The organism is Devosia sp. MDV22-iso42 (genome assembly GCF_058629155.1).
Map to the genome: position 1 here is coordinate 563005 of NZ_JBZVWR010000006.1, position 113953 is coordinate 676957.

The following is a 113953-nucleotide window of genomic DNA, read 5'->3' on the forward strand; positions in this document are numbered from 1 at the left end:
GCGCGTCAATCCGTCATCTGTTCGCCGGGGCAACAAGCGCCCACCTAAGTCATTCGGGCCCAAGGGCCGCAGAAAGAGGTGAACTGATGCAAGGCAAGGCAAAGGCAATCGACCAGCGCGATGTTGGCCAGGCAATGTGGCGCGGCACGCTGTGCAAATGCCCGCATTGCGGTCAGGGCAAGATGTATCGCGCCTATCTCAAGGTGGCGGAGCATTGCGACAGCTGCGGCGAGCAGTTGGACCTGCACCGCGCCGATGACTTCCCGCCCTATATCGCCATCACCATTGTCGGGCACATCCTGATCCTGGCCATGCTGCACATGGAGATGGTCTGGCACGTCAACCCGCTGGTCTATCTCTACACCATGGTGCCCCTGGCGGTGATCCTGCCCATGGCCATGCTGCCCTCCATCAAGGGTGCCATTGTCGGCCTGCAGTGGGCCAATGGCATGTATGGCTTCGGCACCGGCCAGCGTGACTGAAAGCTGTACTTGGGTACCAGCCGATGCGATTCAGGTCAGGCCGAGACGAAAACGCCGTTTTTTGAGCATCGGAGCGGAGCGTACCTGAGTACGTGAGCACCGAAGCGCAGAAATACAGGGTTTGCAGGCCGACCTCACCTGAATGGCGAAGGCTGGCTTGACAATCTGCGGTAAATCCGTAGGTTGCGGCCAAATTCCGGCGCCGGGGAATCCGCGGCGCCATTTGCTTTGTGAAGGACTACAACATGGCCAAAGCTGCTTCCGTCAAGATCAAGCTCGTGTCGACAGCTGATACTGGCTTTTTCTACGTCACCAAAAAGAACGCCCGCACCCAGACCGAGAAGCTCTCGTACAACAAGTACGATCCCGTAGTGCGCAAGCATGTCGAGTTCAAGGAAGCCAAGATCAAGTAATCTGGCGCCTGTTCGACGTCCCCAAAAGCCCCGCATCATCGATGCGGGGCTTTTTGCTGTCGGTCGTTTGTCACCAATGCGCCAAAGCGTGACGCTCTAGGTTAGCAGTCTGCTAACCAGTTCGGGGCAAAGGGGACCAGAGATCGAATGAGGAGTGGCTGGTCCGGAGCGGCATGTCGAAGAGGCCACTCTGTCCGCGTCCGGACCAACCGCCCTACGGGGCTCAGGAGTTGCGGCGGACCTGAGACGAGCCGTAGGGAACCATCGGCTGCATCTCGTCTAGAGCGCCGGCCGGTGTTGAGGGCAACCTATCCTGCAGCCGTAGAAACACAAGGCAAACCAGGCCTTTGCGGCTGGCAACCTTTTGTTAATTATAACAAATAACCCTAACATCGACAATTGCACTGACATTTCAGGCGGCGTCGAACACCACCCTGTTGCGGCCTTCGCGCTTGGCGCGATAGAGCGCCACGTCGGCCCGCTTGATCAGCGACTCGGGCGTGTCTGTTAGGCTTTCGTTCAACGTGACGCCAGCCGATACCGTCACCGAAAGCGGTCGCGGCGCGCCAACGTCAAAGCCGCGATCCGAGATGGACTGCCGTACCCGCTCGGCCACGGCCTCGGCCTGGCGATAATCGGTGTCCGGCATCAACACGACGAATTCCTCGCCGCCGAATCGGCAAGCTAGATCAATGCCTCGGATGTTTCGCTTCAAGCGGGCTGCGAACTCGCGGATGACCGCGTCGCCGATATCGTGCCCGTGACCGTCATTGACCGCCTTGAAGTGATCGATGTCGAGAATCATCAGCGCCATGTCGCGCTTGAGCGCCTGCGCCTTGCCCAGCATGACCCCGAGATGGCGGTCAAAATAGCGCCGGTTATAGAGGCCCGTCATGTCATCGGTCACGGCCAGGGCCATGGTATTGTTGACGCTTTGCCGCAGTTCCATGGCGTAGCGATGCCGCAGGATCTGGGTGCGGACGCGGGCCGCCAGCTCGTTGCGCTCGACCGGGCGGGAGATGAAGTCATTCACCCCCAGATCGAGCGCCCGCACCACCTTGGGTTTGTCGGCATCCTCGGCCATCAGGATGATGGGCAGGTTGCGCGTATGCTCGAGCGTGCGCATCTGCGAGCAGACCCGCAGCGGGTCAAACTCGTTGAGCGCCATCGAGACCAGCGCCAATTCATATTGTTTGCCAGTGACCTGGAACACCGCGTCGGCCGGGGTGAGCAAGATATCCACGTCATGCTCGGGCGTGATATAACTCTTGATGCGCTCGGCATGGCGGGCATCCGTGTCGATGATCAGCACCGAACCGCCGGCCGTGCTGATGGTATCCATGGCCCGCAGCGCATCTTCGATGGCGATCTGCTGGCCGGTCATGGCCCGCGCGCGCAGCTCGTCGGTCAGCGATTTCAGCCGCACCAGGCTTTTGACACGCGCCATCAGCTGCACGTCATCGACCGGCTTGGTCAGGAAGTCGTCGGCGCCCACCTCAAGCCCGCGAACCCGGTCGGAAGTCTGGTCGAGCGCGGTCACCATCAGCACGGGCACGTGCTGGGTCTTGGGATTTTTCTTCAGCCGCTCGCAGACTTCAAAGCCGTCCATATCCGGCATCATGACGTCGAGCAGCACGATATCGATGTCCTGGCTTTCGCAGATGGCCAGGGCCTGCGGCCCGGAGGACGCGGTCACGACATCGTAATATTCAGCACTCAGTCGCGCTTCGAGCAGGCGGACATTGGTGGGGATATCATCGACGATCAGTACGCGTGCGGTCACTATCGGCCCCGAAAAACCAGTTCGCCTGCCGGGGATATCCGGCATCAGGCGGGCCGATCAGGCAGCAGGCGGCAGCGCGCTGCTACGATCAGGCAGGGCCAATGTAGCGGGCAATAGTTTCCAGAAAGTGAGGCACGGAGATGGGCTTGCTGATGTAGCCCTCGCAGCCGCCCTGCAGGATACGCTCCTCGTCGCCCTTCATGGCAAAGGCCGTGACGGCGATAACGGGAATATGGGCGAGCTCGTCGTCGTCCTTGAGCCATTTGGTCACCACGAGCCCGGAAACCTCGGGCAGCTGGATATCCATCAGGATCAGGTCGGGATGATGGGCGCGGGCAAGATCGAGCGCCTCCATCCCGTTGCGGGTCTGGATGACGGCATAGCCGCGCGATTCGAGCAGGTCGTTGAAGAGCTTCATATTGAGCTCATTGTCTTCAACGATCATCACTGTCTTGGGCATTGATCCTTCCTCGCGCCGCTAAGGCGCTGGCAGCACTTCGCTTTGCTGCCCGTTTCAGCTAGCATCAAAACGCTTACAAATCATCAAAAGAGCCCAGCCTTGCCCCGCCCCGATCCCGCAACCGCAGCCCTGGCCAGCTATGCCGACATCTGCCTGGGCTATCTCGCGGAGAACCCCGAAGAATTGCTGGCCTTCATGCAGCATGCCGGCCTTGATCCGGCCGCCCTGCGGGGCGCCGTTGGTACGTCTGCTCTGCAGCGCGGCCTTGTCGACTATGTTGCCTCAAACGAACCGATTCTGCTCGCGCTCTGTGCGAATGCGAACATAGCGCCCGAGGCCTTCATGCGGGTGTTCCACGAGATCAACCGGACGGAGTATTGATTGGCGCATGACTGGCTGTGCCGGGATTGTCTGCAATATGGTATGGCGGCCGGCATTCCCGAGCGCTGCCCAGCCTGCGGCTCGCCGCGCCTGCGCAGCCATGCAGAACTCTTCGCCCTCACCACGGCCCATGTCGATTGCGACGCTTTCTATGCCTCGGTGGAGAAGCGCGATGACCCTAGCCTGCGCGACAAGCCGCTGATCATCGGCGGCGGGGTGCGCGGCGTGGTGTCGACCTGCTGCTACATTGCCCGCCAGTCTGGCGTCCGCTCGGCCATGCCCATGTTCAAAGCGCGCGACCTCTGTCCCGATGCGGTGATCATCAAGCCGAACATGGCCAAATATGTCGAGGTCAGCCGGCAAATCCGCGCCAGGATGGACGCCCTGACGCCGCTGGTCGAACCGATTTCCATCGACGAAGCCTTTCTCGATCTGGCTGGCACGCAGATCCTGCACAAGGCGCCGCCCGCCGTGGTGCTGGCCCGCTTTGCCCGCGCCGTCGAGCGCGAGATCGGCGTCTCGATCTCGGTCGGGCTCAGCCACAACAAGTTCCTCGCCAAGGTCGCCTCCGACCTCGACAAGCCGCGCGGCTTTGCCGTCATCGGCGCTGCCGAGACTTTGGAATTCCTGGCGCCCCGGCCGATCAGCCTGATCTATGGCGTCGGCAAGGTGCTGGCCGAAACGCTGCGCAAGGATGGTCTGCTCACCATCGGCCAGCTGCAGAACGAATCGCCGGAGCGGCTGATGCGCCGCTATGGCGAGACCGGCGCCCGCCTCGCCCGGCTGGCCCGCGGCGAGGACAGCCGGCGCATCACCACACAGGGCGAGATGAAAACCGTCTCGTCGGAAACCACTTTCAACAGCGACATTGCCAGCCTCGACGAGCTCTCCACCGAACTGCTCAAGGTCACCGAGCGCCTCTCTGAGCGGCTAAAGGCCAAGAATATTGTGGGTGACACGGTGACACTCAAGCTGAAATCGGCCGGTTTCCGCTTGCGCACCCGTGCCCGGCACTTGATGATCCCGACCCAATTGGCCAATGTCATTTATGAAACCGGCCTGTCACTGCTCGGCCCCGAGGCCGATGGCACCGCATTCCGGCTGATTGGAATCGGCGTTTCAGGTATCGACACCGCCAGCGGCAGTGATCCGGCAGACCTGCTGGAACCGGCCGTGGCCCGCAAGGCCGCGGCGGAACGCGCCATGGATCGCGTGCGCACCCGCTTCGGCCGGGAAGCGGTGATCCGCGGCAAGCTCTACAAACACCCGCCGGCGCCGCCGGCCGGGCCCGACGACGACCAAAGCGAAGGCAAGACCACATGACCAGCCCGATCGAAAAGCTCCGCGAGTTTGGCTACGAACTCCCCGCCCCCAAGGCGCCTGTCGCCAGCTATGTGCCCGTCAATCGCAGCGGCAACCTGCTCTATGTCTCAGGCCAGATTTCGTCCAACGACCAGGGCGTGGTCACCGGTCTGCTGGGCGACAATATGAATGTCGTGCAGGGCGGCAATGCCGCCGAACTGGCCGCGCTCAACGTGCTGTCGCACATCGTGCATACGGCGGGCGTGCCGCTCGAGGAGATCAAGCGGATCGTCAAGATCACGGTCCTCGTCGCCTCCACGCCCGACTTCACCGAGCAGCATCTGGTGGCCAATGGCTGCTCGAACATGCTGGTGGCCATTCTGGGCGATAAGGGCAAGCATGCCCGCGCCGCCTTTGGCGTGGCCTCCCTGCCCTTCGGCGCTGCCGTCGAGATCGAGGCCATCGTCGAGATCTGACCGTTACATCGCCGTCACAGTCCGGTGTCACTGGAGACGCTCACGCCACGACGAGATCCAGCATGACCCAAACCCTGTTCCCCCGACCGATCGCGCACCGCGGCCTGCATGACAAGGCCGCGGGCGTCATTGAAAACAGCGCCGCCGCCTTCGAGGCCGCCATTGCCGGCAATTTCGCCATTGAATGCGATGTGCAACTGACCGCCGACGGCGTCCCGGTGGTGTTCCACGACGACAGCATGGAGCGGCTGGTCGGCCTGGCCGGCGCCGTTGCCGATGCCGGCAGCGCCCAGCTCACCGCCACACCCCTGCTTGGCAGCAGTGGCGGCGAATGTCCGCAGACCTTTGCCGCCTTCCTTGCCCAGATCTCCGGTCGCACCCTGCTGCAGATCGAGCTCAAGCAGCAGCGCGATGCCAGTGCCACCCAGACCCTGGCCCGCACGGTGGCGGAAGGCCTTGCCCGCTATACTGGCCCCGTCACCGTGGAATCCTTCGATCCAACCCTGCTGACCGCCATCCGTGCGCATGGCTTTGCCGGCCCACGTGGCATCATCACCTATGGTTATGACAAGCCGGAATGGAACGGCAAGCTGACCGCGGCCCAGCGCTTTGTCCTGCGCCACCTGCTGCACTGGCCGCAGACGCAGTTCGATTTCATCTCCTGCCACGACGCGGCGCTCACCCTGCCGGCGATCAAGTTCTGGCGAGCCCTCGGAAAGCCCGTGACGGCCTGGACAATTCGGTCCAGTGTTGCAGCCGAGGCTGTCCGGCCCCATATGGATCAGATCGTCTTCGAAGGTTTCAATCCCGACAGTGCCCGATAGCGGTTATACGGCGACCATTCATCCCACGACCGCCAGCATTCCGGCGGCGGTGTGGAACAACCTTGCCCCCTCGACCGCCGGCCGGGTCGACAACCCGTTCCTTGATCACGCCTTTTTCCTGGCACTCGAGGAATCGGGTTGTGCCACGGCCCGCACGGGCTGGCAGCCGCAGCATATCCTGCTCAGCGACGCCCAGGAGCAGCCCGTCGGGCTGATGCCGCTGTTTCTAAAATCCCATTCCATGGGCGAATATGTCTTTGACCATGGCTGGGCCGATGCGCTGGAACGCGCCGGCGGCAGCTATTATCCCAAACTGCAGTGTTCGGTGCCGTTTACCCCGGCGACCGCGCCCAAACTGCTGGTGCCCTCGGGCAATCCCCTGGTCCGCTCGGCCCTGCTGTCCACGACCCGCCAGCTGGCGAGCCAGCGCGATGCTTCGTCGGTGCATGCCACCTTCGTGCCGGAGGCCGAAGCCCATGAGATCGAGGCCGAGGGCTGGCTCAAGCGCGTCGATACCCAGTTCCACTGGCACAATGAGGGCTATGCCAGCTTCGACGATTTCCTCGAGACCCTGTCGTCGCGCAAGCGCAAGATGATCCGGCGCGAGCGTCGCGACGCGCTCAGCGACGGGTTGACCGTCAAGTGGCTGTCAGGCGCCGACCTCAAGGAGCATCACTGGGATGCCTTCTATGATTTCTACGAGGATACCGGCGCCCGCAAATGGGGGCGGCCCTATCTCAACCGGGAATTCTTCTCGCGGCTCAACCAGTCCATGGCCGATGCCATCGTGCTGATGCTGGCCTATGACGGCGACACGCCGATTGCCGGGGCTATCAACTTCGTCGGCCAGGATCGCATCTTCGGCCGCAACTGGGGCTGCACGCGCGACGTGCCGTTCCTGCATTTCGAGCTGTGCTACTACCAGGCCATAGACTACGCCATTGCGCACAAGCTGGCCGTGGTGGAAGCCGGCGCCCAGGGTGAACACAAGCTGGCGCGCGGTTACGCCCCCTCGACGACTTATTCGGTGCACTGGCTGGCCCATCCCGGGCTGCGGGCGGCCGTTGCCGACTATCTCGAGCAGGAGCGCCGCTCGGTGGAGCACAATCAGGACGTGCTTGACCAGTTCACGCCATTTCGCAAGGGCGAGCGCACCGATCGCTAGGGTGGTGGCAATCTCTGCTTTCCCCGATGGCCCCTGGGCCCTATGTAGGTAACCATGATCTGGGACATTTTCGTATTCGCGCTGCAGGCCGCTCTGGCATTTGTAGTCTCAACCGCCTTGTTCGACGTGCTGCACTGGACTCTGCACCAGTGGGAGACCTCATCCAGTCCCCTGCTGCGGCGCCTGTCGTCCTGGCACTGGGTGCATCACAAGTTCCTCGGCCGCGACATGCAGGTAAACCCGGCCTATGCTCGGGCCAATATCTGGTTTCATATCCTGCCGGAATATCTGACGGCCATGGCCGGCACGGCGGCATTCCTGCTGGTCTTTCCCTGGCAACCCATTGCCCTGGTTGCCGTGCTGCGCACTTTCATGCTCGGCGCGACGCTGCGCGAGGAAGGGCTCGACTACAACCACATGTCGATGGAGCGGGTCGGCGGCCAGCAGGGCCTGCTCTGGGTGGACAACAATTACCACGCCATGCACCACGTCTATCCGCACAACTTCTTTTCCTCCTTCACCAATGTGTTTGACCTGATCGCCGGCACGTCCTGCCAGATCAGGGGCCGCAAATTCCTGATCACCGGCGCCAGCGGCGCCCTGGGCTCGGCCATGGTGGCGCGGTTGCGGGGCTTGGGCGGCATTGTCGAGACGGCCAAATCCGGGGTGGACTTTGCCGCCGGCGACTACACGGCCATGCGCGCCAAGCTCGAAGCCGCCGATGTGCTGATCCTGGCGCACGGCGCCAAGACCGAGGATTGCTGGAACGCCAATTTCGTCACCTTCCGCGATCTCACGACGCTGTTCACCGAGCTCGGTGCCAGTCGCCTCGCGCCACCGGAAGTGTGGGCCGTTGGCTCTGAGGTGGAGTTCCATGGCGACATGGGCATGGATGAGCTCAAGGCCTATTCGGCCTCCAAGCGCGCCTTCGCGGTCAAGGCTCTCGAGTTCTACAGTTCCGATGCGCTCATCTACCGGCACATCGTCCCCTCCTCCTTCACATCCGCGATGGGCAAGGGCGCCATGAGCGCGGACACGGCCGCAGCAATCGCCCTGTTCTTCATCCGCCGGGGCTTCCGCTACGTGCCGGTTACCTCTACCGGCCTGGCGGTACTGAATTTTTTCCGCTTCCGTTTCTTCCAGAAGGGCCAGCCGGATCTCACCCAGCCGGCGGAGTGAACCATGACCTATGACCCCTCCAATATCTTTGCCAAAATCCTCGCCGGCGAGATCCCGGCCCACAAGGTGTTCGAGGACGACAGCGCCCTCGTCATGATGGATATTTTCCCGCAGTCGCGCGGCCATGCCCTGGTCATCCCCAAGGCGGCGTCGCGCAACCTGCTCGATGCCGACCCGGCGGTGCTGTCAGCGGTAATGCCGCTGGTGCAGCGGGTTGCAAGGGCGGCCAAAGCGGCCACCGGGGCTGACGGCGTCCGGTTGGCGCAATTCAACGAGGCGCCGGCCGGGCAGACGGTGTTCCACCTGCACTTCCACGTCATTCCGGTATTCGACGGCGTCGCGCTGGGTTCCCATGGCGGCGGCCAGGCGGACAAGGCCGAACTGGCCGCCCTCGCCCAGGCGATTGCCGCCGCACTCTAACGCCGGGGCCGTCCCATCCCCTAGAGCGTGTGGGCGACGACCAGACCGCCCTTGAGCGTGACGATGCGATCGGCGCGCCGCGCCAGGTCGTGGTTATGGGTGGCGATCAGAGCCGCCGCGCCTTCATTCTTGATCAGGTCGGCCAGCGCGCCGAAGACGATGTCGCTGGTCTCGGGATCGAGATTGCCCGTGGGCTCGTCCGCCAGGATGACCTTGGGATGGTTGGCCGCGGCCCGGGCAATGGCCACGCGCTGCTGCTCGCCGCCCGACAGTTCGGCCGGCCGATGGCTGGCGCGGGCGCCGATCCCCAGCAGGTCGAGCAGTTCCATCGACCGTTTGTCGGCTTCCGCCTGCGACTTGCCCGCGATCAGCTGCGGCATTGAGACATTTTCGAGCGCGGTGAACTCGGGCAGCAGATGGTGGAACTGGTAGACATAACCGACCGTCGACCGGCGCAGCTGCGTGCGGCCGCGGTCTCCGAGATGGCTGGTCTTGATCCCCATCAGCTCGACCTCGCCGCCCTGCGGGCTCTCCAGCAGGCCTGAGAGGTGCAGCAGCGTCGATTTGCCCGCGCCGGAGGGTGCCACCAGGGCCACAAGCTCACCGCTGTTGACGGTAAGGTTGGCGGCCTCCAGCACGTGCACGATCTTGTCGCCCTGGCCGTAATGGCGATGGACGTCGGTCAGAACCAGGTGTGGCTTACTCATAACGCAGGGCCTCCACCGGATCATATTGCGCAGCACGCCAGGCCGGATACAGCGTCGCGAGAAAACTCAGGCCGAGCGAGAGGCAGACCACCACGGTCACCTCCAGCGGATCGGTCTTGGAGGGCAGCGAGGACAGCAGGAATACCTCGGGCGGGAAGATCGCCACGCCCAGCGTGTTGGAGATGAAGGCCCGCAGGGTTTCGGCATTGGCCGCCACCACCAGGCCCAGGATCACCCCCGACACCGTACCGATGACGCCAATGGTCGTCCCGGTGATCGAGAAAATCCGCATGATGGCGCCCCGCGTGGCCCCCATGGTGCGCAGCACCGCGATGTCGGAGCTCTTGTCCTTCACCAGCATGATGAGGCTTGAGATGATGTTGAAGGCCGCCACGAGGATGATCATCGAGAGGATGGTGAACATCACCACCCGCTCCACCTGCAGCGCCGAAAAGAAGGTCTCGTTGCGCTGCTGCCAGTCGGTCAGCACCAGCGGCCGTGTCGCCGTGTCGGTCTGCAGCCGTTGCCGCATCACCGTGACATCATCGGGATCGTGAATGAAGATCTCGGCGGCCGACACCCGGTTGATGCGCTCATAGGCGGCGTCGATCTCGGCATCGCTGGCCAGGGGGTCCAGCGGCCCCATGCCGGGCTTGAGGACTTCCTCAAATTGCTTGAAATAGGTCTGGGCCGCTTCAAGCGGCATGTACATGAAGAAGCTGTCGAACTCGACCATGCCCAGGTCAAAGATCACGTCGACCGGATAGGAGCGGATCTGGGGCGTCGAGCCAAATGGCGTCATGGCCCCATCGGGATTGATGATCTGCACCTGGTCGCCCAGCGAAACGCCCAGCGTCTGCGCCAGCCGGTAGCCGATCGCCACGCCCTTGGAACTGTCCCACTGGTCCCAGCCGCCTTGTGTGGCCGCATTGTAGAGAAGGTCGAGCTTGGCGATGTTTTCCGCGTCCATGCCGCGCACGGTCACGCCGGTCGAATTGCCCCGCCCCGAGGCCAGCACCTGGCCCTCGACGAAATAGACAGCGAAGTCCACGCCCTCGATCTGCTGCAAGGCAGCGATGGTTTCCTTGTAGTCGGTGAATTCACGCTCGATCGGATAGGCCGTGAAATGGCCGTTGAGGCCCAGGATTTTGGTCAGCAGTTCGGCCCGGAAGCCGTTCATCACCGACATGACGACGATCAGCGTGGCGACGCCGATGGCGACGCCCACCATGGTCAGGCTGGCGATCACCGAAATGAACGCCTCCTTGCGCCGGGCCCGCAGATAGCGACCGGCAATGAGCCACTCAAAGCGCGAAAAGGCGCGCGTGCCCTTGTTCAGTGCAGCCGGCGCCAGATCGGTCAAATGTCGTTCTTTCTCTGTGGTTCGATCAGACCCTTGAGCCGGGCCACGGCCGCAGCGATTGGCAGGGTCTCGCGCTCGCCGGACTTGCGATGCTTGATCTCGGCTTCGCCGGCCTTGAGCCCGCGCGGTCCGATGATGATCTGATAGGGAATGCCGATCAGATCGGCCGTGGTGAACTTGGCGCCGGCGCCCTGGTCACGGTCGTCATAGAGCATATCGAGGCCCGCTGCATTGAGCTCGGCATAGAGTGCATCGCAGGCAGCATCGCATTCGGCATCGCCGGCCTTGAGATTGATCAGCACCGCCTCGAAAGGCGCCACCGAGACCGGCCAGACAATGCCGTTCTCGTCGTGGAAGGCCTCGATCAGGGCCGGCACCAGGCGGGACGGCCCAATGCCATAAGAACCCATATGCACGGTGATTTCCTTGCCCTCTGGGCCGGTGACGCTGGCTTTCATCGGCTCGGAATACTTGGTGCCGAAGTAGAAAATATGGCCTACCTCGATGCCGCGTGCGGAAACCCGGTGTTCCTCCGGAACGGCGGCTTCAAACTCGGCCATGTCCACCATGTCTTCGGTGGCGGCATAGCGCGACGTCCAGTCCGCAAAGATCGGGTTGAGATCGCCGCGGAAATCGGTGTCGGGGCCGGGAATCGGCTTGTCGAGCAGGCGCTGGTCGCAGAACACGGCGCTTTCGCCGGTTTCGGCCAGCACGATCCATTCATGGCTGAGGTCGCCGCCGATCGGGCCGGTATCGGCACGCATCGGAATCGCCGTCAGGCCCATGCGGGCATAGGTGCGCAGATAGGCAACGAACATGCGCTCATAGGCCTTGACCGCGTCTTCCTTGGTCAGGTCGAAGGAATAGGCGTCCTTCATCAGGAATTCCCTGGAGCGCATGGTGCCGAAGCGCGGCCGCACCTCGTCGCGGAACTTCCACTGGATGTGGTAAAGGTTGAGCGGCAGATCCTTGTAGGATTTGACATAGGTCCGGAAGATGTCGGTGATCATCTCCTCATTGGTCGGGCCATAGAGAAAATCGCGCTCGTGCCGGTCCTGGATGCGCAGCATTTCCTTGCCATAGGCGTCGTAACGGCCGCTTTCGCGCCACAGGTCGGCCGACTGGATGGTGGGCATCAGCAATTGCACCGCGCCGGAGCGGTCCTGCTCCTCCTCGATGATCTTCTGCACCTTCATCAGCACCTTGTAACCCAAGGGCAGCCAGGAATAGAGGCCCGAGGCCTGCTGGCGGATCATGCCGGCCCGAAGCATCAGCCGATGCGAGACGATTTCGGCGTCCTTGGGGACGTCACGCAGCACCGGCAAGAAGTAGCGAGACAGGCGCATGGTAACTCCCGAAAAATCAGTCGACTCGTGGCTTTTGTTGATGCCCACTCAAATCCTACTCGTCCATCCGATGCAAGCATGGAAGGCATGCAGAATCTGCGTGACAGACCGTTGAACCCTTGTTAGGGTCGCAAGCAATAAAGCACAGGTGGTTACAAACCGCCGGACGTCGACAACGTCAAGGGAGGAGCGTTGGCTGCGCGCTTAAGTAGCGCACCTAAGACCAGCGTATTGTCGAACAAACTTATTCAGCGGGGCCTTGTGCCCCGCTTTTTTCTGTCTGCAACGCCGTACTGCACAAAACGCAGCCGGAAGCTGACCCAGAGGAATCTGGCGGGTCGCTGTGTTCAGAATATGATGAGCTCGGATTGAGCTGGAAAGACCGGCAGGCGGGCCTAGCGGTTCCAGTAGTGGTGCAGCGTCTGGTTGGACATGGCCCAGAGCAGCAGCAGGGTCAGCAAAATGGCCAGAGCCGTCGCCATCAGCGCCTTGCGCAATAGCCGCGGCGCCACCGGGGCACCCGGATCACTGCCGGCGACCACGGGCGCACCCGCCTCGTGGACACTCTGGTTGCCGATCGGCAGCACGGCGACGAAGCTGATCCACCACAGCACGAAAAACACGGCGATGAGTGAACCGACCTGCATAGTCATTACCCGTTCAGACTGGTGACCAAATGGCGACGAAATCGTGGCGCCAGTCTTATCGCATCGCAGCGGAGGAAGGAAGTTGCGACAGTGTCGCGGCCCGTTTCCGAGCCGCGACACCGGCGGAATCAGACGCGGTGGACAAACACCGAGACGTTGGGCTTGCGGCCCCAATAGGCGTTGACCTCGTTGCGAATGCCCTTGAACAGCGCAGAATTGAGCACTTCGGTATCGCTGCGGCGCTTGGGCGGCATCGACTTGAGCACGCCGGCAATGGTGTCCTGCACCAGCTCGGTCAGCGATTCATCCTCGGTCTCGGGCAGGCCATCGATCACCAGATCGGGGCCCGATACCACCTGCCCGCCAGCATTGACGCAGAGGCTTACCACCACATGGCCGCCAAACGAGAGCCGACGACGACCCTTGATGCCCGACTCGTCCGGGGTGCAAAGTACCAGCCCGTCTAGATAAAGTTCGCCAGTACGCACTTCGCCGGGGAACATCTGGCTGTCGGGGAACAGGCGCACCATGTCGCCATTGCGCGCCTCATGCACCGTCGGGATGCCGCATTCGCGGCCCAGCTTGGCATGCGCCTTGAGGTGCACGGCCTCGCCATGCACCGGGATCAGCACGGTTGGCTTGACCCATTCATAGAGCTGGCGGATTTCGCCGCGACGGGGATGGCCGGTCACATGCACCAGACCGTCATTGGCGGTGATCACCTCGACGCCCTGGTCGATCAGCTGGTTCTGGATGTCGATGACTTCGCGCTCATTGCCCGGAATTGCCCAGGACGAGAAGATCATGCGATCGCCTGCTGCGAGGGCAATCACCGGATGATCGCCGCGCGCAATGCGCGCAATCGCCGCCCGGGCCTCGCCCTGGCTGCCGGTGCAGATCAACACGATCTTGTTGCGCGGGATCGAGCGGTACGCGTCCTGGTCGAGCAGCGGCGGCAGGCCTTCGAGCATGCCCAGTTCGCGGGCAATGCCCATGATCCGATGCAGCGAGCGGCCCGACATCACCACCTGGCGACCGGCCTTTTCGGCGGCCCGGACGATGGAAATCACCCGGCCGACATTGGAGGCAAAGGTCGTCACGGCGACGCGATTGGGGGCCTCGGCGATCATCGCGGCCAGATTACCCGCAACCTCTGCCTCGCTGGGGCTTTCGCCATCCTTGAGCGCGTTGGTCGAATCGCAGATCAACGCGAGCGGGGTGGAGGTGTCCTCGCCGATCTTCTTGAGCCGCGCCACATCGGTAGGCGCATTGCCGACCGGGGTCGGATCGAGCTTCCAGTCGCCGGTATGCAGCACGCGGCCGATGGGCGTGGTGATCAGCAGGGCGTTGGATTCGGGGATCGAGTGGGCGACATTGATCGCTTCGATGGTGAACGGGCCCAGATTGAAGGGCTTACCCGGTACCATGATGGTCAGGTCGACATTTTCGACAATGCCGTCGCCGGCGCGCTTGGCGGCCAGCATGGCGCCGGTGAAGCGGGTGGCAAAGACCGGCTTTTCAAAGCCTGGCCACAGGTCGAGCACGGCGCCATAGTGGTCTTCGTGGCTGTGGGTCAGGATCAGGCCCAGCACGTCGTCGGCGCGTTCCTCGAGAAATTCGGGATTGGCCATGATCAGTTCGATCCCCGGCAGGTCAGGCCCGCCAAAGGTCACGCCGCAATCCACCACGATCCATTTGCGCGACTTTTCCGGGCCGAAGCCGTACGCGCCCATATTCATGCCGATCTCGCCAACGCCGCCAAGCGCCACAAAGACGAGTTCATCCCTTTGGGTTTTAGCCATGGGTCAGTTCAGTCCTTTCGAACGCAACGCCGGAGCGAACTTTGGTCGCCGGTCGCCTGCGTAATTAATGGTCAGCTTCGGGCGCTGGCCGTTGCCCCAAAATGCACGTCACCCGCGGTAATCGCGATGCGACGATCATCCTCGACGCGGACGATCAGTCGCCCGACGTCGTCGATAGATTCAAATATGCCTCGCAGCACCGCGCCGTCCTGATTGACCGCCACGGGCGCTCCGATACCGGCGGCCGAGGCACGCCATTGCGTGAGAACCTCGGCAATGCCGCTTCCGTCATTCCATAGGCCGAAGGTTTCGGTCCAGGCGTCACTCAGCGCAGCAAATACATCGTCAGCACCACGCGGCACGCCAAGTTCCTGCAAACTTGTGGCTGGATACGGCAAACCCTGCGGCGCAGCAACAACATTGACGCCGATGCCGATGGCAACGGCCTGGCGGCCGTCCGGCAATTTATGCGCTTCAAGCAGGATGCCCGCCAACTTGGCCCCGTCTGCCAATACGTCATTGGGCCATTTCAGCGCGATGCGGGACTGCCCATCGCGGGAATCCCCGCCATCAAGGCCGATTCGAACCAAGCCGCTGGGCAAAATGACAGCCAGGGCGCGGCTCAGCGAAACGCCGGCCACGAAGCCCAGTGTTGCCGATAATGTGGGGTCACAGTCCGGCACAATCAACAGCGTGGCCGCGAGATTGCCATGGGGGCTTTCCCAGCTCCGGCCGCGGCGTCCCCTGCCCGCGGTCTGCTGACGCGCAGCAAACCAGATGCCGCCCGGATCACCGGCCGCTGCGGCCTCCAGAGCCTCGGCATTGGTCGAGCCGATCGTGTCGTAGCCGCGCAGCCGATATCCGGCCGCGCGTGCCTTGGGCCCGAGCGAAAAATCGTTCACCTAGAACAGGCTTCCGGCCGCAATGTGGGCAAGACTGGCCAGTGGCGCGCCAATGGTGAAGTAGTAGCTCGCCACCAGCACGGCGCTGAGGCCCATGATGAGGTTGAGTTCGACTGGCACCGCTTCAAACTCGTTCACCGGCTCATCAAAATACATCACCTTGACGATGCGCAGATAATAGAAGGCGCTGACTGCCGAAGCGAGTACGCCGATCACCGCCAGCACATAGAGCCGGGCGTCGATGGCGGCCAGGAACACGTGCCATTTGGCAAAGAAGCCGGCCAGTGGCGGCATGCCGATCAGCGAGAACATGCTGATCGCCATCACTGCGGCCACGAAGGGCCGCTTCTGTGCGGCACCGGCCATGTCGCCAATGGTCTCGACATAGCCCGAACTGGTGCGCAGCGAAAGGACGCAGGCGAACAGGCCGACGGTCATGATGACGTAGATCGCCATATAGATTGCCACGCCTTCCACACCCACCTGGGTGCCGGATGACAGGCCGACCAGGGCAAAACCGACATGGCCGATCGATGAGTAGGCGATCAGGCGCTTGATCGATTTCTGGCCGATGGCTGCGAAGGCCGCCAGGACCATGGAGGCAATCGACAGGAACACCACGATCTGCTGCCAGTCGGCGGTGATGCCCTGGAAGGTATCAATCACCAGGCGAACCATCAGCGTCATTGCCGCTACTTTGGGTGCCGTGGCGAAGAAGGCCGTCACGGGCGTCGGCGCGCCCTCGTAGACGTCAGGCGTCCACATGTGGAATGGCACCGCAGAGATCTTGAAGGCGACACCGGCCAGCAGGAATACCAGACCGAAGATCAGGCCAATGGACCGGCCCTCGTCAGCGATGGCGAGCACGATTTCCTGCAGGTTGGTATGGCCGGTAAAGCCATAGATCAGGGACGCGCCGTAGAGCAGCATGCCCGAGGACAGGGCACCGAGGACGAAGTACTTGAGGCCCGCTTCGGTCGCCCGGCTGTCATCGCGCTTGATCGCGGCCAGCACGTAAAGCGACAGCGACTGCAGCTCAAGCCCCACATAAAGGCTCATCAGGTCGTTGGCTGACACCATCATCATCATGCCCAGCGTCGCCAGCAGAACGAGGACGGCATATTCGAACTTGTGCGTGCCGTTCTCTTCGGCACGCGGCAGGGCCAGCAGCAGCGAGAACGCCGACCCGCCCAGCACGAGCACCTTCATGTAGCGGGCAAAGCTGTCGGCGATGAACACGCCGTTGAACAGCACGCCGTCCACAGGCGCAAACATCACCAGCGCGCCAACGGCGAGCAGCAACAGCACGGCGCCATAGGACACCAGCAGCGAACGCTCCTTGTTGATGGTCACGCCCACCAGCAGCAGCACCACGGCGCCAATGGCCAGCAGCATTTCAGGATATGCGGGAGCCAGGCTCGCGAAATCGGTAACGTCTGAGTTCACGGGACTCTCCTAGTGAGCAGCAGGCTCGGCCGCGGGCGCTTCGGCGCCCACAACCGGTTCGGCATAAACAAGCGGCGCAGGTGCGTCGGCCAGCGATACGGCCGGATCCAGCCCAACCGCGATCGCGTAATGCGACACCAGATTGTCGACGGCGGCGGCGGTCGTGTCGAGGATCGGCGCGGGGTAGAAGCCGAAGACAATGGTCAGCACGATCAGCGGGTAGAGCATGACCTTTTCACGCAGATCGAGATCGAGCATGCCCTTGAGGCTCTCCTTGGTCAGCCCGCCAAAGATCACCCGGCGATAGAGCCAGAGGGCGTAGCAGGCCGAGAAGATCACGCCGAAGGCGGCACCGAAAGCCACCCAGGTATTGACCTGGAACACGCCCATCATGGTGAGGAACTCGCCGACGAAGCCCGACGTACCCGGCAGGCCAACATTGGCCATGGTGAAAACCATGAAGGCAAAGGCATAGCGCGGCATGCGCTCGACCAAGCCGCCATAGGCAGCAATTTCGCGGGTATGCATGCGGTCGTAGATCACGCCGACGCAGAGGAACAGCGCGCCGGACACGATGCCGTGCGAGATCATCTGGAACATGGCGCCCTGGATGCCCAGGGCATTGCCGGCAAAGATGCCCATGGTGACAAAGCCCATATGGGCCACCGACGAATAGGCGATCAACTTCTTCATGTCGGTCTGCACCAGGGCGACCAGCGAGGTCACGATGATGGCCGCCACGGACAGGAAGAAGATGACATTGGCAAACTGTGCCGAGGCATCGGGGAACATGGGCAGGCTGAAGCGCAGGAAGCCGTAGCCGCCCAGCTTGAGCAGAATGGCGGCCAGGATCACCGAGCCAGCGGTCGGCGCCTGCACGTGCGCCTCGGGCAGCCAGCGATGGAAGGGCCACATCGGCATCTTGACGGCCAGCGAGGCGAAGAACGCCCACCACAGCCAGGGCTGCCAGGACAGCGGGAAATCATGGGTCAGCAGACGGGTAATGTCGGTGGTGCCGGCATTCCAGTACATGGCCATGATGGCCAGCAGCATCAGCACAGAGCCGGTGAAGGTGTAAAAGAAGAACTTGTAGCTGGCCTGGATGCGGGCCGTGCCGCCCCAGATGCCGATGATCAGGAACATCGGCAGCAGCGTGCCTTCAAAGAACACGTAGAACATGGCCAGATCGAGCGTGGTGAAGACGCCGATCATCAGGGTTTCCAGGATCAGGAAGATGACCATGTATTCCTTGACGCGCGACTCGACGGGCCAGCTCGCCAGGATAGAGAACGGCATCAGCAGGGCGGTCAGTACCACAAACAGCACCGAAATGCCGTCGACGCCGACGCGATAACCGATGGTGTCGCCGATCCAGGCGTAGTTCACCACGAACTGGAAGCCGGCATTGGACGGGTCGAAGGCCGACCACATCACCAGGGACAGCACCAGCACGACAACCGTGATGGCAAAGGTTACCCAGCGGATGGCTTCAAGCGCCGCCTTAGGCATGAACAGGATCAGCGCGGCACCGATCATCGGCAACCAGGTGAGGACTGAGAGGATGGTATTGTCGAAGGTCATCAGATCAGTCCCCCGGCCAGAATGGCCCAGGTCAATAGAGCCGCAATGCCGATCAGCATGGCGAACGCATAGTGGTAAAGGTAGCCCGACTGGAGCTTGGTGACCCAGCCGGTCACATTCTGCACCCGGCGGCCAAGACCTTCGGTGATCTTGTCGTCGATGAGCCAGTCATCAAAGCCCTTCCAGAAGGCTCGTCCGACCCACAGGGCCGGCCTGACGAAGATGAGATCGTACAGCTCGTCGAAATACCACTTGTTGAGCAGGAACTTGTACAGGCCCGGATTGGTCGCCGCCAGACGCCCCGGCATTTCCGGGCGGCGGATATACATCATATAGGCGGTCGCAGCGCCGAGCAGCATGGCCACGGTAGCGCTCCACTTCACCCAGAGCGGCACATGATGAGCCGCCTCGATGATCTCATGGTCAACGACCAGGGCCCCGGCGAAGAAGTGCTCGATATGGGCGACGTCGTGGAAGAACATCGAGTAGAACACTGCGCCTGCCAGAACCGCACCGGCAGCCAGCACATAGAGCGGGATCAGCATGACGTTAGGCGCTTCATGGGCATGGTCATAGGCCGAGCCGTGATGCGCATGGTCGTCGTGCGCATGATCGTGCCCGAGATCGTCGCTCAGGGGTTCGTCATGGCTCTCCAGCGCGGCGTGGGCAGGATCAGGATGCGGGCCTTCGCCGGCATGCTGCGCGTCGCGCGGCGAGCCATGGAAGGTCAGATGGATCAGGCGCCACGAGTAGAAGCTCGTGAACAGCGCCGCAATGACCAGCATCCAGAAGGCAAACATGCCCGTATTGCCGCCGACCGCATAAGCCGCCTCGATGATGGAATCCTTGGAGAAGAAGCCGGCAAAGCCCAGCCACTCGCTGCCGGGAATGCCGACGCCGGTCAGCGCCAGCGTGCCGATCAGCATCATGGCATAGGTCACCGGGATCTTCTTGCGCAGGCCGCCCATATTGCGCATGTCCTGCTCGTGATGCATGGCGTGGATCACCGCACCGGCGCCCAGGAACAGCAGTGCCTTGAAGAAGGCATGCGTGAAGAGGTGGAAGACACCCGCCGAATAGGCCCCTGCCCCCAGCGCCACGAACATGTAGCCCAGCTGCGAACAGGTCGAATAGGCGATGACGCGCTTGATGTCATTCTGCACGAGGCCAACCGTGGCCGCGAAGAATGCAGTGATGGCACCGATCACCAGGACGAAGGTCATGGCAGCCGGCGAGGTCTCGAACAGCGGCGACAGGCGGGCCACCATGAAGACGCCGGCAGTCACCATCGTGGCCGCATGGATCAGCGCCGACACGGGCGTCGGGCCTTCCATGGCATCGGGCAGCCAGGTGTGCAGCAGGAACTGCGCCGACTTGCCCATGGCACCCATGAACAGCAGCAGGCAGACCACAGTCATGGCATCGAGCTGGAAGCCCAGGAAGTTCATCACTGGCAGGCCGGTGGTGGCCAAGCCCTCGGCGGCATGGAAGGCACCGTCGAAATCAATGTGACCGAGCACCATGAAGGCGCCGAAAATACCCAGGGCGAAGCCGAAATCGCCGACACGGTTGACCACGAAGGCCTTCATCGCCGCGGCCGTCGCCGATGGCTTGGTGTACCAGAAGCCGATCAGCAGATAGGACGCCAGACCCACGCCTTCCCAACCGAAGAACATCTGCAGGAAGTTGTCGGCGGTCACCAGCATCAGCATGGCGAAGGTGAAAAGCGACAGATAGGCAAAGAAGCGGCTGCGATGCGGGTCTTCGGCCATGTAGCCGATCGAATAGACGTGCACGAGGGCCGAAACGGTATTGACCACGACCAGCATGATGGCGGTCAGCGTGTCGACGCGCAGCACCCAGCGCAGGTCCATGTCGCCAACCTGGATCCAGCGCATCAGCTCGATCTTGATAACGGCGGTATGGCCGTCGACGGCGGCGCCCATGAGACCGTCACCAAAGGCGACGGGCAGGAAGACCACCCAACTCAGGATAGCGGCAATGATGAGCAGACCGGTGGTGATGAACTCACTGGTCCGGTGCCCGATGGTGCGCCCCAGCAGACCGGCAATGAGCGCGCCGATGAGGGGCAGGAAAACAATCGCTTGAATCATAGCGGAGGTTCTTAGCCCTTCATCATGTTGACGTCTTCAACCGCGATGGAACCGCGGTTGCGATAGAAAATGACCAGGATGGCCAGCCCGATGGCCGCTTCGGCAGCCGCCACCGTGAGGATCAGCAGCGCAAAGATCTGACCCTGAAGGTCATTGAGCTGCGCGCTGAACGCTACGAAATTGAGATTCACCGCGAGCAGGATGAGCTCCACCGACATCAGGATGACGATGATGTTCTTGCGGTTGATGAAAATGCCGAACACGCCCAGCGTGAACAGAATGGCTCCGACGGTCAGGTAGTGACCGAGCCCGATACCCAAGCCCATAATTGCCTCCTACAGCCCTTGACCGCTTTTGACTTTGACGACTTCCAGCGTTTCCGACGGACGACGCCCGACCTGCTTGACCGGATCCTGGCGCTTCACGTTGGTCTTGTGGCGCAGCGTCAGCACGATGGCGCCGATCATGGCAACCAGCAGCACGGCAGCCGCACCCTGAAACAGGAACACGTAGCGCGTATAGAGAACCTGGCCGATCAGCCGGATGTTGTCGCCGCCGTTCATCGGCAGCACGGCCGCGCTCGTCACCTCGGGCGACACCACGAAGCTGCCGGCGACCATCAGTAGTTCGAGCAGCAACACCACGCCGACCACCACGCCCACTGGCGCATATTGCAGAAAGCCCTGTCGCAACGAGGCGAAATCGACGTCGAGCATCATCACCACGAACAGGAACAGCACGGCGACGGCGCCGACATAGACCACGATCAGGATGAGCGCGAGAAATTCGGCGCCGGCCAGCATGAACAGACCGGACGCGTTAAAAAACGTCAGGATGAGGAACAGCACGGCGTGCACCGGGTTCCGGGCCGAGATGACCATGAAGGCCGAGCCCACAGCAATCGCCGCGAACATGTAGAAGAAGAATAGCGGAAGCGTCATGGTCTTCCCTCTCAGCGATACGGGGCGTCGGCGGACAGATTGGCAGCGATTTCACGCTCCCAGCGATCGCCATTGGCGAGCAGTTTCTCCTTGGAGAAATACAGCTCTTCGCGCGTTTCGGTCGCAAACTCGAAATTGGGGCCTTCCACGATCGCGTCGACCGGGCAGGCTTCCTGGCAGAAGCCGCAATAGATGCACTTCACCATGTCGATGTCGTAGCGCACCGTACGGCGCGTCCCGTCATTCTGGCGCGGGCCGGCCTCGATGGTGATGGCCTGGGCCGGGCAGATCGCCTCACACAGCTTGCAGGCAATGCAGCGTTCTTCGCCATTGGGATAGCGGCGCAGTGCATGTTCGCCGCGGAAGCGCGGGCTGACATGGCCCTTCTCGAACGGGTAGTTGATCGTTGGCTTGGGCGAGAAGAAGTAGCGCATGGTCAGGAAGAAGGCCTTGACCAGCTCGGTGAGGAGCAGCGTGTTGACGAACTGGGCGGCGCGCATCAGGCCATCCCTCCATGCCAGCCCCAGCCGGTAAGCTGAAGCACAAAAGCAACAATAATGACCATGCCTAGCGACAGCGGCAGGAACAGCTTCCAGCCAATGCGCATCAACTGATCGTAGCGGTAGCGCGGCACGATGGCCTTGGCCATGGCGAACATGAAGAACACCATGCTCAATTTGATGACGAACCACACCACGCCCGGAATCCAGGTGAAAGGCGGCAGGTCGATGGGCGAGGTCCAGCCACCGAGGAAGAGCACCGTGGTCATGGCGCACATCAGCAGGATCGAGATGTACTCGCCCAGCATGAACAGCATGTAGGGCGTGGCCGAATATTCGGTCATGAAGCCGGCCACCAGCTCGGATTCGCCTTCGGCCAGATCGAAGGGCGGGCGGTTGGTTTCCGCCAGGGCCGAAATGTAGAAGATCACGAACATCGGGAACAGCGGCAGCCAGAACCAGTTGAGGAAGGTCAGCTGCGGCAGGCCGATCATGTGAGCCAGGCCCATTTCATGCTGCGCCATGACGATGTCGCTCAGATTGAGCGAGCCGACGCAGAGCAGCACGGTGATGATCACAAGGCCGATGGAAACCTCATAGGACACCATCTGCGCCGCGGCGCGGAGCGAACCGAGGAACGGATATTTCGAGTTCGAGGCCCAGCCGCCGATGATCACGCCATAGACGCCGAGCGAAGAAATCGCCAGCAGGTAGAGAATACCCAGGTTGATATCGGCGATCGCCAGGCCGGGCCCGAGCGGCACAACCACCCAGCCCGTCAGAGCCAGGGTCGCCGTCAACAACGGCGCCAGCAGAAACAGGATCTTGTCAGCGCCGCCCGGAATGACAGGCTCCTTGAGCGCGAACTTGAGCAGATCGGCAAAGCTCTGCAGCAGGCCGAACGGGCCCACCACATTGGGACCACGGCGCATCTGCACCGCCGCCCAGATCTTGCGGTCGGCCAGCAGAATGAACGCCGTAAAAACCAGCAGCGAGACCAGCAGCAGCAGGGCCTTGTAGACAAAGCCCACCTGCATCCCCCAGCCAAGTGGCGGGATTCCCAGCAGGTAATCGAGGGCAGCGAGAATGAAGTCCATTGTGCTCCCCTACTCCGCGGCCTGCCGGAGACCGGCTGCGGTAGCTGCGCATTCACCCATCACGGCAGACGCGCGGGCGATTGGATTGCTGAGATAGAACTCAGTGACGGCCGAGCCGAAAGGCGCCGACTTGGACTTGATCGCTGCCTTGCCCAGCTTGACGATATCGGCTGGATTGCCCGGGGCAATCTGATCGATCCGCGCCAGATGCGGGAACTCGGCATAGATCGCTGCGCGCAGCTGGGTCAGCGAGTTGAACGGCAAGGGCTTGCCCAAGGCGCCAGACAGCGCGCGGACGATGGCCCAGTCTTCCTTGGCATCACCGGGCGGGAACACGGCGCGGTTGGTCACCTGCACACGACCCTCGGTATTGACGTAGGTCCCCGATTTCTCCGTGTAGGTCGCTGCCGGCAGGATCACGTCGGCGCGGTGCGCCCCGGCATCGCCATGCGAGCCGATATAGACCACGAATGCCTTACCCATGGCGGACAGGTCATATTCGTCTGCACCCAGCATGAACATCACCTCGAGCTCGCCCTTGCCGGCCAGAGCGATCTGGTCGGCGGAGCACACCCCACCATCATGTGGCACGAAACCGATGTCGAGGCCGCCGACGCGGCTGGCCGCATTGTGCAGCAGTGCAAAGCCATTCCAGCCCTCGGCAACCGAGGCGCCGGCAGTCGCCAGCTTGGCGGCCAGAGCGATGGTGTCGCGGCCAACCTGCTTGCCCAGCGTGGCATGCGATACCGCACCCTCGCCGACAATAATCAGCGGACGTTCGGCCTTGGCGAGAATGTCGGCAAAGGCGCCACGACCGGCAGCCAGTTCGACCAACGATTCAAAGCCTTCGCCGAGATAGCTATAGTCATAGGTCAGTTCTGCCCGCTCGCCGATCACGGCGATCGGCAAGCCCTTGGCGCGCCAGGTCTTGCGGATGCGGGCATTGATCAGCGCCGCTTCCCGGCGCGGATTGGCGCCGATGATGAGGATGGCATCAGCCTGTTCGATCCCGGCAATGGTCGGGTTGAAAATATAGGCCGACCGCGGCATCGACGGATCGATACCGGACATGGCCGGACGCACATCCGTCATGCCCGAGCCGAGCGAGGCCAGCAGGCTCTTGAGCGCATACATCTCTTCGACTGCAGCCAGGTCGCCGGCAATAGCGCCGACCTTGCTGCCGGCCTTCTTGAGCCGTGCCGTAACAGCCGCTAGAGCCTCGTCCCAACTGGTCGCCTGCAGCTTGCCACCCTTGCGGACGTAAGGCCGATCGAGGCGCTGGCTCTTGAGACCATCCCAGATGAAACGGGTCTTGTCGGAAATCCACTCCTCGTTGATCGCTTCGTTGACGCGCGGCAGGATGCGCATCACTTCTCGGCCGCGGCTATCGACGCGGATATTGGAGCCAACGGCGTCCATGACGTCAATGGATTCCGTCTTGGTCAGTTCCCAGGGACGGGCATTGAAAGCGTAAGGCTTTGAGGTCAGCGCGCCCACCGGGCACAGATCGATGACATTGCCCTGCAACTCGCTGCTCAGGGCCTTTTCGAGATAGGTGGTGATCTCGGCATCCTCGCCGCGGCCCAACAGACCCATCTCGGCGATACCGGCAACCTCGGTCGTGAAGCGCACACAACGCGTGCAGTGGATGCAGCGATTCATCGAGGTCTTGACCAGCGGGCCAATGTACTTGTCCTCGACGGCGCGCTTGTTCTCGGCGAAGCGGTTCTTGTCCACGCCATAGGCCATGGCCTGGTCCTGCAGATCGCACTCACCGCCCTGATCGCAGATCGGGCAATCGAGCGGATGGTTGATCAGCAGGAATTCCATCACGCCTTCGCGGGCCTTCTTGACCATGGGCGTATTGGTGAACATTTCCGGCGGCTCGCCATTGGGGCCCGGACGCATGTCCTTGACCGCCATGGCGCAGCTCGCCTGTGGCTTTGGCGGGCCACCCTTCACCTCGACCAGGCACATGCGGCAATTGCCGGCGACCGACAGGCGCTCATGGTAGCAAAAGCGCGGAATCTCGGCGCCGGCCGCTTCCGCTGCCTGCATCAGGGTAAAGTAGTCGGGAACTTCGACGAGAACACCGTCAACCTTGATACTTGCCATCGGCCCTACTCCGCCGCGATCGACGGCACTGCGCCGTCGCTGGTGGATGAATATGTGTACTGGTCGATCCGCTCTTCGATCACGTGACGGAAGTTGCGGATAAGCCCCTGGATCGGCCACGCTGCCGCGTCGCCCAAGGCACAGATGGTGTGCCCTTCGATCTGCTTGGTGACTTCGAACAGCATGTCGATCTCGCGCTTCTGGGCGCGACCTTCGACCATGCGTTCCATGACCCGCATCATCCAGCCAGTGCCTTCACGGCACGGCGTGCACTGGCCACAGCTCTCATGCTTGTAGAAGGCCGAGAGGCGCCAGATGGCCTTGATGATGTCGGTCTGCTTGTCCATCACGATGATGGCGGCGGTACCCAGCGAGGAACCGGCTTCACGCAGGCCGTCGAAATCGACGATGGCATTCTGGATCTTCTCACCCGGCACGCAGGGCACAGAGGCGCCGCCCGGAATGACGGCCAGCAGATTATCCCAGCCGCCGCGGATGCCGCCGCAATGCTTTTCGATGATGTCCTTGAAGCTCTCGCCCATGGCCTCTTCGAAAGTCGCCGGCCGGTTCACATGGCCCGAGACGCACATCAGCTTGGTACCGGTATTGTTGGCGCGGCCGATCGAGGCGAACCAAGCGCCGGAGCGGCGCAGGATTTCCGGCACCACGGCGATAGACTCGACATTGTTAACGGTCGTCGGGTTGCCATAGACGCCCATGCCGGCAGGGAATGGGGGCTTCAGCCGAGGCTGGCCCTTCTTGCCTTCCAGCGATTCCATCAGGGCGGTTTCTTCGCCACAGATATAGGCGCCGGCGCCGTGGTGGACGATGATGTCCAGGTCCCAGCCGTGGATATTGTCCTTGCCGATCAGCTTGGCCTCATAGGCCTCTTCGACGGCACGTTCGAGATGCTGGCGCTCGCGGATAAATTCGCCGCGCACATAGATAAAGGCCAGATGCGCGTCCATGGCGCGGGCGGCCAGCAGGCAGCCCTCGACCAGATGGTGCGGATCGTGGCGCAGGATATCGCGGTCCTTGCAGGTGCCGGGCTCGGATTCGTCGGCATTCACCAGCAGATAATGCGGGCGCCCGTCATTGACCTTGGGCATGAACGTCCATTTCAGCGCCGTCGGGAAACCCGCGCCGCCACGGCCGCGCAGACCGGAAGCCTTGACCTCATTGGTAATCCAGTCACGGCCGGAGTCGATGAACTCCTTGGTGCCGACCCAGGCGCCGCGTTCCCGCGCGCCAGCCAGCGTCCAATCGTGTTGACCGTAGAGATTGGTGAAAATGCGATCCTTGTCAGCGAGCACGCTTCACACTCCTATCGCCGCTTCCTGCATGAGGCGCGGACATATTCAGTCTCGCCGTTTCCGGCGAATGCACAGCCGTGCAGATTCCAGCCGTCATGGCTTTTCCTCGCCAGGCTTGGCCTTCGGCTTGATGATGGTCCGTGTCTTGCTGGCTGGGCCCCCGGCCGATGCCGGCTTGGGAGACTTGCGCACGGCCTTGCCGCCATCGAGCATGCCGCCTTCGGCTTCCGAACCGGTGGCGCCGGGGCGCATGGCCTTGTTCGGCTCTCCGTCGGCGCCTGCCGCCACGTTGGCTGCCTTGCGCTCGCCTTCGGCCTTGGCTTCCGACACCTTGGCCGACGCCGGGGTTCCCTTGAAGGCGGGCGCGGACTCTTCGCTCACATCCTTGGGCTTGCCGGCCGTGGTGGGTGCCTGTGGAGCAGCGGGCGCCGCCGCAGCAGGAGCCTCCGGTGGTGGCGCCGGTGGAATGAATTTCTCGCGCTGCGCCGTTGGCTTGACCAGAAGCGTGGTCTGGCCGCCCTCGGCAGCCGAATGCAGGCGGCCGATCTGGGGGCCCGGCTTGATCGTGTCACCCTTGCCAGCGGCAAAGGCGTCGACGATTTCTTCAAACCGCTCGGGCGTCAGGTCTTCGTAGGTGTCGTGATAGATGGTGACCATGGGCGCATTCACGCAGGCGCCGGCACATTCAACCTCTTCCCAGCTCATCGTGCCATCGGCGTTGAGGTGCTGGGGATCGTGATGGATCTTGCTCTTGCAGATCGCGATCAGATCGCCGGCGCCACGCAGCATGCAGGGCGTGGTGCCGCAGACCTGGATGTGGGCCCGCGTACCAACTGGCTGCAGCTGGAACTGGGTATAGAAGGTCGCCACTTCCAATACGCGGATGTAGGCCATGCCGAGCATGTCCGCGATCGATTCGATCGTGGCGCGGCTGACCCAGCCGTCCTGATCCTGGGCCCGCATCAGCAGCGGGATGACGGCCGATTGCTGCCGGCCGGTCGGGTACAACCCGATCTTCCACTCCGCCCATTTGGCGTTTTCAGCACTGAATGCGAACGACGCCGGTTGAACCGACTCGTCTGCTAGGCGACGCGCAACCATCAGCGATCAACCTCTCCGAACACGATATCGAGCGAGCCAAGGATGGCCGAGACGTCGGCCAGCATGTGGCCGCGACACAGGAAATCCATGGCCGACAAATGCGCAAAACCCGGCGCGCGAATCTTGCAGCGGTATGGCTTGTTGGTGCCATCACTGACCAGATAGACGCCGAACTCACCCTTGGGCGCTTCCACGCAGGCGTAGACTTCGCCGGCGGGAACCTTGTAGCCCTCGGTATAGAGCTTGAAGTGATGGATAAGCGCTTCCATCGACTGCTTCATCTCACTGCGCTTGGGCGGCACGACCTTGCCGTCGAGCGAGGACACGGGGCCCTTGCCGTCCGGAGCGTTCAGCTTGTCCACGCATTGCTTCATGATCCGCGTCGACTGGCGCATTTCTTCCATGCGGATCAGATAGCGATCAAAGCAATCGCCGTTCTTGCCGATGGGGATGTCGAATTCCATCTCGTCATAGCATTCGTAGGGCTGGCTCTTGCGCAGATCCCAGGCCGCGCCGGAGCCGCGGACCATCACCCCCGAAAAGCCCCAGTTCCACGCATCGTCCAGCTGCACCACGCCGATATCGACATTGCGCTGCTTGAAGATGCGGTTCTCCGTCAGGAGCGTGTCGAGGTCGACGATGAATTTGGGAAATTCGGTGCAGAAGGTGTCGATGTCATCGATCAGGGCCTGCGGCAGGTCCTGATGCACCCCGCCCGGACGGAAATAGGCAGCGTGCATGCGCGCACCGGAAGCGCGCTCATAGAAAATCATCAGCTTTTCGCGCCACTCAAAGCCCCAGACCGGCGGCGTCAACGCGCCCACGTCCATGGCCTGTGTGGTGACGTTCATCAGGTGCGCCAGGAGGCGGCCAATTTCCGAGTAAAGCACGCGGATCAGCTGGCCGCGACGCGGCACTTCCAAACCCAGCAGCTTTTCGACGGCAAGCGCGAAGGCGTGCTCCTGGTTCATCGGCGCCACATAGTCGAGGCGATCGAAATAGGGAACGGCCTGCAGATAGGTCTTGGACTCAATCAGCTTTTCGGTGCCGCGATGCAACAGGCCGATATGCGGGTCGACGCGCTCGACGACCTCGCCATCGAGCTCCAGGATCAGGCGCAGCACACCATGGGCCGAGGGGTGAACCGGACCAAAGTTGATGGTGAAATTGCGGACATTGGCTTCAACGGTCATTGTTTGGCCTTCTCGTCACCGGGCAGCACATAGTCGGTACCCTCCCAAGGCGACAAATAGTCAAAGGTGCGGAATTCCTGCATCAACTGCACTGGCTCGTAGACGACGCGCTTGCGCTCCTCGTCATAGCGCACCTGGACAAAGCCCGAGACCGGGAAGTCCTTGCGCAGCGGATGGCCGTCAAACCCGTAGTCGGTCAGGATGCGGCGCAGATCGGGGTGACCTGAGAACAGCACGCCATAGAGGTCATAGGTCTCGCGCTCGAACCAGTCGGCGCCGCGGAACACGCCCGTAATGCTGGGCACAGGTGTGACGTCATCTGCTGACAGCTTGACCCGGACGCGATGATTCAGATGCGGGCTCATGAAGTGATAGACAACCTCGAAGCGCTCATCGCGTTCCGGGTAGTCAGCGCCACAGACATCCGTGAAACTGATGCAGCGGCACTTGGGATCGTCGCGCAGAAAGGTCGCCACGGAAACGATCGAATCGCGCTGCACCGTCAGGGTCAGCTCGCCAAAGGCGATTTCCTGCAAAATGACCGCAGCGCCCAGAGCGCCAGCTATGTGCTGGCCCAGGTCCACAAGCGGATCAAGCTGGATGACGTCATCCATTTTCAGCGATCCTAACGTTCGATGGTGCCGGTGCGGCGGATCTTCTTCTGCAGCAGCAAAATGCCATAGAGAAGCGCTTCAGCGGTCGGTGGGCAGCCAGGGACATAGACGTCGACAGGAAGCACGCGATCGCAGCCGCGGACAACCGAATAGGAATAATGGTAGTAACCGCCGCCATTGGCGCAACTGCCCATGGAGATGACGTAGCGCGGCTCCGGCATCTGGTCGTAGACCTTGCGCAGTGCGGGCGCCATCTTGTTTGTCAGCGTGCCGGCGACAATCAGCACATCCGACTGACGTGGTGAAGCCCGCGGCGCCGTTCCGAACCGCTCGATGTCGTAGCGCGGCATCGACATCTGCATCATCTCAACGGCACAGCAGGCCAGACCTGTCTGCATCCACATCAAGGACCCGGTACGCGCCCAGGTCACCAACTGGGACACCGTGGACACCAGGAAGCCCTTGTCGGCCAACTCGTCGGTCACATCGGTGAAGAACGGATCGTTGGCGCCGGCAACCTGCTGGGTGCGCGGGTCGATCAGTCCCGCGGGGCGGGGCGCGACAAGCGTTTCGTTATCGCTCAATCCCATTCCAGTGCCCCTTTGCGCCATTCATAGATAAATCCAACCGTCAGCACGCCCAGGAAGATCATCATCGACCAGAAGCCGAACCAACCGACATCGCGGAACGCAACTGCCCAAGGGAACAGGAATGCCACTTCGAGATCGAAAATGATGAACAGAATCGACACGAGATAAAATCGCACGTCGAACTTCATGCGCGCATCGTCAAACGCGTCGAATCCCGCCTCGAAGGCCGAGACCTTCTCGGGATCCGGATTCTTGACGGCAACGAGGAAGGGAACCACCAACAGGGCCAAGCCAATGACGGCCGACAAGCCAAGAAAGATGATTATGGGCAGATAGTCGCTGAGCAAATCAGTCATGCGGCAGCCTGTTACTAGTCCGGTCGGGCGACCGGCATCGCGTGAGTTACGGAGGCAATTGGGGCCAACGAACCGACACGACAAATGATGGCTTGGGCTTAGACCTTTGGCTATCGGGTTTCAAGGGAAAGAAAATATGACTATAATGTTCATATATAGAGGTGCCGCTTACAGCGGGATACGGCGCAGGTTGGTACGCTTTTGGCGACGCCAAGTCGTCGACCCGCGAGCGCCTTCGGTCCGCCAATGAGAATATCCGGAGAATCGACACCTAGAATCGCCCCCCATCGGGGGGGGCAACGACTCCGCGATGGAGTGACCGACAAACAAAAACGACGAACCGCGGAGCGGTTCGCCGAATTGGGATGCAAGACTGGATCGAAGGGGCGGCAGGCCGCCCCTTCGGCAGCAATCTTAGAAGTGGTAGAACACGCCGACGGTTGCCTTGGCGCCGTCGAAGAACTGGTCGCCAGCAGCGTTCGAGAAATCGCCGAGGCCGAGGACTTCGCCACGAACCGACACAGCGTCGGTCACAGCAACTTCAACACCGCCGCCGAGGGCGTAGATGCTGTCCGAAGTGCCCGAACGGCTGGTCAGGCCAACGCCGCCAGCTGCGTACACGACGACCTGGTCGGTCACGACTGCGCCAACGCGAGCCAGTGCCAGGAAGATGCCGGCGTCGTCGCCGTCCTGGAACACGTAGTCACCCTGGACTTCAAGGCCGAGCAGGATCGGGTCGTAAGCGATGAAGTTGACGCCAACAGCGCCACCAACCGAAAACTGCGAAGCATTGCCCTGAAGGTTGGTCAGGCCGTTGGTGTTGGTGAACACGCCACCGACGTTAACGCCTGCATACAGACCTTCCCAATCGAAGCCAGCAGCTTCATAGATTGGCTGTGGGGTCGTTGGGATGATCAGATCGGCAGCCTGAGCGCCGCCGACGAGAAGCGCGGCAGCTGCCACACCGAGAGAAAGGGAACGTACGCTCATGGAGCACTCCAAATTCAAAGTTTAACTCCACGCAAAATATCGCGAAAGTTATTGATCAGGCAATAACAACCACTGCTTGCGCCGATTTTAAATGCGGTCAGTGCTTATCGGCAACACATGGCATGGTGTCGCGAAAGGTCAAGGACAGCGCATCGACGCACTGGCTCACAACAGACCAATCCATCGGCCAAAACGGCTTGACCGAGCAGGGCCGCGGACGCCGGCAATGGCGCGCAGTGGCTGTGCCCCCTGCCCAGTCCCACGTCTTAAGTCGCTCCAAAGCCTCGATCTAAAAGCAAAACGGCGAATCGCTTTCGCGATTCGCCGAATTGGGTTTGCAAGACGCTAGGTCGGGAGGGCGGCAAGCCGCCCTGCCCGATTGCATATCTTAGAAGTGGTAGAACACGCCGACGGTTGCCTTGGCACCGTCGAAGAACTGGTCGCCAGCAGCGTTCGAGAAATCGCCGAGGCCGAGGACTTCGCCACGAACCGACACAGCGTCGGTCACAGCAACTTCAACACCGCCGCCGAGGGCGTAGATGCTGTCCGAAGTGCCCGAACGGCTGGTCAGGCCAACGCCGCCAGCTGCGTACACGACGACCTGGTCGGTCACGACTGCGCCAACGCGAGCCAGTGCCAGGAAGATGCCGGCGTCGTCGCCGTCCTGGAACACGTAGTCACCCTGGACTTCAAGGCCGAGCAGGATCGGGTCGTAAGCGATGAAGTTGACGCCAACAGCGCCACCAACCGAAAACTGCGAAGCATTGCCCTGAAGGTTGGTCAGGCCGTTGGTGTTGGTGAACACGCCACCGACGTTAACGCCTGCATACAGACCTTCCCAATCGAAGCCAGCAGCTTCATAGATTGGCTGTGGGGTCGTTGGGATGATCAGATCGGCAGCCTGAGCGCCGCCGACGAGAAGCGCGGCAGCTGCCACACCGAGAGAAAGTGAACGTACAAACATATCTTGCACTCCCATAGAGTTAACCGTAGTCCACCGTTAGATGCATCAGCACCACGCGTGTGACAACCCTTCGCCATTCGAATTTTGGCGGTGCGGATAACATTCCATGAGCATTTGGGATGGGGTGTTGCGCCAATGTCGCGCATTTGGCTCAATTTGATACAAATCCCATCTTGCAACAGCCGCCTAGACGACCGTGCGGCAGATGTATTCACGACTGAGTCGCGCCGTCAAGCCACACCATCGCCATAATTGGGCCACCCCAGCGCCGGATTTTGTGGTTTCGGATTCAGAATGGGGCCGGGCCCGATGCTGGCATGCCCCTCAAAAAGTCAAGCAGTTGCGGGCTTTACAGGGACTGAGCAATGCAATGGCCAAGGATCAGCGGGTGTGAGCCGGCGCGTTCTGCCTGGCTGCTTCCAGATCGGGGGGGAACACATTTTTTCGCATTCACGCCCTGATTCTTCAGGTCGATGGCTCTCGCCGACGAACCAGACTGCATCCCCCTGCCCCTCCGGCAGTCGTTTTAGGCGCGACGTCTGCACCGGGACGGGGACTGCCGACCGGCCATAAAGGCGCTGGTCAGAAGTGACCGGCGCGGATTGCGCCGGTCTATTCGCGATCGCCTAGAGCGTTCCCACCAGCACAGGATCGGCTCGATACACCTCGGGAAAGATTGCCTTGAGCGCGGCAATCTTAGGCAAGTCGTGCATGACGATATAGGGCCAGGTCGGATTGAGCGTCAGGAAGTCCTGATGGTATTGTTCGGCGGGATAGAAGGCCTGCAGGGGTTCGATGGTGGTGACAATCGGCCCCTCGAACAGGTCGGCTTCATCAAGTTGGGCGATATAGGCTTGAGCTGTGGTCGCCTGCTGTTCGTTGACGGCAAAGATAGTCGACCGATACTGGGTGCCGTGATCAGGACCCTGATAGTTCAGCTGCGTCGGGTTGTGGGCCACCGAGAAATAGATCTGCAGCAGGTCGCCATAGCTTACCACCGAGGGGTCGTAGGTGATCTGCACGGCCTCGGCATGGCCCGTGGTCCCACTGCCGGTCTGCTCGTAGGTGGCCGTGTCGGCCGCGCCGCCGGAATAACCCGACACGGCATTGGTCACGCCGACCACGTGCTGGAAGACGCCTTGCACTCCCCAGAAGCAGCCGCCGGCAAAAATCGCGGTGGCCGTGTTGCCAGTCTCGGCAAGATCGGTGGCGGGCGCAGGGATTGTCACCGGGGCTTCCTGCGCCACGGCCGGCTGATTGAACAGCCCCATCGCAAAGACGGGCATGACCAGCAGCAAGGCGAGTGTCGCACGCCGGCTATTGTAGGGGGTAAGGCGAAGGGCACGGGTGCTGGACATAAGCGATCCTCGGTTGGAGCTATCTGCACGTCAGTTCGCATTATAGGGCCAACTGGTTACGGCAGATCAGTCCATCACGGCGATATGAACCATCACGCGCTGCGGCCCGGGCTCAGTCCGGCCGGACCGACGTCACCCGGAACACGTGCATCTTGCCGTCATCTTCCTGGATCGACACATATTCACCGACGACAAAGCGTTCTTCCGACAGGCGGAACCCGGCCTCGTCGTCGGTGCTGGTCTTGACGTCATAGTCGAAGATCCAGCCATTGTCCGGGCTGTGCAGGATACGGCCCCGCGCCTCCTCCTCGCCGGGGCGACGGCGCACCACGCGGCACCAGTCGGGCATGTCGCGATAGGCTGAAGGGTCGATATGCCCCTCCGCTGTCAACGGAAAATACAGGCGGTAGCTGTGTGCCGGGTCACCTTCGGGGTGCCCTGGCTCACGCGCCAATTCAAGTTCGATGCGGTAGAGTACTGCCTTGGTCATTACGGTCATCCTGCCTATTGGGCGGTATAGCCGCCATCCACCAGATGGTAGCTGCCGGTGATGAAGGAGGCATCGTCCGACAGCAGGAAAGCCGTCAATGCCGCCACTTCGGCGGGCGTCCCAAGGCGGCCCACCGGATGCATGCCGGCAATGGCGGTGAGGGTAGCGGCATCGAGATTGTTGCTCAGCAGCGGCGTATCGATAAAGGCCGGCCCGATTGAGTTGATGCGAATGCCGTGCTTGGCATATTCGATGGCCGCCGTCTTGGTGAGGCCGATGACGCCGTGCTTGGCGGCGACATAGGCGGGGGCGGTGGCAAAGCCGACCGAGCCCAGGATCGACGCCATGTTGACGATCGAGCCGCCGCCAGAGGCCAGCATGGCCGGAATCTGGTAGCGCAAGCCGTAGAAGACGCTGGTCAGATTGGTGGCGATCACCTTGTGCCAGCTGTCGAGCGGATACTCGCCCGTCGTGGCGGCGGCGCCGGCTATGCCGGCATTGTTGACCGCCAGATGCAACCCGCCGAACTCACGCTGGGCCGCTGCGACCATGGCCTCGACTTCGAGCGCATCGCTGACGTCAACGGCAAAGCCCTTGGCGACGCCGCCCCGCGCAACGATGGCGGCAGCAATGTCCTGCGCCCCATCCTCGTTCAGGTCGGCGACCAGCACCTTGGCGCCCGACGATGCGAGCAGCTGGGCAACGGCGGCGCCAATGCCGGATGCACCGCCGGTGACGATGGCAACCTTGTCTTTGAAATCGAAGGCCATGGCAAATCTCCTTGAAGGCAATGGGTTGAACATCGGCGACCGCCTGGCTGCGCCAGTCGATCTTGCCCGTTCTCCTGCTCCTACAGATCAGATTTGCCACTCCTGCTTCTTGATCTCGCGCAAACGGCTGGCAATTGCGTGCACCGGCCGAGCCGGACAAAGCCGATGATCGCGTGCCGCCGTAGCGTTTCAGACATCAGGCTATCCTTTCGCGCGGCAGGCCTGTGCCACCCGTTGAATGCTGCGCTGCGCTCACATCGGGACCCTCGAGAATGTCCCAAGCCTTGAGCAAGAGGTCCGGGGCGCCAATGTCGCCGGGCAAGAGCGCCAGGGCCAGGTCGGGGCCGACCAGGCTGCGTGTCCAGGCCAGTCCCGGGGCGATTTCCGGTCCAATCCTGAAGGCATGTACCCCAAGTGCTGCCACGATGGCGTTGGACGGCTCACCATCGGCAATGATGAAGCGGGAGAAGCCGTTGTCGCCCAGAATGACGGCGAGATTGGCCAGCAACTGGTCGATCAGCATGCCAGCGGGTTCGACACCAGGCCCGTTCGGTACGGCATCGGTTTCACTGCTGGAATAGACCAGTACCGGCCCCTTGCTGGCATGGCGCAAGACCCAGTTGGCCACATCGGCCGCTGCCTGTGCCCCCGATGCCACTTCGGCCGCGCTGATCTGCAGGGCCGGCACGCCAGCGTCGATGGCGATCTGCACCTGCTCGCGCAAGGCAGCCGAACCCAGGCCGGCCAGGATAATCGCCCTGCCCTTCGGCGCGACCATGCGTTCCGGTTCGGCGGCCATGCCGAGCCGACCCCGGCGTCGAAAATTCTCCAGCAGCCCCACAGCGATGCCCGGACCGCCCGTGACCAGGCGGGTGCCGGTCATGGCTTCACCCAGCACGCGCAGATCGGCATCGCGCACCGCGTCGGCGACCATCAGGCGGAAGCCGGCCTGCTGCGCGCGAAACAGCAGGGCGCGGATCGCTTCGTGTCCGGCCGAGACGATATCGAGGGGGATCAGGCCCACCCGCGCAGCGGTTTGCGACTGCAAGACACGCACCAGATTGGGGTCGGCGATCGGCGGCAGCTTGTGCTGATGCATCGGGGTATCCGACACCAGGCTCGAGCCGACGAAGAGATGCCCCTGATAGACCGTCTGTCCCGCCGCGGGAGATGCCGAACAGGCGAGCACTATCGGGACCTCGAGGAAATCCATCAGCGCCTCGGCAACCGGGCCGATATTGCCGGCAACAGTGGAGCCAAGCGTCGCGCCATAGCTGAAGAGGAACTGCTCGGCGCCGGCATCGCGCAAGGCCATGACCGAAGCCAGGGCCATGGCCACGGCCTCGTCGGCGGGAACGGCGCGCGACGTGAGGCCAACGACCACGGCCTCGGCATCGCCAAAACTGATGCCCTCCTGCGGTACGCCCCTGACCTGAACCGTCTTCATGCCGTGGCGCGCGAGCACCAATGCCAGCTCCGTCGCCCCGGCCAGATCATCGGTAATGGCGCCCAGCAGGATCGAATTGGTCATGTGGTCCTCAGCAGTGGCGCCGGCAGAATCCGGGAGCGACATCGGCAATGCCAGCTTGCGCGGCCAAGGCATGTTGAGCAAGCGATCTGTCAATTGCATGCCTATCGGCCGAGCAGCGGCCAAGCGCTGGCGCCGGACGGCCGGCGGCCTCCGGGGACGGATGGATGGACGAACCCCGAGACGATCAGCGCCTCTGGTAAATTTAAAAATGAGACGATAACCGCCTCGGGGCGCCGGTTTTTGGAACTGTCCGGTCCTAGGGGTCGCTCGCCCTGTCGCAACCGAAGCGTGGAACCTGTGGGAGAGGCGTCTCCCACCCGGCTCACCCCACCACTGTTCGCCTGCAGGCCGCCCATGCGGGGTGATGGGCATGAGTTTAATCGAGGCTGCGCAGCCGGGGATAAGATTTGTGTCCGAACACCCGGTGGGCGCGAAGACCGCGTGGCGCCGTGTTCATTGCCACAGAGCGGTCGCGCCTGCGGACGGGGACTGCCAAATCGGCGCCGGGGACGCTTTCAGGCGGCAGGTTCCTGCACCACAAGGTCGCTTAGCTGTACTGCTTCCTCGTCGCCGACCACCGAGACCGCGCCGGCGGTCCCCAGATCGAAGTTCTCCTTCTCCGCCTCGGGCAGACCTTCGCGCCGGCTGAGGCGGACGGCAACAAAGCCGATCAAGATCAGCATCACCAAACCATTGGTGATGAACATGCCGGCCGGCCCGAACAGCTCTATGCTGAGAGAGGTTAGCAAGGGGCCGACTGTCGATCCCAGGCCGTTGAGCAGCAGCAGGCCGGCGGAGATTTCCACATATTCCGAACGATCGGCAAAGTCGAAAACATGCGACGACGCAATGGCATAGGCAGGAAGCAGGCCCGCGCCGAAGACAAATCCCAGCGTGAGCCACAGCCAGGTCACGTGCGGCGACAACAGGATAACCACACCCATCAATCCCGAGACCAAGGCCAGCGCGATGATGACCAGGCGACGATCAATGTGATCAGAAATCTTGCCTGCGGGCCATTGCAGCAAAGCCCCACCGACGACGGCCGCACTCATGAACAGGGCGGCGTCCGTCACGTTGCCGCTGACCGCATTGGCGTAGCTAGGCCCCAGTGACCAGAACGAGCCGGTGGCCACCCCGATCAGGAAGATGGCGACAGTTCCGGTTGGCGACAGCCTAAACATGTGACGAGGCCGAAACCGCACCATGGTGATTGGCGGCGGCTGGCTGGACCGCGTCATCACGATCGGCACCGCGGCCAGCGACACCAGCACGGAGGCGATCGAGAACAGCACGAAGGAACTGGGCTGCACCAGGGTGACCATCATCTGGCCCAAGGTGATGACGGTGAAGTTGACGGTCACATAGGTGGAGATCAGCGTGCCACGGGTTTCGTTGGTGGCCTGATCGTTGAGCCAGCTTTCGACCACCAGATAGAGGCCGGCCAGACAGAAGCCGGTGATCAGGCGCAGCAGTACCCAGATGAGGGGATCAACCGCCAGCGGATAGCCAAGCGCTGCCGCCGAAGCGATCGACACCAGAGCGGCGAAGGTGCGGATATGGCCGGCGCGAATGATGAACAGCGGCGAGAAGGCGCAGCCCAGCACAAAGCCGAAAAAATAGCCCGAGCCCAGCATGCCGACCTCAAAGGCCGAAAAGCCCTCGATGCCGCCGCGGATCGGCAGCAGCATGACCTGAAGGCCGTTGCCCATGATCAGCAGGGCCACGCTGAGCAGAATGGCGCCAGCGGCCAGCAAGGGCGAACGAACCGGCGCTTCTGTCATCGCATCTACCTTTGCGCTCCGCTATCGCGGGCTCAGCCAAGTCCGCGCTGATGCCGCACAAAGGCGGCCGTTTCTAGTCCGCAGACGATTCTGTCCCCAGCCAATCGGCCGGGTGCGGCGTCAGACTGGCTCGGTTGCCTTGTCACGGGTGTGCCAGGCGCCGTCCTGCCACTCGCGGACCGTAACGACGATCTTCTCATCGCCGATGTCGATGAGATTGTAGGCGTTCGACTCGCCGCGCAGCCGGGTCGAGATCGCCGAGGATGCCTGGGCGATCAGGATGGGCGCCACGGTGGATTCGCTGACGCCAAGCGGTTCGCCCTCTCGGACCACCGGCTTGGCCTCGTGCTTGCGCACATAAGAGAGGTGAAAATGCCCCGACAGGACCAGACGGACGCCCAGACCGGCAAAGGTCTCGAGCGCATCGTCGGCGCGTTTGACCCGCTTGGTCTTCTGCACCATGGGCTGGGTGGGAAACAGCAGTGGATGATGCGCCACGATGACGCGCACGGCGTCAGGTGACGCCTTGGCAAAGCGCTGCTCCAGGTCTTCGAGCTGGCCGCGCGAAATGGTGCCATGGCCCCAATTCCATTCGAGGCGCGCGCGGCGCGAGGTGCGCATGCCGACCAGGGCCACGCCATCCATTTCGAGAAAGGGCTCAAGATCGGGCGAGATATAGCGTTTGTAAAAGCCATAGGGGTTGAGGAAGCGCTTGAAGATGTTGACCGCCGGCACGTCATGGTTGCCGGGGACGGCAAAGACCGGGGCAGTCAGCGTGTCGAGAAATTCACGTGCCTGCTCGAACTCCTCCTTGGTGCCGATCTGGGTGAAATCGCCACTGGCCACGATGAGGTCGGGCTTTTGCGCATTGATGTCATCGGCAAAGCCCGCGGCCAGCGCCGGGTCATGGTGACCGAAATGCAGGTCGGAAATGTGCAGGATCTTCATGCTACGGCCGCCGCGCTGACAGTTTCCATCGGCACGATGACCGAGAGGGATCGTGGGCGGATGGTGAAGTTGAGAGGGGTTTGCAGGTTTTCGACCTCGCCGTCAAACATGACCTTGAGCAGGGACTTGCGCGAGTCGATGGTCACCGACTGAACGCTTTCCATGGTCAGCGCCTCGTCATTCTGCCAGTGGCCCAGCAGCATGCTGGCGGTCAGGCGCAGAAAGTCGCCAATATTGAGGTGCCGCAGCACGTAGAGTGTCAAGGTGCCGCCATCGAGGACATGGCGGGAAAAGAACTGCCCGAGGCCTTCGTCATAGGCATTGCTGGACACGGCAATGGCCTGCACGCGCTCGACGCGGCGATCACCCTCGCTGGGATCGATGACCACGGCGATGCGCCGGGCGCGGGCCAGCCGGCGAAACATGTAGCGCAGAAAGCCGATCTTGGCGGCGGCGTCATAGCGGCCGCGAATATGTTCGCGCCCGGCGGCCAGGCCCGGGATCAGGCCGACCACCACCTTGTGCAGGAAGACCCGGCCATTGACCTCGCCGACATCGATGCGATGGGCGACACCGGTGGCCAAAGCGGCGACGGCGGCGGGCAGATCGAGCGGCACGTGCAGGTCCTTGGCGAGGGCATTGACAGTGCCCAGCGGCAGAATGGCCAGGTTCCGGTCGGTGCCGACCAAGGTCGCTGCCAAGGCGGTGATCGTGCCATCGCCGCCCGCCGCCACGATGGTGGACGCGCCGCTGGCCATGGCTGCTTCGATGCGGTCGGCCAGGGGAAGATCGCCATCGGCGTCGATAGTGGCCGTCAGCCCATTGGCCTCGAACAGATCGCCCAGCGACTCCGCCGTGACCCCGGTGGCATTGGCTGTCCCCGCATTGGTATTGAGCAGGACGTAGTGCGAGACGGGGCTGGGGGGACTGAGGCTCATGGCAGATCGATCCGGTAACGGGCATTGTTCAGCATGGGAACGTGTGCGAGGACGAGACGTTGCGTGGTGAGCACGAGGAAAGCGTCAAATGTTCAATCGACTGGTCCAATCCACCCCCTATCGTCGCCTGCATGGCCTGGTCACCGGCGAAGCCTGGCTGCTGGCTTCCATTGCTCTCGTCAGCGGTTTGATCCTGGCCTTCCTGCAGATTGCCGACGAAATGATCGAGGGCGAAATGGAGGCGTTTGACAATGCCATCCTGATGCTGTTCCGCGATCCGGCCAATCTGGACAGCACCATCGGCCCCCCCTGGGTGCATGAAATGGTGCGCGACGTGACTGCGCTGGGCAGCTTCGCGCTGCTCGGCCTGATCGTCCTGGCAGTCTGCGCCTATCTGCTGTTGGCTCGCATGCGGGCGGAAGCGCTGCTGGTCATCACCTCGGTGCTGGGCGGCACGGTCCTCAGTACGGTGCTCAAAATGGGCTATGATCGGCCGCGGCCGGATCTGGTGGCCATGTCGCACCAGTTCACGGCTAGCTTTCCCAGCGGCCATGCCATGCTGTCGGCCGTCACCTTCCTGACCCTGGGCGCCTTGCTGGCCCGGTTGGCGCCGACCCGACCGCTGCGCATCTTCAGCATCAGCATGGCCCTGATGCTCACCCTGCTGATCGGCCTGAGCCGGATCTATATGGGCGTGCATTATCCCAGCGATGTGCTGGCCGGCTGGTGCCTGGGTGCTGCCTGGGCCCTGTTCTGCAGCGCCGTAGCGGCGCGGCTGCAACGCGGCGGGGCCATCGTGCACGGCACGGAGCAAGACTGAACCCGGCCATTGTGGGCCTCAGGGGCCTGCCGGAATCTCTGTGGCAATGCTGCCATCGGTGCACCCTCAGGAGCTCGGCTTCACGACGGTTTGGATTTGGACCGGAGCAGTGTAAAATGAATGGCAGACTCCACCTGGGCCAAGGACGTGACATTGAACAGCATCGAGCGAGGCAGGCCAGCGCGCGTCACCCTGCGCACGATCGCCCAGGCCACCGGCCTGAGCCTGTCGACGGTATCGCTCTCGCTGCGCGGCGGCACTACGCTGAAGCAGGAAACCCGCGACCGGGTCGCCGAGGCCGCGCAGAGACTGGGCTATGTTCCCGACCGCGCCGGGGTCCGTCTGCGCACGGGCAAGACCAATGTCATCGCTCTGGTGCTTGATGGCGCCGAGGATTCCATCGATTTTGCCCGGCAGATGATCCAGGGCATCGGCCAGGCCATCCAGGGCACCCGCTATCACCTGACAGTGGTCCCCGAATTCGTGCGGGGGGCCAGTACCGAGACGATCGGCTATATTCTGGACAACCGCACCGCCGACGGGGTGATCCTCACCCATACCACGCCGCGCGACGGCCGCGTGCAGATGCTGGCCGATGCCGACTTCCCCTTCGTCACCCACGGGCGGACCGACTTCCACACGCCCCATGCTTTTCACGACTTCCATGCCGAGGTGTTTGCCCGCCAGGCGGTCGAACGGCTGGCGCAAAAGGGCTGTCGCAACGTCATGCTGGTGGCGGGCGATGACAGCACCACCAATCACCAAAATATCGTCACCGCCTTCCACCAGGCCGCCAGGCGGCTGGGCCTGCAGTCGCGCGTCCTGGGAGGCAGACAGGGCATGCCGCCCGAAGAGATGCGGCGTATGGCGCTGGCGCTGGCGGGCGCGGGTGACCGGCCGGACGGCATTATCTGCGATAGCGAAATGCGCACTATCGCCCTGGTTGGCGGGCTGCAGGAAGGTGGGCTGGAGCTGGGCCGGGACATGCACGTGATCTACAAGCAGACCTCCGGCATTCTGCCCACCCTGTTTCCCAGCATGGACAGCATCCGCGAAGATGTCTTTGCTGCCGGCGCCGAGCTGACGCGGCTGCTGCTGCAGCGCATCGAGGGCGCTGACCCCAGAGACCTGCAGACGCTGGCCGAGCCAGAGCCACAGTGGCGCGCGCCGGAGAACGCCAGCGCGGCGAACGGCAACGGACAGCGTCGATGACCGTTACAGGGCCAGTCACACCGTGAGCGCCAGGGGCGACAAGTCGGGTGTCGGGCCACACGCGCCGCGGCAGACCGAAGGCTTCACCCTCACGCTGAATGGCGGTTCCTCAAGCCTCAAGTTTGCCCTGTTCGAAAGCGACGGCCGGACGCGGCATCTGGCGGGCAAGTTCGACCGGATCGGGCAGTCCGATGCCAGGCTTGTGGTCGCTGGCAGAGACCGTCCACACCATGCCGAAAAGGTCGCCGCGGCCACACATACAGAGGCCCTCGAGGCGCTGTTCGCCTGGCTGTCCCGGGAGATCGGGCCCAAGGCGATTGCTGCCATCGGGCACCGCATCGTGCATGGCGGACCGCAATACCGTAGCCATGGCGTCATCGACGATGCCCTGATCGGCGCACTCGAGGCCATTGCCGATTATGCGCCGGAGCATCTGCCGGCGGAGATCGCGATGATCCGGGCGTGCCGGGCGCATTTCGGCGCCCTGCCGCAGCTGGCCTGCTTTGACACCGCCTTTCACCGGGACATGCCCACCGTGGCGCGGATGCTGGCCATTCCGCGGCGGTTTTTCGAGCAGGGCGTGCAACGTTACGGCTTTCATGGCCTGTCCTATACCTACCTACTTGAGGCCCTGCGCCAAGGTGCTGGGGAAGTGGTCGCGGATGGAAGGCTGGTGCTGGCGCATCTGGGCAATGGCGCCAGCCTGACAGCCGTACACCGGGGCCGTAGCGTCGATACATCGATGGGTTTCACCCCGGCCGCCGGGGTGCCCATGGGGACCCGCAGCGGCGATATCGATCCCGGGCTGGTCCGCTATCTGGCGCAGGCGCATGGCATGGATGCCCGGGCCTTCGACCGCATGGTCAACCATGAATCGGGCCTGCTCGGCCTGTCGGGCAGCAGTGCGGATGTGCGCGAATTGCTGGCGATCGAATCCAGTGACCTGCGGGCCGCCGAAGCGCTGGCCGTGTTCTGCTACCGCATAAGGCAGACAGTCGGCGGTCTGGCCGCCACGCTGGGTGGCCTCGATACACTGGTCTTTACCGGCGGCATTGGCGAAAACGCGGCGGTCATCCGCGCCCGCATCTGCGCCGATCTCGGTTTTCTGGGCATCGACATCGACAGCGCGCTCAACGAGGCCGGGGCCGCTGTCATATCAAGTTCAACGTCGCGGGTGTCAGTTCGCGTCATTGCCACCGACGAGGAAGCGGTTATCGCCGCTGCCGTCGCCAGCCTGTTGCAGCACAAGGATCGCCCCGCATGACGTCGCCCCTTTCCCCCGACCAGCTCGCCAGCATGAATGCCTATTGGCGCGCTGCAAACTACCTCTCGGTCGGGCAGATCTACCTGCGCGACAATCCGCTGCTGCGCGAGAAGCTGACGCTGGCGCATGTCAAACCGCGCCTGCTGGGGCACTGGGGCACCACGCCGGGGCTCAACTTCATCTATGTACACCTCAACCGGGTGATCAAGGCGCTCGATCTGAACATGATCTATGTCACCGGACCCGGCCATGGCGGGCCGGGCCCGGTCGCCAATACCTATCTGGAAGGCACCTATAGCGAGCTCTATCCCGCCGTCAGCCAGGACGTGGACGGGCTCAAGCGGCTGGTGACGCAGTTTTCCTGGCCGGGCGGCATTCCCAGCCATGTCGCGGCCGAAGTGCCCGGCTCAATCAACGAAGGGGGCGAACTCGGCTATTCACTGATGCACGCCTATGGCGCGGCCTTCGACAATCCGGACCTGGTGGTGGCCTGCGTGGTCGGGGACGGCGAGGCGGAAACCGGAGCACTGGCGACCAGCTGGCATTCCAACAAATTCCTCAACCCGGCGCGGGATGGCGCGGTGCTGCCGATCCTGCACCTGAATGGCTACAAGATCGCCAGCCCCACCGTGCTGTCGCGCATCAGCCATGACGAACTGGAGGCGCTGTTCCGCGGCTATGGCTATGCGCCGCATTTCGTGGAGGGCGACGATCCGGCCAGCATGCATCAGCTGATGGCCGCGACGCTCGACAAAGTGCTGGCCGATATCAAGGCCATCCAGGACGGCGCCCGCAACGGCGGCGTTACCGATCGGCCAGCCTGGCCGATGATCGTGCTGCGCTCGCCCAAGGGCTGGACGGGTCCCAAAGAGGTGGATGGCAACCCCACCGAGGGCACGTGGCGCTCGCATCAGGTGCCGCTGGCAAAGCTGGCCGAAGTGCCGGGTCATCTGGACATTCTCGAGGAATGGCTGGCCAGCTATCGCCCGGCCGAACTGTTCGACGCGACCGGCCGGCTACTGCCCGAACTGGCGGCCCTGGCGCCGATCGGCAACCGCCGCATGAGCGCCAATCCGCATGCAAATGGCGGCCTGCTGCTCGCTGACCTCAAGCTGCCCGATTTCCACGACTATGCCATTGACGTGCCGATACCCGGCGCGGTGGACGGAGAGGCAACGCGGGCGGCCGGGCAATATCTGCGCGATGTGCTGCGGCTCAATGCCGAAGCCAGCAATTTCCGGGTATTCGGCCCCGATGAGACGGAATCGAACCGGCTGGGCGCCGTGTTCGAGGCCACCAACCGGGTGTTCATCGGCGATCAGCTGGAGACAGACCGGCAGCTCGCCGCCGATGGGCGGGTGATGGAAGTGCTCAGCGAGCATCTCTGCCAGGGCTGGCTTGAGGGCTATCTGCTGACCGGCCGGCACGGCTTCTTTTCCTGCTACGAAGCCTTCATCCACATCGTGGACTCCATGTTCAACCAGCATGCCAAGTGGCTGAACGTCGCCAAGGAAGTGCCCTGGCGCAGGCCGATTGCCTCGCTGACCTATCTGCTGACCTCCCATGTCTGGCGGCAGGACCACAATGGCTTCAGCCATCAGGATCCGGGCTTCATCGACCATGTGATGAACAAGAAGGCCAGCGTCGTCCGAGTCTATCTGCCGGCCGACGCCAACACGCTGTTGTCGGTGGTCGACCACTGCCTGCGCAGCCGCGACTACATCAACGTCATTGTCGCCGGCAAGCAGCCCGCGCCGCAATATCTGGGTCTTGATGCAGCCATTGCCCATTGCACCATTGGCCTGGGAAGCTGGGACTGGGCCTCGACCTGCGGCAGCGAGGAACCCGACGTGGTGATCGCCAGCGCCGGTGACGTCCCGACGATGGAGGCGCTGGCCGCCCTCATGATCCTGCGCGAGCAATTTCCCGACCTCAAGATGCGCTTCGTCAACGTAGTTGACCTGATGGCGCTGCAGGCACCCAGCCAGCATCCGCATGGCATGGACGATGCCGATTTCGACGCACTGTTCACCGCCGACAAGCCGGTGATCTTTGCCTATCACGGCTATCCGGCGCTGATCCACCGTCTCACCTATCGCCGCCGCAACCACGGCAATTTCCACGTGCATGGCTATCAGGAGGAAGGCACGACAACGACGCCCTTCGACATGGCGGTGCTCAACGAGCTCGATCGCTTCCACATCGCCAAGGGCGTGGTGGACCGGGTCGAGGGACTGCAGGACCGGCGCCAGGGCTTCGCCGACTTCGTCGCCGCGAGCCTCGCCGAACACACCGCCTATATCCGCCAGCATGGCGAGGACATGCCGGCAATACTGAACTGGCGTTGGACCTCCGATGCGACGTCAGGTGGTTGAGCCTAATGCGCAGAGCCGTGGTCGCACCCGTTTGACCTAGGCGCGGAACCGGCGTGGTGCCATGCGCTGGAACACGCCGTCTCGCTTGATTATGCCGTGGTAGAGCGCCGCGCCGATGTGCAGGACGATGAGGCCGATCAGCGGGATGCGCAGGGCGGCGTGGATCTGTTTGGCTGTTTCGGCCAGGCTGTCCGACCGCGGCGCGAGCCGCGGAAAGCCCAGGCTGTCGAAGACCTCCAGCGGAAAGCCGCCGGCGGTGACGCGGATATAGCCCGAGATCGCCATGCCCAGCAGCAGACCATATAGCAGCCAGTGCGTCATCTCGGCCACGATGCGCTGCATGTGCGGGACGCTTGCGGGCAAAGATGGCGGCGGGTTGAGCAGCCGATAGGCCAGCCGCAAGGCGACCAGGATGAGGATCACCACGCCGATATTCTTGTGAAACAGGAAGAGCGGGTCCTGCAGCGAGCGCTCGATGCCGGGACGGAGCATGGCGATGGCCACGGGGACGGTCAGCAACACCAGGATGGCCGTGAGCCAGTGAAAGAACCGGGCCAGGGGCTTGTAGGTCAGGGTGGGGCTCATCATCGATTTTCCGGAGCTGGTATGAACCAAGGGCTTGCGGACAGCGTAATATGACATGACTGTCGTATTATAGCGCCAAATGCAAAGCAGGTGACAATGAGTGATGCTGGCCTGGTGGGGCGTCTGCGCCTGCCCAAGGGGTTGCTGGGCGATCGGGGAGACCGATCGGTCAATCTGCACTTCGCCCTGGCCTGCATCCTGCTGGCCCCTGGTGTGCTTGCACTGGGTGCGGTTCTGACTGGCTCATTCATGGGCGCGGCGACCGGGCTGGTTACCTTTGCCATCATGGCCGGTGTCGCGGGACTGGCTTTGAAGGCGCAATATCAGCATGATCGTCTAGGCCTTGCCAATATCGTGACGCTGTCGCGTACGGCCATCATCGCGGCACTGGCTGCCCCGCTCAGCCAGCCCGGACTGCTCGCCATGGATGAGGCCCTGGCCTGGACGGTGCTGGGTGTGGCGGTTTTTTCCCTGTGCCTGGATGGTGTGGACGGCTATTTCGCCCGCAGGCAGAAGCTCACCTCAGATTTCGGCGCCCGGTTCGACATGGAAGTGGATTCCATCTTTGCCCTGCTTCTGGCCATGCTGGCCGTGCAATCGGGTAAGGCAGGTCTGTGGATCTTGCTGCTCGGCGGCATGCGCTACGCCTTCCTGGCCGCCGGCCTGCTGCTGCCCTGGCTTGATCGCCCGCTGCCGGAACGCTTCAGCCGCAAGGCGATCTGCGTCATCCAGATCGCCGTGTTGATCGGGCTGCTGGCGCCGATCATTTCCGGCCCGCAGTCCTGGGCGCTGGCCGCTTCCGGCACGCTGCTGCTGACCTATTCCTTCGGCCGCGACGTGGTGTGGCTGGCGCGGCATCGACCGTGAAGACGATGCGCATGGGCAGCTTCAGCACCGTCCTTGCCGGCCTGGCGCTCCATGCCGTGCTGGCGCAGCCCAATCATCCCGACGCGCTGACGCCCGCCCTCTTGCTGCAGGTGCCGCTCGAGTGGTTTGCCATTGTGGCGCTGTTGCTGCTGCTGCCATCCGACAAGGTCTGGGCGCAGGGCGCGCGGGCCTTGCTGGTGCTCCTGCTGACGCTACTCTCTGTGCTCAAGCTGGCGGACCTGGCCAGCTTCACCGCGTTCAACCGCGCCTTCAACCCGCTGATGGACGTGCCGCTGGCGGAAGCGGCATTCCGGCTGGCGGCCGGTTCGGTGGGGTTGCCGCTCGCCACCACATTGGCCATCGGCGTCGTGCTGTTGCCATTCCTGCTGACGGGCCTGCTGTGGTGGGCCACGGGGCGTCTGATGGCCCTGAACCTGCGGCGCCCGGGGCGCGACGGGATGGGCCTGGTTGGTGGCGTCGCGCTGGTGTTGCTGGTCGCCCATGTTGGGGCGGCGCGCGGCGCCTGGGCCTTGCCGTTCGCCCTGCCGGGCGAAAGTTTTTCCACCCGCCTCGCCATTGACCGGACGGCCACGTTCCAGACGCTTTACGCCGATCTGGCGGCCTTTGAAATCGAGGCCAGCAAAGATCCCTTTGTCGGGCACAGCGATCTGTTTGGCCGCCTTGCGGGGCGCGATGTGCTTGTCATCTTCGTCGAAAGCTACGGCCAGACCGCCTATCGCAATCCGCTCTATGCGCCGACCCACCTGGCCCGGCTAGAGCAGGCGCAGACCAAGCTGGCAGAAGCAGGCCTGGCCATGCGCTCAGCCTGGCTGACGTCGCCGGTGGCCGGCGGCCAGAGCTGGCTGGCCCATTCGACGCTTGCCTCGGGCCTGTCCATCGACAACCAGGCGCGCTATCGCGCCATGCTGGCCAGTTCCCGGGCCTCGCTCTACCACCTGGCGCAGCGGGCGGGATATCGCACGGCCACAATCATGCCGGCCATCACCCTGCCCTGGCCCGAGGCCCGCTTCATGGGCTTTACCGATATCTATGAAGCGGCCGATCTCGGCTACAGGGGCGACGCCTTCAACTGGACGACCATGCCCGACCAGTACACACTGAGCATGGTGGAACGGCTGCTGCCGGCAGACGGCAGGCCAGACTTTGCCATGACGGCCCTATTGTCGTCGCACGCGCCCTGGACCCCCGTGCCGCGTCTTGTCGACTGGGACGCGGTGGGGGACGGCAGCATCTTCGACGCGAACCAGCATGTGGGTCCGCCCGGCGGCGCGGTATGGTCCAATCAGGAGCTGATGCGCGAGCAGTACCGGCTGGCGCTCGACCATTCCCTGGCGGTCGTGTTCGACTTTGCCGCGCGTCAAGCGGGGCGCGACTGGCTGCTCATCATACTGGGTGATCATCCGCCGGCCCAGACGGTTTCGGGTATCGACGGGCAGGACGTTCCCATCCACATCATTGGCTCGGCGGCGGTGCTCTCAGCGTTCGATGATTGGCACTTCACACCAGCCCTTATTCCGGGCGAGGAAGCACCTATTTGGCCGATGGACGCCTTCCGCGACCGGTTTATTGCCGCGCTCTCCCCAGCTGATGCCCGGACGGTATCACCATGAGCGCGCCAGCACTGGCGATCGGCCGCGCTGAACGACACCGCAACAGATGGCGCCTGGTGCTACGGCTGGCGACGCCGATCGTGCTGCTCGGACTATTGTGGCACCTGGCCGATGGACCGGGTGCGCTGTTCCTGCTCGGCGAGCTCAACTGGACCCATGTCGGGCTCGCCCTTGTCGCTGTAAACCTGCAGACATGCGCATCCGCCTGGCGCTGGCATCGGGTAGCCGCGCGACTGGGGCAGATCATTTCACCTCGCCAGGCGGTTGCGGAGTATTACCTGTCGCAGGTGGTCAACCAGTCGCTGCCGGGCGGTGTGCTGGGCGACGCCGCCCGTGCCGTCCGCGCGCGCCACCATGTGGGCCTCGGCATCGCGGCCAAGGCGGTCATCATCGAACGCCTCGCCGGACAGATCGCGATGTTCAGCCTGCTCGCCCTTGGCCTGGCCTGGGCCATGCTGATGCCCGGCGGGCTGGTGCTGGCGATCGAGCCGTGGCAGATCGCCGTTGCAGGCGCGGCCGTTGGCGTATTGGCGCTGGCCATTGGCCCGGCCCGGCGCGCTGCCGGCAAAAGATGGTCGCGCGGTTTCGGCGCGGCGCTGCATGCGGCACTCGTCGCCGATGGCGCGTGGATGGAACAAGCGCTGCTTGCGGTCGTGATCGTGACCCTCAACCTGGCCAGCTTCACGCTTTGCGCGCTGGCGACCGGAACGGCACTGGGCGTTGAAGCCGTTCTTGTCCTGGTGCCGCTGATCCTGTGTGCCATGCTGATTCCGGCCAGCGTTTCCGGCTGGGGTTTTCGCGAGGGTGCCGCAGCCGCGCTGTTTCCCCTGGCCGGTGCCACGGCGACCGCCGGCCTTGCCGCCAGCGTCGCCTTTGGTCTGGTCATCCTGGCGGCCAGCCTGCCGGGGCTTCTGGTTCTCATGCCCAAAAGCCACTCTTCCTCCATCCACCCTGAACAGCGGAGATAATCGTGACCCTTCTGAAGCCCTCACGTCGACAGTTTCTTGGTGCCGGGCTCGGCACAATCGGCATCGCCGCCTTCGCGCCCAGCCTGCTGGCTCAGGAGAGCCTGGCGCTGAAAGATGTCGCCCTGCAGCTGAGCTGGCTGCATTCGGTGCAGTTCGGCGGCAGCTATATCGCCCAGTCCAGGGGCTATTGGCGCGATGGCGGCCTCAATGTCGCGCTCAATCCCGGCGGGCCCAATGCGCCGGTGGAGCCGCCAGTGGTGACCGGCCAGGCGCTGGTCGGCATTTCGGCTGCCGACTATACAGCCGCCGCAGTGGAACAGGGGGCGCCGTTCAAGATCATCGGCGTCGCGATGCAGAAGAACCCCTTTGTGGTGGCGTCGTTGCCCGCCAATCCGGTCAATGCGCCAGCCGACCTGGTTGGCAAGCGTATCGGCATGGCGCTGGCCAATACGCCGGTGCTGCAGGCGCTTTGCACCATCAACGGCGTGGATATCAGCCAGATCGAGATCGTGCCCACCCAGTATGACGCGGCGCCGCTGCTGGCCGACCAGGTCGACTGCCTGCTGTGCTGGGAGACCGACCTGCCGGTCGCCATGGCCATGCAGGGCATCGAGAGCGTAACCATGCTGATGGCCGACCACGGCTATGCGGTGCATTCGCAGACCTATATCGCCACCGACGACAGCATTGCCAACCGCCGCGACGATCTGGTGGCGCTGATGCGTGGCGAGGTTCTGGGCTGGACCGATTATCGCGCCGACACGAAGGCCGCGGCGGCGCTGACCCTGGAAATGTATCCCGACCAGGGACTCGACCTGGCGACCCAGGAGCTGCAGGCCGAGCGGCAGGTGCCGCTGATGTTCTCCGAGCTGACGGACGCCAATGGCTTTGGCTGGTTCACCGAGGACACGGTGGCGCAGAACATCGAGACGCTGGCCCTGCTCGACCGCACGGTTACCGCGGACTTGTGGGACCGATCCATTCTCGAGGATGTGCATGCAGTCGGCTGACGCTGCCGGACCACCCGAAGTGGTCTGCACGGATCTGGCCAAGGTGTTTCGCGTCGGCGGCAAGACCATCGAGGCCGTGCAGCCACTCGACCTGAGCTTTGCCGCTGGGCAGACAACGGCGCTGGTCGGTCCGTCGGGCTGCGGCAAGTCCACGCTGCTGCGGCTGGTGGCCGGGCTGGAGGCGCCCAGCAGCGGAACGGTGCGCATTGGCGGCGAGACACCGCGCGCCGTCAGCCAGCGTGCCGGGCTCGCCATTGCCTTTCAGGATGCCGCGCTTCTGCCCTGGCTGACCGTGCGGCAGAACGTGGCGCTGGCCCTCAAACTGGCGCGCCAACCGGTCGACCCCGTCGGGGTGACAGGGCTGATCGAGCTGGTTGGGCTTGGCCCATTCGCCGAAACAAGACCGGCCGAACTGTCTGGAGGCATGCGACAGCGCGCCGCCATCGCGCGCTGTCTCATCACCGAGCCCGGCCTGCTGCTGCTCGACGAGCCCTTCGGCGCCGTGGACGAGCTGACCCGCGCCCGGCTCAACCAGGACCTGCCCGCCCTGTGGCAGAAACGGGGCACCACGACGCTGCTGGTGACGCATTCGATCACCGAGGCGGTGACCCTGAGCGACCGCGTCATCGTGTTTTCGCCGCGACCCGCGCGGGTCATCGGCGATTTTGCCATCGACCCTGACGCCGGCGATGCCGGCTTAAGGGACATGGTCGCGGCTATCGCCAAGGCTCTCGCGCTGACCGCACAAAGCGTGCAGACGCCGTGAACACACGCGCCCTACCAGCGCTGGGGACGTTGGCGCCACCTGTTGCCCGCATCCTGCTGGCGCTGGTCCTCTGGCAGGCACTGGCATCGCTCACGAATGGCCTGTTCACTCTTGCCGGTCCTGTGGCCGTCGGCGGTCATATCCTTGGCAATGCGCCGCTGCTGACGCGTGCAGCGCTGACGACCCTGCAGTCTGCCGCCATCGGCTTTATCATTGGCAACGGCCTTGCCATCGCCCTCGCCGCCATCGCCATCAGCCTGCCACGCTTCGAGCGCCTGGTATCCGGACTGGCGCTGGTGGTTTTCTGCCTGCCCTTCGTTGCTACCGGGCCCATTCTGCGCGTCATCCACGGCGTCGGCGACGGACCGCAAATCGCCCTGGCGGCGCTGGCGACCTATTACACCAGCTATCTCTGCCTCATGGTCGGGTTGCGCGCGGCACCGGCCAGTTGGCTTGACCTCGTGCGGAGCTATGGCCGCGGCCGGTTTACCGAGCTGGCGCGGGTGCGGGCCAGAGCCTGCATTCCCTATTTCATCGCCGGGCTGCAGATCGGGGCGCCGGCGGCGTTTCTGGGTGCCATGATCGGCGAGTTCACCGGCGCGGAGCGCGGCCTGGGCGTACTCAGCATTCGCGCGATGCGGGCGCTGGACGTCGACATGAGCTGGGCCATCGCCACTCTGGCCGCCGTGATCTCGGCACTGGCCTTCTGGTTGTTCGGCTGGTTGGGGCAGCGGCTGGATGCGGCACCGCCGCCCTTGCTGATCGCGCCGCGGCAGGACGCGACCGCGCCGTCCCGGGGCGCAGGGTTGCTGGCTGCACTGGCCCAGCTGGTGGCGATCACGGCGCTGGTGCTGGCCCTGTGGGCCGGGCTGATGGAGGGTTTCGGGCTGTCACCGTTCTTTGCCAAGCGGCCGCAGGATGTCTTTGCCTTCCTCGTCCTGGCCCCTGATGCGGCGGCCAACCGGGGCGTGTTGCTGGACGCCTTTCGGCAGACGCTGTCGCTGACCATTCCGGGCTATTTCTTCGGTCTCGTGCTCGGGGCAGGCCTGGTTGTCGCCATGGTGCTGCGCCCGGCCCTGGCTGCCACAGCCCTGCCCGTCGCCATCGCGCTACGCTCCATCCCCATCGTCACGACCGCGCCGCTGATCGTTCTGGCGCTGGGCCGGGGCGCGGTTGGCACCATCACCATTGTCGCGGTGATGATCTTCTTCCCCACGCTGGCAGCGTGCCTCGAGGGCATGCGCCGCACGCCCCGGCCGGTGCTCGACATTTTCGACAGCTATGCCGCGGGGCCCTGGCAATGCTTGGTCCATGCCCAGCTGCCCGCCATGGCGCCGGCATTCTTTGCGGCTGCCCGCATGGCCGTGCCCGCCGCGCTGCTGGCAGCCACCACGGCCGAATGGCTGGCCACGGGGACCGGCATGGGCAGCCTGATGGCCCTGACCGCCTCGACGTCCAATTACGCCCTGCTGTGGAGCGCCATCATGCTGCTGGCCGTAACCGCCAGCCTTGCCTATGGACTGGTCCAACTGCTGGAGCGGCGCATGCTGAAGAACTTCGCCAGCGAGCAGCTGGCCCTATGAGCCTGGACAGAACCATGACGCCAAAGCCAGCCGCCTTTGCCATACCGGGCGACATGACGCAAAAAACCGGCGGCTACATCTACGAGTATGAGCTGTTGATGGGGCTGCGCGCACAGGGCCGTCCCGTCGAGCATCTGCAACTGCCGGCGGGCTTTCCGAATGCAACAGCGGCCGAGACCGCTGCGTCGATAGTGGCCATGGCGGCCATTTCCGAAAATGTGCCGCTGATCATCGACGGCCTGGTCTTCGGCTCCATCGACACCGCCGGGCTGCGCACGGTCCGGGCACCGATCGTGGCCATGATCCACCATCCCCTCGGGTTGGAAACCGGCCTGCCGCCGGAAAGGTCACGCGAACTGCTGCGGCGCGAGGCCGACAATCTCAGGCTGGCGCGGGCCATCATCGTTCCCAGCCCGCATACGGCGCGCATCCTGGTCCAAGAGTTCGGCGTGCCCGAAAGCAAGATCACCATCGCCCTGCCCGGCTTTCGGCCAGCGGACCCCGTTCATGCGCCACGCACCCCGCCGCTGATCCTGTCGGTCGGCCTGCTTGCCGAGCGCAAGGGACACGACGTCCTGCTTGCTGCGCTTGGCCAGCTGGCCGATCTCGCCTGGCAGGCGGAGATCGTCGGCAAGACGCACGATGCCAAAGTCGAAGCCCGGCTGCGCGACCAGATCAGCAGGCTCGGACTTGAAGCACGCGTCACCCTGGCCGGCCTATTGCCGGACGCGGCAGTGATCGAGCGTTATCGCTCGGCCAGCATCTTCGCCCTTGCCACCCGCTATGAAGGGTATGGCATCGTGCTGGGTGAGGCCATGCTGCATGGCCTGCCGATCGTCACCTGCCGGACGGGGGCGGTGCCGGACACGGTGGCGGACGGCGCGGGCATGCTGGTGCCGGTCGATGATGTCGATGCCTTTGCCGAGGCACTGCGGACATTGTTAACCGATGCCCCGCAGCGTCGGGCGATGGAGGGGAAATCCGCCGCGGCGGGGCAGCTGTTGCCCAGCTGGCAGGCCACAGCGCAGCGGGTGGGCCACATCATCGACCGGTTGACCCAGCCATGAAGCCGCCTGCAGGTCCCGGCTAAGTGGCGTGACTCAGGGTGCGATACGCGTCCTCGACGATGGCGATATGGGCCCGCATGGCGCTTTCCGCTCCGGGACGATCACCCTGCAGGATGGCATCGACGATCAGGCCATGCTCCTGGTGGGACTGACGCAGGCGCTCCAGCATGGCGAACTGGGCCCGGCGAAACGGCTGCAGGCGCTGCCGGGTGGAGCGGGTGATTTCAGCCAGATAGGCGTTGTGTGCGCCATCATAGATGGCACTGTGGAACTGGTCGTTGGCGATGCTGTAATCGCCGGCGCTGCCGATCCTGACAATGGGGGCCATGAGGCCGTGCTGCCGGTCCAACGCGTCGCGTTCCGGCGCCGTCATGGCCACGGCACTGAGCCCGGCGCAAAGCGCCTCAAGATGGCCCATCACCGCGAACATGCCCGCCAGCGTGGACTCGTCCGGCTTGGCCACCAGCGCCTGGGCGTGCGGCTTCTGTTCGATCAGCCCGCTGGCCGCCAGCAGGCGCAGCGCCTCGCGCACCGGGGTACGCGACACGGCGAAAGTGGTCGCGAGGCTGGTCTCGTCCAGCGGCGTACCGGGCGGCAGCTCGCCGCGGATAATGCGATCCGCAAGCTTCTGCCTGATATCCTCGGCCGAGGTGCGCGTTAGGCGTTGATGCACGTCTGAAAACCCCGTCAGGCAGGCATGGCCATCATGCTCACATGCGCCGCCGCCACACGCCAGCTACCATCCTGCTTGATCCATGTCTGCATCTGTCGACCCACCTGCTGCGGAAAGTCGGGCCGGTGGAACAGCGTTGACGCCGTCGCGACGGCATCGCCATAGGTGGTGATCACCAGCCGCTCGAGGCTGCGGGTGAACGGCTGCTGGACGGCACGGAAAGCGCGGATCTCATCGATGCCATACTGGATCTCGCTGACCCCGTAGCGCACTGTTTCCAGCGCGGCCACGAACATGGCGTCCAGCACTGCCCCGTCATTGGCCAGCAGCGCCGCCTCATAGCGCTCGAAGGCGTCGCGCACTTCGGCAATGATGGCCGGATCATTGATGATCATGGCTGGCGCGCCTGCATCTGTTCGCGCAGCCGGCTGAGGAAGGGAATGGTCTCGAACTGGTCAGGGCGCACCTTGGCCCAATCGACCCCCATCGGCCGCGGCAGTTCATTGCCGGTGGTGATGACCTCGGCCTCGGTGGCGACGAAATCGAGCGGGCTGTCATGGCTCTCGATGACGATCTGGCTGTCATCGACCAGCTGCAGCGAATGGATCGTGGTAGCCATCGGTGTGGTGGCCGTGACTGTCCCCAACTCGCGAAAGATCGCCGTTTCGAGATCGGCAAAGCCGGCGCCCTTGCCGGTGCGCCCGCCGGCCCGGCTGACCGCCACCGAGCCAACAACACAGAAGTCGAGCGGCTCGACATCGGCGAATTCCATGCGCTGTCCATGCGCCATGAAGCCCTGAGCGGTGGCCGCCAGTTCGAAGGAAATGTCCCTGGCCAGCGGCACCTGCGGATCGAGCCGCAGATAGGGGAAGTCCTTGGTCAAGTAGGGCACCGGCGTATAGACAATCTTGCCGTCGTAAAGCGCGCGGATGCGGATCGGGGTCTGGGCGTGGTCTGGATTGGTCTTGACGGTGCGCGCCGCCTGCCAGGCCTGGGTCTGTGCCAGGCGCCAGGCGGCGACATCGGCGCCGACAAAATTGGGGATCATGCTCCAGGCCGGCCCGACATTGACACCGGCCTCGGTCAACCGGTTCCAGACAGCGTGGCGGATCAGGTCCTTGCCCGGATTGCGGCCGGCCCAGCGCCCCTGCGCGACAGCGGGCTCAGACATGGGGCACTCCCGCCTGCAGGGCCGCGAGCGGGGCGACCCAGCCGACAATGCCGCTCTGGGCCACGATCATTTCCACGGTGGCCGCCTTGAAGGCAGCGAAATAGCTTTCGGTGGCGTCCTCGACGAGGAGGCACTCATAGCCGCGGTCATTGGCCTCGCGCATCGAGGTCTGGACGCAGACTTCCGTCGTGACCCCGGCAAAGACCAGATGGGTGATGCCCATGGCTTGCAGGCGCTCGTGCAGGCCCGTGGCCCAGAACATGCCCTTGCCCGGCTTGTCGATAACGATCTCGCCACCCAGGGGTGCCAAAGCGTCGACGATCTGGTTGCCGGGTTCACCCGCCACCAGCAGCCGTCCCATGGCGCCAGTCTCGCCGATATGCAGGCTTGGATTACCGCGGGCGATCTTGGAGGGGGGGCAATCGCTGAGGTCGGGCTTATGGGCCTCGCGGGTATGGATGATGGGCCAGCCCTGCTGGCGGAACAGCGCCAGCAGCTCGGCTACGGTGGGGATAATGGCCGCGAGCCGGGCCACGTCATTGCCCAGGCTATCGCCAAAGCCGCCCGGCTCGATGAAGTCGCGCTGCATGTCGATGACCACCAGCGCGGTATGGGCGGGATCAAGTTTGTAGGTATAGGGCCGGGCCACAATCTCGATCATCAATGCCCCGCCATGTGCTGGCCGATGATATTGCGGTCAGTATCCTCGAGCCGGGCGACATAGTTGATGGTGCCGCCGCTCATCACCGCGACACGGTCGGCCAGTTCGAGGATTTCGTCGAGATCCTCGCTGACCAGCAGTACCGCCGCGCCGCGATTGCGCTGCTCCATGATCTGGCTGCGGATTTCCGATACCGAGGCGAAATCGAGCCCGAAGCAGGGATTGGCGACGATCAGCACATCGACATCGCCGCTGAGTTCGCGCGCCAACACGGCGCGCTGCACATTGCCGCCCGACAGCGTCTCGATCGGCGCATCGGGCGAGGTGGTCTTGATGCGATAAAGCGCGATCAATTCATCGGCCCGCTGGCGCATCGGGCCGGGTGACATCCACCAGCCGAGGCTCGCTACCGGCGGCTTGTCGAAGGCGCGGAAGGCCAGGTTCTCCGCCACGCTCATGCGCGGCACGGTTGCATTCTTGAGCGGCTCCTCGGGCAGGCCGAACACCTTGAACTTGTCGAAGGCCGCCCGGGTCGGCGAAAAGCTCTGGCTGTGGATGCGGATCTCGCCATCGCTGAGCGGACGCTGCCCGGCCAGCGCTTCCACCAGCGCGCTCTGCCCATTGCCCGAGACCCCGGCAATGCCGACGATCTCGCCGGCATGCACCTTGAGGTTGATCGCCGATACCAGGTCATTGCCCTCGAGATCTTGGGCGAAAAGGCCGGCCAGTTCGAGCACCTCGCGCTGCTCGTTGTGCTCGCGCCGCGTGGCACGCTCGCGGATTTCGGTATCGCCGATCATCATCTGGCTCATGTCGGCAACACTGGCCGAGCGGGCGTCGCCCGAACCGGTGAACCTGCCGCGCCGCAGCACGGTAAAGCCGTCGCAGAAGGCTTTCACCTCGCGGAACTTGTGGCTGATCATCAGCACGGTGATCTCCTTGCGCGCTGCCATGTCGCCGAGCAGGCCGAGCATTTCGTCGGCCTCGCCCGGCGTCAGCACCGAGGTGGGCTCGTCCAGGATCATGAAGCGCTGGTCGAGATAGAGCAGTTTGAGGATTTCGAGCTTCTGCTTTTCGCCCGCCGAGAGGCTTGATACCTGCGCGCCGAGCGGCACGCGAAAGGGCATCTGTTCCATGAAATCGGCCAGCTGCCGCTTTTCCCTGGTCCAGTCGATGATGGCAGGGGCATCGGCGCGCGAAATGACGAGATTTTCTGCCGCCGTCAGGCAAGGGACGAGGGTAAAATGCTGATAGACCATGCCGATGCCATGCGCCCGCGCGTCGCGCGGCGAGCGGATCGACACTTCCTGGCCATCGAGCAGCACCCTGCCCTTGTCCGGCGCATAAAAGCCCATGATGGATTTGACCAGCGTCGACTTGCCGGCGCCGTTTTCGCCCAGCAGGGCATGGAACGAGCCAGCCGGCACATCGATCGACACGTCATCGAGCGCCACCAGCGGCCCGAATATCTTGGTCATGCCCACTGCCTGCAGCGACGGCGCGCGGCCAGTGGCCAGAACGGGTGCGAGCTGATTCATGGCAGGCCCCTCAGGAAGGTGGCGCTGCCGATGACGGCACCGAACACCCCGCCCTGCATCTTGATCATGTCGATGGCCGCCAGATGGTTCTCCAACTTCGTCGCGGCGCAGCAGTCCTCGAGCAGCAGGCACTCATAACCGCGGTCGTTAGCGTCGCGCATGGTGGTGTGGACGCAGACATCGGTGGTGACACCGGTAAAGACCAGGTTACGGATGTTCTTGAGCCGCAGCACCAGTTCGAAATCGGTGGCGATGAAGGTGCCCTTGCCCGGCTTGTCGATGATGGCTTCGCCCGGCATGGGTTGCAGCTCGGGAATGATCTCCCATCCCGGCTCGCCACGCACCAGGATGCGCCCCACCGGGCCCTGATCGCCAATGCCGGCGCCGATGCGCTGGCTGCGCCAGCGCTTGTTGGCCGGCAGGTCCGACAGGTCCGGCTTGTGGCCCTCGCGGGTATGAATGATGGGATAGTTTTTGGCCCGCATGCCGGCCAGCACCGCCTGGATCGGCCCGATCGGCGCCCGAGTCAGGGAAATGTCATAGCCCATGGTATCAACATAGCCACCGGGCGCGCAGAAATCGACCTGCATGTCGATCACTACCAGGGCGGTATTGTGCGGCCCCCAGTCGCCATCGAAGGGCCAGGGATAGGGATCGGCGGCCAGCGTGGTGCCGCCCGGGATCAGCGCCGCATTGATGCGTTCGTCGACGAGGCTCATTCGGCCGCCTCCGGCAAGGTTTCCCCGAAACGGCGCACCGGCCTGGCAAAGCCCGACGGCGTGCCGTCGGTGACCTTGACGCTGTCTTCCCAGGGCAGCTTGTAGCGGCCATTGATCAGGTCATGCATGTAGGAATAGGGCGCGTCCTGGGCGCCGGCCTCGACGGCGGTAAAGCCGCGATGGCCGAGCTGGTAGATATTGTTCTCGACGCCCCAATTGGCCCGCGCCTCGCGCACCAGATCGGGCCGCACCTCGGCGGTGATGATCTCGTCGACCCGGCCGGTGACACCCTCGGCGATGATCGAGCCGTCGAAATTGACGATCATCGCCTCGCCCATGCTGTCAAACGTGCCATCGGAGCCGCACATGCAGACATTGGCGGTGACCATCAGGTTGCAGAATGAATTGGACTGGTTGGTGAAGCGCCAGGCCTGGCGGATGGGCGCGGTATAGCCGGCGGTGCGCAGCATGATCTCGGCGCCCTTGTAGGCCGCCTCGCGCGCCATTTCGGGGAACATGCCATCGTGGCAGATGATCAGGCTCAGTTTGCAGCCCTTGGGGCCGTCGATGACGGGGATGCCGAGATCGCCCGGCTCCCAGGGTTCCACGGGCACCCAGGGATGCAGCTTGCGGTAGTAGAGCTTGAGCTCGCCCTGATCATCGATGATCAGGCCGGAATTATAGGGATTGCCGCCCGGATTGGCCTCCATAATGGAGAAGCACCCCCAGATGGCGTTGTCGCGGCAGGCCTGCTTGAAGGCGGCGACTTCCGGACCATCCAGGCGGCACATGATGGCCGGATTGGTATCCATGGACAGCCCGTGCAGTGCATATTCGGGGAAGACGACGAGGTCCATCGTGCCCAGATTGCGTCGCGCCTTGCCGACCATCTCAACGATGCGCGCCGTCTGGGCGGCCAGTTCCGCCGGCGTCTTGATCAGCGGCAGCTTGAGCTGCACCAGCCCGATGACGACGCCATTCTCCGATTTGTTCAACCCGCCAAGACCGGACATGGGCAGCTCCTATTTGGTGATGGACAATTCGCCGGGCACTTCACGGGCAGCGCCCTTGGAGCGCGCGGAGGCGATCATGATGAACAGCGTCAGGATGTAGGGGGCGGCATTGAAGAAGTAGTAGCCCCGCGAAATACCGACCGACTGCAGCGAGGGGCCAATCGCTCCGGCGGCTCCAAAGAGCAGCGCCGCCCAGATGCAGCGGATCGGGTCCCAGCGGGCAAAGATCACCAAAGCCACCGCCATCAGCCCCTGCCCCGAGCTCAGACCCTGGTTCCAAGAGCCGGGATAATAGAGCGAGAGAAAGGCCCCGCCGATGCCGGCGAGAAACCCGCCCGCCGCGGTGGCGAGGAAGCGCACCCAGTCCACCGATACGCCCATGGCCCGGGCCGAGGCGGCGCTGTCGCCGGTCATGCGCACGATCAGGCCCCAGCGCGTATTGGCAAAGGCCCAGCGCATGACAATAGCCAGGACGATGCCGACAAAGAACAGTGGATTGACCTGCAGCGCCTGGGCCAAAGCGGCATTGCCGGTCCAGTCGCCCAGCGCGATGGCGTCGAGCCGCGGCGCGGTGGGCTGGATGAAGGGCTTGCCAAAAAAGAAGGCTAGCCCGGTGCCAAAGCTCATGATGGCAATGCCCACGGCGATGTCGTTGACCTTGGGCAGCTTGCAGATATAGCCGTGCAGCGCGCCCAGCAAGAGCCCCGAGCCGCCGGCCGCCAGCACGCCCAGCCAGGCATTGCCCGAGAGATAGGAAACCGCATAGGCGGTCATGGCGCCGAGCACCAGATTGCCCTCGAGCCCCAGATTGATGCGGCCCGATTTCTCGGTCAGGCATTCGCCCAGACCGACAAACATGAAGGGGGTCGAGACGCGGATGGCGCCCCCCAGCATGGCGATGAGAACGGTGATGACGGCGCTGTCCATCATGTGCGGTCGGCCCCCGTGCCCGGCTGGAAGAATTTGATGCGGCCATAGAGCGTCTCGCTGGTGAGCAGCACGACGAAGATGATGCCCTGCAGCACCAGCACAGTGGCGTCGGGCATGCCCATGCGCCGCTGCACCAGCCCGCCGGCCGCCGCAATGGCACCGAACAGGATCGCCACCGGCAGCACGGCCAGCGGATTGTGCCGCGCCAGGAAGGCGACAAGAATGCCGGTAAAGCCATAACCGGCCACCAGCGAGGCATTGGCCTGGCCATGGATGGCGGCGACCTCGAAAAAGCCGGCCAGCCCGGCACAGGCGCCGGCAATGACGCAGCAGGTCACCACCAGAAAGCCCACCGGCAGGCCCTGGGCCAGGGCGGCGCGCGGATTGCCCCCGGTCATGCGGGCGGCAAAGCCGAAGGTGGTGCGCGACATCAGGATATAGAGCGCCACGGCCAGCACCACCCCGGCGCCCAGGCCCCAATGCACGTCGGAAAACGGCATGGGGCCGATGCGATAGGCGTCGCCGATCGGCATGGTGCTCGGCTTGTTGGCCGAAGCCGGGTCGCGCAGCGCGCCCTCGACAAAGAAGCTCATGATGGCAATGGCGATATAGCTCAGCAGCAGGGACGAAATGGTCTCGTTGACGCCGCGATAGTGCTTGAGCCAGCCCGCCAGCCCGATCCAGCAGCCGCCCGCCAGCATGGCCGTGATCGCCATGACTGGCAGGGTGATCGCGGGCGGAACCGTGGCGCTGACCAGCGGAATGGCGATGGCCGCGGCGGCAAAGCCGCCCAGCACCAGCGCCCCTTCGCCGCCGATAATGGTCAGGCCGATCCGCGCCGGCACCGCAAAGGCCAGGCCGGTCAGGATCAGCGGCGCCGCGCGCTGCAGCGTGTTCTGGATGGAAAAGGCACTGCCGAAGCCACCGACCCAGACGAGGGTGAAAAAGTCGATCGGCGACTGGCCGATGACCAGCAGGAACAGCGAGAAGAGCAGCGCCGACGCCACCAGCGCCGCGACGGGGATGACGACGGATTCGGCGAGTTTGAGCGCCCGCACATTGGGGGTGCGGGTTTGCGACTCAAATCCTGCATTGACGATGGTCATTTATCCACTCCGCTGAACATTTCGTGGTCGCCCTCCCCATTGGAAGAGGGCGACCGGCGAGCATGCGGGGTACCGTCAGGTGATCGAGCCGACGACGCCTTCGAGCAGGTAGTTCATGCCGTCGAGCACGGGGTCGTAATTGTCCATGCTGCCCTCGATGACGACATTGCCGGCATTGTCCTTGAGCGGGCCGACATAGATCGGCTCGCCCGCCTTCAGGCCGGCAATGGCGGCGTCGGCTGCGGCGATGGATTCGGGCGTCGCGCCGGCGCCGTAGGGCGTGTTCTGCAGCATGTCATTGTGGTAGCCGCCAGCGACGAAATTCGGCAGGGGCTCGCCCTTGGCCAGCAGTTCGGCATACATCGAATAGATGGTGCTCCACTTGTATTCGGCGCCGGTGATGAAGCCCTTGGGCGCCAGCGGGGCCTGGCTGGCGTTGTGGCCGCAGGTCTTGACGCCGCGGGCCTCAGCGGTTTCCACCACCACCTTGGGGCCATCGACATGGCAGGTGATCACGTCGCAGCCGGCGTCGATCAGCGCATTGGTGGCCTCGGCCTCGCGCACCGGCATGGACCATTCGCCGGTGAAGATCACCTGCACGGTGGCTGATGGATTGGTCTTTTTGGCGCCGAGCAGGAAGGAATTGATATTGGACAGCACCGAAGGGATCGGTTTGGCGGCGACAAAGCCGAGCTTGCCGGTGGGGCTGGAGAGGCCGGCGGCCACGCCATCCACATAATGGGCCTGGTTGAGATAGCAGAAGTAGGAGCCCGCATTGGCCGGGTCGCCCTCTTTCCATAGCGGCGCCGCATGGCGGAACTGGACGTCGGGATATTTCTTGGCCATTTCGACCACGAAGGGGCTGTAATAGCCGAATGAGGTGGCCAGGATCAGATTGGCACCGTCCAGGTTGATCATGGACTCCATGGACTGGCTGACGGCATCGGTCTCAGGAACGTTTTCTTCCTCGATGACGGTCACGCCAGGTACGGATTTGAGGATCTCCATGGCCACGGCATGGGCCTGGTTCCAGCCATAGTCATCGCGCGGCCCCACATAGACGGCCCCCAGCACGATGGGAGATTGCGCCCGGGCCAGGCCCATGGGCAAAGCCGCGGCGGCGAGGCCGGCAGCGCCGGCCTTCAGCACAGACCGACGGGATAGTGATTGAAATGTCATGACGAACTCCCTGCACCCCAGAGCGCGCCCCTAGCGGGCAGCGCCGCCGACAGACAATGCAAGGCACGTGCCAAGCCAGTGCCGATGAAATCCGCCTTCACTAACAACATGTTAACAAAAGTCAGCCATCAGCCGAGCCGGACAGTTTGCGCAAATTATGCGCTCAAGATCCGCATATGCATATATTTTAGCCTTTTAATCGGTCATTGCATACAACTTGGTGTGCGAACCCTGAGAATGGGCCGCTACCACCCTGCCGCAGCGGTCTTGCAGGCAGCGCAGGTCAGAAAATCGCCTCAAATGCTGGGTTTACCGCGGCTTCGGTCACGGCCGGCCCCGTCGATGCATGTGCTCACTATTTGTGCATTTTTGGCGCAGACGCTTAGAAATCGTCCAGCCGACCGCGTGCGTCGATTGGCCATCCCTCTGATTTTAAAGACTTTTCAAAATGGCACACCGCTTGCTTCTTGACAGTCGAGTATGAGGCTAGGGTTCCGGCGTCGGTGACGCGTCTGGTCCGAGAGCTTTCACCATCCGGGAGACATCCGGGCGGACACACGGCGGGACAAAAGCCCGGGAGACCTCGATAGCCAAGGGATTGGCGCGATGGTTTCTGCCAATCCCTTTTGTGAGACACGCAAAGGGGAATTGAGATGAAGTTTCTGACCAGAACCGCAGCAATCGCCGCCCTGTCGGTCGCCCTTGTGACCGGCACGTCGCCACTGGCCCTTGCCCAGTCCAAGACCGAGTTCAAGATCGCCTGGTCGATCTATGTCGGCTGGATGCCCTGGGGCTATGCCGCCGATACCGGCATCGTGCAGAAATGGGCCGACAAATACGGCATCAGCATCGAGGTGACCCAGTTCAACGACTATGTGGAGTCGATGAACCAATATACCGCCGGCGCCTATGACGCGGTGACCCTGACCAATATGGACGGCCTCTCCATCCCGGCCGCCGGCGGCGTCGATACCACCGCGGTGATCATCGGCGATTTCTCCAACGGCAATGACGCGGTGATCCTGAAAGGTCAGGCCGCGCTGGCGGCCCTCAAGGGTCAGACCGTCAATCTGGTGGAGTTCTCGGTGTCGCACTATCTACTGGCCCGGGCCCTCGAAAGCGCCGGCATGAGCGAGCGTGACGTCAATGTCGTCAATACGGCCGATCCTGACATGGTCGGCGCCTTCCAGACGGCCGATGTCACCGCCATGGTGACATGGAACCCGATGGTTTCGGAGATCCTTACCCTGCCCGACACGACCAGCGTCTTCGACAGCAGCCAGATACCCGGCGAAATCATCGACATGCTGGTCGCCAATACCGACGTATTGGAAGCCAACCCCGACTTCGGGAAGGCCCTGGCCGGCATCTGGTACGACACAATGGCGGTGATGACCGCCGACACGCCCGAGGGCGCAGCGGCGCGTGAAGCCATGGGCGTGGCCTCGGGCACCGATCAGGCCGGCTTTGAGGCCCAGCTGGCCGCCACCAAGCTGTTTGCCACACCGGCCGAGGCCGTGGCCTTTACCACTTCGCCCGACCTGGGCACCACCATGGACCGCGTGCGCACCTTCCTGTTCGACAAGGGCCTGCTCGGCTCCGGTGCCCCGTCTGCCGATGTCATCGGCATAGAATTGTCCGACGGCACGGTGCTGGGCGACAGCGCCAATGTGAAGCTGCGCTTCAACGCCAGCTACATGTCCATGGCCGCCGACGGCGCCCTCTAGGTCCAACTGGCCGGCGGGTGACCGCCGGCCGTCATGGCGGAGCCCCATGCATGCGCTGGATCAATACCAAACCGAGCCCGGGAATGCAGCTGGCGCTGATGCTGGCGCCCTTCGTGCTGCTGGTCGTCGCCTATGGCCTGGGCTCGGCGGTCCGACTGGCCGACAATCCCAGCGACAAGCTGCTGCCGGCCTTGGCCAGCCTGACTGATGCCATCAACCGCATGGCCTTCATCCCCGATGTCCGCACCGGCGAGTATCTCATGCTGACCGATACAATGGCCAGCCTGTCCCGCCTCGGCTGGGCCCTGGCCATCGCGACGGCGATCGCCCTGGTCTTTGGCATGGTGGTGGGCATGTTACCCTATATGCGGGCGCTGCTGGCGCCCGTCGTCGCCACGATCTGCATGGTGCCCCCTTTGGCGCTGCTGCCGGTGCTGTTCATCGTGCTGGGCCTGGGAGAAACCGCCAAGATTACCCTGATCGTCATCGGCATCGCGCCAGTGATGATCCGCGAGCTGGCGCTGCGGGTGCAGGAACTGCCGCGCGAACAGCTGATCAAGGCGCAGACTCTGGGTGGCTCGTCCTGGCAGATCGCCCTGCGCGTGGTACTGCCGCAGACCCTGCCCCGGCTCCTGACCGCTTTGCGCCTGCAGCTGGGGTCCGCCTGGCTGTTCCTGATCGCGGCAGAAGCCATCTCGGCCGATGCCGGGCTAGGCTACCGCATTTTCCTGGTGCGGCGCTACCTGGCCATGGATGTGATCTTTCCCTATGTCGCCTGGATCACCCTGCTCGCCGTCATCATGAACTTTGCCCTCGACCGGTTGCGCATCGCCGTCTTCCCCTGGTCCAATCTGGAGCGACAGGGATGAGCGCCATCGTCTTTGACAATGTCTGGAAGGAATATGGCGACCAGATCGTGCTCGAAAAGATCACGCTGACCATCGCCCCGCGCTCCTTCGTGGCCCTGGTTGGACCCTCTGGTTGCGGCAAGACCACCTTCCTCAAGCTGCTGCTGGGCGACGAGGCCCCCACGCGCGGGACGATCACCCTGGATGGCGTGCCGCTGGTTGCCGAACCCGGGCCCGACCGCGGCGTGGTGTTCCAGCGCTATTCGGTGTTTCCGCATCTGACGGTGCTGGGCAATGTGCTGCTGGGCGCCGAAATGGCTCGCCCGCTCACCGCCCGCCTGTTCGGCGCTGCGCGACGGCGCGCCGTGGCGGCGGCCCGGGCACTGATCGCCGAAGTCGGCCTCAATGGCGCCGAGGACAAGTATCCCGCCCAGCTGTCGGGCGGCATGCAGCAGCGCCTGGCCCTGGCGCAGGCTCTGAGCATGCGCCCCAAGGTGCTGCTGCTCGACGAGCCGTTTGGCGCGCTCGATCCCGGCATTCGCGCCGAGATTCACGTGCTGATGAAGCGGCTGTGGCACGAGACCGAGCTCACCGTCGTCATGGTCACCCATGACATGCGCGAAGCCTTTACCCTGGGCAGCCGCGTCATCGCCTTCGAGCGGCCGCGCGACCGGCCCGAGGAGCGCGAGCGCTATGGCGCCCTGCTCAGCCGCGACATCACCATCTGGCCGCCGCGGATTGCCGGCGAGGCCAGCATTTTCGATCCGGACCGGGACGACCCGGTCACCCCCTTGGGATCTGGCCGGGACGACCTGGCGCCATTGCAAGGAGACAGGCCATGAGCCGCACCCCAGATCAGATCGCCGCCGACCGCGCCCGTTATGAGGAACATCAGCGAAAGGGCCTGCAGAGCGCGCCGCGCGCCCTGCCCGGCCCCAGCGCCATTCCGGCTGCGATGATTGCCGAACCCATCCATATCGAGACCATTCCGGGCGGCTGGTACTGGTCCACGGTGATGCAGGCGGGCGACAGCCTGCGCATCGCCCAGGATCATGGTGCCTCCGCGGTGGCCATGCTGGCCTGGAGCGCCGCCGACCCGAGCGAACGCCTCAACCTGCCCGACACCATCAAGGTGCAGTGGACTACCGCCATCGCGAAGGGACGGGTGCTGTTCTCCGATATGGGTCGCGTGCTGTTCTCGGTGACCGAGGCGGCGTCATCGGCGCATGACGGCCTGATCGGCGGCTCGACGGCGGCGTCCAACGCCCAGAAATATGGCGGCGATCAGCGCAACAGCCGCGATAATTTCATTTTGGCGGCCGGCAAGCTCGGGCTCGACCGGCGCGATATACCCTCGGCACTGACTTTCTTTGCCCCTGTCCGCGTCCAAGACGACGGCGCATTCACCTGGCGCGAGGATCTGCGCGTCGACAATGACTATGTCGAGCTGCGCGCCGAGATGGACCTGATGGTAGCTTTTTCCAACTGCCCGCACCCGCGTGATCCAAACCCCGTCTATGCCGCCAACCCGGTCACCGTGACCCGCTTTCGCCTGCCCATCGCGGCCGATGACCTCTGCCGCACCGCCACCGCCGAAGCCAAGCGCGGTTTCGAGAACAACGTGCTGCAGCGGATGGGAGGGCACTGACCATGGCAAGCCAGGAATTTCTCATCGCCGCCGAAAAGCCCTGGTCTGGCCTTGTGCGCAAGGGGCAGACCATCACCATCATCGATGCCGAGGGCCAGCAGGCCGTCGATACGCTGTTCTACAAGGCCGGTGACTTTGCCGAGCGCTATTCCGGCCAGGACACGCTGCGGGTGCAGGGCAGCGCCTATGTCGGCGTCGGCACCAGGATCATCAGCAATGAGGGCAATCTCATGCTGACCGTCACGGCCGACAGCTGCGGCCGACACGACACCTCCGCTGGTGCCTGCTCCTGCGAGAGCAACAGTGTGCGCTTCGGTCACGACACGAAATATCTGCATGCCTGCCGCGACAATTTCCTGCTTGAGGTCAGCAAATATGGCATGGGCAAGCGCGATATCGTGGCCAATATCAACTTCTTCATGAACGTGCCGATCGATCCATCCGGACAGATGACCATTGTCGATGGCCTATCCGCGCCGGGCGATCATGTGGGGCTGCTGGCAGCCATGGACGTGCTCTGCGTCATCTCCAACTGCCCGCAGATCAACAATCCCTGCAATGGTTTCAACCCGACGCCCATCCGCGTCGTGATTGCGGATTGAGCCCATGTTCAGCAAGGTTCTTGTCGCCAATCGCGGCGAAATCGCCGTGCGTATCATCCGCACGCTCAAACGTCTCGGCATTGCCTCCGTCGCCGTCTATTCCGACGCCGATCGCTTCACCCAGGCGGTGCGGCTGGCCGACGAAGCCGTCAGCCTCGGGCCGGCGCCAGCCAGCCAGAGCTATCTCGATATCGACGCGGTGGTCGCCGCCTGCCGGGCCACCGGCGCCGCGGCCGTGCACCCTGGCTATGGCTTTCTGAGCGAGAATATCGGCTTTGCCGAGCGCCTCGCCGCCGAGGGCATCGTCTTTATCGGCCCGACCCCCGCCAATATCGCGGCCTTTGGGCTCAAACATACCGCCCGTGACCTGGCGCTGGCCAGCGGCGTGCCGCTGCTGCCGGGTACGGGCCTGCTGGACGGTGTCGACCAGGCTTTGGCCGCGGCCCAGAGTATCGGTTATCCGGTGATGCTCAAGAGCACCGCCGGCGGCGGCGGCATCGGGATGTCGCTCTGCGCCGACGCAGATGCGCTCACGGCGGCCTTTGCCGGCGTGCAGCGCACCGCCAATGCCAGCTTCGGCGATGCGCGGGTCTTTCTCGAGCGCTTCGTCGCCGATGCGCGCCATGTCGAGGTGCAGATCTTCGGCGACGGCAAGGGCAAGGTCATTGCCCTGGGCGAGCGCGACTGTTCGCTGCAGCGGCGCAACCAGAAGGTGGTCGAGGAAACCCCGGCGCCGGGACTCTCGGACACCACCCGCGCCCGCCTGCACAAGGCGGCAACAGATTTGGGCACTGCAGCCCATTACGCTTCGGCCGGCACGGTGGAATTCATCTACGATCCGGTGCGCGAGGATTTCTATTTTCTTGAGGTCAATACGCGACTGCAGGTTGAGCATCCGGTGACCGAAGCCGTGTTCGGCATCGACCTGGTCGAATGGATGATCCGCCAGGCCGCCGGCGAGGACCCGATTGCCCTGGCCGGTCCCCTGTCTCCAACAGGCGCCGCCATCGAGGTGCGCCTCTATGCCGAAATCCCCCATGCCAACTTTCAGCCCAGCGCGGGGCTGCTTACCGAGGTGCGCTTTCCCGCCGGTGCCCGCGTCGACAGCTGGATCGAGACCGGCACGGAGGTGACGGCCAACTACGACCCCATGCTGGCCAAGCTCATCGTCCACGCGCCCGACCGTGCCGCCGCCATCGCCCGGCTGCGCGCGGCACTGGACGAGACTGCCATTGGCGGCATCGAGACCAATCTTGCCTATCTGCGCGCCATCGCCGCGTCCGACCTGCTGTCCAGCGGCCAGGTCGCCACCACGGCGCTCAGGGATTTCGCCTTTGTGCCCGATGTGGTGGAAGTCCTCGCGCCGGGCGCCCAGTCGAGCCTGCAGGAACTGCCGGGCCGTCTCGGCCTCTGGCATGTCGGGGTGCCGCCGAGCGGGCCGATGGACGCGCGTAGTTTTAGGCACGCCAACCGGCTGGTCGGCAATGAAGACGATACGGCAGCGCTGGAACTGACCGTGGCCGGGCCGACGCTGCGCTTTCACGCCCCGGTCACGGTGGCACTGGCCGGCGCCGCCATGGCGATAACGCTTGATGGCGTGCCGATGGTCCATGACACCGCCATTGCCGTGGCCGCCGGGCAGATCCTCAGCATCGGCGCCATTGCCGGACCGGGTCAGCGCAGCTATCTCGCGGTCGCCGGCGGCTTTGCTGCGCCCGTCGTCCTCGGCTCGCGCGCCACATTTGGCCTCGGCCAGTTCGGCGGCAACGCCACAGGCGCCCTACGGGCCGGCCAGGTACTGCAACTGGCGCGGACGACACAGGCCGACACGCTGCCTGCAGCGGATGCCGCGCCCCTTGCCTGCCACTGGGATGTGGGCGTGCTCTATGGCCCACATGGCGCGCCGGACTTCTTCCTTGATGGCGACATCGAGACGCTTTTCGCCACCGATTACGAGGTACATTTCAACAGCGCGCGTACCGGCGTGAGGCTGATCGGCCCCGCCCCGAAATGGGCCCGTGCCGATGGCGGCGAAGCGGGTCTCCATCCCTCCAACCTGCATGACAATGCCTATGCCGTGGGGGCGATCGACTTTACCGGCGACATGCCCATCATCCTCGGCCCCGATGGCCCCAGTCTCGGCGGCTTTGTCTGTCCGGCCGTCATCGCCCGTGACGAGTTGTGGAAAATGGGCCAGTTCAAGCCCGGCGACACCATCCGCTTTCACCCCGTCGCCCGGCCGGATGACCCCGTCGCCAGCCGCTCGATGCACCGCCCCGCCGACGACAGTGGCGCCGCCATCCTGGCCCGATCGGAAGACGGCGCCGTGCCGGTGGTCTATCGCCGCCAGGGCGATGACAATCTCCTTGTCGAATATGGCGACATGTCGCTCGATATCGCCTTGCGGCTGCGCGTGCATCTACTGATGCAGGCGGTGCAGCGCGACGGCCGGATTTCGCCCATCGATCTCACGCCGGGCATTCGCTCGCTGCAGATCCATTATGATAGCGCCACCCTCAGCCGCACGCGCGTGCTGGGCATTCTGTCTGAAATCGAGGCATCCCTGCCCGCCGCCGAAGACGTCGTGGTGCCCAGCCGCATCGTGCATCTGCCGCTGTCCTGGAACGATCCGGACATCCAACTGGCCATGCAGAAATACCAGGAACTGGTGCGCCGCAACGCGCCCTGGTGCCCGGACAATATCGAGTTCATCCGCCGCATCAATGGGCTGGACAGCATCGAGACGGTCAAGCAGACCATTTTCGACGCCAGCTACCTCGTGCTGGGCCTGGGCGACGTCTATCTCGGCGCGCCCGTGGCCACTCCGATTGACCCCCGGCACCGGCTGGTGACCACCAAGTACAATCCCGCCCGCACCTGGACCCCGGAAAACGCCGTGGGTATCGGCGGTGCCTATATGTGCGTTTACGGCATGGAGGGTCCCGGCGGCTATCAGCTATTCGGCCGTACCATCCAGGTCTGGAACACCTGGCGCGCGACGCCGGTATTCCACAAGGACAAGCCCTGGCTGCTCAATTTCTTCGACCAGATCCGCTTCTTCCCCGTGAGCCACGAGGAGCTGACCGAGGCCCGCGCCGCCTTCCCGCATGGCGCCTATCCGATCCGCATCGAGGAGACGCAGTTTTCCTATGCCGACTACGCGGCAGAACTGGCGCGCAATGCCCCCTCAATCATCGCCTTCAAGGCCCGCCAGCAGGCCGCCTTCGACGCAGAACGGCAGCGCTGGAAGGCCGAAGGGCTCGACAGCTTCATCGCCGACGACGCCGGCAATGGCACGATCGAGACCGATATGCCGGCCGACTGCTTTGGCGTCGCCAGCAGCGTGCCGGGCAATATCTGGAAAATCCTCGTCGCCCCCGGCGAAGCGGTCAGTGCCGGCCAGGCCGTCGCCATCATCGAGTCCATGAAAATGGAAATCACCGTAACGTCCCATGCCCCGGGCCGCATCCGCGATATCCGCGCGGCGCCCGGCCGCAATGTCAAAACCGGCGATGTCGTCGTCGTTCTGGAGAATATCTGATGCTGCCCATCATGCTCGACCTCGCCACGCTGCGCACGCTTTATGCCGACCGCAAGGTAACCCCTCTGGAGGTCATGGACGCCGTCATCGAGCGCCGCGCTGCCTGGCCCGACCAGGCGGTGTTCATCACCCCGACCAGCGACGACGACCTGCGGGCTGCAGCCGAAAGGCTGATGGCAGAGCATCCCGAGCCCAACAGCCTGCCACTCTGGGGCGTGCCCTTTGCGGTCAAGGACAATATCGACGTGGCAGGCCTGCCCACCACCGCCGCCTGCCCCGCGTTCGCCTATCAGCCTACGGCCGACGCCACCGTGGTCGCCCGGCTGCGCGCGGCCGGCGCTCTGGTCATCGGCAAGACCAATCTCGATCAGTTCGCCACTGGCCTCAACGGCACCCGCTCGCCCTATGGGGCGCCGCGCTCGGTCTTTGATGCCGACTATGTCTCAGGCGGCTCCAGCTCGGGATCGAGCGTTGCCGTCGCCGCCGGCTTTGCCAGCTTTGCCTTGGGCACCGACACGGCCGGGTCGGGCCGCGTGCCGGCGGCCTTCCAGAACCTGGTCGGCATCAAGCCCACAGTGGGTCTGCTGCCCAATAGCGGCGCCGTGCCAGCCTGCCGGAGCCTTGATTGCATCACCATCTTTGCCGCCACAGTAGGCGACGGTGTTGCCGTGCGGAAAATCGCCGAGGGTTTCGATGCGGCCGACCCCTTCTCGCGTCGGCCGGCCAAGACCAGCCTGCCCAGCCAGGGCCTGCGCATCGGTGTGCTTGAGGGCGCCGAGCGGGAATTCTTCGGCAATGGCGAAGTGGAAAAGCGCTACGACGCCGCCATCGAGCAGGCCCGGTCGCTAGGCGCTACCGTTGTGCCGTTCGACTATGCGCCGTTCCGCGAGGCGGCGGCGCTGCTTTATGATGGTCCCTGGGTTGCCGAGCGCCTCGCCGCCATCGAGAATTTCTTTGCCAGCAATGCCGATGATGTTGACCCGACCGTGCGGGCCATCATTGGCGGCGCCAAGGGCAAGACGGCCGTCGAGGCCTTCAACGGCAAATACCGGCTCGAAGAACTGCGGCGACTGACCGAAGCAACCTGGGCCAAGGTCGACCTGCTGCTGCTGCCCACCAGCCCCACCACGTACACAGTTGCCGAGATGCGGGTCGACCCGATCACCCGAAACAGCCACTTCGGTCGCTATACCAATTTCGTCAACCTGCTCGACTGCGCCGCCATTGCCATCCCTGCCGGCTTCGACAGCCAGGATCACCTCCCCGCCGGCGTGACCCTGGTCGCCCCGGCTTTCACCGATGACGCTCTTGCCCCCTTTGCCGATGCACTGCACCGGCGCCTGGCACGCGGCATGGGTCGCGACAAGGCAGCGGCACTGCCCATGGCCAGCAAAGTGCCGGCCAGCGCCGACGACCTACTGACCCTTGTCGTGGTGGGCGCCCATCTCAGCGGCATGCCGCTCAACCACGAACTGACCGGACCGCGTGGAAAGCTGATCAAGGCCTGCCGCACGGCCGGCGATTACCGGCTGTTCGCCCTGCCCGATACCACCCCATCCAAGCCGGGTCTCATCCGCGAGCCCGGCTTTGCCGGGGCAGGCCTGGAGGTGGAGGTCTGGGCCCTGCCCGCAGATGCCTTCGGACGCTTCGTGGCGCGTATCCCGGCGCCGCTGGGCGTGGGCAAGATCACGCTCGATGACGGCAGTGCCGTCACCGGCTTTCTGTGCGAGGCCCATGCTCTGGTCGGCGCCGAGGAAGTGACCGCGCATGGCGGCTGGCGCCCCTATATCGCGTCCAAATCGCGCCAATAGCCCTCAGCAATCTCTTCCCTGGCAAAGCCGGCTATCCGCCGCTGTCGTCATATCCGGCAATAGCGGCCCCGGAATTGTCGATATGGAGCATGGTCGTATCGCCCCGGTCGCAGCAGGGAAAATATCCAACCAACCAGTTGAACCGCGGCCGTTCGGGGTGCAGTTTCCCGGGCCTGATCAGGTTCACCCGCTGAACCGGCCCCTTGTGGAGAAGAAAATGAAACTCGCGAAAATCCTGCTTGCGGTCGGTGTGCTGGCCGTGGCCACCCCGGCCTTCGCCCAGACCGCGCTCGACGCGGTCAAGACCGCCGGCGCGCTGCGCATCGGCACCGAAGGCACCTATGCGCCCTTCACCTTTCACGATGCCAGCGGTGCGCTGGTCGGCTTTGACGTCGAGATCGGTCGCGCCATCGCCGAAAAACTTGGTGTCGAGGCTGAGTTCGTCGAAGGTCCGTGGGACGGGCTGATCGCCGGCGTGGACGCCAATCGCTACGACGTGGTGATCAACCAGGTCGGCATCAACGCCGAGCGGCAGGCCAAGTACGACTTCTCCGAACCCTATATCGCTTCCAAGGCGGCGCTGGTGGTGCGGGAAGACAATACCGACATCACCAGTTTCGAGAGCCTTGCCGGCAAGAAGGCGGCGCAGACGCTGACCAGCAATTTCGGCAAGCTGGCACAGGAATATGGCGCAGAGATCGTGGGCACGGAAGGCTTTGACCAGTCGATCGCTTTGGTCATCCAGGGCCGCGCTGACGCCACCATCAATGACAGCCTGTCGTTCTTCGACTTCAAGACGCAGCAGCCCGATGCCGAAGTAAAGGTCGTCGCCACCGCCGCCGACGCCGATTTCTCCGGCGTACTGCTGGCCAAGGGCAAGCCCGAGCTGCTGGCGGCGATCAATGACGCGCTGGTCGCGATCAAGGCCGACGGCACCTATGCGGAAATTTCGCAGAAGTACTTTGGCGAAGACGTCTCGCAGTAACCTGCAAATCGCCTAGTATCGACAGGGATCGGCCGATCAACGGCCGATCCCTTCTTCTTGAGGACCGCCCGATGCCGCCCTGGCTTTCACTAATGACGGACGCGCTGCCTTCCCTGCTCTGGGCGTGCCTGATCTTCACCATTCCCCTGACGCTGCTATCCTTCGTGCTGGGGCTGGGGGTCGGCTTTCTGGCGGCGGTGGCCCGGCTGTTCGCGCCCAGGCCGATCGCGGCCATTGTCCGCTTCTATGTCTGGATCATCCGCGGCACGCCGCTGCTGGTGCAGCTGTTCCTGATCTTTTATGGCCTGCCCAGCGTCGGCATCGTGCTCGATGCCTTTCCGGCAGCGCTGATCGGCTTTACCCTCAATGTGGGAGCCTATACGTCCGAGATCATCCGCGCCGTGCTGCTGGCGGTCCCCAAGGGCCAGTGGGAGGCCGCCTATTCGATCGGCATGACCTGGGCGCAGGCCATGCGTCGCACCATCCTGCCGCAGGCCACGCGGATCGCCGTACCGCCGCTGTCGAACACCTTCATCTCGCTGGTCAAGGACACCTCGCTGGCCGCCGCGATCACCGTGCCCGAGCTGTTCCGGGCCGGGCAGCGCATCGTTGCAACCAGCTATGAACCGCTGATCATCTATGTGCAGGTGGCGCTGATCTACCTGGTTGTCAGTTCGGTGCTGTCGAGCCTGCAGGCGCATGTCGAGAAGCGCTATTCCCGCTATGGCGGCTATATCGAGGCGCAGTCATGATCACCGTCCAAGACATCCACAAGAGCTTTGGCGACAACCACGTACTCCAGGGCGTCAGCATTACCGTGCCGGAGGGCGGCGTGACCGCGCTGATCGGCGCGTCAGGCAGCGGCAAGAGCACGCTGCTGCGCTGCGTCAACCTGCTGGAAATGCCGCAGTCCGGCGAGGTGCGTATCGATGACGCTGCGATCCGGTTCACGCCGGGGGGCAAGGTCGGCCAGGACGCCATCCTGGCACTGCGGCGCAAGACCGGCATGGTGTTCCAGAATTTCCAGCTTTTTCCGCACCTGACGGCCTTGGAAAATGTCATGGAAGGCTTGCTGGTGGTGCTCAAATGGCCGCGCGAGCAGGCGCGGCAGCGGGCGCTCGAACTGCTCGACAAGGTGGGCATGACGGCCAAGGCCGATGCCTGGCCATCGAGTCTGTCGGGCGGCCAGCAGCAGCGCGTGGCAATCGCCAGGGCGCTGGCCCCTGCGCCAAAGGTGCTGCTCTGCGATGAACCGACCTCGGCGCTCGATCCGCAGCTGGCGGGCGAAGTGGTGGAGGTGCTGGCGCAACTGGCGCGCGAAGGCACGACCATGCTGATGGCGACGCACGATCTGCGTCTGGCTGCTACCATTGCTAGCAATGTGGTGTTTCTGGAAGGCGGCGAGGTGGTGGAAACCGGCAGCGGAGCGGATGTCTTTCACCACCCGCGTGACGCCCGAACAAAGCGGTTTGTCTCAACGCTAACTGCGCAGGTTTCGGGCCTCTAGTGGCGTGAAACCGCCAGCTTGCCGCAGATGGGAGGGCTGACTGCGTGCGGCTGCGCACCAGAATTGGCCATTTGATTTTGCATGACGTCCATTCATCGCTGGTCAATTTGGCCGCAGTCTGGTCCGCGCTAAGACGTCGGCCAGGCAGCGGTGGTCCGCTGTCCCCGACCGAAAGGATACGAACGATGACTGAGATACACGCTCTTGATGCACAAGCCGGCACGGTGCGCGGTGGTGTACGCTGGCTGCTGCGGGGCGAGGCCCTGGCGATCATGCTTGCGACGACAGCCGCCTTCTTCGTCTCCGGCGCCAGTCCCTGGCTTTACGCCATCGTGTTCTTCATGCCCGATCTGAGCTTTGCGGCCTATGCGATCAACGCCCGTGTCGGAGCGGCCGCCTACAATGCCGTGCACAGCTATATCCTGGCCGTGCTGCTGGGCGGGCTTGGCTGGCTGCTTGGCGTCGACCTGCTGTGGCAAATCGCGCTGGTTCTCGGAGCGCATGCGGGCTTTGACCGCAGCCTGGGCTATGGACTGAAATATGCCTCCGGCTTCGGTCACACCCATCTCGGCAGCATTGGCAAGGCTCGGTGACGTCGGACGGCGCAATGGGAGGCTAGAACCGGCCCATGGCCTCTCTGACCTTGGCCAAAAAGCCCGATAGTGAGGCCGGGGTGCAGTTGTTCATGTCGTAGTGCGCCAGATAGCGTGGGCGGGTGCGAAAGGTGACCCAGGCCCAGCGCATGGCGAGGCGACGGGGCGGATCGCCCATCACCCAGCTGCGGAAACGGTCGCCGCCATAGCTGGTGACGAAGGCGACTTTCCTGATGTTATCCAGGCACGGCACCAGCTTGCCGCGATCGTCGCCCCCCTCCATGACGAAGGAGACACCGGGCAGGAAGACGCGGTCGAAATAGCCCTTGAGGATGGCCGGATAGCCGTAGTTCCACACCGGATGGACGATCACCAGCGCCTCGGCGGCGCGCAGGCGATCGACATAGGGCTTGATGGAGGGCGTCAGGTTGCCCGGCACGTCATGATAATTCAGACGCTCCGCGCGCGTCATGACGGCGGGAAATTCTTCTGCGTAGAGATCGAGCGGATCGACGGTATGACCGGCGGCCTCGAGGCTTTCGACCACGGCGGTGAACAGGGCGCGATTGTAGCTGGTCTCGACCGGGTGGGCGTGAATGACGTGAACGCGCATCAGGCAGGACCAACCGGGCTGAGACCGTTGAACAGCCAGGCCTTGCCGGCCGAAAAGTCGAAATCGGGATTTTCCCAGGCGACCATCTTGCCCGGATTGAGCATGCCCTTGGGATCGGCCTGGCGCTTGAAATCGAGCTGCTTCTGGTCGGTGCGCTTCATGCCGCCCTCTTCGAGCGTATAGCGATGGGGATTGAACACGTCGCAGCCATTGGCCTCGTGGATGGCGACGATCTCGTCGAGTCGGGCTTCACTGGTGTAACGGACCAGTGGCAGGCCCGAGAGGGTGACGACGCCGTCCTGGCGGGTGATTTCGAGATGGACAGGCAGTTCATCGCCCAGGATGGAAATGATCTTTTCGAGATGGGCAATGCTGGGATAGCGCGTCTGCAGGTAGGTGATGGTGGGATCGACCTTGAGGGCCCGCAAAGTGGTGTGGTTCCAGGCCAGCTCATAGACCGGCGGCAAGCGCTTGAGCTCTTCCTCGGTGGCGGTGTCGGAGCGGTAGCGCAGGTCGCCCTTGTGGTGGCTGATGAACAGCGTCATGGCGGCCACCGCGACCGGGGCCACCATCAGCAAGACCACGGACTGCCCCTCCTTGAGATATGGCTTGTGACGGTTGAAGTAGGCGTCGGGAATGGGGGCGGCGTAGCTGGAGACTTCCTTGACCAGCAGGCCATCCTGCAGGGCCACGGCCTGGCCGAACCGGGTGGCGGCGATGAAATCGTCAAAGCCGACCACCATGTCGATCCAGGCATGGGACTGGGTCAGCGGCATCTCGGCTTCGACGATGATGCCATTGGTGCCATAGGCATGGGCGACCTTGAGGATGTCCTCGCCCTGCAGATCCAGCTCGCGCGGCTCGGCCTCGCAGGTGATGACCTTGAGGCCCAGGATGCTGCCCAGATTGCGCAGACCGCCCCAGCGCACCGAGCCGACGCCGCCCGAGCCGCCGGCGATGAAGCCGCCGATGGAGGCCATGCGATAGGTCGAGGGGTGGAAGCGCAGTTCGGCGCCGACCTTGGCGATGGTTTCCTCGTCGATCTTTTCCATCACCGCGCCGGCCTGGGCCCGCACCCGGTCCGGCTTGATGTCGAGCACCTTGTCCATGTTCATCAGGTTGAGCATGGCGCCGCCCGAGAGCGGCATGGCCTGGCCGTAATTGCCGGTGCCGGCGCCGCGCGGGGTGATGGCGACGCCATGCCGATAGGCGGCGGCCAGCACGGTCTTGACTTCGTCATTGCTGCGCGGCGAGACGACGATTTCGGCTGTGACGTGGTCAAGCTTTTCCTTGAGCACGGGCGAATACCAGTAATGGTCTCGGCTGCGCTGCTGGACGATGCGGGGATGGTCTTCAACGGGAATGTCGCCGAGCTCGGCGCGGAAGCTGGATATGGTCACGGCACTTGTCCCATCAGGTCGTCGAGTTCGCGGTAATCAGGCAGGGTGGTGTCGATGGCGGCGCCGGCGCGCAGCACGGTGCGTCCGGCTTGCGGCCGGCTCATCAGTTCGCTCCAGCTGCGAGCGCCAAACACCACCAGATCGGCGGGGGCATTGGCGGCTAGTTCGGCCGTATAGGCAAAGCCGGCAATGGCGGCCGGATCGGCGCCGACCGACCGGGCCCAGGCGAAGGCGTCGGACTGGGGGTGATCGAACTGCAGGATGCGGGCACCTTCGCGCAGCACCTCGAAGCCGTCGAGATCGCCATAGGCATAGAAAGGGTCGCGGGTATTGTCCGAGGCGATGGCCACCGGCACGCCGGCGGCCTTGAGCTCATTGAGCAGGGTGACGCCGCGCCAGCGCGGCGTGCGGGTGCGCCCGACATTTTCGCGGTCCTGCAGGTACATGTTGCACATGGGCAGGGAGACGACCGCGACGCCGGCTTGGGCCACCTTGGCGATGACGCGCTGGGCGACATCGTCAGACTGTACGGCCAGCGAGCAGCAATGGCCGGCCGTGACCTTGCCGGTGAAACCGGTTTCGATGACGGCATCGGCCAGGCTTTCGAGCGCATTGGCAGAGGGATCGGGGGATTCGTCGGTATGCAGGTCGATGTCGAGGCCAAGCTCGCCGGCGATGTCGAGCAGGCGGCGCATGATGGCGGGATTGTCCGGGTGTACCGCGGTGGAGCCGCCCAGCACACCGCCGGCCGCCTTGATGCGGGTGGCAATGTCGCGCAAGGCGACGGGATCGAGAATGGTATCGGGGCCCATCAGGCCGACGCCCTGCAGCTCGATGCGCCCCGCCCAGCGCGTGCGCATGGCCTCAAAGACGTCCCAGGTGATGGAATGCTGCGGCGGCGCCATGTCGAGATGGGTGCGGATGGCGGCGGTGCCGTGGGCATAGGCGCAGCGCAGGGCGAAATCCATGCGCCGTTCGATATCGGCGGCGGCCCAGTTGGCCTGGCGGTCTTCGAGCACCGCCATGAGCGCACCAATCCAGGTGCCGTCGGGGTTCTGCTTGCGGGGCCAGATATGGCCCTTGTCGAGATGGGTATGCAGATCGACAAAGGCCGGCAGGACAATGCCACCCCCGAGGTCGATGGTGTTGGGTCCGGACGCGGTCCCGGCCGGCAATAGGGCGGCAATGGCGCCACCGGCAACCACGATATCGACGCGGTCGAGCGCGCCCGAGGTGGCCTCGCCCATGACCGAGACCGGCACGGACGCATTGGCCAGGACATAATGTCCGTCGGCGGGAATGGTGACGGCCATGCTCAGTTCTCCCGCCGGATGGCGCTTTCGTGCCAGCGATGCAGCACCAGCCAGGAGATCAGCGAGGTGATGGCAAAGATGGCGATGCCGATGATGCTCAGCATGATCAGGCAGACGAACATGCGCGGCAGGTTCATGCGGTACTGGCTTTCGATCAGCCGGAAGGCCAGGCCCGAGCCCTGCCCGGCCGAGCCGGCGGCGAATTCGGCCACGACGGCGGCGATCAGCGCCAGGCCGCCGCCGATGCGCAGGCCGGCCATGAAGTAGGGCATGGAGGCAGGGATCTTGAGGTAGAACAGCGTCTGCCAGCCCGAGGCCCCATAGAGCTCGAACAGATTGAGCAGGTTGTGATCGACGCTTTTGAGCCCCTGGGCCATGTTGGACAGGATCGGAAAAAAGGCGACGAGAAAGGCGCAGATCAGCAAAGCCGTCTGGGTATCAGGGGCATAGATCAGCAGCAGCGGGGCAATGGCGATGATCGGGGTGACCTGCAGCACCACGGCATAGGGAAACAGGGCCAGCTCGAGCAGGCGTGACTGGACGATCAGGATGGCCAGCCCGACGCCGCCGATCAGCGCCAGAGCCAGGGCCATCAGCGTGATCCGAATGGTCACCAGCATGGCCGGCCACAAGGTGCTTGAGTCCGTGAACAGCGCCGTCACCACGTCGACCGGACCGGGCAGGATATAGCGCGGGATGTTGTTGATGCTCACCAGCAACTGCCAGCCAAGGATGGTCAGCAGCAGCGTGGTGAGCGGGATCACCACCCGCAGGATCTTTTCGCGGCGCGGCGTACCGGCCAGCAGGACGCCAGCGGCGCTATCGGTGCCAGCTTCGCTGGCGACGACATGTATCTGGCTCATTAATGCACCTCTGCGGCGCCGATGGCGCGTTGGAGGGCGTCCGAGACGTCCTGACAGGTTTGCCTGTAGGCCTCGGACACGCGATAGGCCTGATTGCGCTCGGCCGGCTGATTGACCGCCATATCGGTAAAGACCTGGCCCGGACGGGCCCGCATGACCACGATGCGGCTCGACAGATAGGCCGACTCATAGACCGAATGGGTCACGAAGATCACCGTGACACCGTGCTGCTGCCAGAGGCGCAGGACGTCGTCATTGAGCTTTTGCCGGGTGATTTCGTCCAGCGCCGCGAAAGGTTCGTCCATCAGCAGCAGCTTGGGTCGGGTGACCATGGCGCGGGCGATGGAGACGCGCATGCGCATGCCGCCCGAGAGTTCGCGTGGATAGGATTTGGCGAAGTCAGCCAGGCCGACCGAGGCGAGGTTGTCCATGATGGTCTCGGTCGCCGCCGCCCTGGAGATGCCGCGCAGCTTGAGCGGGAGATGGACATTGTCGAAGACTGTGGCCCAGGGCATCAGCGTGGGATCCTGAAAAACAAAACCGACGTCGCCCTCGGGAAGTCCCCTGGAATTGATGCTGGAGGATGGCCAGTCGATGCTGCCCGAGGATGGCGCACCCAGTCCGGCAATGATGCGCAAGGCGGTGGACTTGCCGCAGCCCGACGGGCCAAGCAGCGAGATGAACTCGCCGGCCTTGACGTCGAGCGACATGTTCTTGAGCGCCAGCGTGCCATTGGAAAAAATCTTGGACACGTCGCGTATTTCCACAACGAGGCGGCGCGTGTTCTGGACCGGCGCGGCGGTGGCCGCGGAAGAAGCAGTTTCTATCACTATGCAAACCCGGATTAGGGTCAAACGGCGCGAGCAGGATCGCCCGCGCCGATATCATTCAGGCAGCCGGATTACTTGACGAGGTCCATGCCGACGCTCTTGCAGGTGAACTGTGTCGTATAGGCCTTAGAGATGTCGACGCCCGCCTCGTAGACGCCGGCCGTGATCATCTTGTCGTAGAATTCGCTCCAGCGCGCATCGGTCATGCAGCCAATGCCGCTGGTCTCGGCATCGCCGGAGACGACGATGCCATATTCCTTGAGTTTCTCGATGGAATAGGCGATCTGGCCGTCGGTCATTTCTGGATTGTCGGCCTTGATCAGTTCATTGGCGGCGGCGTTGTCGCCGTAAAGATAGTTATACCAGCCTATGGCTGTGGCATCGACGAAGCGCTGCACCAGGTCGGGATTGGCGTCGACGATTTCCTGCCGCGTCTCGATGGTGGTCGAATAGGGATCGTAGCCGTAGTCGGCGAGCAGGAAGACCTGCGGATCCCAACCGGTCTGCTTGCCGATCTCATAGGGCTCGGACGTCAGATAACCCTGCTGCACCGCTTTGGGATCGGCGATGAACGGGGCCGGATTGAAGGTGTAGGGCTCGTACATTTCATCGGCAAAGCCGGTGAAGGCCGATTTCATCCAGGGCCAGTAGCCGGCAAAAAAGCTGTCCTTGCCCATGATGATCTTGCTGGCGCCCGAAAGGCTGGCCAGATCGGTAAAGCCAGCATCGGGATGGGCCAGCAGCACCTGCGGGTCCTTCTGGAAGATGGCGGCGACGGCCAGAACGGGAATGCCTTCCTTGACCGAGTCGATGGTGGACATGCCGCCCATGTAGAAATCGAGCTGACCGGCAATGAGCAACTGCCCGTTGGGCGCCTGCGGCCCGCCCTGGCGGATGCTGACATCGAGGCCATACTTCTCGTAGGTGCCATCGGCAACCGCCTGATAGTAGCCGCCGTGTTCGGCCTGGGCCAGCCAGTTGGTGCCAAAGGTGACGGCGTCCAGTTCCTGGGCAGATGCTGCCGTGGCGGTCATCGCCATGGCCGCCAGCATGATCGTCTTGATAGAACCCTGCATAATGCGCTCCCTGCGCGGCGTCTTGTTGCCGCCGCCGAATATTGTCGCGGCCGATACCGCCAATCGGAGAGAGTTCCGCATTCGCCACTAACTGTGAAGCCAAAAAATAGGCACTCACAGTGAATGCCTGCCATGCGTGCAAATGAGTCATTTCTCCACTGGTCAACCGCGCGATCGGCCATTATCGTTCGCGCAGAAATTGTGGACCGCCATGCTCACCACGCTCGCCCCCCCCGATATCCACCCACCCTTTGCAGCTTACAGCCATGGCATTGTCGTGCCGGCAGGACAGCGCCTGGTGTTTTGCTCGGGACAGTTGGGCATCGGCGCCGACAAGCAAATTCCTGTCGATTGCGCCGGTCAAGCCCGAATCTGCTTTGCCAATATTGCCGCCATCCTGCGCGAGGCGGGGCTGGGGATGGAACATGTGGTGCGCATCAATGCCTATGTGACGGGTCGGGAGCACCTGGCCGACTATATGGCGGTGCGCAATGGCCTGTTTGCGCCCCCCTTCCCGGCATCGACGTTGATGATCGTTGCCGGGTTTGCCCGCCCGGAATTCGTCGTTGAAATCGAGGCCATTGCGGCCGGACCTGCCTAAAGGACACACATAGTGCGCAAGATCTGGTGGACCGATTTCGCGGCCCGTGAATTCAACAATCTCGACCCCGAAAAGACCATCGCCATCCTGCCCATCGCCGCCGTGGAGCAGCATGGTCCGCACTTACCGGTGGGGACCGACACGATCATCAATACCGAGATGATGAATCTGCTCGTGGCACATGCGCCAGCGGACCTCGATATCCGCGTGCTGCCGGTGCAGGCGATCGGCAAATCCAACGAGCATATCTGGGCCAGGGGGACAATTACCCACACCGCCACCAACCTGATCGACGCCTGGACGCAGATCGGGCTGGAGGTGGCGCGTGCCGGCATCCGCAAGATCGTGTTCGTCAACTCGCATGGCGGCAATGAGGAGATCATGGGCATCGTCGCGCGCGAGTTGCGCGTCCGCGCCGGCATGCTGGCGGTCAAGAGCGGCTGGCGCTTCACGCCCGAGGGTGTGCTGAGCGATCTCGAACGCCGACACGGCATTCACGGCGGCGATGCTGAGACCTCGCTGATCCTGCATTTTCGACCCGATCTGGTCGATATGGACCGCGCCGAGGATTTTGTCTCGGTTGCCGCCCGGGACGAACAGCAGTTCCGCTATCTGCGGCCCACCGGCGCCTTCGGCCATGTCTATGCCTGGAGCGCCGATGATATCAATCCATCCGGCGCGGTGGGCAATGCAGCGATTGCCACCGCCGAAAAGGGGCGTCTCATCGCCGAGGCCAATGTGGCCGGCATGCTCGACATGCTGGCCGAGGTGGTGGCCATGCCGCTGCCCGGCGCCCGCTAGCGGACAAAACCCAGGGGGATCGCGACAGCCTTGCTGGCCAGCCCGGCACCGGCCGGGATGGGCGGAAAGGGCGCGGCGCGGGCCACGGTATCGAGCGCGGCCTGATCGAGCACCGGATTGCCCGAAGAGGCCTGGATGCGCAGTCCGGAAAGCGCGCCGCTTGCCGAGACGGTGAAACTGACCAGAACATCGCCCGAGGCACCATTGGCAGCGCGCGGATAGCGCTGGGCGCTGGCCAGCTTGCGCCGTATTTGGCGCTCCCAAGGCGCGATTTCCGCCGTGCCGCCGCCGCCGGTACCAGCCTGCTGCCCAGCAGCCGCCTTGCCGGCTGCCGCGTCCGCGGTGTTGGGGCCGCCATTGCCAGCGGCCTGGGCAGGCGGCGGTGGCGGCGCCGGTTTGCGCGGGGCGGCGGGACGCGGCGTTGGGGCACTTGGACGGGTGAAGCTGAGGGTCTGCGGGACGGGCGCCGTCTTAGCATCAGAAACGGCCACCGGTTCAATGGCTTCGGCGGGCGCAGGAAGGACCGACCCGACCCTGGTTTCGTCGGGCGTGCTGGGTTCGAGCGGCGCGATAGAAGCAGCATCGAGGGCAGCGACCGTCGTGGCCAGAACGCTGGGAACCGCATTTGACAGGCTGGACAAGATTGAGGCAGGCGCCGACGGCTCGATCGTCGCGATGGCAGCAACCGGCAACGGCTGCACAGGCTGGGCTTGCGCCGGTTCGACTGGCGTCATGGTCTCGGATTCGACCGGCTCGACCGTCTGGCTCTGCACGGCTTGGGCGCCCGCCGAGACCTGGTCGTGCGTCGACATGGATTCCTGCGTGGCCGTCAGATTGGTCGAGACGGTTTCCATGGTGACGATGTCAACCGTCACCGCACCGGGCGCCGGGGCGTCCTCGGGCTGGGGCCAGACAAAGCCCAACAGGGCCGTGCCGAAAATACCGGCATGCACCAGGACTGAGCCTGACAGGGCATAGCGCATGGATCAGGGCGTCCCGGCTGGCGTCGTGACCAGGCCGATGCGGGCATAGCCGGCGGCCGCCAGCTCGCCCATGACCGCCATGACGGTGCCGTAGCTGGTGGTGGTATCGCCGCGCACATAGAGCCGCTCATCGGTGCCCTCGACGGCCAGTTCGGCGACCGCGGCGACCAGCGTATCGAGCGTTTGCGGCGCCTCGTCGATGGAAAGGGCGCCATCGGGCTCGACGGTAATGGTGATCGGCCGGGATTTGGGCGGCAAGGACTGCGCGCGGGTTTGCGGGAGATCGACCGGCACCCCCATGGTCATCAGCGGGGCGGCCACCATGAAGACGATAAGCAGCACCAGCATGACATCGACCATGGGGGTGATGTTGATCTCGCTGATCGGCGCCCTGCCCCGGCCGCGCCTGGCCTTGCCGCCCAATGCCATGCCCATCAGAGGGACCTTCCCGCATCTAGCTGGCGCGACAGCAGCGCCACCAACCGGTCGGCAAAGCCCTCGAGCCGGGCAATCAGCTTGCCGGAGTCAGCGCTGAGCTTGTTGTAGGCAATGACTGCCGGGATGGCCGCCAGCAGGCCCAAAGCGGTAGCCAGCAGCGCCTCGGCAATGCCGGGAGCGACGACGGCCAGGCTGGTATTTTCAGCGGCGGCAATGGCGGTGAAGGCATTCATGATGCCCCAGACGGTGCCGAAAAGCCCGATAAAGGGGCCGGCGCTGCCAATGGTGGCGAGAAAGCCGAGGCGCTTCTCCAGCTCGGCGCTCTGTTCGCTGACGGCCAGATCCAGCGCGATCTCGAGCCGGCTTTGCAGGCCGATAGCGGTGGCGGCCTGGGCGGCGTGGCTCTTGTCCCATTCCTCCATGGCGGCAAGGAAGACCGCGGTCAGGCCGGTCTGGTCGTGCCCGGCATAGTCATTGCGCAGGTCAGCCAGCGGGCGGCCCGAGGCAAAGGCCTGGTCGAAGGCGGCCATGGCCTTGCGCGCCCGGGCATAGGCAGCAAGGCGATTGGCGATGATGGCCCAGACATAGACCGAAGCGATGACGAGGCCGATCATCACCGATTTGACGACCCAGTCGGCCTGCATGAACAGGGCGAACATGGAAAAGTCATGGGCTGGGAGCGTTTCCATGCGGGCTTTCTCAGATGCCAAAGGTGATGTCGGGGCGGCTCGTGGTGACGAGATTGCCGAGGCATGCGGTGGGGGCGATATCGGTACCCTCGCAGGCGGTGATGTCGTTAATCAGCAGGCGGCCGAGCTGGGGACAGGCCAGGCCCGCCAGCTCGAACTGCAGCACCTTGGTCTTGCCGGGGCTGAGTGCCTTGAAGTCAAGGGTGACAATGCGGTCGATGCCGCCATCCTGAAGGAAGAAGGCGATCTCGACGGCCACCCGATCGATCTGTCCAGCCAGGCGATTGGTGGCGAGGAACGTGACGCGACACCCGGCTTCTGCCGGCTGCAGGGCATTGAGCTCAAGCGCCAGCCCGGATTTGGCGGCGCTCTCCTGCGCCAGCGCGGGCTGGAGGGCGACAATGGTCAATAGGGCAGCGATGACAGGACGAAGCATCAGGCAACCTTGCTGGCATGGACCACGGGGGCGCTGGACTGCACCGATTGTGGCAAGACGAAAGGAACGGCGCGACCGGGCAAGGCGCCCACGCGCAGCGGGCAGTCGAAGACGCGGGCGATCAGCGCATCGGAGAGGACCTCCTGGGGGGTGCCGGCGCCCGCCACCCTGCCCTCACGGAGCGCGACGATGTGGTCGGCATACATGGCAGCCAGGTTGAGATCGTGCAGGATGGCAATAACGCCGCCACCGGCGGCGGCATATTGGCGCGCGACGTCCATGATCATCAACTGGTGGCGGATATCGAGGCTGGAGACCGGCTCATCGAGAAACAGATAGCGCGGTACGCCGTCCAGCACCGGTATCCATACCTGGCAGAGGACGCGAGCCAGCTGGACGCGCTGCTGCTCGCCGCCAGACAGTTCGCCGTAAAAGCGCCCGGCAAAGCCGGTGAGGTCCACCTGCGACAGGGCCGCATCGGGCAAGTCGCGCAGGAATCCGAGGGAAACGCCAGGCCGGCCGGCAGTCAGACCCAGGGCCACCACTTCGCGCACGGTGAACGGAAAAGGCAGGCTGCTCGCCTGGGGCAGCACGGCACGGAGCGTCGCTGCCGTCGCCAAGTCCATCCTGGCGACATCGCGGCCGTTGACAGTGATGCTGCCGCTATAGGCGAGGTCGCGGCAGAGGGCTTTGAGCAGCGTGGATTTGCCGGAGCCATTGGGGCCGATGATGGCGGTCACAGCGCCCGCCCTGGCGGCTAAGCTGACACCGTCGAGGATACGATGTAAGCCGATCTGCACGGCTATATTGTCGACTTGGATCATGGTCTCACCAGGCAAAAGCCGCGCGCTTGCGCAGCAGGATCCACAGGAAAAACGGACCGCCGACCGCCGCGGTCACGATGCCGATAGGCAGTTCTGCCGGAGCGACGATCACCCGGCTGATGGCATCGGCGAGCAGCAGGAAGGACGCGCCCAGCAAGGCCGTGGCGGGCAGCAGGTAGCGGTGGTCCGGGCCGATCACCAGCCGCAACAGATGCGGCACGACAATGCCGACAAAGCCGATGCCGCCGCTGACCGCGACCGAGGCGCCGGTGGCGGCCGCGACGGCGACCACGACCACGCGCTTGAAGCGCTGCACGGGAATGCCGAGATGACCCGCCGTTGCCTCGCCCAGGGTGAGGGCATTGAGCCCCTTGCCCAGAAAGGCGGCGACGAAGAGGGCAGCCAGAATGATCGGCCCCGAGGCCATGACCTTGGTCCAGTTGGCACCGGACAGCGATCCAAGCCCCCAGAAGGTCAGGTCGCGCAACTGGCTGTCGGTGGCGATATAGACCAAGACGCCAGTAATGGCGCCAGCCAAGGCGCCCAGGGCAATGCCGGCCAGCAGCATGGTGGCAATGGCGGTCTGGCCGGCGCGGGTGGCGACCCGATAGAGAACGAAGGTGGTGAGCAGGCCGCCGGCAAAGGAAGCCAACTGCAGGGCATAGATGCCCAGAAAGGCGGTCAGCGGTGCCAGAGCCGTGGTGCCCAGCACGATGATGCCCACAGCACCGAGGCCGGCGCCCGCCGAAACGCCAACCAAGCCGGGATCGGCCAGCGGGTTGCGAAACAGGCCCTGCATCAGCAGGCCCGAGACCGCCAGGGCGGCGCCGATCAGCACGCCCAGCACCATGCGCGGCAGGCGGATATTGTAGATCACCGCATGGTCCCGCAGAGCCTGCAGCTCGCTGGCGGGCGCCATGCCGAACCAGCTGTAAATGAAGCTGCCGGTCGAGACCCCCGAGGCGCCGGTGGTCATGGAAATGACCATGGCGCCGAGCAGCACGCCGACCAGAGCCAGTACGGTGAACCGGCCCAGCGCGCTGCGGTCGCCGGAGGGCGTTGCCGTTGTCAGGCGGTCGATGGACATGACTGCCATTGGGCTACTCGCCGTACAGGGCGTCGACCAGTTCCGACACGGCATCTGCCGTGCGGGGGCCGAAACCGAGCAGATAGGAGCCTTCGAGCCGGATGATGGCGTGGTCGCGGCCGGCCGGCGTAAGCGCGATGGCGGGATGGCCAAACAGTTCGGAGTCGGTGGCAACGTGGTCGCCGCCCCGGTCCATCATCAGAATGACGTCGGGCGCGGCGGCGATGATCGCCTCTTCGGTGAGCGCCTTGTAGCCGGAATAATCGGCAATGACATTGACAGCGCCGGCCATGGCGATGATGCCGTCGGCCGCCGTATCGGTACCTGAGGCCTGGATCTTGCCGCCATCGGTAGAGAGCACGAAGAGGACACGCTTGCGTTCGGCGATATCGACCGTACGGGCGGCGACAGCCTTGAGTGCCGCATCGAGTTCGCTCGCCAGGGCTTCGGCTTTTTCCGCGACATCAAGAGCCTGGCCGACGGCGCGCACCTTGGTCAGGATGGCCCCGGCGCTATAGCTTTCGGGCACTGCCTGATATTCGACCCCGGCAGACGACAGCACCTCCAGCGCCTCGGGCGGGCCACTGCCTTCGAGCACCAGCAAGGCGCTGGGCGACACCGACAGCACGCCTTCAGGCGCCAGACGACGCATATAGCCGACATCGGGGAGTTCGGCTGCAGCCGCGGGATAGACGGCGGTCTGGTCACGCGCGACCAGGCGTCCCTCCTCACCCAGAGCAAAGATGATTTCGGTGAGGGAACCGCCGATCGATACGAGGCGCGAACTGTCGGCGAAGGGATGCAGGTCCTGGGCGGCGGCTGGCGCCGCCAGAGCTGTCAGGAGTGCCAAGGCGACGGTAAAGCGATGAAATGAATAGGTCATGGACATCTCAGGCAGCATGGGACTGGGCAAACAGTGGCAAGGACTCCACGATGGCGCGCCATTCGCTGCGCTCGGCACTGCCCTCATGGCGCTTGCTGAAGAACTGGATGATCAGCTCGCGATTGGCGTCATAGACTTCCACCGAGGTCACATGGCCGTCGGCGGTCGGCTTGCGCACCGCCCAGACCGCGGCAACCTGGTCGAGGCGCAGGTGCAGGTGGAAGGTGTCGTCCATCACGTTAAGCCAGGGCCCCACGGGCTTGACGGTCTGTATCGGGCCGGAATGGATCTGGATGCAGCCGTGATTACCGACAAAGGCCATGATCGGCAGCTGTTCGGCGACGGCGGCCTCGAACAGGGCGGACACCGCGGCATGATCGAGCTGGAAGGCCAAATCTTCGCCGACCATTTCGAGCGCATCCATGCGATGCAGGTTGAGTTCGCGCAGCAAGCCGAAGAACTGGTGGGTGTCGGTCATGGCAGACCAGCGCTCGCGCAGTTGGTCCACCCCGGCCGGCGCCCCCAAGACTTCTGGCGTCTTTGGCGGCGACAGGGTGATGGCATCGACCTGATCGGGGTGACGCAGATTGTCGATCAGGACAGCCCAGGCTTCGAGGTTGGTGACCGGGCGCGCATGCACCTTGTGGATGGCCATGCCCCGATGGTCGAAAAACTGCAGCGAGCGGCGTACAGCGCCGTCTTCGGCGACCTTGTCTACGGCAAAGCCGAAGGCCCATTGGCCGGGGAAAACGCGCAGGTCGATCTGGGCACCCAGAACCATCGAGGCCCGCGCGCCAAAGACCACCTTTTCATAGGGGCCGATCTTTTCGTGCACCGCGCTCTCGTTGCGGGTCAGCGCCATGACCTCGCCGCAGGCCGTCAGGCCATTGAGCAGGGTGTCGACATCGGGCCGCAGGCGGACGGCGCCGGCGCCGACCTGGGAGGCGACCAGTTCCGCCTCCGAAATGGCGTGGATGCGCGCAAAGTCGCGCTCGCGCATTTCGGGGTGCAGCGCGCGCAGTTCGCGGATTTTGGCAGGCGTTTTTGCAACAGGGATTGGAGTCATGGCGATGGCCTATTTGGTCAGAATGAGCTTGTCCTGGCGGGTGACGCGCAGGCGATAATGAGCGCCGTTGTGCACAACCACGATCTCGTCCGCGCCCTCGAACAGCTCAGCGCTGGTAAAGGTGCGCTGGCCGGATGGTGGCGAGGGCCTGGTCTCAAGGTGCTGCGGCAAATCGTTTTTTGGCGTCACACATGCCTCGTCTGGTCGCGGCAGCAACAACCTGGACAGGGTGTCGCGGTGCCTCACTATTAGTTGACTCTGATAATCATGTTATCTAGATCATGCAATAGGTGATTATTGAGGTCAGCTTTAAAAGCGACACGATCACCGTCAGCCAGCCATCCGCCAGCCAATCCAAAAACACGAGACGACTGGAGAGAATAATGGGGCTGGTAAGATCACAGGCGGCGGCACTGATGTGTGGCGTGGCGCTGGGCGTGATGGGTGTGCAGGCCAGTGCTGCACAAGCCGTCAACGTCAATGCAACCAATGTAACACTGCTGGAGCGCCTAGTGATCGGTGCCGGCAAACCCAAGGTAGCCATCGATACGCCGCAGGCGGTGACCGTGGTCAACCAAGATGACATCGATGCCGCACAGGCCACCACAATTGGCGACGTGCTCGATACGGTGCCCGGTGTGACGCTGATCGGCTCGGAACGTGTCCTGGGAGAATCGTTCAACATCCGCGGCATCGGCACGGCGGAGACCTCGGGTGACGAGGCCCGCATCGTGGTCAATGTCGATGGCGCCAAGAAGTTCTATGAGCAGTACCGGATGGGTTCCTTCTTCTCCGATCCCGAGCTCTACAAACAGGTCGAAGTGCTGCGCGGGCCGGCGTCATCGACGCTCTACGGTTCGGGCGCACTGGGCGGCGTGATCAACTTCACCACCAAGGACGCCTCCGACTTCATCGCCGAGGGCAAGACGGGCGCGGCTCGCCTCAAGACCCAGTACAGTTCGAACGGCAATGGCACACTGGTGTCGGGCGTGCTGGCGCAGCAGGTCAATGAGACCTTCGACATTCTGGCGACCGGCAACTGGCGGCGCTCGGACGTCTTTACCCTGGCCAATGGTCAGGCGCTGTCGGGCTCCGACTTTGCGGCCCTGTCGGGGCTGGTCAAGGGCACAGCGCGGTTCGGCGATAATGACGAGCAGGCGCTGCGCCTGTCCTATCAGCGCTGGAGCAGCAATGCGGACAACCAGGATTATGCCCAGACCGGCACCCAGGCGGCTTTCGGCAAGGTAGACCGCGACGTACTCGATCAGACCGCGGTGCTGAGCTACGAAAATGACGACAGCGACAATCCCTGGGTGGACCTCAAGGCCAATGTCTCGTTTTCCGATACCGCCGTGTCGCAGACGAAGTCGGCCGTCGGCAGCTTCGGCACTGCCGAATATGGCTATCGGACGTGGCAGGCCAATATCGAGAATACTTCGGAGTTCGATACCGGCGCCTGGGAGCACTATCTGACCTATGGCGTGCAGGGCTCGTTCCAGGACCGGATCGGCTACACGACCCTGGCCGTGCCCGATCCCGGCATCACCACGCACCCCGAAGGCCAGGAGAAGCGGCTCGGTCTATTCGTGCAGGATGAAGCGATCCTCGATGAGCGGCTGACCCTGATTGCCGGCGTGCGCGGCGACTTTGCGTGGCAGACGCCCAAGCGCACCACCAAGGGCGAGGTCAATATCGACGACTCCGCGATCTCGCCCAAGCTCGCGGCGCTGTATGATCTGAACGACAATGTGTCGATCTTTGGCTCGATCGCGCATACCGAACGCATGCCAACGCTGGACGAGCGCTACCAGTACAATGCCACCAAGACAGCAAGCCTGGGGCTGAAGAAGGAAAGCTCCAATTCCGTCGAGGCCGGCTTTGCCCTTTCCGGCTACGAGCTGGTGCAGGACGGCGACCAGGCCAGCGTCAAGGTCACTGGCTATTACAGCGACCTCACCAACATGATCGAGTCATCTCCTTCGGTGGTCGGCAATCCCTACCACCGCAATATCGGTGAAGCCACGATCTATGGCGTGGAAGTCGAGGGTGCCTATGAATCGGAGAGCCTATTCAGCCGTATCGCCTATTCGGCAACGGTGGGAACAAACGATCTGACCGGCGCGGCACTGACCTCGATCCCGGCGCACAAGCTGGTCCTCACCTTGGGCAGCCGCATTCCGGAATACGAACTGGAATATGGTGTCAAAGCGACGCTGGTCGCGGCTACAGAAACCGGCGTGACCCCGGCAGCGGGCGGCTCCACCGCCACCAATGGCTATGCCACGCTGGACCTGTTCTCGTCCTGGCAGCCCACCAACGGCGCCTTTGCCGGTACCGAGTTGCGCGCCTCGATCGACAATGTGCTCAATGCCGACTTCCGCGACAACCAGCAGGCCGATCGCTCAACGGGGCGGACTTTCAAGCTGTCGCTGGCGAAGCAGTTCGACTGGTAAGCATCGCGTTACGGGCCCTCGCAGATCTGCGGGGGCCTTCTCTTTGTGCGTTCGGCTCAGCCGATCATGAGATGGCGGATCTGGGTGTAGTCGATCAGCGATTGCATCGACAGATCAGAGCCATAGCCGGAGTTCTTCATGCCGCCATGCGGCATTTCGGTGGCCATAACACCGTGGGTATTGATCCAGGTGACGCCATATTCCAGCGCATTGGCCAGGCCCATGGCCGTGCCGGTATCGCGCGACCAGACCGACGATCCCAGGCCATATTCCGAATCGTTGGCCCAGCCCAGAGCCGTCTGTGCATCCTCAAACGGGGTGATGCTCAGCACCGGGCCGAAGACTTCCTTCTGGACGATTTCGGCGTCGATGGGTGCGGCGACCAGGGTGGGGGCGAAGAAATACCCGCCTGATTCAGCTGCAGTGCCCTGCATGACGTCGGCGCCGGCAGCGCGGGCGCGGCTGACAAAGCCGTCGACACGCTCAAGCTGGCGCTCGCTGATCACCGGGCCAAATTCGACATCGTCGCGATCGGGCTGGCCATAGACCAGCGAGCCGATCATGGTCTCCAGCTTGTCGGTCAGGGACTGGGCGATATTGGCCTGGACGAAGATGCGGCAGGCGGCGGTGCAATCCTGGCCGGCATTGTAGAAGCTGGCCTCGCGCAGCGTCTCGACCAGCTTGTCGAGATCGGCATCCTCGCAGACGATCACCGGCGCCTTGCCGCCGAGCTCAAGATGGGTGCGCTTGATCATCGGGCCGGCGGCCGCCTGCAGGACGGCCCGGCCGGTGCGGACATCGCCGGTCAGCGAGATCATGCGCACGGTGTCGTGCGAGATGAGCCGCTGGCCGACATCGAGGCCATTGCCGCAGATGACGTTGACCACGCCGGGCGGCAGGACCTCGGCAAAGATCTTGCCCAGCTCGAGCAGGCTGAGCGGCGTCAGTTCGCTGGGCTTGATGACCACGGTATTGCCTGCGGCAATGGCCGGCGCAATTTTCCAGGCCGACATCAGCAGCGGGTAGTTCCAGGGGGCGATCTGGGCGACGACGCCGATGGGGTCGCGGCGGATCAGGCTGGTGAGAGCGGGTGAGCGGAAATTGCCGGCAGCGGGGGCCGGCATGTTACGGACGGCGGTGGCGTAAAAGCGGAACACGTCGGCGACATTGGCCAGTTCCCCGCCCTTGACGAAGCGCAGCGGCTTGCCGGCATTGCGCGATTCAACGCTGGCCAAAGTATCGGCCCGTTCCTCGATCAGATCGGCAATGCGCCAAAGGGCGGCGCTGCGCTGTTTTGGCGTGGTCTTGGCCCAGCTCTTGAAGGCAGCAGCAGCCGCGGCGACGGCGGCATCGACCTGGGCCGGACTTGCCGAGGCGACTTCGGCCAAAAGCGTGCCGCGAGCCGGCTCGAAGGCGACTTCAACCGCGCCCTGCCCCTCGACAAACGCGCCATTGATGAACAGCCGGGTCTCGAATTCGGTCATGGGGTCAACTCCGGAGCTTTGGCTGGCTGATAATGGGTACGGGCGGCCTGTCCGACATAGTGCCAGAAGGCCAGGTCATGCGGGCGCTCCTGCGGCCGCCATTCGGGATGCCACTGTACGGCAAAAACCGGCGCCGGCGTGGCGGTGGCCGCTATGGCCTCGATAATGCCGTCCGGACCGGTGGCATTGACCATCAGGCCAGGCGCCAGCCGATCGATGGTCTGGAAGTGCACGCTGTTGACGGTCAGCGCGTCGCTGCCCGTCACGCCAGCCAGGACACCGCCAGGCGACAGCGCGATCGGGTGGGCGTGGCCGAACATGGCGTCGAGATCGGCGTCGTCAGAGGCGTGGTGCAGCCCTGCCCCGTCGGCGCTGCGCATGTCGCGCAACGTGCCGCCCAGGGCGACGTTGATTTCCTGCAGGCCGCGACAAATGCCGAAGACCGGCTTGCCGGCGGCGATGGCCGCCTGGATCAGCGCCGTGCTCAGCACGTCGCGCGCCGAATCGATGGGCGCCTGCCCAGGATGGTCCGAACCATAGTGGACCGGGTCGATATTGGAGTTGCTGCCCGTCAGCAGCACGGCATCGAGACGCGCCACGATGTCGGTCGCATTGGCAGCGGACTGATGGGAGGGGATCAGCAGCGGCACCGCGTCGGCAAAGCGCTCCACGCCCTCAATATAGCGGTGTTTGACGATCTGGGCGGGCTCGCCTTCGACGGCACGACCGCAGGCGATGATGCCAATGACGGGACGGTGCTGTTCTACCATGTTGCCTGGGCCTTTGGGATGCGGAAGGCCGAGGCCTCCCTAAAGTGCGTGGCACCTGCTAGGCTAACGCTATGACATACAAAAAACCCGTCGGACAGGCATGAGCACCGAATTGAACAACAGCGCGGACATCGTCACCTGGCTGGACCAGAACCCCCAGGTGGAAGTGCTGCACACGGCCGTCGTTGATCTCAACGGCATCATGCGCGGCAAGCGCATCCCCATCGACCAGGCGCGCCGCATTGCCGACAATGGCATTCGCATGCCGCTGTCGATCGTGGGCGTGGACGTGTGGGGCGAGGACATCGTGGGCAATCCGATGGTGTTCACCAGTGGCGACACCGATGGCATCTGCAGCCCGACCGGCCGCGGCGCGCTACCCATCAACTGGACGACAAGGCCGAGCGCCATGATCCCGCTCTGGTTGTTCCAGGACGTGCACACACCCTTTCTGGGTGATCCGCGCCAGGCGCTGGCGCATGTGGTGCGGCGCTTTGCCGAACATGGGCTGACGCCGGTGGTGGCGACCGAGCTCGAATTCTATCTCGTCGACCCCGAGGCCGATTCCGCGCGACCGCCGATTTCGCCCTATACCGGCAAGCGGCTGGATTCGGACGCCATTTTGTCGCTCGACGAGCTCGAGGATTTCGGCGAGTTCTTCCGCGACGTCTATCTGCAATGCGAGCAGCAGAACGTGCCTGCCGACACCGCGGTGGCCGAAAACGGCATCGGCCAGTTCGAGATCAACCTGCTGCACAGCTCCGACGCGCTCAAGGCGGCCGACGACGCGGTGTTGTTCAAGCGGATCGTCAAGGGCGTGGCGCGCAAGCACAAGCTGGTTGCCACCTTCATGGCCAAGCCCTATGGCGGCCGCTCGGGCAATGGCTTTCACGTGCATTTCAGCCTGAACGACGCCGCCGGTATCAATGTGTTCGATGACGGCACCGAGACCGGGTCGGAAGTGATGCTGCATGCCGTGGGCGGACTGTTGCAGGGCATGGCGGAATCAACGCTGCTGTTTGCGCCGCATTTCAACTCCTACCGCCGGCTGCGCCCCGATACGCACGCCCCAAGTGCGGTGTCCTGGGGCTATGAGAACCGGACCACGGCAGTGCGCATTCCGGGTGGGAATCCGAAGGCGCGCCGTATCGAACACCGCGTCGCCGGTGCCGATGCCAATCCCTATCTAGTGCTGGCTGGCATTCTCGGCGCGGCACTGGCAGGCATCGAAGACGAGATCAAGCCGCCCAAGCCGTTCAAGGGCCGGGCCTATTCGGAGCGGTTGCCCAAGCTGCCGGCTGACTGGGCCTCGGCGGTGAACGCCTTTGAAGATGGCGACATGATTGCCCGTATTTTCGATCCGACCCTGCACTCGATGTTTGTTGCCTGCAAGCGACAGGAAATTGCCGGCTTTGCCTCGCAGGTCTCCGACCTGGAATTCAGTGCCTATCTGGAGATCGTGTGATGACGGCCAAGAGTTACGCCGGCGACGGCAGCTACCCGCCGAGCTATTACGCCGCCTCGCGCAATATCATCCGCCAGCCGGTGACCCTTGAGGGGGAGGCACAGGCCGATATATGCGTCGTCGGCGCCGGCTATTCTGGCCTTTCCGCCGCGCTGCATCTGGCTGAGCAGGGTTTCAAGGTGGTGGTCGTGGAGGGCGCCAGCGTCGGGTGGGGCGCCTCGGGCCGCAATGGCGGCCAGGTGGTCAATGGCCTCAATGCCAGCCTCGACACCATCGGCAAGCGCTATGGTGCGCAGACCGCCAATTTCGTCGGCGGGCTGGTACAGGAAGGCGCCGGGATCATCTACGACTGGGTCGAACGCTATGGCATCGACTGCGATCTGCAGCGCGGCAATATCTATGCTGCCTATACGCCGGCCCATATGCGCGACCTGGAAGCCAAGCAGGCGCTGTGGCGCCAGCATGGCATGGATGACCATGAGATGCTCGACAAGGCCGGCATCCGCAAGCATATCGGCAGCAATGTCTATGAAGGCGGCATGATCGACCATTCGGGCGGCCATATGCATCCGCTCAATCTGGTGCTGGGCGAAGCCAAAGCCCTCGAAGGCCTGGGCGGGGTCATTTACGAAAACTCCCCGGTCACCAAGGTGGAGCAGGACGCTGACAAGGCTACCGTGACCACCGCCAGGGGCCGGGTCACGGCCAATGCCGTGCTGGTCTGCGGCAATGCCTATCTGGGCAATGTGGTACCAGAACTGACGGCGCGCGTGATGCCGGTCTCGACCCAGATGATGGCCACGGCGCCCTTGGGCGAACAGCGTGCCAAGGCCCTGCTCCCGACCGGCATGTGCGTGGAAGACGTGCGCTACATTCTCGACTATTTCCGGCTGAGCGCCGATCACCGGCTGATCTTTGGCGGTGGCGTCGTCTATGGCGGCACCGATCCGGCCGACGTGATCGCCAAGCTGCGGCCCAATATGGACAAGGTATTTCCGCAACTGGCCGACGTCAAAATCGACTATGCCTGGAGCGGCAATTTCGCGCTGTCCTTCTCGCGCGTGCCGCAGCTCGGCCGGTTGGGCGACAAGGTGTATTTCGCGCATGGCTATAGCGGCCACGGTATTACCGGATCGCACCTGTTCGGTCGCATCCTGGGTGAAGCCGTGCGCGGCGACCTGACGCGCTTCGACACCTTCGCCAAGCTGCCCTGGATCTCCTTCCCCGGTGGCAGAATGTTCCGGGCGCAGTATTCGACGCTGGGCTCGTGGTGGTACGCGCTCAAGGACAGGCTGGGGATCTGACGGCGCGACGGCCGTTAATTTGCCCGGAATGGCGCCGCGCAACAGGCGGCGCCATTCTCTCGGATAATATGACAATAATGATCTTGTTTTCTGGCGGCCTTGTTTGGTAGATGGCGGGCGCCGCCGGTTCGCCTGGCGCGCCTTCCGCCAACAGGATCTCCCCCATGCCCCATTCTGCCGTCGCCCGCTGGTCGCGCCTTGCCGCCACCGCACTGATTCTTGCCAGCAGCCTGACCGCCGGCGCCGCTTTTGCCGGCCCGACCAGCTATCCGCTGACACTGTCCAATTGCGGCGTCGACATCACCTTTGCCAAAGCGCCGGAACGGGCGATGGCGCTGGGGCAGAACAGCGCCGAGATCATGCTGCTGCTGGGCCTTGAGGATCGCGTTGCGGGCACCGCCTTCTGGCCGTCCAAAGTGCTGCCCGAGCTGGCAGCGGCTAATGAAAAGGTGAAGCTGCTGACGGTCGAAATTCCGACATTGGAAACCGTTCTAGCCGAGCGTCCCGACTTCGTGGCCGCCCAGTTGCTCAATCTGCTCGGCCCTAACAGCACCATTGCCACGCGCGAAGACTTCGCCAATCTCGACATTCCGAGCTATCTGTCGCCCGGCGTCTGCGCCACATCCGACAATGTGGCCGACGTGCATGGCAGCCGCGCCAGCCTGTGGAATATGGATCTGCTCTACCAGGAGATCGACGAACTGGCGCAGATCTTTGACGTCAGCGATCGCGGCCAGGAACTGATTGCCTCGTTCAAGGCCCGCGAGGCGGCCATCCGCGAGCGGGTGGCGGGCAGCGATGGTGATCCATCCTTTGTCTTCTGGTTCTCCAGCCCGTCGCCGGCCGATGACGCCTATCTGGGCGGCAAGAATGGCGCATCCGGCTTCATCGCCGACCTGCTGGGCGGCCACAATGCCATCACCACCGAAGCCGAATGGCCGACGGTGAGCTGGGAAGGCATTGTCGCTGCCAACCCGACCGTGCTGGTGATCGCCGATCTCGACCGCAATCGCTGGGATCTGGACAAGCCTGCGGCCAAAAAGGCCTTCCTGACCAGCGATCCGGTGGTCAGCCAGATCGATGCCGTCAAGAACGGCCATATCGCGGTGATGGACGGACAGGCGATGAACCCGACCATCCGCACCATCTATGGCGCTGAGCAGCTGGTCGATCAGCTCGTGGGCTTTGGTCTGATCAAGTGAGCCTCGTCAGCCGCACTCTGAGCGGGCGGGCCGGTCTCGGTCTGCTCGCCGTGCTGTCGCTGGCGCTGCTGGCCGTATCGATTGGCGCGGGCGTGGGCATTGGCGAGCTGGCGATTCCGCCATCGACGACGTTCCACGCCATCACCAACCGGCTGGGCTGGACGGCGGTGCCACTCGACAAGATCCATGAAAGCGTCATCTGGGACTATCGGTTGAGCCGCGCCCTGGTGGCCGCGCTTTGTGGTGCCGGGCTGGCGCTGTGTGGCGCCATCCTGCAGTCTTTGCTGCGCAACCCGCTGGCAGAGCCCTATGTGCTGGGCATTTCGGCCGGCGCATCAACCGGCGCCGTCTCGGTGATCGTGCTGGGCGTTGGTGCCGGTGCGGTTACGCTTTCCAGCGGCGCCTTTGCCGGCGCGCTCGCGGCGTTTCTATTCGTGGTCATCTTGGCCAGTGGTGCGCGGGGCGGGGCTGACCGCACCATTCTGGCCGGCGTCGCTGCCTCGCAACTGTTCAATGCGCTGACCTCCTACATCGTGAGCACCTCGGCCAATGCGCAGCAGGCGCGCGACGTGATGTTCTGGCTGCTGGGCAGTTTCGGTGGCGTCCGCTGGCCGGAGTTTCAACTGGCATTGGTCGTGGTGCTGATCGCCCTGGCCATCTGCCTCTTCTATGCAAGGGCACTCGACGCGTTCACCTTCGGTGACGATGCGGCATCATCGCTGGGCATTCCGGTGGTGCGGGTCCGCATCATCCTGTTCGCCACCACGGCCATGCTCACGGCGACCATTGTGAGCATGGTGGGATCGATCGGCTTTGTCGGCCTGGTGGTGCCCCATGTGGCGCGATTCCTGGTCGGGCCGCTGCACCTGCGACTCCTGCCGGCCTGTGTCGGGATCGGCGCCATCTTCATGGTTCTGGCCGACATTGTCTCGCGGATCATCATTCCCCAGCAGGTACTCCCGATTGGCGTGGTGACGGCGCTGATCGGTGTGCCGTTCTTCTCGGTCATCCTCTATCGGGCGAGGCGCGCCGTATGACCATCAAGGCAGACAGAATCAGCTGGGCAGCCGGCAAGACCGTCATTGTCGATGACGTTTCGATCGCCGCCGAGCCTGGCAAGATGCTGGGGCTGCTGGGCCCCAATGGGTCGGGCAAGTCGTCGCTGCTGCGCTTGCTGGTGGGTCTGCGCAAGCCGGATTCCGGCCAGGTGACGCTGGACGGAGAGCCGATTGACCATATTAGTCGCCGGCGGCTGGCCCGGCGGGTGGCGCTGGTGGAACAACACGCCACCACCGACGCCAGTGTCACCGTGCTCGATGTGGTCCGGCTGGGCCGCACGCCGCATCGCTCGGCGCTGTCGCCCTGGACCAGTGCCGATGACGCGGCGGTCGAGGCGGCGCTGGATCGTGTCGGGTTGACCGCCCGGCGCGGCCAAAACTGGCAGACGCTGTCGGGGGGCGAGCGGCAGCGGGTGCACATCGCGCGAGCACTTGCCCAAATGCCCAGTGAAATCGTGCTGGACGAGCCGACCAATCATCTCGACATCCAGCACCAGATCGAAATTCTGCGACTGGTGAATGCTCTGCCCGTCACCAGCATTGTGGCATTGCACGATCTCAATCATGCCGCGATGTTCTGCGACCGGCTGGCGGTGATGGACAAGGGACGCATCGTTGCCACCGGAACGCCTGAGGAGGTGTTGAGTGAACACTTGCTGCGGGAGGTCTTTCGCATCGAGGCCAGAATCGCGCCCTCACCACATCACAGCAAGCTGCATATCCACTATTTGCTGTAGCCGCGGCGGCGGATGAACCGTTCGCCGCGGTTTTGGCTTCCCGGCTCCTGCAGACCTCCCCTAGTGTGGCGGCAGCAACGGAGAGTCGAGTGAGCCAGATAGCCGATAAAGTGCCAAGCAGGCGCGAGTATTTTCAGCCGGTCATGGCCGGTGCATTGGCGGCGATCGTCGGCTATGCCAGCACCTTTACGCTGGTGCTGGCGGCGCTGACCGCGTCGGGTGCCTCGCCGCAGCAGGCCGGCTCGGGCCTGATGAGCGTCTGCATTGCCATCGGCATTCTCAACATCGTGGTCAGTGCCCGTCTGCGGGTGCCGGTCAGCTTTGCCTGGACGACCCCCGGCGTCGCGTTCCTGTTGACGGTGGGCGAGCCGGTAGGCGGCTTTCCGGCCGTGTCGGGGGCCTTCCTCGTAGCGGCAGCGTTGATTCTGCTCACGGGCCTCATCAAGCCGCTGGCGCGGCTGATGGCGGCCATTCCCGCGCCGATCGCCAATGCCATGCTGGCCGGCATGCTGCTGACCCTATGCCTTGCACCCATTACCGCCGTGGCCAAGATGCCGATGCTGGCTTTGCCCATCCTGCTCGCCTGGATCATCGGCCTGCGCTTTGCCCGGCGCTATGCCGTGCCGATTGCCGTGCTGGTGACGGGGATCGTGCTTGCGCTGACGACCAATCTGCCGCCGGGCGCGCTGGATTCGAGCTGGCCGGCGCTGGTGCCGGTCATGCCGGTCTTCACGCTGGACGCTATCGTGCGCATCGGCCTGCCGCTCTATATCGTCACCATGGCGTCGCAGAACCTGCCGGGGCTGGCGGTGATGCAGGCCAATGGTTTCGTGCTGGCGCCGGCGCCGCTCTTTGTCATAACCGGTATCGCCAGCGCCGTGACGGCCCTGTTTGGCGGCCATACCAGCAATCTGGCGGCCATCACGGCGGCGATCTGCGCCGGTCCGGAAGCGCATCCCGACAAGGACAAGCGCTGGCCGGCGCCGATTGCTGCCGGCGCGGTGTATCTGCTGCTGGCTCCGGCAGCCAGCCTGGCCGCGGCGTTCATCGCGGCATCGCCGCCGCTGCTGATCCAGGCGGTGGCCGGACTGGCACTGCTGTCGAGCCTGACGGCGGCACTGGCGGGGGCGCTGGTGCATGAGGAGACCCGCCTGCCGGCCATCTTCACCTTCGTGATCACGGCCTCAGGGATCACCATGATCGGCGTCGGGGCACCCTTCTGGGGCCTGGTGGGCGGCATTGCCATGCTGGTGCTGCTGCGGTTCGGCATCAAGCCGCCTGTCGAGACCACCGGGGCATGACGCTGCCCCATGCCGTGATCATTGCCGGCGGCCAGGGCACGCGCCTGGGCGGGGTGCGGAAGGCGGACCTGCGCCTCGGTGGAGAGCGCCAGCTTGATCGGGTGGTCAGTGCACTCGGCGCGGTGCAGTTCCCCATCCTGGTGGCCAGTGGCCCACCCGGACACAGGCTGGACCTGCCGCCGACCTGTGTAAGCGTGCCGGATCGCGACTCACTCTGCGCCGGGCCGCTGGCGGGGTTGGCCGCCGCAGTGGCGCACCTGGCAGAATCGGGCATCACAGACGGACTGCTGGTCAGCGTCGCGGTTGATACAGGTTTTCTGCCGACCGATTTCGTTTCCCGGCTGATCGACGGATTGGGCGACGCCAGGGCTGTCTATGCCGCCTGGCACCAGGACTTCTACCCACCCAACGCGGCCTGGCGGCTGGAGGCCCTGCAGGGCCTGCCAGCGTGCGTCAGTGGCGCCAGTGGCCCGGCCAGCCTCAAGGCCTTGCAGCGCAGCCTTGGCGCGCAGCGTGTTGACTGGACCGCTGGTGCGAGCAGCAATCCCTTTGCCAATATCAATACCCTTGCCGACCTGCTGGCCCTGCAGCGCCGCGCTTCGCTGTAGGCGCTGCCGCAACTTATTCACATGCACGGCAATTGGGGCTTGGCAAAGCAAAGCAAGTTCGGTACATGGACCTCGCCTTCGCAAGAAGGTCAACGAAGGTGTTCCGCGGTAGCTCAGTGGTAGAGCAATCGGCTGTTAACCGATTGGTCGTAGGTTCGAATCCTACCCGCGGAGCCATTCGTTCCCTGCTCGAATTGAGCAATCTCCCCACCATGTCAGATCGCTGCGTCCGCCCTATCGGCGCGGCAGTGCTCGGCGCTATCGCCGGGCCGGACGGCATCGGCTATATCTGAAGTTTGTCAGCGTTCCTGGCCAACCGGCCGTGATCGGGCGCTGCTCGCCAACAAAGAGGTGCTCGCATGAGCAATGGCATGGACTTGGACGGCGAAAGCCAGATTACCCTGACCCGGACCATCGACGCCCATGTCGATGACGTGTTCAAGGCCTGGACCGATCCGGCACTGATCGAACAGTGGCAGGCCGATCAGGCCGAACTCGATGCCTTCGAGGGCGGAGAATACACCTTCACCACGTTCGGTGACGACGAAGATCCCGAGGATCATACCGTCAGCGGCGAAATCCTGGCCTTCGTGGAAAACCAGAAGCTGGTGATGAGCTGGGTGCACAAGGACGAGGAGGACGAGGAGGACGATCTGATATTCGTGCTCGAAATCCTGTTCAAGGCATTAGGCGACGAGCAGACGCAGATTACGCTGACCGAACGCGGCCTAGCGCATGCCGATCCGGAATCGCGCATTTTTTCCATCGAGGCGTGGAACGCCGCGCTCGAACATCTTGCCGAGGTCATGGCCTAAGCTGAACCGATCGGGCCGTCCGTGCGTAACAGGCGCGGAGGCCCGTAATGCGTTCGACCCATATTGCCTGGCTGCGCAACGATCTGCGCGTTTCTGACAACCCGGCCCTGATGGCCGCGATGCGCGGCGCAGACCGGGCTATAGCCCTTTACATCCACGAGGAAAATATCGGCGTGCGGCCGCCCGGTGCGGCCGCACGCTGGTGGCTGCACCAGAGCCTGAACGCCCTGGAAGCAGATCTGGCAGCGCTGGGTGTCGATCTGCTGGTCCGCCGTGGAGTCCCCGGCGTGATCATTGCTGACCTGGTGGAGGAGCAAGCCATCGATGGTGTGTTCTGGAACCGGCGCTATGCACCAGGCGAGCGCGCGGTCGATGCCGCCATCAAAACCTGGCTGACGGCGCGGGGCACCAAGACCGAGTCGTTCGGAGCCAATGTCCTGATCGAGCCGTGGGAGATCAGCACCGGCCAAGACAAGCCCTATTCGGTTTTCACCCCGTTCTGGAAAACACTCAAACAGCAGCGCCTGACCGCGCCACTGGGGCGCCCCGAGGCGGGGACGCCGCGAGCCCCCGTCCCTGTCGATACCGAATACCAGGAACCGCATTGGGCGGAAAAACTGGGCGGCTACTGGTATGTGGGGGAGGCCTCGGCGCAGCGCATGCTGGCCGACTTTCTCGACCACCGTGTCGGCGATTATCCCGAGCGGCGTGACATCCCCGATTGCGATGCCACTTCGGGCCTGTCGCCGCATCTGCGCTTTGGCGAGATCAGTCCCCGGCAGATCTGGCAGGCTGGCATGCTGGCGGCGGAACTGGCGCCAGAACAGGCCGGTGCGGTCGACAAATTCCTGTCCGAGCTGGCGTGGCGGGACTTCAGCTACCATCAACTCTATCACCGCTGCGACATTACCCAGGAACCCATGCAAGCCAAATATGTCGGCATGGCATGGCGGGATGCACCCGATGATCTTGCCGCCTGGCAGCACGGGCAGACGGGCCTGCCAATCATCGATGCGGGCATGCGCGAGCTGTGGGAGACGGGCTATATGCATAACCGGGTCCGCATGCTGGTGGCATCGCTGCTGACCAAGAACCTGCTGATCGACTGGCGGCTGGGCGAGCGGTGGTTCTGGGACTGCCTGGTGGACAGCGATGTGGCCAGCAATCCAGCCAGCTGGCAATGGGTGGCGGGCAGCGGGCTCGATGCGGCCCCCTATTTCCGCATCTTCAATCCGGTGACACAGGGTGGGCGCTTTGATGCGGCGGGTGGATATGTGCGGCGCTGGTTGCCTGAACTGGCGGCGCTGCCGGACGACTGGGTACACAGTCCCTCGGAGGCGCCGGCTGGCGTGCTGGAACGGGCGGGTGTCATCATTGGCCAAACCTACCCTGCCCCGATTGTTGATCTGAAGACGTCAAGAGCGCGGGCCCTGGCAGCCGCGGCCGCCCTCTAGGGAATGATATTGCGCCGGCAAGCGTGGCGCGCACTGCCATTGCGTTGACGAGCCAATGGGCGGAAAGCTCCGCCCGTGCAGGCGGTTATGGCTTGCAGCCGACGCGGGCCGGCCCTACGGTCACGGTTTACCAGCTCCAGCAGATTGCGCCATGGCCAAGCACAAAGACCTTATCTCCGCTATCGGCAATACGCCGTTGATCCGTCTCAACCGGGTTTCGACCCTGACGGGATGCGACATCTGGGGCAAGGCGGAGTTCCTCAATCCTGGGCAGTCGGTCAAGGATCGCGCAGCGCTGTTCATCATCCATGATGCCGTCAAGTCCGGCCGGCTCAAGCCCGGCGGCACCATTGTCGAAGGCACGGCCGGCAATACCGGGATCGGCCTGACGCTGGTGGCCAACTCACTTGGCTTCAAGTCGGTGATCGTCATTCCCGAGACGCAGAGCCAGGAAAAGAAGGACGCGCTGCGCCTTTATGGGGCCGAGCTGATCGAGGTTCCGGCCAAGCCGTACAAGAACCCCAACAATTACATCAAGCTGTCCGGCCGGCTGGCCGACAAGCTCAATGCCGAACTGCCCGAGGGCGCCATCTGGGCGAACCAGTTCGACAATATCGCCAACCGGCGTGCGCATGTGGAAACCACCGGTCCGGAAATCTGGCAGCAGACCAACGGCCGTATCGACGGCTTCATCTGTGCCGTTGGCTCGGGTGGCACGCTGGCGGGCGTGGCCGAGGCGCTGCGCGCCCGCAATGCCGACGTCAAGATCGGCCTGGCTGACCCCGAGGGGGCGGCACTCTACAATTACTACGCGCACGGGGAGCTCAAATCGTCAGGCGACTCGATCAGCGAAGGCATTGGCCAAGGCCGCATCACCGCCAATCTCGAGGGTCTGACGGTCGACAATCCGTACCAAATTTCCGATGCCGAGGCCCTGCCCTACATCTTTGATCTGCTGCAGCATGAGGGTCTGTGCCTGGGCGGGTCGAGCGCCATCAACATTGCCGGCGCCGTGCGCATGGCCCGCGATCTGGGGCCGGGCAAGACCATCGTGACGATCCTGTGCGACTATGGCAATCGCTATGCCAGCAAGATCTACAATCCCGATTTTCTGCGCGGCAAGAACCTGCCGGTCCCGCCCTGGATGGAAGACCGCACCCCCATCGATATTTCCAGCGTGATGGAAGCTGACGCGGTCTGAGCCGGTCGACGCCGTTGGCATTGTTCGGGCCAGTAAGGCTGCTAGTGTCAGCGATGACGTGTCTGGGTGATAATCTTGGTTGGTCTTGACGACATATTGCGGGCAATCATTGCCGACTTCCACATTGTCGCCGCCATCATGGCAGCGATCTATCTGCTGGCCTTCATCTGCGCGGTGCGCGAGATCATGATCTCGAGGACCTCGCAGGGGTCGATCGCCTGGATCCTGGCGCTGGGCCTGCTGCCGTTTCCGACAGCCTTTCTCTACCTCGTCGTTGGCTGGAAGGCGTTTGACGACTATGCGACGGACCGGATTCGCAATGGCCGGGCGGCGCGTCCCTTGCGCGCCAAGGACCTGGCGCTGATCGACCACAGGGCAGGCGCCCGCTGGCCGGTGCAGACCAAAGTTTCCGAGGTACCGTTTCTGAGCGGCAATGATGTGGAGCTGCTGGTGGATGGGCGGGCCACCTTCGATTCCATTTTTGCCGGCATCGCGGCCGCCAAGTCATATCTGCTGGTGCAGTTCTATATCGTGCGCGACGACGCGCTGGGGCAAGAACTGGCGGAGCGCCTGATCGAGCGGGCCAATGCCGGCGTGAAGGTCTACCTGCTCTACGATGACATTGGCAGCACGGGCATGCCAAGGCGATATCGCGCCGCATTGCGGGCCGCCGGCATCAAGGTTGCCGGCTTCAACCAGCGCCACAAGTTCATGCGGCTCTATGGTCCGACGCGGATCAACTACCGCAATCATCGCAAGATCGTGGTTGCGGATGGCGAGCATGCCTGGGTTGGCGGTCACAATGTGGGCGTCGAATATCTCGGCGAAGACCCAAAATTTGGCCGCTGGCGCGACACCCATGTCCGTGTTTCGGGACCGGCGGCGCTGGGCTGCGCGCTGCTGTTTCGGGAAGACTGGGAATGGGCGACCGGCGAAGTACTGCCCTCGACGCCCCCGGCCAGCGTCGCCACGCCCGGCGGGCAATCGGTCCTGGTCATGGGCACCGGGCCGGCTGACCGGCTGGAGGAGTGCGCCATTGCCTTCACCGACATCATCGGGCGGGCGCGAGAGCGACTGTGGATCGTCAGCCCCTATTTCGTTCCCGACACCGACATTCGTACCGCGCTGTTCGCCGCCAAGCTGCGCGGCGTCGATGTGCAGATCATGTTGCCCAATGAACCCGACCACAAGCTGGTCTGGCTCGCCAGCATCGCCCATGCCGACGCCATGGTGAACCACGGCATCTCCATCCGGCGTTATACCGACGGCTTCCTGCACCAGAAGGTGCTGCTGATGGACGACAAGATCGCGACCGTGGGGAGCGTCAATTTCGACAATCGCTCGTTTGCGATCAACTTCGAGATCACGCTGTGGTTCACCGACCCCAAAGCCATCAGCGATGTCGAAGCCATGCTGACTGAAGATTTCAAGAACTGCCGGGAAGTGACTGCCGACGAAGTCAGATCCCGGTCATGGACCATGCGTTTCCTGACCCAGGCCGCCCGCCTGCTCTCCCCCGTGCTGTAGGTATTGACGATGACCGAGTTCCTGTTCCGTGATGACAGCTATCTGCAATCGGTGCGCGCCACCGTCACGGCTGTGACATCCGAGGGCGGGATCGTGCTCGACCGGACGGTGTTCTATGCAGCGTCCGGCGGCCAGCCCGGCGATAGCGGCGGCCTGCTGCGCGAGAATGGCTCGACGCTGGCCATCGTCACCGCCCTGCACCCTGACGGAGACAAGACAGCGATCGTGCATGTGCCGGCCGGTGACGGTAGCCTGCCGGCCATCGGCGAGACGGTGACCGCCACCCTCGACTGGGTTCCGCGCTATCGCCTGATGCGCATGCATACGGCGCTGCATCTGCTCTCGGTGATCTTTGACTATCCGGTGACCGGGGGCGCGATCGGGGCCGACAAGGGCCGGCTGGACTTTGCCATGCCCGAGGCGCCGGACAATCCCGAGGCGCTTGAAGCCGCGCTCAATGCCATGATCATCGCCGATCATCCGGTCAGCCAGGAATGGATCACAGACGCGGAGATGGCAGCCAATCCCGAGCTGATCAAGACCATGAACGTCAAGCCGCCCATGGGTCAGGGCCGGGTTCGGCTAATCCGGATCGGCGATGTCGACCTGCAGCCGTGTGGCGGCACCCATGTCCAAAGCACTGGCGAGATCGGGCCGGTCAGGCTCGGCAAGATCGAGAACAAGGGCAAGCAGAACCGCCGCGTCAACCTGCTGTTTGTCGAGTAGCTGCGTGGCTCAGCGCACCGGCGGCGCGTAGAGCAGGCCGCCATTGCTCCAGAGGGAATTCTGGCCACGCAACAGGGCCGCGCCCGTTTGCGGGCCGAAGTGGCGATCATAGAGTTCGGCATAGTTGCCGACGGCGCGGATGGCATCGGCCATGAAGGTTGGCTTGAGGCCGAGCGGCGTGCCGAAATCACCTTCGACGCCGAGAATGCGGCGAATGGCCGGCGTGTGCGAGGCCGCGAGGGATTCGGTGTTGAGTGAGGTGATGCCGACCTCTTCGGCATTGACCAAGGCAAACAGCGTCCATCTGACAATGTTGAACCATTGCGGGTCGCCCGTACTGACCATTGGCCCCAGCAATTCCTTGGAAATGCGCTCGGGCAGGATGCGATGGGCGTTTGGCTCCGGCAGGGCGCGACGGATGGCCTGCAACTGCCGGCCCGAAGCCGATATCGCGTCACATAGCCCGGTCCGATAGGCAAGCGAGAGGTCTTCGATGTCCTCATAGGGCACCTCGACATAGCTGGCCTGATTGGCGAAGAAGAATTCCTGCATGCGCTCGAGGTCATCACCGCCGTCGATCACGCAGATGCGGACATTGTCGAGCTCGAAGGCGGATACCAGGCCGAGCGATTGCGGCACGAGGAATGACTGGCCGTCGAAGAAGGCGGTACCAACATAGTTGGCGCCATAGAGCGTGTCACGGCGCTCCGTCCAGGGACCATTGCGTGTCAACACGTCCACGCCATCGGTCTGCAGCGGCGCAAAGCGCGTCTCCCCGCGCAGAGCGCGAAACTCGATGCGATCGGGATCACCGAATACGGCTGCGGCAATGGCCCGGCAGAGATCAACGTCGAAGCCAGACCAGCGGCCATCGGCATCGACTTGGGCAAAACCGGGCAAGGCATTGGTGGCGCCGCAGATCAGGAAGCCGCGAGCCCGCACCAGATCGAGGGTCTGGGCATTGGCGGGCAGCACGGCCAGACCCAGCAGGCAGACCAAGGCGGCCAGCACAGCCGGCATTCGCTTCACAATTGCGGCCAATCGGATCGTTTCCTTCACTCGCATGCGCATATTGGCAGGCGACGGGGCCCGGTCAACCCAAGCCGGGCGGATTGCCCCGGGCAATTTGCCGGGACAATCCACATTCGATGGTCAGTGCAGGATCTGGCTGAGGAAGAGCTTGGTCCGCTCGTGCTGGGGATTGGAGAAGAACTCCCCAGGCTCGTTCTGCTCGATGATCTGGCCCTGATCCATGAAGATGACGCGATTGGCGACCTGGCGAGCAAAGCCCATTTCGTGCGTGACGCAGATCATGGTCATGCCCTCTTCGGCCAGACTGATCATCACGTCGAGCACTTCCTTGACCATTTCCGGATCGAGCGCCGAGGTGGGCTCGTCGAACAGCATGATCTTGGGCTGCATGCAGAGCGAGCGGGCAATGGCCACGCGCTGCTGCTGGCCGCCCGAGAGCTGGCCGGGGAACTTGTTGGCCTGCTCGGGGATTTTGACCCGCTCGAGATAGTGCATGGCAGTCGCCTCGGCTTCCGCCTTGGGCGTACCACGCACCCAAATCGGCGCCAGGGTCAGGTTCTGCAGGATGGTCAGATGCGGAAACAAGTTGAAGTGCTGGAACACCATGCCGACTTCGCGCCGCACTTCGTCGATGCGCTTGAGATCGGCCGTCAGTTCGACCCCATTGACGATGATCTGGCCTTCCTGATGCTCCTCAAGGCGATTGATGCAGCGGATCAGCGTCGATTTGCCCGAGCCCGACGGGCCGGCAATAACAATGCGCTCGCCATCATTGACCGTCAGGTTGATGTCACGCAGGACGTGGAAATCGCTGTACCACTTGTGCATGCCGATGACCTGGATGGCTGGCCGCTTGCCCGCATTGGTGGCTTTGCTGGTGCCCGGCTTTTCGGTTGCAGTAGTCTGGGGAGTTTGTGTCATTTTCAGCTACCTTTTGTGGCCGGTATTGAGACGGCGCTCCATGAACATGGAATAGCGCGACATGGAGAAGCAGAAGACCCAGAACACCATGGCGGCGAACAGGTAGCCGGTCGTGGCCGTATTGGCCGACTGCCATTCAAGGGCCGAGTCATTCTTGGTTTTGACCGCCTCGAGCAGGTCCTTCATGCCCACGATGTAGACAAGCGAGGTATCCTTGAACAGCGCGATGAAGTTGTTCACGATGCCGGGGATCACATGCTTGAGCGCCTGGGGCAGAATGATGAAGTACATCCGCTGCCAGTAGCCCAGCCCCAGGGAGGCGGCAGCTTCGTATTGGCCACGCGGGATGGCCTGCAGGCCGCCACGCACGACTTCAGCCATATAGGCGGAGGTGAACAGGGTGACGCCAACCAGGGCCCGCAGCAATTTGTCCACCGTGGTGCCCTGGGGCATGAACAGCGGCAACATGATCGAGGCCATGAACAGGATGGTGATCAGCGGGACAGCGCGGATCAGTTCGATGAAGGCCACGCAGAGCGTCTTGATGACCGGCAGCGAAGACTGCCGACCCAGTGCCAGGACGATCCCGAGGGGGAAGGACAGCGTGATGCCGACAACCGAGATGATCAGCGTCACCAGCAGGCCGCCCCACTTTTCGGTCGGCATCGGGGACAGACCGAACACGCCGCCGGCCAGCAGGAAGTAGCTGACAATGGGATAGACAAACAGGAACAGCGCCGCGTTGAGCCGCTTGTAGGGAAGCTTGGGCATCAGCAGGGGCACGAAAAGCAACGCGCCCATGGCGAAGACCAGGTTTGGCCGCCAATGCTGGGGGATGTCGTAGAAACCGTAGATGAAGAATTCCATCTCGTTGTAGATGTAGGCCCAGCAGGCCCCGGCTTCGATGGCGCGGCACTCTTCAACCGTGCCCATCGGCCCCACGGCGTGGCCGATGACGAAGTTGAACAGCGGCGGCACGATCCAGAGCAGGAACAGGGCACCTAGCACGGTCAGCAGGGCGTCCAGTGGTGTGGCGAACAGGTTTTTCTGTACCCAGACGATCGCGCCGCTGGTGCGGTTTGGCGCTGGTTTGGCGGGTACCAGTTCAGAACGAACAAATCCAATATCGGTCATGGCTGATCTCCTACCGCTCGACCAGGCTGACGCGGGCATTGTACCAGTTCATGATCGCCGACGTGATCAGCGAGAAGGTCAGATAGACCAGCATGGTCAGGGCGATACACTCGATCGCCCGGCCCGTCTGGTTCAGCGCTGTGCCGGAAAACACGTTGACCAGTTCGGGATAGCCGATGGCCGCGCCCAGTGACGAGTTCTTCGTCAGGTTGAGGTACTGGCTGGTCAGCGGCGGCACGATGACGCGCATGGCCTGCGGCACGATGACCAGACGCAGTCGATCGCCCTCCTTGAGCCCGAGCGACTGGGCGGCCTCGGTCTGTCCGTGGCTGACGGCCTGGATGCCGCCGCGCACCGTCTCGGCAATGAACGACGCCGTATAGATGGTCAGGCCGAACAGCAGCGCGAGAAACTCCGGCGGCAGCTGGACGCCACCCTTGAAATTGAAGCGCTCCAGGACGGGCAGCTCAAAGGCCACATTGGCGCCGCTCAGCAGACCGACCAGGAGCGGCAGCAGCACCAGGATGGCGACGGACGACAAAAAGACCGGAAAGCGCTTGCCGGTGGCCTCAAGGCGCTTGCGCGCCCAGATACGCAGCGCCACAACGCCGGCGATCGCCAGGGCAAAGGCAATCCAGACAAAGATGAATTGCTCATCGGGCAGCGGCTTGGGGACGAAGATGCCGCGCTGATTGATGAAGGAATCGAAGGGCAGTTCATAGGATGCGCGTACCGCCGGCATGGTCTTGAGGACGGCGAAGTACCAGAAGAATAGCTGCAGCAGCAGGGGGATGTTGCGGATGGTCTCGACATAGACGGTGGCGAGGCTTGAGACGATGAAGTTGCTGCTCAGGCGCGCGATGCCGATGGTGAAGCCAAGAATGGTGGCGGCGATGATGCCGATGAAGGCCACCAGCAGCGTATTGGTGATGCCGACGAGGAAGGCCTGCCAGTAGATGGAGGCGCGTGTCCAGGGCAGCAGGGTGAAGCTGATGTCGAAGCCGGCTGTGCTCCAGAGGAAGTCAAAACCCGTGGTCTTGTTCTGGGCAGCCAGGTTGGCCGCTGTGTTGCCGATGATCCAGAGAATGAACGACACCAGGATTGCGGCCACCACGATCTGGTAGACAATGCCGCGGATTACCGGATCGTTGAAAAAGAACGTCTTGGGGGCCGCCGAGGGCCCCGCGTCGAGCGCAGTCATGTGATTAGTCCCCAAGCCGCCAATAACACGGCTGTTTCACGCGTCGCCCCGCGGGCAACGACCCTAGAAACAGAAGACCCGGCGCTCCGTCAGGAACGCCGGGACTATGGTCAAGTTAGCGAATGGGCGCGGCGTACTGGATGCCACCGTCGCTCCACAGGGCGTTCAGACCGCGCTCGAGACCGATCGGGGTCGATGGGCCGACGTTGCGCTCATAGGTCTCGGCATAGTTACCGACCAGCTTGACGATCTGGTAAGCCCAGTCCTTAGTCAGGCCGAGCGGGGTGCCGAAATCGCCTTCAACGCCGAGCAGGCGCTTGATGGCTGGGTTGTCGGAGCCGAGCATCTCGTCGACATTGGCCTGCGAAACGCCGAGTTCCTCAGCTTCGAGCAGGGCAAAGTAGGTCCAGCGCGCAATGTTGAACCAGGTCGGGTCGCCAGCGCGAACCACGGGGCCCAGTGGCTCCTTGGAGATGATCTCGGGCAGGATGATATGATCATCCGGCACGGCGAACTTGGAACGTTCAGCGGCCAGAGCCGAGGAGTCCGTGGTGTAGACGTCGCAACGGCCGTCTTCATAGGCCTTCACGACTTCGTCCTGATCGACGAACACGACGGTGTTGAATTCCATGCCATTGGCAGCGAAATAGTCAGCAGCGTTCAGTTCGGTGGTGGTGCCCGATTCCAGGCAGATGGCGGCGCCGGACAGGTCGAGTGCCGAATCGATGCCGTCGGCCTTGCGGACCATGAAGCCCTGGCCGTCATAGAACATGGTGCCGACAAAGCTGATGCCGAGCTGGGTATCGCGGCTCATGGTCCAGGTGGTGGTACGCGACAGCACGTCGACTTCGCCAGCCGAGAGAGCGGTGAA

Annotated in this window: 111 protein-coding genes, 1 tRNA gene and 1 riboswitch (2 of these 113 running past the window's edge); of the genes, 48 read left to right on the forward strand and 64 right to left on the reverse strand. The window is 63.7% G+C overall.

Going from position 1 to position 113953, the window contains the following annotated elements; translation table 11 throughout:
* From rnr to rpmG, 3 genes are all read left to right on the forward strand, one after another.
* Window positions 1-82: the final stretch of a ribonuclease R gene (rnr, locus tag AC4NN3_RS04395; protein WP_491925889.1), read on the forward strand. The gene continues 2204 nt to the left of window position 1, outside the view; the window shows 82 of its 2286 coding nt (coding positions 2205-2286); its start codon lies off the left edge, out of view; its stop codon occupies window positions 80-82.
* A 4-nt stretch (window positions 83-86) separates the two neighbouring features.
* A complete protein-coding gene (locus AC4NN3_RS04400; protein WP_491925890.1) occupies window positions 87-482 on the forward strand; it encodes a DUF983 domain-containing protein in 396 nt (131 codons plus the stop codon).
* 245 nt (window positions 483-727) lie between these two features.
* Window positions 728-895: a 50S ribosomal protein L33 gene (rpmG, locus tag AC4NN3_RS04405; protein ID WP_193336018.1), complete on the forward strand. Its 168-nt coding sequence runs from the start codon at window positions 728-730 to the stop codon at window positions 893-895.
* 412 nt (window positions 896-1307) lie between these two features.
* Here the strand turns inward: rpmG and AC4NN3_RS04410 are convergent, their stop codons facing one another.
* Both AC4NN3_RS04410 and AC4NN3_RS04415 read right to left on the reverse strand, forming a co-directional pair.
* Window positions 1308-2678, reverse strand: a complete 1371-nt coding sequence (locus AC4NN3_RS04410) for a PleD family two-component system response regulator (protein ID WP_491925891.1) — start codon at window positions 2676-2678, stop codon at window positions 1308-1310.
* Window positions 2679-2766: 88 nt separating this feature from the next.
* Window positions 2767-3138, reverse strand: coding sequence for a response regulator (locus tag AC4NN3_RS04415; RefSeq protein ID WP_108459298.1), 372 nt, complete (start codon window positions 3136-3138; stop codon window positions 2767-2769).
* A 99-nt stretch (window positions 3139-3237) separates the two neighbouring features.
* Between AC4NN3_RS04415 and AC4NN3_RS04420 the strand changes: the two genes are divergently transcribed.
* From AC4NN3_RS04420 to AC4NN3_RS04450, 7 genes are all read left to right on the forward strand, one after another.
* Complete coding sequence (locus AC4NN3_RS04420; RefSeq protein WP_491925892.1) at window positions 3238-3519, forward strand: DUF3572 family protein; 282 nt, start codon at window positions 3238-3240, stop codon at window positions 3517-3519.
* Window positions 3520-3561: 42 nt separating this feature from the next.
* The gene (locus AC4NN3_RS04425; protein WP_491926459.1) at window positions 3562-4842 is read left to right on the forward strand and encodes a DNA polymerase IV; all 1281 of its coding nucleotides are present in this window, start codon (window positions 3562-3564) and stop codon (window positions 4840-4842) included.
* Complete coding sequence (locus AC4NN3_RS04430) at window positions 4839-5297, forward strand: RidA family protein (protein WP_193336023.1); 459 nt, start codon at window positions 4839-4841, stop codon at window positions 5295-5297. The genes AC4NN3_RS04425 and AC4NN3_RS04430 overlap by 4 nt, the downstream gene beginning before the upstream one ends.
* Window positions 5298-5359: 62 nt before the next feature.
* A complete protein-coding gene (locus tag AC4NN3_RS04435) occupies window positions 5360-6121 on the forward strand; it encodes a glycerophosphodiester phosphodiesterase family protein (RefSeq protein WP_491925893.1) in 762 nt (253 codons plus the stop codon).
* Window positions 6111-7286: a GNAT family N-acetyltransferase gene (locus AC4NN3_RS04440; protein ID WP_491925894.1), complete on the forward strand. Its 1176-nt coding sequence runs from the start codon at window positions 6111-6113 to the stop codon at window positions 7284-7286. Before AC4NN3_RS04435 ends, AC4NN3_RS04440 begins: the two co-directional genes overlap by 11 nt.
* A gap of 54 nt (window positions 7287-7340) precedes the next feature.
* A complete protein-coding gene (locus AC4NN3_RS04445; RefSeq protein ID WP_491925895.1) occupies window positions 7341-8465 on the forward strand; it encodes a hypothetical protein in 1125 nt (374 codons plus the stop codon).
* Window positions 8466-8468: 3 nt separating this feature from the next.
* Window positions 8469-8885 (forward strand): HIT domain-containing protein, encoded by a 417-nt coding sequence (locus tag AC4NN3_RS04450; RefSeq protein ID WP_491925896.1) that lies wholly within the window; start codon window positions 8469-8471, stop codon window positions 8883-8885.
* A 20-nt stretch (window positions 8886-8905) separates the two neighbouring features.
* On the opposite strand, the gene AC4NN3_RS04455 is transcribed toward AC4NN3_RS04450, so the two are convergent.
* The 29 genes from AC4NN3_RS04455 to AC4NN3_RS04595 all read right to left on the reverse strand — a co-directional run bounded on the left by AC4NN3_RS04455 (window position 8906) and on the right by AC4NN3_RS04595 (window position 40386).
* Entirely contained in the window at window positions 8906-9592 is a 687-nt protein-coding gene (locus tag AC4NN3_RS04455; RefSeq protein ID WP_193336028.1) for an ABC transporter ATP-binding protein, read from the reverse strand.
* Window positions 9585-10946 (reverse strand): ABC transporter permease, encoded by a 1362-nt coding sequence (locus AC4NN3_RS04460; RefSeq protein ID WP_491926460.1) that lies wholly within the window; start codon window positions 10944-10946, stop codon window positions 9585-9587. Before AC4NN3_RS04460 ends, AC4NN3_RS04455 begins: the two co-directional genes overlap by 8 nt.
* Window positions 10947-10951: 5 nt before the next feature.
* The gene (proS, locus tag AC4NN3_RS04465) at window positions 10952-12301 is read right to left on the reverse strand and encodes a proline--tRNA ligase (RefSeq protein ID WP_491925897.1); all 1350 of its coding nucleotides are present in this window, start codon (window positions 12299-12301) and stop codon (window positions 10952-10954) included.
* Window positions 12302-12696: 395 nt separating this feature from the next.
* On the reverse strand, window positions 12697-12954 hold the full coding sequence (locus AC4NN3_RS04470; RefSeq protein WP_491925898.1) for a DUF1467 family protein: 258 nt from the start codon (window positions 12952-12954) through the stop codon (window positions 12697-12699).
* Window positions 12955-13076: 122 nt separating this feature from the next.
* Window positions 13077-14750 (reverse strand): ribonuclease J, encoded by a 1674-nt coding sequence (locus AC4NN3_RS04475; RefSeq protein ID WP_491925899.1) that lies wholly within the window; start codon window positions 14748-14750, stop codon window positions 13077-13079.
* A 71-nt stretch (window positions 14751-14821) separates the two neighbouring features.
* Window positions 14822-15652: a biotin--[acetyl-CoA-carboxylase] ligase gene (locus AC4NN3_RS04480; RefSeq protein ID WP_491925900.1), complete on the reverse strand. Its 831-nt coding sequence runs from the start codon at window positions 15650-15652 to the stop codon at window positions 14822-14824.
* Window positions 15653-17098 (reverse strand): NADH-quinone oxidoreductase subunit NuoN, encoded by a 1446-nt coding sequence (gene nuoN / locus AC4NN3_RS04485; RefSeq protein ID WP_491925901.1) that lies wholly within the window; start codon window positions 17096-17098, stop codon window positions 15653-15655.
* A 9-nt stretch (window positions 17099-17107) separates the two neighbouring features.
* Window positions 17108-18679 carry an NADH-quinone oxidoreductase subunit M gene (locus AC4NN3_RS04490; RefSeq protein WP_491925902.1) on the reverse strand — a complete coding sequence of 524 codons (1572 nt, stop codon included), beginning with the start codon at window positions 18677-18679 and terminating at the stop codon, window positions 17108-17110.
* Window positions 18679-20793, reverse strand: a complete 2115-nt coding sequence (gene nuoL, locus AC4NN3_RS04495) for an NADH-quinone oxidoreductase subunit L (protein ID WP_491925903.1) — start codon at window positions 20791-20793, stop codon at window positions 18679-18681. The genes AC4NN3_RS04490 and nuoL overlap by 1 nt, the downstream gene beginning before the upstream one ends.
* 11 nt (window positions 20794-20804) lie before the next feature.
* Window positions 20805-21113 carry an NADH-quinone oxidoreductase subunit NuoK gene (gene nuoK, locus AC4NN3_RS04500; RefSeq protein ID WP_193338178.1) on the reverse strand — a complete coding sequence of 103 codons (309 nt, stop codon included), beginning with the start codon at window positions 21111-21113 and terminating at the stop codon, window positions 20805-20807.
* Between the two features lie 15 nt (window positions 21114-21128).
* A complete protein-coding gene (locus AC4NN3_RS04505) occupies window positions 21129-21734 on the reverse strand; it encodes an NADH-quinone oxidoreductase subunit J (RefSeq protein WP_491925904.1) in 606 nt (201 codons plus the stop codon).
* Between the two features lie 11 nt (window positions 21735-21745).
* On the reverse strand, window positions 21746-22234 hold the full coding sequence (nuoI, locus tag AC4NN3_RS04510; RefSeq protein WP_046170135.1) for an NADH-quinone oxidoreductase subunit NuoI: 489 nt from the start codon (window positions 22232-22234) through the stop codon (window positions 21746-21748).
* Entirely contained in the window at window positions 22234-23271 is a 1038-nt protein-coding gene (nuoH, locus tag AC4NN3_RS04515) for an NADH-quinone oxidoreductase subunit NuoH (RefSeq protein WP_491926461.1), read from the reverse strand. The genes nuoI and nuoH overlap by 1 nt, the downstream gene beginning before the upstream one ends.
* A gap of 69 nt (window positions 23272-23340) precedes the next feature.
* Window positions 23341-25446 (reverse strand): NADH-quinone oxidoreductase subunit NuoG, encoded by a 2106-nt coding sequence (gene nuoG, locus AC4NN3_RS04520; protein ID WP_491925905.1) that lies wholly within the window; start codon window positions 25444-25446, stop codon window positions 23341-23343.
* Between the two features lie 5 nt (window positions 25447-25451).
* Entirely contained in the window at window positions 25452-26759 is a 1308-nt protein-coding gene (nuoF, locus tag AC4NN3_RS04525) for an NADH-quinone oxidoreductase subunit NuoF (RefSeq protein WP_193336039.1), read from the reverse strand.
* Between the two features lie 93 nt (window positions 26760-26852).
* A complete protein-coding gene (nuoE, locus tag AC4NN3_RS04530; protein ID WP_491925906.1) occupies window positions 26853-27860 on the reverse strand; it encodes an NADH-quinone oxidoreductase subunit NuoE in 1008 nt (335 codons plus the stop codon).
* A complete protein-coding gene (locus tag AC4NN3_RS04535) occupies window positions 27860-29053 on the reverse strand; it encodes an NADH-quinone oxidoreductase subunit D (protein ID WP_491925907.1) in 1194 nt (397 codons plus the stop codon). Before AC4NN3_RS04535 ends, nuoE begins: the two co-directional genes overlap by 1 nt.
* The gene (locus tag AC4NN3_RS04540; protein ID WP_193336042.1) at window positions 29050-29667 is read right to left on the reverse strand and encodes an NADH-quinone oxidoreductase subunit C; all 618 of its coding nucleotides are present in this window, start codon (window positions 29665-29667) and stop codon (window positions 29050-29052) included. The genes AC4NN3_RS04535 and AC4NN3_RS04540 overlap by 4 nt, the downstream gene beginning before the upstream one ends.
* Window positions 29668-29678: 11 nt before the next feature.
* Complete coding sequence (locus tag AC4NN3_RS04545) at window positions 29679-30257, reverse strand: NuoB/complex I 20 kDa subunit family protein (RefSeq protein WP_491925908.1); 579 nt, start codon at window positions 30255-30257, stop codon at window positions 29679-29681.
* Window positions 30248-30613, reverse strand: coding sequence for an NADH-quinone oxidoreductase subunit A (locus tag AC4NN3_RS04550; RefSeq protein ID WP_491925909.1), 366 nt, complete (start codon window positions 30611-30613; stop codon window positions 30248-30250). The genes AC4NN3_RS04545 and AC4NN3_RS04550 overlap by 10 nt, the downstream gene beginning before the upstream one ends.
* Window positions 30614-31027: 414 nt before the next feature.
* Window positions 31028-31603 (reverse strand): outer membrane protein, encoded by a 576-nt coding sequence (locus AC4NN3_RS04555; protein WP_491925910.1) that lies wholly within the window; start codon window positions 31601-31603, stop codon window positions 31028-31030.
* A 388-nt stretch (window positions 31604-31991) separates the two neighbouring features.
* Window positions 31992-32567 carry an outer membrane protein gene (locus AC4NN3_RS04560; RefSeq protein ID WP_491925911.1) on the reverse strand — a complete coding sequence of 192 codons (576 nt, stop codon included), beginning with the start codon at window positions 32565-32567 and terminating at the stop codon, window positions 31992-31994.
* A gap of 626 nt (window positions 32568-33193) precedes the next feature.
* The gene (msrA, locus tag AC4NN3_RS04565; RefSeq protein WP_491925912.1) at window positions 33194-33925 is read right to left on the reverse strand and encodes a peptide-methionine (S)-S-oxide reductase MsrA; all 732 of its coding nucleotides are present in this window, start codon (window positions 33923-33925) and stop codon (window positions 33194-33196) included.
* A gap of 112 nt (window positions 33926-34037) precedes the next feature.
* The gene (locus tag AC4NN3_RS04570) at window positions 34038-34415 is read right to left on the reverse strand and encodes a hypothetical protein (protein ID WP_491925913.1); all 378 of its coding nucleotides are present in this window, start codon (window positions 34413-34415) and stop codon (window positions 34038-34040) included.
* Window positions 34416-34429: 14 nt separating this feature from the next.
* Entirely contained in the window at window positions 34430-35185 is a 756-nt protein-coding gene (locus AC4NN3_RS04575; protein WP_491925914.1) for an SDR family NAD(P)-dependent oxidoreductase, read from the reverse strand.
* A gap of 196 nt (window positions 35186-35381) precedes the next feature.
* Complete coding sequence (otnK, locus tag AC4NN3_RS04580) at window positions 35382-36716, reverse strand: 3-oxo-tetronate kinase (protein ID WP_491925915.1); 1335 nt, start codon at window positions 36714-36716, stop codon at window positions 35382-35384.
* A 515-nt stretch (window positions 36717-37231) separates the two neighbouring features.
* Window positions 37232-38500 (reverse strand): MFS transporter, encoded by a 1269-nt coding sequence (locus AC4NN3_RS04585; RefSeq protein WP_491925916.1) that lies wholly within the window; start codon window positions 38498-38500, stop codon window positions 37232-37234.
* 120 nt (window positions 38501-38620) lie between these two features.
* Window positions 38621-39448, reverse strand: coding sequence for a metallophosphoesterase family protein (locus tag AC4NN3_RS04590; protein WP_491925917.1), 828 nt, complete (start codon window positions 39446-39448; stop codon window positions 38621-38623).
* A complete protein-coding gene (locus AC4NN3_RS04595; RefSeq protein ID WP_491925918.1) occupies window positions 39445-40386 on the reverse strand; it encodes a diacylglycerol/lipid kinase family protein in 942 nt (313 codons plus the stop codon). Before AC4NN3_RS04595 ends, AC4NN3_RS04590 begins: the two co-directional genes overlap by 4 nt.
* Window positions 40387-40474: 88 nt before the next feature.
* Between AC4NN3_RS04595 and AC4NN3_RS04600 the strand changes: the two genes are divergently transcribed.
* The 4 genes from AC4NN3_RS04600 (at window position 40475) to AC4NN3_RS04615 (ending at window position 46057) form a co-directional block, all read left to right on the forward strand.
* On the forward strand, window positions 40475-41206 hold the full coding sequence (locus AC4NN3_RS04600; protein WP_491925919.1) for a phosphatase PAP2 family protein: 732 nt from the start codon (window positions 40475-40477) through the stop codon (window positions 41204-41206).
* 120 nt (window positions 41207-41326) lie between these two features.
* Window positions 41327-42418 carry a LacI family transcriptional regulator gene (locus tag AC4NN3_RS04605; protein ID WP_491925920.1) on the forward strand — a complete coding sequence of 364 codons (1092 nt, stop codon included), beginning with the start codon at window positions 41327-41329 and terminating at the stop codon, window positions 42416-42418.
* A 22-nt stretch (window positions 42419-42440) separates the two neighbouring features.
* Window positions 42441-43682, forward strand: a complete 1242-nt coding sequence (locus AC4NN3_RS04610; RefSeq protein WP_491925921.1) for an acetate/propionate family kinase — start codon at window positions 42441-42443, stop codon at window positions 43680-43682.
* Window positions 43679-46057, forward strand: coding sequence for a phosphoketolase family protein (locus tag AC4NN3_RS04615; RefSeq protein WP_491925922.1), 2379 nt, complete (start codon window positions 43679-43681; stop codon window positions 46055-46057). The genes AC4NN3_RS04610 and AC4NN3_RS04615 overlap by 4 nt, the downstream gene beginning before the upstream one ends.
* Before the next feature lie 36 nt (window positions 46058-46093).
* Here AC4NN3_RS04615 and AC4NN3_RS04620 read toward each other — a convergent pair whose 3' ends face one another.
* Entirely contained in the window at window positions 46094-46642 is a 549-nt protein-coding gene (locus AC4NN3_RS04620) for a cytochrome b (RefSeq protein ID WP_491925923.1), read from the reverse strand.
* 96 nt (window positions 46643-46738) lie between these two features.
* On the opposite strand from AC4NN3_RS04620, the gene AC4NN3_RS04625 reads away from it, so the two are divergent.
* The 7 genes from AC4NN3_RS04625 (at window position 46739) to AC4NN3_RS04655 (ending at window position 54534) form a co-directional block, all read left to right on the forward strand.
* Window positions 46739-47509: a CDP-alcohol phosphatidyltransferase family protein gene (locus tag AC4NN3_RS04625; RefSeq protein ID WP_491925924.1), complete on the forward strand. Its 771-nt coding sequence runs from the start codon at window positions 46739-46741 to the stop codon at window positions 47507-47509.
* Window positions 47510-47520: 11 nt separating this feature from the next.
* Complete coding sequence (locus AC4NN3_RS04630) at window positions 47521-49140, forward strand: sulfatase-like hydrolase/transferase (protein WP_491925925.1); 1620 nt, start codon at window positions 47521-47523, stop codon at window positions 49138-49140.
* An 80-nt stretch (window positions 49141-49220) separates the two neighbouring features.
* On the forward strand, window positions 49221-50108 hold the full coding sequence (locus AC4NN3_RS04635; protein ID WP_491925926.1) for a lysylphosphatidylglycerol synthase transmembrane domain-containing protein: 888 nt from the start codon (window positions 49221-49223) through the stop codon (window positions 50106-50108).
* Window positions 50109-50110: 2 nt separating this feature from the next.
* Entirely contained in the window at window positions 50111-51118 is a 1008-nt protein-coding gene (locus AC4NN3_RS04640; protein WP_491925927.1) for an ABC transporter substrate-binding protein, read from the forward strand.
* On the forward strand, window positions 51105-51884 hold the full coding sequence (locus AC4NN3_RS04645; RefSeq protein ID WP_491925928.1) for an ABC transporter ATP-binding protein: 780 nt from the start codon (window positions 51105-51107) through the stop codon (window positions 51882-51884). The genes AC4NN3_RS04640 and AC4NN3_RS04645 overlap by 14 nt, the downstream gene beginning before the upstream one ends.
* Entirely contained in the window at window positions 51881-53467 is a 1587-nt protein-coding gene (locus tag AC4NN3_RS04650) for an ABC transporter permease (protein ID WP_491925929.1), read from the forward strand. The genes AC4NN3_RS04645 and AC4NN3_RS04650 overlap by 4 nt, the downstream gene beginning before the upstream one ends.
* Before the next feature lie 14 nt (window positions 53468-53481).
* Window positions 53482-54534 (forward strand): glycosyltransferase family 4 protein, encoded by a 1053-nt coding sequence (locus AC4NN3_RS04655; protein WP_491925930.1) that lies wholly within the window; start codon window positions 53482-53484, stop codon window positions 54532-54534.
* A gap of 19 nt (window positions 54535-54553) precedes the next feature.
* On the opposite strand, the gene AC4NN3_RS04660 is transcribed toward AC4NN3_RS04655, so the two are convergent.
* From AC4NN3_RS04660 to AC4NN3_RS04705, 10 genes are all read right to left on the reverse strand, one after another.
* Complete coding sequence (locus AC4NN3_RS04660; protein WP_491925931.1) at window positions 54554-55207, reverse strand: GntR family transcriptional regulator; 654 nt, start codon at window positions 55205-55207, stop codon at window positions 54554-54556.
* 14 nt (window positions 55208-55221) lie between these two features.
* A complete protein-coding gene (hpxZ, locus tag AC4NN3_RS04665; protein WP_491925932.1) occupies window positions 55222-55602 on the reverse strand; it encodes an oxalurate catabolism protein HpxZ in 381 nt (126 codons plus the stop codon).
* The gene (locus tag AC4NN3_RS04670) at window positions 55599-56378 is read right to left on the reverse strand and encodes a 5-formyltetrahydrofolate cyclo-ligase (RefSeq protein WP_491925933.1); all 780 of its coding nucleotides are present in this window, start codon (window positions 56376-56378) and stop codon (window positions 55599-55601) included. Before AC4NN3_RS04670 ends, hpxZ begins: the two co-directional genes overlap by 4 nt.
* On the reverse strand, window positions 56371-57039 hold the full coding sequence (locus AC4NN3_RS04675) for a cysteine hydrolase family protein (protein ID WP_491925934.1): 669 nt from the start codon (window positions 57037-57039) through the stop codon (window positions 56371-56373). The genes AC4NN3_RS04670 and AC4NN3_RS04675 overlap by 8 nt, the downstream gene beginning before the upstream one ends.
* Window positions 57039-58577 (reverse strand): ABC transporter ATP-binding protein, encoded by a 1539-nt coding sequence (locus tag AC4NN3_RS04680; protein WP_491925935.1) that lies wholly within the window; start codon window positions 58575-58577, stop codon window positions 57039-57041. The genes AC4NN3_RS04675 and AC4NN3_RS04680 overlap by 1 nt, the downstream gene beginning before the upstream one ends.
* Complete coding sequence (gene biuH, locus AC4NN3_RS04685) at window positions 58574-59296, reverse strand: biuret amidohydrolase (protein WP_491925936.1); 723 nt, start codon at window positions 59294-59296, stop codon at window positions 58574-58576. The genes AC4NN3_RS04680 and biuH overlap by 4 nt, the downstream gene beginning before the upstream one ends.
* Window positions 59293-60309, reverse strand: a complete 1017-nt coding sequence (locus tag AC4NN3_RS04690; protein ID WP_491925937.1) for a formamidase — start codon at window positions 60307-60309, stop codon at window positions 59293-59295. Before AC4NN3_RS04690 ends, biuH begins: the two co-directional genes overlap by 4 nt.
* 9 nt (window positions 60310-60318) lie before the next feature.
* A complete protein-coding gene (locus AC4NN3_RS04695) occupies window positions 60319-61239 on the reverse strand; it encodes an ABC transporter permease (protein ID WP_491925938.1) in 921 nt (306 codons plus the stop codon).
* The gene (locus AC4NN3_RS04700) at window positions 61236-62345 is read right to left on the reverse strand and encodes an ABC transporter permease (RefSeq protein ID WP_491925939.1); all 1110 of its coding nucleotides are present in this window, start codon (window positions 62343-62345) and stop codon (window positions 61236-61238) included. Before AC4NN3_RS04700 ends, AC4NN3_RS04695 begins: the two co-directional genes overlap by 4 nt.
* A 75-nt stretch (window positions 62346-62420) precedes the next feature.
* A complete protein-coding gene (locus tag AC4NN3_RS04705; protein WP_491925940.1) occupies window positions 62421-63524 on the reverse strand; it encodes a BMP family ABC transporter substrate-binding protein in 1104 nt (367 codons plus the stop codon).
* 475 nt (window positions 63525-63999) lie between these two features.
* Window positions 64000-64106: riboswitch (guanidine-I (ykkC/yxkD leader) on the forward strand.
* A gap of 71 nt (window positions 64107-64177) precedes the next feature.
* On the opposite strand from AC4NN3_RS04705, the gene AC4NN3_RS04710 reads away from it, so the two are divergent.
* The 11 genes from AC4NN3_RS04710 (at window position 64178) to AC4NN3_RS04760 (ending at window position 76786) form a co-directional block, all read left to right on the forward strand.
* Complete coding sequence (locus AC4NN3_RS04710; protein WP_491925941.1) at window positions 64178-65251, forward strand: putative urea ABC transporter substrate-binding protein; 1074 nt, start codon at window positions 64178-64180, stop codon at window positions 65249-65251.
* A gap of 50 nt (window positions 65252-65301) precedes the next feature.
* The gene (locus AC4NN3_RS04715; protein WP_491925942.1) at window positions 65302-66120 is read left to right on the forward strand and encodes an ABC transporter permease; all 819 of its coding nucleotides are present in this window, start codon (window positions 65302-65304) and stop codon (window positions 66118-66120) included.
* The gene (locus tag AC4NN3_RS04720) at window positions 66117-66941 is read left to right on the forward strand and encodes an ABC transporter ATP-binding protein (RefSeq protein WP_491925943.1); all 825 of its coding nucleotides are present in this window, start codon (window positions 66117-66119) and stop codon (window positions 66939-66941) included. The genes AC4NN3_RS04715 and AC4NN3_RS04720 overlap by 4 nt, the downstream gene beginning before the upstream one ends.
* Window positions 66938-67747 (forward strand): urea amidolyase associated protein UAAP1, encoded by an 810-nt coding sequence (locus tag AC4NN3_RS04725; protein WP_491925944.1) that lies wholly within the window; start codon window positions 66938-66940, stop codon window positions 67745-67747. Before AC4NN3_RS04720 ends, AC4NN3_RS04725 begins: the two co-directional genes overlap by 4 nt.
* Before the next feature lie 2 nt (window positions 67748-67749).
* On the forward strand, window positions 67750-68349 hold the full coding sequence (locus AC4NN3_RS04730) for an urea amidolyase associated protein UAAP2 (protein WP_491925945.1): 600 nt from the start codon (window positions 67750-67752) through the stop codon (window positions 68347-68349).
* 4 nt (window positions 68350-68353) lie between these two features.
* On the forward strand, window positions 68354-71890 hold the full coding sequence (uca, locus tag AC4NN3_RS04735; RefSeq protein ID WP_491925946.1) for an urea carboxylase: 3537 nt from the start codon (window positions 68354-68356) through the stop codon (window positions 71888-71890).
* The gene (atzF, locus tag AC4NN3_RS04740; RefSeq protein WP_491925947.1) at window positions 71890-73701 is read left to right on the forward strand and encodes an allophanate hydrolase; all 1812 of its coding nucleotides are present in this window, start codon (window positions 71890-71892) and stop codon (window positions 73699-73701) included. Before uca ends, atzF begins: the two co-directional genes overlap by 1 nt.
* Window positions 73702-73918: 217 nt before the next feature.
* On the forward strand, window positions 73919-74686 hold the full coding sequence (locus AC4NN3_RS04745) for an amino acid ABC transporter substrate-binding protein (RefSeq protein ID WP_491925948.1): 768 nt from the start codon (window positions 73919-73921) through the stop codon (window positions 74684-74686).
* 71 nt (window positions 74687-74757) lie between these two features.
* The gene (locus AC4NN3_RS04750; RefSeq protein ID WP_491925949.1) at window positions 74758-75438 is read left to right on the forward strand and encodes an amino acid ABC transporter permease; all 681 of its coding nucleotides are present in this window, start codon (window positions 74758-74760) and stop codon (window positions 75436-75438) included.
* Complete coding sequence (locus AC4NN3_RS04755; RefSeq protein WP_491925950.1) at window positions 75435-76193, forward strand: amino acid ABC transporter ATP-binding protein; 759 nt, start codon at window positions 75435-75437, stop codon at window positions 76191-76193. Before AC4NN3_RS04750 ends, AC4NN3_RS04755 begins: the two co-directional genes overlap by 4 nt.
* A 185-nt stretch (window positions 76194-76378) precedes the next feature.
* Entirely contained in the window at window positions 76379-76786 is a 408-nt protein-coding gene (locus AC4NN3_RS04760; RefSeq protein ID WP_491925951.1) for a DUF4260 domain-containing protein, read from the forward strand.
* Window positions 76787-76808: 22 nt separating this feature from the next.
* Here the strand turns inward: AC4NN3_RS04760 and AC4NN3_RS04765 are convergent, their stop codons facing one another.
* The 6 genes from AC4NN3_RS04765 to AC4NN3_RS04790 form a co-directional block, all read right to left on the reverse strand.
* Window positions 76809-77399 carry an NAD(P)H-dependent oxidoreductase gene (locus AC4NN3_RS04765; protein WP_491925952.1) on the reverse strand — a complete coding sequence of 197 codons (591 nt, stop codon included), beginning with the start codon at window positions 77397-77399 and terminating at the stop codon, window positions 76809-76811.
* Window positions 77399-78799, reverse strand: coding sequence for an FAD-binding oxidoreductase (locus AC4NN3_RS04770; protein WP_491925953.1), 1401 nt, complete (start codon window positions 78797-78799; stop codon window positions 77399-77401). The genes AC4NN3_RS04765 and AC4NN3_RS04770 overlap by 1 nt, the downstream gene beginning before the upstream one ends.
* Window positions 78796-80112, reverse strand: a complete 1317-nt coding sequence (locus AC4NN3_RS04775; RefSeq protein WP_491925954.1) for a cytosine deaminase — start codon at window positions 80110-80112, stop codon at window positions 78796-78798. The genes AC4NN3_RS04770 and AC4NN3_RS04775 overlap by 4 nt, the downstream gene beginning before the upstream one ends.
* Window positions 80113-80114: 2 nt before the next feature.
* Window positions 80115-80975: an ABC transporter permease gene (locus tag AC4NN3_RS04780; RefSeq protein ID WP_491925955.1), complete on the reverse strand. Its 861-nt coding sequence runs from the start codon at window positions 80973-80975 to the stop codon at window positions 80115-80117.
* Window positions 80975-81685: an ABC transporter ATP-binding protein gene (locus AC4NN3_RS04785; RefSeq protein ID WP_491926462.1), complete on the reverse strand. Its 711-nt coding sequence runs from the start codon at window positions 81683-81685 to the stop codon at window positions 80975-80977. Before AC4NN3_RS04785 ends, AC4NN3_RS04780 begins: the two co-directional genes overlap by 1 nt.
* Before the next feature lie 191 nt (window positions 81686-81876).
* Entirely contained in the window at window positions 81877-82881 is a 1005-nt protein-coding gene (locus AC4NN3_RS04790; protein WP_491925956.1) for an ABC transporter substrate-binding protein, read from the reverse strand.
* Window positions 82882-83092: 211 nt separating this feature from the next.
* On the opposite strand from AC4NN3_RS04790, the gene AC4NN3_RS04795 reads away from it, so the two are divergent.
* The gene (locus AC4NN3_RS04795; RefSeq protein ID WP_491925957.1) at window positions 83093-83482 is read left to right on the forward strand and encodes a RidA family protein; all 390 of its coding nucleotides are present in this window, start codon (window positions 83093-83095) and stop codon (window positions 83480-83482) included.
* Between the two features lie 9 nt (window positions 83483-83491).
* Window positions 83492-84283 carry a creatininase family protein gene (locus AC4NN3_RS04800; protein ID WP_491926463.1) on the forward strand — a complete coding sequence of 264 codons (792 nt, stop codon included), beginning with the start codon at window positions 83492-83494 and terminating at the stop codon, window positions 84281-84283.
* On the opposite strand, the gene AC4NN3_RS04805 is transcribed toward AC4NN3_RS04800, so the two are convergent.
* The 9 genes from AC4NN3_RS04805 to hemP are packed head-to-tail and all read right to left on the reverse strand — an operon-like array spanning window position 84280 to window position 90878.
* Window positions 84280-85266 (reverse strand): energy transducer TonB, encoded by a 987-nt coding sequence (locus AC4NN3_RS04805; RefSeq protein WP_491925958.1) that lies wholly within the window; start codon window positions 85264-85266, stop codon window positions 84280-84282. The two genes, AC4NN3_RS04800 and AC4NN3_RS04805, sit on opposite strands and share 4 nt — an antisense overlap.
* A gap of 3 nt (window positions 85267-85269) precedes the next feature.
* Window positions 85270-85701 carry an ExbD/TolR family protein gene (locus AC4NN3_RS04810; RefSeq protein WP_491925959.1) on the reverse strand — a complete coding sequence of 144 codons (432 nt, stop codon included), beginning with the start codon at window positions 85699-85701 and terminating at the stop codon, window positions 85270-85272.
* Window positions 85701-86393: a protein TolQ gene (gene tolQ, locus AC4NN3_RS04815; protein ID WP_491925960.1), complete on the reverse strand. Its 693-nt coding sequence runs from the start codon at window positions 86391-86393 to the stop codon at window positions 85701-85703. The genes AC4NN3_RS04810 and tolQ overlap by 1 nt, the downstream gene beginning before the upstream one ends.
* Before the next feature lie 10 nt (window positions 86394-86403).
* Window positions 86404-86829 (reverse strand): hypothetical protein, encoded by a 426-nt coding sequence (locus AC4NN3_RS04820; protein ID WP_491925961.1) that lies wholly within the window; start codon window positions 86827-86829, stop codon window positions 86404-86406.
* Window positions 86829-87653, reverse strand: coding sequence for a heme ABC transporter ATP-binding protein (locus AC4NN3_RS04825; protein ID WP_491925962.1), 825 nt, complete (start codon window positions 87651-87653; stop codon window positions 86829-86831). Before AC4NN3_RS04825 ends, AC4NN3_RS04820 begins: the two co-directional genes overlap by 1 nt.
* A gap of 4 nt (window positions 87654-87657) precedes the next feature.
* A complete protein-coding gene (locus AC4NN3_RS04830; RefSeq protein WP_491925963.1) occupies window positions 87658-88749 on the reverse strand; it encodes a FecCD family ABC transporter permease in 1092 nt (363 codons plus the stop codon).
* Between the two features lie 4 nt (window positions 88750-88753).
* A complete protein-coding gene (locus AC4NN3_RS04835) occupies window positions 88754-89623 on the reverse strand; it encodes a heme/hemin ABC transporter substrate-binding protein (protein ID WP_491925964.1) in 870 nt (289 codons plus the stop codon).
* 7 nt (window positions 89624-89630) lie between these two features.
* A complete protein-coding gene (locus AC4NN3_RS04840) occupies window positions 89631-90689 on the reverse strand; it encodes a hemin-degrading factor (protein WP_491925965.1) in 1059 nt (352 codons plus the stop codon).
* A gap of 9 nt (window positions 90690-90698) precedes the next feature.
* On the reverse strand, window positions 90699-90878 hold the full coding sequence (gene hemP / locus AC4NN3_RS04845) for a hemin uptake protein HemP (protein WP_491925966.1): 180 nt from the start codon (window positions 90876-90878) through the stop codon (window positions 90699-90701).
* A 194-nt stretch (window positions 90879-91072) separates the two neighbouring features.
* Here hemP and AC4NN3_RS04850 point away from each other — a divergent pair, with 194 nt between their 5' ends.
* Window positions 91073-93142 (forward strand): TonB-dependent receptor domain-containing protein, encoded by a 2070-nt coding sequence (locus tag AC4NN3_RS04850; RefSeq protein WP_491925967.1) that lies wholly within the window; start codon window positions 91073-91075, stop codon window positions 93140-93142.
* 56 nt (window positions 93143-93198) lie between these two features.
* Here the strand turns inward: AC4NN3_RS04850 and AC4NN3_RS04855 are convergent, their stop codons facing one another.
* Together AC4NN3_RS04855 and AC4NN3_RS04860 are read right to left on the reverse strand one after the other, a co-directional pair.
* The gene (locus AC4NN3_RS04855; RefSeq protein ID WP_491925968.1) at window positions 93199-94626 is read right to left on the reverse strand and encodes an aminobutyraldehyde dehydrogenase; all 1428 of its coding nucleotides are present in this window, start codon (window positions 94624-94626) and stop codon (window positions 93199-93201) included.
* Window positions 94623-95396 (reverse strand): gamma-glutamyl-gamma-aminobutyrate hydrolase family protein, encoded by a 774-nt coding sequence (locus AC4NN3_RS04860; RefSeq protein WP_491925969.1) that lies wholly within the window; start codon window positions 95394-95396, stop codon window positions 94623-94625. The genes AC4NN3_RS04855 and AC4NN3_RS04860 overlap by 4 nt, the downstream gene beginning before the upstream one ends.
* A 100-nt stretch (window positions 95397-95496) precedes the next feature.
* Between AC4NN3_RS04860 and AC4NN3_RS04865 the strand changes: the two genes are divergently transcribed.
* The 13 genes from AC4NN3_RS04865 to AC4NN3_RS04925 all read left to right on the forward strand — a co-directional run bounded on the left by AC4NN3_RS04865 (window position 95497) and on the right by AC4NN3_RS04925 (window position 108794).
* On the forward strand, window positions 95497-96861 hold the full coding sequence (locus AC4NN3_RS04865; RefSeq protein WP_491925970.1) for a glutamine synthetase family protein: 1365 nt from the start codon (window positions 95497-95499) through the stop codon (window positions 96859-96861).
* On the forward strand, window positions 96861-98165 hold the full coding sequence (locus AC4NN3_RS04870; protein WP_491925971.1) for an NAD(P)/FAD-dependent oxidoreductase: 1305 nt from the start codon (window positions 96861-96863) through the stop codon (window positions 98163-98165). The genes AC4NN3_RS04865 and AC4NN3_RS04870 overlap by 1 nt, the downstream gene beginning before the upstream one ends.
* 164 nt (window positions 98166-98329) lie before the next feature.
* Window positions 98330-99367, forward strand: coding sequence for an ABC transporter substrate-binding protein (locus AC4NN3_RS04875; RefSeq protein ID WP_491925972.1), 1038 nt, complete (start codon window positions 98330-98332; stop codon window positions 99365-99367).
* Window positions 99364-100404 (forward strand): FecCD family ABC transporter permease, encoded by a 1041-nt coding sequence (locus AC4NN3_RS04880; RefSeq protein ID WP_491925973.1) that lies wholly within the window; start codon window positions 99364-99366, stop codon window positions 100402-100404. Before AC4NN3_RS04875 ends, AC4NN3_RS04880 begins: the two co-directional genes overlap by 4 nt.
* A complete protein-coding gene (locus AC4NN3_RS04885) occupies window positions 100401-101162 on the forward strand; it encodes an ABC transporter ATP-binding protein (protein WP_491925974.1) in 762 nt (253 codons plus the stop codon). Before AC4NN3_RS04880 ends, AC4NN3_RS04885 begins: the two co-directional genes overlap by 4 nt.
* Before the next feature lie 89 nt (window positions 101163-101251).
* A complete protein-coding gene (locus AC4NN3_RS04890) occupies window positions 101252-102463 on the forward strand; it encodes a benzoate/H(+) symporter BenE family transporter (protein ID WP_491925975.1) in 1212 nt (403 codons plus the stop codon).
* Entirely contained in the window at window positions 102460-103071 is a 612-nt protein-coding gene (mobA, locus tag AC4NN3_RS04895) for a molybdenum cofactor guanylyltransferase (RefSeq protein ID WP_491925976.1), read from the forward strand. Before AC4NN3_RS04890 ends, mobA begins: the two co-directional genes overlap by 4 nt.
* 102 nt (window positions 103072-103173) lie before the next feature.
* Window positions 103174-103248, forward strand: a tRNA-Asn gene (locus AC4NN3_RS04900).
* A 182-nt stretch (window positions 103249-103430) separates the two neighbouring features.
* Window positions 103431-103886, forward strand: coding sequence for an SRPBCC family protein (locus AC4NN3_RS04905; protein WP_491925977.1), 456 nt, complete (start codon window positions 103431-103433; stop codon window positions 103884-103886).
* A 47-nt stretch (window positions 103887-103933) separates the two neighbouring features.
* Window positions 103934-105340 carry a cryptochrome/photolyase family protein gene (locus tag AC4NN3_RS04910; RefSeq protein ID WP_491925978.1) on the forward strand — a complete coding sequence of 469 codons (1407 nt, stop codon included), beginning with the start codon at window positions 103934-103936 and terminating at the stop codon, window positions 105338-105340.
* Window positions 105341-105491: 151 nt separating this feature from the next.
* Complete coding sequence (locus AC4NN3_RS04915) at window positions 105492-106541, forward strand: cysteine synthase A (RefSeq protein WP_491925979.1); 1050 nt, start codon at window positions 105492-105494, stop codon at window positions 106539-106541.
* Between the two features lie 75 nt (window positions 106542-106616).
* Window positions 106617-108068, forward strand: coding sequence for a cardiolipin synthase (gene cls / locus AC4NN3_RS04920; RefSeq protein ID WP_491925980.1), 1452 nt, complete (start codon window positions 106617-106619; stop codon window positions 108066-108068).
* 9 nt (window positions 108069-108077) lie between these two features.
* Entirely contained in the window at window positions 108078-108794 is a 717-nt protein-coding gene (locus AC4NN3_RS04925) for an alanyl-tRNA editing protein (RefSeq protein ID WP_491925981.1), read from the forward strand.
* Window positions 108795-108803: 9 nt separating this feature from the next.
* Here the strand turns inward: AC4NN3_RS04925 and AC4NN3_RS04930 are convergent, their stop codons facing one another.
* From AC4NN3_RS04930 to AC4NN3_RS04950, 5 genes are all read right to left on the reverse strand, one after another.
* Window positions 108804-109814 (reverse strand): amino acid ABC transporter substrate-binding protein, encoded by a 1011-nt coding sequence (locus AC4NN3_RS04930; RefSeq protein WP_491925982.1) that lies wholly within the window; start codon window positions 109812-109814, stop codon window positions 108804-108806.
* A 132-nt stretch (window positions 109815-109946) separates the two neighbouring features.
* Window positions 109947-110654, reverse strand: a complete 708-nt coding sequence (locus tag AC4NN3_RS04935; RefSeq protein WP_232846856.1) for an amino acid ABC transporter ATP-binding protein — start codon at window positions 110652-110654, stop codon at window positions 109947-109949.
* 99 nt (window positions 110655-110753) lie between these two features.
* Complete coding sequence (locus AC4NN3_RS04940) at window positions 110754-111881, reverse strand: amino acid ABC transporter permease (protein WP_491925983.1); 1128 nt, start codon at window positions 111879-111881, stop codon at window positions 110754-110756.
* 10 nt (window positions 111882-111891) lie between these two features.
* Complete coding sequence (locus AC4NN3_RS04945; RefSeq protein ID WP_491925984.1) at window positions 111892-113082, reverse strand: amino acid ABC transporter permease; 1191 nt, start codon at window positions 113080-113082, stop codon at window positions 111892-111894.
* Between the two features lie 115 nt (window positions 113083-113197).
* Window positions 113198-113953 carry the 3' portion of an amino acid ABC transporter substrate-binding protein gene (locus AC4NN3_RS04950; RefSeq protein ID WP_491925985.1) on the reverse strand. The gene runs 264 nt beyond the window's last position, so the window shows 756 of its 1020 coding nt (coding positions 265-1020); its start codon lies beyond the right edge, outside the window; it ends in the stop codon at window positions 113198-113200.

Excerpts from the sequence above, each read along its gene's own strand:
- rpmG (WP_193336018.1), top strand. The coding sequence starts at position 728 with ATGGCCAAAGCTGCTTCCGTCAAGATCAAGCTCGTGTCGACAGCTGAT.
- AC4NN3_RS04705 (WP_491925940.1), bottom strand. The coding sequence starts at position 63,524 with ATGACATTTCAATCACTATCCCGTCGGTCTGTGCTGAAGGCCGGCGCT.
- AC4NN3_RS04680 (WP_491925935.1), bottom strand. The coding sequence starts at position 58,577 with ATGAATCAGCTCGCACCCGTTCTGGCCACTGGCCGCGCGCCGTCGCTG.
- AC4NN3_RS04925 (WP_491925981.1), top strand. The coding sequence starts at position 108,078 with ATGACCGAGTTCCTGTTCCGTGATGACAGCTATCTGCAATCGGTGCGC.
- AC4NN3_RS04765 (WP_491925952.1), bottom strand. The coding sequence starts at position 77,399 with ATGCGCGTTCACGTCATTCACGCCCACCCGGTCGAGACCAGCTACAAT.
- AC4NN3_RS04715 (WP_491925942.1), top strand. The coding sequence starts at position 65,302 with ATGCGCTGGATCAATACCAAACCGAGCCCGGGAATGCAGCTGGCGCTG.
- AC4NN3_RS04670 (WP_491925933.1), bottom strand. The coding sequence starts at position 56,378 with ATGTCTGAGCCCGCTGTCGCGCAGGGGCGCTGGGCCGGCCGCAATCCG.
- AC4NN3_RS04400 (WP_491925890.1), top strand. The coding sequence starts at position 87 with ATGCAAGGCAAGGCAAAGGCAATCGACCAGCGCGATGTTGGCCAGGCA.
- AC4NN3_RS04830 (WP_491925963.1), bottom strand. The coding sequence starts at position 88,749 with ATGGCAGTCATGTCCATCGACCGCCTGACAACGGCAACGCCCTCCGGC.
- AC4NN3_RS04905 (WP_491925977.1), top strand. The coding sequence starts at position 103,431 with ATGAGCAATGGCATGGACTTGGACGGCGAAAGCCAGATTACCCTGACC.
- AC4NN3_RS04915 (WP_491925979.1), top strand. The coding sequence starts at position 105,492 with ATGGCCAAGCACAAAGACCTTATCTCCGCTATCGGCAATACGCCGTTG.
- AC4NN3_RS04575 (WP_491925914.1), bottom strand. The coding sequence starts at position 35,185 with ATGGCCTTCGATTTCAAAGACAAGGTTGCCATCGTCACCGGCGGTGCA.
- AC4NN3_RS04700 (WP_491925939.1), bottom strand. The coding sequence starts at position 62,345 with ATGACCATCGTCAATGCAGGATTTGAGTCGCAAACCCGCACCCCCAAT.
- AC4NN3_RS04620 (WP_491925923.1), bottom strand. The coding sequence starts at position 46,642 with ATGAGCCCCACCCTGACCTACAAGCCCCTGGCCCGGTTCTTTCACTGG.
- AC4NN3_RS04930 (WP_491925982.1), bottom strand. The coding sequence starts at position 109,814 with ATGCCGGCTGTGCTGGCCGCCTTGGTCTGCCTGCTGGGTCTGGCCGTG.
- AC4NN3_RS04940 (WP_491925983.1), bottom strand. The coding sequence starts at position 111,881 with ATGACCGATATTGGATTTGTTCGTTCTGAACTGGTACCCGCCAAACCA.
- AC4NN3_RS04590 (WP_491925917.1), bottom strand. The coding sequence starts at position 39,448 with ATGAAGATCCTGCACATTTCCGACCTGCATTTCGGTCACCATGACCCG.
- AC4NN3_RS04870 (WP_491925971.1), top strand. The coding sequence starts at position 96,861 with ATGACGGCCAAGAGTTACGCCGGCGACGGCAGCTACCCGCCGAGCTAT.
- AC4NN3_RS04745 (WP_491925948.1), top strand. The coding sequence starts at position 73,919 with ATGAAACTCGCGAAAATCCTGCTTGCGGTCGGTGTGCTGGCCGTGGCC.
- nuoE (WP_491925906.1), bottom strand. The coding sequence starts at position 27,860 with ATGGTTGCGCGTCGCCTAGCAGACGAGTCGGTTCAACCGGCGTCGTTC.
- uca (WP_491925946.1), top strand. The coding sequence starts at position 68,354 with ATGTTCAGCAAGGTTCTTGTCGCCAATCGCGGCGAAATCGCCGTGCGT.
- nuoI (WP_046170135.1), bottom strand. The coding sequence starts at position 22,234 with ATGCGCGCCGCCCAGTTCGTCAACACGCTGCTCCTCACCGAGCTGGTC.
- msrA (WP_491925912.1), bottom strand. The coding sequence starts at position 33,925 with ATGTCCAGCACCCGTGCCCTTCGCCTTACCCCCTACAATAGCCGGCGT.
- AC4NN3_RS04790 (WP_491925956.1), bottom strand. The coding sequence starts at position 82,881 with ATGCAGGGTTCTATCAAGACGATCATGCTGGCGGCCATGGCGATGACC.
- AC4NN3_RS04760 (WP_491925951.1), top strand. The coding sequence starts at position 76,379 with ATGACTGAGATACACGCTCTTGATGCACAAGCCGGCACGGTGCGCGGT.
- AC4NN3_RS04425 (WP_491926459.1), top strand. The coding sequence starts at position 3,562 with ATGGCGGCCGGCATTCCCGAGCGCTGCCCAGCCTGCGGCTCGCCGCGC.
- AC4NN3_RS04850 (WP_491925967.1), top strand. The coding sequence starts at position 91,073 with ATGGGGCTGGTAAGATCACAGGCGGCGGCACTGATGTGTGGCGTGGCG.
- AC4NN3_RS04550 (WP_491925909.1), bottom strand. The coding sequence starts at position 30,613 with ATGACTGATTTGCTCAGCGACTATCTGCCCATAATCATCTTTCTTGGC.
- AC4NN3_RS04445 (WP_491925895.1), top strand. The coding sequence starts at position 7,341 with ATGATCTGGGACATTTTCGTATTCGCGCTGCAGGCCGCTCTGGCATTT.
- AC4NN3_RS04835 (WP_491925964.1), bottom strand. The coding sequence starts at position 89,623 with ATGACCTATTCATTTCATCGCTTTACCGTCGCCTTGGCACTCCTGACA.
- AC4NN3_RS04570 (WP_491925913.1), bottom strand. The coding sequence starts at position 34,415 with ATGACCAAGGCAGTACTCTACCGCATCGAACTTGAATTGGCGCGTGAG.
- AC4NN3_RS04545 (WP_491925908.1), bottom strand. The coding sequence starts at position 30,257 with ATGGGATTGAGCGATAACGAAACGCTTGTCGCGCCCCGCCCCGCGGGA.
- AC4NN3_RS04860 (WP_491925969.1), bottom strand. The coding sequence starts at position 95,396 with ATGGTAGAACAGCACCGTCCCGTCATTGGCATCATCGCCTGCGGTCGT.
- hpxZ (WP_491925932.1), bottom strand. The coding sequence starts at position 55,602 with ATGATCATCAATGATCCGGCCATCATTGCCGAAGTGCGCGACGCCTTC.
- AC4NN3_RS04675 (WP_491925934.1), bottom strand. The coding sequence starts at position 57,039 with ATGATCGAGATTGTGGCCCGGCCCTATACCTACAAACTTGATCCCGCC.
- AC4NN3_RS04810 (WP_491925959.1), bottom strand. The coding sequence starts at position 85,701 with ATGGGCATGGCATTGGGCGGCAAGGCCAGGCGCGGCCGGGGCAGGGCG.
- AC4NN3_RS04725 (WP_491925944.1), top strand. The coding sequence starts at position 66,938 with ATGAGCCGCACCCCAGATCAGATCGCCGCCGACCGCGCCCGTTATGAG.
- tolQ (WP_491925960.1), bottom strand. The coding sequence starts at position 86,393 with ATGGAAACGCTCCCAGCCCATGACTTTTCCATGTTCGCCCTGTTCATG.
- otnK (WP_491925915.1), bottom strand. The coding sequence starts at position 36,716 with ATGACCAATTCGATCCTGCTGGGCGCCATTACCGATGATCTGGCCGGG.
- nuoG (WP_491925905.1), bottom strand. The coding sequence starts at position 25,446 with ATGGCAAGTATCAAGGTTGACGGTGTTCTCGTCGAAGTTCCCGACTAC.
- AC4NN3_RS04840 (WP_491925965.1), bottom strand. The coding sequence starts at position 90,689 with ATGACTCCAATCCCTGTTGCAAAAACGCCTGCCAAAATCCGCGAACTG.
- AC4NN3_RS04600 (WP_491925919.1), top strand. The coding sequence starts at position 40,475 with ATGTTCAATCGACTGGTCCAATCCACCCCCTATCGTCGCCTGCATGGC.
- AC4NN3_RS04730 (WP_491925945.1), top strand. The coding sequence starts at position 67,750 with ATGGCAAGCCAGGAATTTCTCATCGCCGCCGAAAAGCCCTGGTCTGGC.
- AC4NN3_RS04655 (WP_491925930.1), top strand. The coding sequence starts at position 53,482 with ATGACGCCAAAGCCAGCCGCCTTTGCCATACCGGGCGACATGACGCAA.
- AC4NN3_RS04750 (WP_491925949.1), top strand. The coding sequence starts at position 74,758 with ATGCCGCCCTGGCTTTCACTAATGACGGACGCGCTGCCTTCCCTGCTC.
- AC4NN3_RS04455 (WP_193336028.1), bottom strand. The coding sequence starts at position 9,592 with ATGAGTAAGCCACACCTGGTTCTGACCGACGTCCATCGCCATTACGGC.
- AC4NN3_RS04415 (WP_108459298.1), bottom strand. The coding sequence starts at position 3,138 with ATGCCCAAGACAGTGATGATCGTTGAAGACAATGAGCTCAATATGAAG.
- AC4NN3_RS04690 (WP_491925937.1), bottom strand. The coding sequence starts at position 60,309 with ATGTCCGGTCTTGGCGGGTTGAACAAATCGGAGAATGGCGTCGTCATC.
- AC4NN3_RS04935 (WP_232846856.1), bottom strand. The coding sequence starts at position 110,654 with ATGCACAAGTGGTACAGCGATTTCCACGTCCTGCGTGACATCAACCTG.
- AC4NN3_RS04720 (WP_491925943.1), top strand. The coding sequence starts at position 66,117 with ATGAGCGCCATCGTCTTTGACAATGTCTGGAAGGAATATGGCGACCAG.
- AC4NN3_RS04855 (WP_491925968.1), bottom strand. The coding sequence starts at position 94,626 with ATGACCGAATTCGAGACCCGGCTGTTCATCAATGGCGCGTTTGTCGAG.
- AC4NN3_RS04595 (WP_491925918.1), bottom strand. The coding sequence starts at position 40,386 with ATGAGCCTCAGTCCCCCCAGCCCCGTCTCGCACTACGTCCTGCTCAAT.
- AC4NN3_RS04605 (WP_491925920.1), top strand. The coding sequence starts at position 41,327 with ATGGCAGACTCCACCTGGGCCAAGGACGTGACATTGAACAGCATCGAG.
- AC4NN3_RS04875 (WP_491925972.1), top strand. The coding sequence starts at position 98,330 with ATGCCCCATTCTGCCGTCGCCCGCTGGTCGCGCCTTGCCGCCACCGCA.
- AC4NN3_RS04695 (WP_491925938.1), bottom strand. The coding sequence starts at position 61,239 with ATGATGGACAGCGCCGTCATCACCGTTCTCATCGCCATGCTGGGGGGC.
- AC4NN3_RS04430 (WP_193336023.1), top strand. The coding sequence starts at position 4,839 with ATGACCAGCCCGATCGAAAAGCTCCGCGAGTTTGGCTACGAACTCCCC.
- nuoL (WP_491925903.1), bottom strand. The coding sequence starts at position 20,793 with ATGATTCAAGCGATTGTTTTCCTGCCCCTCATCGGCGCGCTCATTGCC.
- nuoH (WP_491926461.1), bottom strand. The coding sequence starts at position 23,271 with ATGCAGGTGGGCTTTGTCTACAAGGCCCTGCTGCTGCTGGTCTCGCTG.
- AC4NN3_RS04470 (WP_491925898.1), bottom strand. The coding sequence starts at position 12,954 with ATGACTATGCAGGTCGGTTCACTCATCGCCGTGTTTTTCGTGCTGTGG.
- AC4NN3_RS04945 (WP_491925984.1), bottom strand. The coding sequence starts at position 113,082 with ATGACTGCGCTCGACGCGGGGCCCTCGGCGGCCCCCAAGACGTTCTTT.
- AC4NN3_RS04820 (WP_491925961.1), bottom strand. The coding sequence starts at position 86,829 with ATGCTTCGTCCTGTCATCGCTGCCCTATTGACCATTGTCGCCCTCCAG.
- AC4NN3_RS04630 (WP_491925925.1), top strand. The coding sequence starts at position 47,521 with ATGGGCAGCTTCAGCACCGTCCTTGCCGGCCTGGCGCTCCATGCCGTG.
- AC4NN3_RS04645 (WP_491925928.1), top strand. The coding sequence starts at position 51,105 with ATGCAGTCGGCTGACGCTGCCGGACCACCCGAAGTGGTCTGCACGGAT.
- biuH (WP_491925936.1), bottom strand. The coding sequence starts at position 59,296 with ATGAGCCTCGTCGACGAACGCATCAATGCGGCGCTGATCCCGGGCGGC.
- AC4NN3_RS04795 (WP_491925957.1), top strand. The coding sequence starts at position 83,093 with ATGCTCACCACGCTCGCCCCCCCCGATATCCACCCACCCTTTGCAGCT.
- AC4NN3_RS04710 (WP_491925941.1), top strand. The coding sequence starts at position 64,178 with ATGAAGTTTCTGACCAGAACCGCAGCAATCGCCGCCCTGTCGGTCGCC.
- atzF (WP_491925947.1), top strand. The coding sequence starts at position 71,890 with ATGCTGCCCATCATGCTCGACCTCGCCACGCTGCGCACGCTTTATGCC.
- AC4NN3_RS04540 (WP_193336042.1), bottom strand. The coding sequence starts at position 29,667 with ATGGATGACGTCATCCAGCTTGATCCGCTTGTGGACCTGGGCCAGCAC.
- AC4NN3_RS04585 (WP_491925916.1), bottom strand. The coding sequence starts at position 38,500 with ATGACAGAAGCGCCGGTTCGTTCGCCCTTGCTGGCCGCTGGCGCCATT.
- AC4NN3_RS04615 (WP_491925922.1), top strand. The coding sequence starts at position 43,679 with ATGACGTCGCCCCTTTCCCCCGACCAGCTCGCCAGCATGAATGCCTAT.
- AC4NN3_RS04910 (WP_491925978.1), top strand. The coding sequence starts at position 103,934 with ATGCGTTCGACCCATATTGCCTGGCTGCGCAACGATCTGCGCGTTTCT.
- AC4NN3_RS04505 (WP_491925904.1), bottom strand. The coding sequence starts at position 21,734 with ATGACGCTTCCGCTATTCTTCTTCTACATGTTCGCGGCGATTGCTGTG.
- AC4NN3_RS04535 (WP_491925907.1), bottom strand. The coding sequence starts at position 29,053 with ATGACCGTTGAAGCCAATGTCCGCAATTTCACCATCAACTTTGGTCCG.
- AC4NN3_RS04435 (WP_491925893.1), top strand. The coding sequence starts at position 5,360 with ATGACCCAAACCCTGTTCCCCCGACCGATCGCGCACCGCGGCCTGCAT.
- AC4NN3_RS04865 (WP_491925970.1), top strand. The coding sequence starts at position 95,497 with ATGAGCACCGAATTGAACAACAGCGCGGACATCGTCACCTGGCTGGAC.
- mobA (WP_491925976.1), top strand. The coding sequence starts at position 102,460 with ATGACGCTGCCCCATGCCGTGATCATTGCCGGCGGCCAGGGCACGCGC.
- AC4NN3_RS04775 (WP_491925954.1), bottom strand. The coding sequence starts at position 80,112 with ATGGCCGTCACCATTCCCGCCGACGGACATTATGTCCTGGCCAATGCG.
- AC4NN3_RS04625 (WP_491925924.1), top strand. The coding sequence starts at position 46,739 with ATGAGTGATGCTGGCCTGGTGGGGCGTCTGCGCCTGCCCAAGGGGTTG.
- AC4NN3_RS04450 (WP_491925896.1), top strand. The coding sequence starts at position 8,469 with ATGACCTATGACCCCTCCAATATCTTTGCCAAAATCCTCGCCGGCGAG.
- AC4NN3_RS04825 (WP_491925962.1), bottom strand. The coding sequence starts at position 87,653 with ATGATCCAAGTCGACAATATAGCCGTGCAGATCGGCTTACATCGTATC.
- AC4NN3_RS04805 (WP_491925958.1), bottom strand. The coding sequence starts at position 85,266 with ATGCGCTATGCCCTGTCAGGCTCAGTCCTGGTGCATGCCGGTATTTTC.
- AC4NN3_RS04560 (WP_491925911.1), bottom strand. The coding sequence starts at position 32,567 with ATGTTTGTACGTTCACTTTCTCTCGGTGTGGCAGCTGCCGCGCTTCTC.
- AC4NN3_RS04755 (WP_491925950.1), top strand. The coding sequence starts at position 75,435 with ATGATCACCGTCCAAGACATCCACAAGAGCTTTGGCGACAACCACGTA.
- AC4NN3_RS04475 (WP_491925899.1), bottom strand. The coding sequence starts at position 14,750 with ATGGCTAAAACCCAAAGGGATGAACTCGTCTTTGTGGCGCTTGGCGGC.
- AC4NN3_RS04780 (WP_491925955.1), bottom strand. The coding sequence starts at position 80,975 with ATGAGCCAGATACATGTCGTCGCCAGCGAAGCTGGCACCGATAGCGCC.
- proS (WP_491925897.1), bottom strand. The coding sequence starts at position 12,301 with ATGCGCCTGTCTCGCTACTTCTTGCCGGTGCTGCGTGACGTCCCCAAG.
- AC4NN3_RS04785 (WP_491926462.1), bottom strand. The coding sequence starts at position 81,685 with ATGTCGCTCGACGTCAAGGCCGGCGAGTTCATCTCGCTGCTTGGCCCG.
- AC4NN3_RS04490 (WP_491925902.1), bottom strand. The coding sequence starts at position 18,679 with ATGACCTTCGACAATACCATCCTCTCAGTCCTCACCTGGTTGCCGATG.
- AC4NN3_RS04555 (WP_491925910.1), bottom strand. The coding sequence starts at position 31,603 with ATGAGCGTACGTTCCCTTTCTCTCGGTGTGGCAGCTGCCGCGCTTCTC.
- AC4NN3_RS04885 (WP_491925974.1), top strand. The coding sequence starts at position 100,401 with ATGACCATCAAGGCAGACAGAATCAGCTGGGCAGCCGGCAAGACCGTC.